This window comes from Lysobacter claricitrinus (genome assembly GCF_045866565.1).
Classification (GTDB): Bacteria; Pseudomonadota; Gammaproteobacteria; order Xanthomonadales; family Xanthomonadaceae; genus Cognatilysobacter; species Cognatilysobacter claricitrinus.
Genome location: NZ_BAAFZV010000002.1, coordinates 1,104,873 through 1,218,947 on the forward strand (window position 1 = coordinate 1,104,873; position 114,075 = coordinate 1,218,947).

Below are 114,075 nucleotides of genomic sequence, written 5' to 3' on the forward strand. Positions count from 1 at the left end.
GTCGTGTTGAAGAACTCTTCGGTAAAGAGCTCCGCACCCGAGCCGCGAATGTTGGTATTGGACGACACCGGAATGTAGTAGCGACCGGCCGAACCGAACAGCTTGGCCGTGCCGTCGCCGTTGACATTCCAGCTGAAGCCAAGGCGCGGCGCGATGTTGTTGTCGGCCTTGACGAACGTATTGCCCTGCGCGTTCTTGTTGTCGAACGTTTCGTCGCGAAGGCCGCCGTAGACAAGCCAGTTGTCCGTGATCTGCCAGCTGTCTTCGAGATAGTAGGCCGTGTTCTCGACGCTGTAGGAGCCCGACGACGTCTCGCTGATCCAGCGGCGCGCGTAGTACGTGCCGAACGGAAGCACCACGCCATTCACGCGTCGACCTGCCGCCTGGTAGACGTAGTAGTGGCGCCAGTAGGCGCCGCCGGTGTACGTCGTGCCTGCATGGCCGGACTCGAACTTCTCGCCGTCGTAGCCGACGCGCAGCGTGTGCGGGCCGACCACCCATTCCAGGTCGGCGCGATGACTGTTGCGGATGTCCTTTTCCTTGCCGAAGGTCGGATCGATGATCGTCGCCTGCGACGGATTCCAGCAGCCCGTGTAGTCCGTCACCGCCGAGTTCGCTTGACTGTTGAACGCGCGCACGCAGTCGGCGCCGTCGAGATTCAGCGGATCGCGGTTCGAGTTCGAATACGTCAGGCGGCCCGCTTCCAGTGAAAGCGTCAGGTTGTCGGTCAGGTAGCCGGTGTACTTGCCGATGTAGATGCGGCCGCCGGTCTCGACGTCGTACGCGGCATCGAGGTCGTCGTGCGTGCGCCCGAACTCCGCGCCGTTGGCGTACGAATAGTCGCGGTGGGCAACCGTCTCGCGATTGTCGATCGCGGTCAATTCGACGCGATGATTGTCGGTGATGTTCCAGTCGAGCTTGACCATTCCCTCCGGCGACGTATTGGAGGTGTGGTAGCTGTGCTCGCGGGTGTATTGATCCGTCGTGTTGTTCTGTCCGCTCACAAGCCCGAAGAAGAACAGCCGGTCGCGGACGATCGGCCCGGAGGCATAGGCGTTGTACGTCAGTTCGTCACTGCGATCCTGCGACTGGTAGACGTAGAGCGCCGGATCGGTGGCGCTCGGATTGCGCCAGGCCACGTCCTTTTTCGAACTCGAGAGCGACGACGGGCTCCAGTAAGCACTGCCGCCGTACTTGAAGTCGTTGGTGCCGCGCTTGGTCACGATATTGACCACGCCACCGAGGGAACGGCCGTATTCCGCGCCGTAGCCGCCCGTTTTCGTCTGCTGCTCCGCGAGCGCTTCGAACGGCAACGTGGCGTACGACAGGAACGTACGGATGTTCGTGACGTCAAAACCGTTGATGTAGTAGCCATTTTCAGCAACGGATGCGCCACCGAACGATGCGAGGTTGCCGAAGCCGGTGTCGCCTTTGACTGTGCCCGGCGCCAGCAGCGCCACGTTGGTGACGTCCCGCTGGACCGGCAGCGCCTGGATTTCCTTCGCGGTGAGCGTCGTCGTCGATTCGGTCGACGACACGTCGATCGCGTTGATGCGATCGCCGACGATGCGAACCGTATCGAGCTGGCCCGCCACCGGTGCCTCGAGGTTCACTTCGGAACCTGTACCGACACGCACGACGACGGTCTTGGCCACGCCGTTGGCGGTAACGGTGTAGGAGCCGGGCGAGAGCTGGCTCGCCTGGAATCGGCCCTCGGAGTCGGCGACGAGCTCGCGGTTGGTGCCGGTGTCTTTGTTCTCGACAATGACGTGCGTACCGGCAGCGGTTTTTCCGAACAGCGAACCGACCGAGCTCTGCGCGAAAGCGCCCCCCGAAACCAGCGCGGCGCCGAGCGCCAGGCACAGCGCGGTGCGACGCGCGCCAAATCCAGACTTCTGCATAACTTCGTCTCTCCCGGATAGGACGTCCACCGGACGCCGCCCGCATCTATGCCGGAGGTCATGCATCGCGGGAACATTTCTAAACGAAAAGTAAACGATCAGCTTCGATTGTGTGACCGGTATCACCGACTAAATGCGTTTAGAGGGTAGCTGGCGGCGCCGGTATGCTGCGCTGCGCAACGAATTACGACGCGCGTTCGGTGGCGCCGGCAGACCGATTAGAATTGCGCGCCTCCCAACCGAACGGCCGCCGATGACCACCCTCGCCTACCGCCGCGTCCTCCTGAAACTTTCCGGCGAGGCGCTGATGGGCAGCGAGGACTACGGCATCGATCCCAAGGTCAGTTCGCGGCTGGCGCAGGAGGTGATCGAGGCGCAGCAGGCGGGCGCGGAGGTCGCGCTGGTAATCGGCGGCGGCAATATCTTCCGCGGCGCGGGACTGGCGGCGTCCGGCATGGACCGGGTCACCGGCGACCACATGGGCATGCTGGCTACGATCATCAACGCGCTGGCCATGCAGGACGCCCTGGAGAAACTCGGCGCGCGCTGCCGGGTGATGAGCGCGCTGAAGATCAACCAGGTCTGCGAGGACTATATCCGTCGCCGCGCCGTCCGCCACCTTGAAAAGGGCCGGCTGGTCATCTGCGCCGCCGGCACCGGCAACCCCTTCTTTACGACCGATTCCGGTGCCGCGCTGCGCGCGATTGAAATCGGCGCGGATGTGCTGCTCAAGGCGACCAAGGTCGACGGCATCTACGACCGCGACCCGAAGAAATTCCCCGATGCGACGCGCTTCGACACGCTGACCTACGACGACGTGCTCGCCCGCGATATCCAGGTCATGGACACCGCCGCCTTCGCGCTCTGCCGCGACGCCCGCCTCCCGATTCGCGTGTTCGACATGGAACAGCCGGGCCAGTTGCTGCGTATCCTGCGCGGCGAGCAGATCGGCACGCTCGTCCGCGCGGCCTGACGGTGGGCGGTTCCCACGCCCATCACGGGCACGGCCATTCGCACGACCACGCGCCTGTCCACGCGACGCGGGCATTCGCGATCGCGACGCTGCTCAACCTCGCGTACACCGCGGTCGAGGCCTGGTACGGCTTTTCGACCAACTCGCTCGCGCTGCTGTCGGATGCGCTCCACAACCTCGGTGACGTCGCGGGACTTGCACTCGCGTGGGGCGCCGCCGCGCTCGCGCGTCGCGCGCCGACGACGCGCCATACCTACGGCTGGCGCCGTGCGACGCTGCTGTCACCGCTCGCGAACGCGCTTCTCCTCGTCGCGTTCGCTGGCGCGCTGATCGGCGAATCGGTCCAGCGCTTCAGCGCGCCGCCTCAGATCCAGGGCCTGCCGGTGATCGTCGTCGCGGCGATCGGCATCGCCGTGAACCTGTTGGCGGCCGGATTGATGCATCGCGGCCAGGAGCACGATCTCAATCGCCGCGCGGCGTTCCTTCACCTGATGGCCGACGCCGGGGTTTCGCTCGCCGCCGTGCTGGCCGGCGTCGGCATGGCCACGCTGGGCTGGGAATGGCTGGATCCCGCCACTGCCGTGCTGGTGAGCGTCGTGGTCGGCATCAGCGCGTTCGGGCTGCTGCGCGAAAGCTTCAACGCGGCGATGGACGCCGTGCCGCGCAGCATCGACCACGCGGAGGTCGAAGCCTTCCTCGCCGGGTTGGAAGGCGTGGTGGCCGTACATCACGTGCATATCTGGCCGATCGGCGCCGGCGAGATCGCGATGACCGCGCATCTCGTCCGTCCGCAGCCGGACGATCACGACGCCTTCCTCGATCATGTCACCCACGCGCTCGACCATCGCTTCGGCATCAACCATCCGACGCTGCAGGTCGAGCACGGACCCGGCTGCGAGCACGACCTGCACGATCGTGCGCCGCACCACTGAGCCGCAGCGGCCGTCAACGCGCCCTGCCCTATAATCCGCGGCCGACCGCCGAACCGACACGGAGCCCGCGATGCTCAACGAGATCAAGAACGACACCAAGGCGCGCATGGCCAAGAGCGTCGAAGCGTTCCGGCACGACCTCGTCAAGGTGCGCACGGGCCGCGCGACGACCTCGCTGGTCGACCACATCAAGGTCAACTACTACGGCTCGGACGTGCCGCTTTCGCAGGTCGCCAGTGTCGCCGTGAGCGATGCGCGCTCGCTGACGATCACGCCGTGGGAAAAGCCGATGGTGAGCGCGGTGGAGAAGGCGATCCTCGCCTCCGACCTCGGCCTGACGCCGAACACCGCCGGCATGGCGATCCGCCTCAACCTGCCGCCGCTCACCGAAGAGCGCCGTCGCGACCTCGCGAAGGTCGTGCACTCCGGTGGCGAAGACGCGAAGGTCGCGATCCGCAACATCCGTCGCGACGCGAACCATCAGGTGAAGGAACTCCTGAAGGACAAGAAGATCACCGAGGACGAGGCGACGCGCGGCGAAGCCGACATCCAGAAGCTCACCGACGAGGCGATCAAGAACGTCGACGACGTCGTGAAGGCGAAGGAACAGGAACTGATGGCGGTCTGACCGCCACGGCATCTGCTGCGGGCGTTCCGCCGCCCGCGCCTTCTACCGACGACACCACGTGACTTCTTCCGCAACTGCTGGCGCGAACCGCGTCCCGCGCCACCTCGCGATCATCATGGACGGCAACGGCCGCTGGGCGCAGAAGCGCCGGCGTCCGCGCCTGATCGGTCATCGCGCCGGCGCCCGCGCGGTGAATCTCTGCATCGACTTCTGCCTCGAACGCGGCATCGAAGTGCTGACGCTGTTCGCGTTCTCGAGCGAGAACTGGGACCGCCCGCAGGACGAAGTCGGCGGCCTGATGAAGTTGTTCACCGGCGCGCTCGAACGCGAGGTGGACGAGCTGGATCGACGCGGCGTGCGTGTCCGCTTCATCGGCGATCGCTCGCGATTCACCGATTCGATCCGGTCGCGCATGGCGCAGGCGGAATCGCGTACGGCCGGCAATCGCACGCTCGATCTCGTGATCGCCGTGAGTTACGGCGGCCGCTGGGACATCGCCAATGCGGCGCGCTCGCTGGCCGAGGACGTCGCGGCGGGCCGCCTGCAGCCGTCGGAGATCGACGAAGCGCTGCTGGGCTCGCGCATGGTGCTCGCCGACCTGCCAGCGCCCGACCTGTTCATCCGCACCGGCGGCGAGCTTCGCATCAGCAATTTCCTGCTCTGGCAGCTGGCCTACACCGAACTGTGGTTCACCGATTTGTTGTGGCCCGACGTCGATGCGGCGACACTTCAGGTTGCGCTGGACGACTACGCGCGCCGTGAACGCCGATTCGGCCTGACCGGGGCACAGGTCGGCGGCAATCCCGAGACGTCCGAATGACCCGTACCCGCGTTGCCGCTGCCCTGGTGATGACCCCCGTCGCGATCGCGGCGATCCTGCTGCTCGACACGCCCTGGATGATGGTCGCCGCCGCCGCGGTGTTCCTTGCGGGCCTGTGGGAATGGCTGGATCTCGCCGAAGTCGAGGACAGCCTGCACAAATGGGTACTGCTGATTGCGAACCTCGGGCTGATGGTGGCGATCGTGTGGGCATCGCATTCGCGCGAAGGCGGCACGCTCGTGCTGTACCAGCTCGCGACGATCGTCGGCATCGTCTGGTGGGCGTTCGCACTGCTGTGGCTCGGCCGATACGACTTCGGCAGCAACCACGAGTCGTGGGCTCGCGCGCTGAAATTGACCGCAGGCACGCTCGCGGTCGTTCCCGCGTGGTGCGCACTGACGTGGCTGCACGCGGACGGCCCGAACGGCGATCGATGGTTGCTGACCTCGCTGGCGACGATCTGGGCGGCGGACACCGGCGCGTACTTCGCGGGTCGCCATCTGGGCCGGCACAAGCTCGCGCCGCGCATCAGCCCGAACAAGACGATCGAAGGCCTCGGTGGCGGCGTTGTCGTCGGCACGATCGTCGCGATTCTGTTCTCGCTCATGGCGGGCGCCGCGACGAAGGACCTGTGGAAGGTCGCGATCGTGGCCGCGGCGTCGGTGCTCGTGTCGGTGATCGGCGACCTGTTCGAAAGCCTGCTCAAGCGCCACGCGGGCAAGAAGGATTCGGGCACGCTGATTCCCGGCCACGGCGGCGTGCTTGATCGCATCGACGCAGTACTCGCCGCGCTTCCCGTCTTCGCGCTCGGCAAGGCGCTGTTGGGCCTCTGATGCACCGCATCGCCGTCCTCGGCGCGACGGGCTCGATCGGCGCATCCGCCCTCGACGTCATCGCGCGACATCCCGATCGGCTTGCCGCGAACGTGCTCGCCGCGGGACGCAACGTCGATGCGCTCGTTGCCTTGTGCCATCGCCATCGTCCGGACCACGCGGTCATCGCGGAACCGGACCTGTTCGGCGAACTGCGCGCCAAGCTGCTCGATGCCGGCGTACCGACGCAAGCGCACGCCGGCATGCAGGCGATCGACGAACTCGCCGCGGGCGATGCCTGCGACACCGTGGTCGCCGCCATCGTCGGCGCCGCGGGCCTGGATTCCACGCTTGCGGCGGCGCGCGCGGGCAAGCGCATCGCGCTCGCCAACAAGGAATCGCTGGTGCTTGCGGGCGCGCTCGTCATGCGCACCGCGCACGAATCGGGCGCGGCGATCGTGCCCATCGACAGCGAACACAATGCGATCTTCCAGTGCCTGCCTTCGCGCGACGGCAAGGCGATGCGCGACACGCGCAGCCTGCGTCGACTCGTGCTCACCGCGTCCGGCGGCCCGTTCCGCGGACGTTCGCGCGAGTCGTTGAAGCACGTCACGCCCGAGCAGGCTGTCGCGCATCCGCGCTGGTCGATGGGCCCGAAGATTTCGGTCGACTCGGCCACGCTGATGAACAAGGGCCTCGAGGTGATCGAGGCGCATCACCTGTTCGGCGTGGCGCCCGACGCGATCGACGTGCTCGTGCATCCGCAGAGCCTCGTGCATTCGCTTGTCGAGTTCGTCGACGGCTCGACGCTCGCGCAGCTCGGCCTGCCCGACATGCGAACGGCGCTCGCAGTCGGTCTCGGCTGGCCCGATCGGCTCGAATCCGGCGTCGGCGGCCTCGACCTGCTCGCACAGGGCGGCCGCCTCGACTTCGAAGCACCCGATTTCGACGCGTTCCCGTGCCTTGCGCTGGCTTATCGCGCCCTCCGAGCTGGCGGCGCTGCACCCGGTGTGTTGAACGCCGCGAACGAGACAGCCGTCGAGGCTTTCCTCGCAGGCCGCATTGGTTTCCTCGACATCGCAGCCCTGGTTGCGTCGGCGCTGGACGAGATCGCAACCGCCGCCGCGGACGATCTCGACGCCCTGCGCGATGTCGACCGCCGCGCCCGCGCGCACGTCGCCGCGCGCCTCGGAGACGCCCGATGAGCGCACGACGACTGCCGTTCATCGAACCCGCCCCACGCTCGGCGACCATCGCGCGTGGACTGAACCATCGCCCGGTCCTGCGGTCTGCTTCCGCAGCCGCGGCCGGTCGTCGCGGGAGAACGCCTTGAACGAGCTGCTCGGATCCATCTGGTGGCTGGCTGTCAGCCTCGGCATCCTCGTGACCTTCCACGAGTTCGGGCACTACTGGGTGGCGCGACGCTGCGGCGTGCGCGTGCTGCGCTTCTCGATCGGCTTTGGCCGCGCGCTGTGGTCGCGCATCGGTCGCGATGGCACGGAGTACGCGATCGCGGCCATCCCGCTGGGCGGCTACGTGAAGATGCTCGACGAGCGCGAAGGCGACGTCGCGCCGTCCGAACTGCACCTCGCCTTCAACCGCAAGCCCGTGCTGCAACGGATGGCGATCGTCATCGCCGGCCCGGTGGCGAACCTGGTCCTTTGCGTGCTGTTCCTGTGGGGCATGTTCGTCATCGGCCGCCCCGATTTTGTCCCCGCGATCGGAAGCGCCTCGGGCCTCGCCGCCGACGCCGGCCTGCGCGCGGGCGACACGCTGCTCGCCGTGGGTGACCGCGCGACGCCGACGTGGTCGGAAGCCGAGCTCGCGCTGATCCCCGCCGCACTCGACCGTCGCGACATCGACCTGCGAGTCCGCACGCCCGAGGGCGCCGAGGCCACGCGTCACCTGCGCCTATCCGGACTGCCCGCCAGCATCGACGAGCTTCGCGCGGTCGAGGCGGTCGGTATCGCACCGCGGCATCAGCTCGTGCCCGCCAAGGTAGGCGCCTTCGCGCAACGACGAGGACTTCCCGCGGAGGGCGTTCTCCGAACCGGCGACCTCATCACCGCTATCGACGGGCACCCCGTCCGAAGCTGGGATGAGATGGCGCCCATCGTCGATGCGGTCGGCCGCACCGGCGAGTCGGCGATGGTCGAAGTCCAACGCGACGGCGAACGCCTGGCGTTTCCGATGAAACCCGTCCGCGGCACCGATGCAGGCGGCACGCGCTGGATGCTGGGCATACCCCCGCCGACCCCGACGGATCCGGTACCCGACGCCGTCCTCCGCTACGGCCCGATCGACGCGATCCCGGCCGCGATTGCGGAAACCGCGCACCAGGCGCACGAGCTCGTGGGCATGCTCGGCCGCGCATTTTCGGGCCGAGTCGACGTTCGCAACACCGTTGCAGGCCCGATCACCATCGCCCGCGCCGCGAACGCCTATGCCGCGCACGGCCCGGCCTGGTACCTCTCGCTGCTGGCCATGCTGTCCCTCAGCCTGGCCATTCTGAACCTGCTCCCCATCCCGATATTGGATGGCGGTCACCTGCTGTATTACCTTATCGAGCTGATCAAAGGCCGCCCGGTCAGCGATCGCGCCATGGCGGCCGGGCAATTCGTCGGCCTGGCGATCATCGTCGGCCTCATGGGCCTGGCGTTCTACAACGACATCGTGAACAACCTGGTGCGCTGACGGCGGCTACAGCCGACCTCTCCACCGCGCCGGAAGATTGCCTGCGGCGTTTCCCTGGATTCGATCCAACCGGACTGATGATGACGCGACCCCTGCCCCGCCGCCTGCTTGCCCTCGCCCTTGCGTCCGCGATGGCCGCGGTTCCGGTGACCTCCGCCCTGGCCGAATCCTTCGCGCCTTTCACCGTCAGCGACATCCGTGTCGATGGCCTGCAGCGCATCTCGGCGGGTACGGTGTTCACGTACATGCCGATCGAGCGCGGCGACACCGTCGACAGCACCAAGGTCGCGGACACGATCCGTGCGCTTTACAAGACCGGCTTCTTCGAGGACGTGCGCGTCGAGCGCCAGGGCGACATCCTCGTCGTCGACGTCACCGAACGTCCGTCGATCAACAAGCTCACGTTGACCGGCAACAAGGACATCAAGACCGAGGACCTGACCAAGGGCCTCAACGAGATCGGCCTGTCCGAAGGCGGCACGTTCGATCGCCTCGCGCTCGATCGCGTGACGCAGGAGCTGACGCGCCAGTACAACAACCGCGGCAAGTACAACGTCGAGATCAACCCGACGGTGTCGCGCCTGGACCGCAACCGCGTCGACGTCACCATCGCGGTGAAGGAAGGCTCGGCCGCGCGCATCCGCCACATCAACCTGGTCGGCAACGAGAAGTTCAGCGAGGAAGACCTGCGCGACACGTGGGAATCCCGCGAAACGAACTGGAAGAGCTGGTACAAGCGCGACGACCAGTACTCGCGCGAAAAGCTTTCCGGCGACCTCGAAAAGCTCAATTCGTTCTACCTCGACCGCGGCTACGTCGACTTCAGCGTCGACAGCACGCAGGTCGAGATCAGCCCGAACCGCCGCGACATGTTCATCACCGCCGGTCTGACGGAAGGTGAGCAGTACAAGGTCGCGAAGGTCGAGGTGACGGGCGACACCGTTCTTCCCAAGGAAGAGATCGAACGCCGCGTCTACGTCAAGGAAGGCCAGATCTTCTCGCGTCGCCTGCTCGAGCTGTCCTCCGATGCGATCACCGCGACGCTGGCCAACGTCGGCTATGCGTTTGCGCAGGTCAACGCGGTTCCGGACATCGACAAGGAAAACAAGACGGTCAGCCTGAACATGCAGGTGGTGCCGGGCCCGCGCGTCAACGTGCGCCGCATCATCTTCAAGGGCAACACGCGCACCTCCGACGAGGTCTTGCGCCGTGAAATGCGCCAGTTCGAAGGTAGCTGGTACTCGCAGGCTGCGCTCGACCGCTCGAAAATCCGCCTGCAGGGCCTCGGCTTCTTCGAAACCGTCGACGTCGACAACCAGCCGGTACCGGGTACGCCGGACCAGGTGGACGTCGTCGTCACGGTCAAGGAAACGACGTCGGGCAGCTTCGTGTTCGGCCTCGGCTATTCCCAGCTCAGCGGCCTGACCACGCAGATCCAGCTGTCGCAGAACAACTTCCTCGGCACGGGCAACCGCGTGTCGGTGCAGGCGAACCGCAACTCGTACCTGCAGCGTTACGACTTCTCGTTCGTCAACCCGTACTTCACCGACAGTGGCGTTTCGCTGGGCTACAACCTGTGGTGGCGCGAGTTCGACAACTCGAACTTCAACACCGCGCAGTACACGTCGACGAGTGGCGCGGCGCAGGCGGTCATGGGCATTCCGATCTCGGAAACCGACACGATCACCGCACTGTTCGGCGTCGATTCCAATGAAGTCTTCGCGAGCCCCGGCAGCGCGCCGGAACCGCTGGTCGACTACATCGATGCCGTCGGCAACCGCACGTTCCACACGTTGCGCGGGCAGATCGGCTGGTCGCGCAACACGCTCGACAATTTCCTGACGCCGAACACCGGCATGATGCAGCGCTTCAGCGCCGAGATCGCCCTGCCGGGTTCGACCGTCGAGTACTACAAGCTCAACTACGACATCTCGAAGTTCTGGCACCTCTCGCGACACTTCGTGCTCAACACGCGCGCTGAACTCGGCTACGGCGACAGCTACGGCCAGGACTTCACGCGCAACGTCTGCTTCAACAATCCGATCGACACCAACGGTGACGGTTTCCCGGATACCGCAGGCGCAACGCCGACCGAGCCGTGCCTTACGACGTCGCCCGACTACGTCAAGACGATCACGGCGACCGGCCTTCCGTTCTTCGAGAACTTCTACGCCGGCGGCGTGCGCTCGGTCCGCGGCTTCTCGGACAACACGCTCGGCCCACGCGCCAAGGCGACCAACTCGAACATCCTGCAGCCGATCGGCGGCGCGGTGAAGACGGTCGGCTCGCTGGAAATGTTCTTCCCGACGCTGATCAGCAGCTCGGCGGCACGTGTTTCGGCGTTCGTCGACGTCGGTAACGTGTTCGCCAGCCGCGGCGACTTCGACGCCGGCGAGCTGCGCGCCTCGGGCGGTATCTCGCTGCTGTGGCGCTCGCCGATGGGTCCGATCTCGATCAGTTACGCGATTCCCTTCCGCAAGAAGGACAACGACGAGATCGAGCACCTGCAGTTCACCTTCGGCGGCGTGTTCTGATCCGCGCATGAGCCCGGGCAACGAAGCAGCTCGTCCGCACTACACCGCCGGCGAGCTCGCGGAGCGGTTCGGGCTCGAGTTGCATGGCGACGCCGCGACGCTTGTTCGCGGCGTCGCCACGATCGCCGACGCCACGCCCGATCGCCTGACGTTCCTGTCGAACTCGAAGTACCGACCCGCGCTCGCCACCACGCGAGCGGGCGTCGTCGTGCTGTCCGCGACTGACGCCGATGCCGCGCCGGGAACCGCCCTCGTCGCGCGCGACCCCTACGCCGCCTACGCGCGCGTCGCGACGTTGTTCGAGGTCGTCCCGTCTGCACCGGCGGGCGTCCACGCCAGCGCCGTGGTCGATCCGACTGCGACTGTCGAGCCATCAGCCAGCATCGGTCCTCACGTCAGCATCGGCGCGCGCTGCGCGATCGGCGCGGGGGCGACCATCGGCGCGGGCTGCGTGGTCGGCGACGACTGCGTCGTCGGCGACGGTTCGCGGCTCGTCGCCCGGGTCACGCTGGTGACCCGCGTTCGTCTCGGCGCGCGCGTGCTCATCCACCCGGGCGCAGTGATCGGCGCGGACGGCTTCGGTATCGCGATGGATGCGGGCGCGTGGCTCAAGGTGCCGCAGTTGGGCGGCGTCGTGATCGGCGATGACTGCGAGGTCGGCGCCAACACCACCATCGACCGTGGCGCGATCGACGATACGGTGCTCGAGGACGACGTCCGCCTCGACAACCAGATCCAGATCGGCCACAACGTGCGGATCGGCGCGCACACCGCGATGGCAGGTTGCGTTGCAGTCGCCGGCAGCACGCGCATCGGCCGCTACTGCCTGATCGGCGGCGGCGCCGGGATCGTCGGCCACATCGAGATCTGCGACAAGGTCGTCGTCACGGCGATGAGCCTGGTCACCCATTCGCTGCGCGAGCCCGGCGAGTACTCGTCCGGCACGCCGCTGATGGACAACCGCACGTGGCGGCGCAACGCTGCCCGCTTCCGACAGCTCGACCGCCTGTTCCGCAGCCGCCGGGACTGATTGGGCGCGTCGCCGTATCATGGGCGGCTTCGGCAACGGCCAGCCCGGCCGCTTTGCAGGACCCCGAATGAACCAGACCGTGCAGCTCCCCGTCGACGTCCGCGGCATCGAATCGCTCCTGCCGCATCGCTATCCGTTCCTGCTGGTGGATCGCGTCGTCGAGTTCGAGCCCCGCAAGCGCATCCTGGCGTACAAGAACATCACGGTGAACGAGCCGTGCTTCACCGGCCACTTTCCGGGCAACCCGGTGATGCCGGGCGTGCTGATCATCGAGGCGCTGGCGCAGGCTGGCGGCCTGCTGACGACGCTCACGGCCAAGGCCGAAGGCAACGAAAAGCACGGCGACAAGCTGTTCTACCTGGTCAAGGTCGACAACGCGAAGTTCATGAAGATGGTCGTGCCCGGCGATCGCCTCGAGCTCGACGTCGAACTCAAGCGCGTCATCCGCAACATGGCGATGTACTCCGCCATCGCGCGCGTCGACGGCGAAGAGGTCGCCGTTGCCGACATCCTCTGCGCCGAGGCGCAGGGCTGAGCATGGCGGCGCGCGTCCATCCGAGCGCGGTGGTCGAAGCCGGTGCGCGGCTCGGGGAAAACGTGGTCGTCGGCCCGTTCTGCTACATCGGCGACGGCGTCGAGGTGGGCGACGGCACGGAGTTCGGCCCGCACTGCAGCGTGATGGGCCCGACGCGCATCGGCCGCAATAATCGTTTCATCGGCCACTGCGCGGTCGGCGGCGAGCCGCAGGACAAGAAATTCGCGGGCGAGCACGTCGAGCTCGTTATCGGCGACAACAACACGTTCCGCGAATTCGTCACGCTCAATCGCGGTACGGGCAATGGCGGCGGCGTCACGCGCATCGGCAACGACAACTGGCTGCTTGCCTACGTGCACGTCGCGCACGACTGCGACGTCGGCGACCACTGCATCTTCTCGAACAACGCGACCCTCGCAGGCCACGTCACCGTCGGCGACCATGTGATCCTCAGTGGCTTCGCGGGCATCCACCAGTTCTGCCGGATCGGCGCGCACGCGTTCGTCGGCATGGGCGCCTTCGTCAACGGGGACGTGCCGCCCTTCGTGATGGTCGCGCAGGAAGACTACGGCCGCCCGCGCGGCATCAATGCGGAAGGCCTCAAGCGCCGCGGTTTCGACGCATCGCGCATCTCCGCGATCAAGCGCGCATATCGCGCGCTGTACGTCGCCGGCGGATCGCTCGACGACGCGCGCGCCAAGCTCACCGAACTTGCCGGCGACAGCGAGGACGTGCGCCTGCTGCTCGACTTCGTCAACACCGGCGATCGTCCACTGCTGCGCTGATCGCGCGATCCCGACCTCCGCGACGCGTTCTCGCGCGCCCACCCGTTTGAGCCCATGTCGACGCCCAATCGCCCGCACCGCATCGCGATCGTCGCCGGTGAAGCCTCCGGCGATCTGCTGGGTGCGGGCCTGATCGACGCCCTGCGCGCGCGCTGGCCGGATGCCGAATTCGCCGGGATCGGCGGCGATCGCATGCACGAGGCGGGTTTCGACGCGTGGCATGACGCGGGCGAACTCGCGGTCATGGGGCTTGCCGAAGTGCTGCGCCACCTGCCGCGACTTCTCAAGCTGCGGCGCGCATTGCGCGATCGCGTGCTGGCGTGGAAGCCGGACGTCTTCATCGGCATCGATGCGCCGGACTTCAATCTCGGCGTCGAACGCTGGTTGAAGCAACGCGGCGTGACCACCGTGCACTATGTCAGCCCGTCCGTATGGGCGTGGCGCGAAGGACGCGCGGCGAAGATCGGGCGTTCGGCCGACCGCGTGCTTTGCCTGTTCCCCATGGAACCCGCGATCTACGCGAAGCATGGCGTCGACGCGCGCTTCGTCGGCCATCCGCTCGCGGACGAGATGCCGTTGCAGCCCGATCGCGCGGCGGCGCGCGCGGCGCTGGATCTTGCATCGGATGCGCCGGTGCTTGCGCTGTTACCCGGGTCCCGCACCGGTGAAATCGAACGTCTCGGCGCGGATTTCCTCGACGCCGCGGCGCGCGTGCGCGATGCCCTGCCCGGCCTTCGCGTGGTGGCGCCCATGGCCGACTCCCGGGCACGCGCGACATTCGAGCGCGTGCTCGCGCGGTCGCCAGCGCGCGAACGTCTCGGCGATGCGCTATCGATCATCGATGGCAACGCGCGCGTGCTGATGATCGCGAGCGACGTGGTGCTGCTGGCATCGGGCACGGCCACGCTCGAGGCGATGCTGGCGAAGCGGCCGATGGTGGTGGCGTACAAGGTCGCGGCGACGACGTACCGGATCGTGAAAGGCCTCGGCATGCTCAAGGTGAGCCGCTACGCGCTGCCGAACATCCTCGCCGGCGCGGACGTGGTGCCCGAACTGATGCAGCATGACTGCACACCGGAGAAGTTGGCAGCCGCCGTGCTGCGCTGGTTCCGCAGCCCCGAGGCGGTGACTGAGCTCGTGCCGCGGTTCACGAACCTGCACGACGAACTGCGACGCGACGCCTCCGCGCGCGCGGCGGACGCCGTCGTCGACGTCGTATCCTCGCCACATGGCTGACGCGCCGCTTCAATCGGAACTCGACATCGCCGTCGAACGCGGTGCGCAGCGCATTGCGGGCGTGGACGAGGCCGGTCGAGGCCCGCTCGCAGGCCCGGTGGTCGTGGCGGCCGTGGTGTTCATTCCCGGCCGCACGCCGATCAACGGGCTCAACGATTCCAAACAGCTCGATGCCGGGCGTCGCGAGGTGCTCGCCGTGCGCATCCGCGAGCGCGCGGTCGCCTGGCATGTCGCCGTGATCGATGTCGGCACGATCGATCGCATCAACATCTTCCACGCGACGATGCTGGGCATGCGCGAGTGCGTCGAGGCCGTGCGCCACGCCGCGGACATCGCACGCATCGACGGCAACGTCGTGCCGAAAGGCCTGCCGTGCGCGGGTGAGGCGTGGGTCGGCGGCGATGCCCGCTGCCGTTCGATCATGGCCGCGTCGATCCTGGCGAAGACGCATCGCGACGCGTTGATGGTCGAGATGCACGCGAAATATCCGCAGTACGGATTCGACCAGCACAAGGGTTATTCCACGCCACAGCATCTCGCCGCGCTGGCGGCGCATGGGCCGTGCCCGGAGCACCGCAGGTCGTTCGCGCCCGTGCGTTCGAGCGTGACGACCGACGATGGCGAACGCGAGCTGGCGCTGCTGTGACGCATTGACGCGCGCGCCTGCTACGACGGCGCGCGTCGCTTCAGCTTGGCGCCCACGCCACTACGCGTCGGTTGGTGGTTCGTCTGCCAGCGCGTTCGCAGGTTTGGGCGGTCCGACGACAGGCGTGTTCTCGATGGACGAGGTCGCATCGCGTCGGCTGGCGCGCTGGTCCGTGGGCGGGAGTCGGGCATCGCGTGGTTCGAACGATGCGGTCTTGTCGGTTCTGAACGTGAACGACGGTGACGTCATGGCGCACCTCCGGATCCGCCCGTTTGTGGGCCACGCATCATCGCGCCGTGTCGGCGTCGCGCGTGCAAACAACGCATTAAGGACGAGTGCGCTTGAGAGCCGGCGCGACGTCGTGCACGCGCGCCGCAGCGATCGAACGCGTGGCGGCGGATATCGGCAGGACGCGCCGATCCCGCTCGCCGATAGCACGCGTCGCGCGTTGCCGAACCGCGTGTCGAACCCCCGTGCCTGGCGTCAGCTCGGCGCGCTGATCGCGGTTTCAATGGTGACCGCTGCGGCGTCGTCCACCGGAAACTGGAGCGTCGGGCCTTTCGGCGGTTTCGGTGGGCCCACCACCGGCACGTTCGCGCCGTAGTGGATGCGGCACAGCACGACCAGATGCCGGCCATCGCGCAGCACGAGGTCGATACGTTGTTCGTCGGTGCCGGTTTCGGCGGGTGCATCGAGGGTGGACGACGACATGGTCATGGCAACTCCGCGGGATGCCCGGACGGGCGAAATCGTCAGCGCGTGGCGACGACGCCGGCGCGCGTGAATAACGGATTCGTGGCGAGGCGCTTCTCGGCAATGCCCGCGTGCCGCGCCATCTCGATTCGCTGGCGCGCGCCGTCGACATCGCCGAGTTGCAACAACGTCTCCGCGTTGTAGAACGCGACGTCGGCCGCCTGTTCGCCCTTGCTTTCGGCCTGCCGCGCGAGCGCCAGCGCGCGTTCGCGTTCGCCGATGTTCGCGCGGTACCAGCCGAGCGCGGCGAGCGTCATCGCATCGCCGCCGTTGAAGTCGATGAAATGCTGCGCAAGATCGGCGGCCTGCCGGAATGCCGCCGGCGCCTGGCCGGCCGTGCGTGCATCGGCGAGCAGCGCATCGCCAAGGTTGCCGTAGTTGATGTAGGTGTCGGGACTCAGCGCAATCGCACGGCGATACAACACAGCCGCGGCCGCGTAGTCGCCGCGTTCGTATTTGATGGTGCCGAGGTTGGCGAGTGCGCGGTCGTCCGGGTCGAGCGCCACGGCGCGTTCCAGCGCCTTTTCCGCAGCGTCGGTGCGTCCGACGGAGAGCAGCAGCGCGCCTTGCAGGCCCCAGAAATCGCCGTCTTCAGGCGCGAGGCGCGTGGCCTGTTCGAGCGAGGCGACCGCGTCCTCGGTGCGTCCGGCGACGTATTGCTGGTAGCCGAGTTCCGCGTAGATGTGCGCGTCGGACGGACTTGCGCGCAGCGCCTCGCGGAAATGGGCGAGCGCGTCGTCGATGCGATCGCGCGCGACATCGACCTTGGCGAGCCCGACCAGAGCGTCCGCGCGTTGCCCGGGATAGTCCACGACGTGGCGGTAGTACTCGCCCGCCTTCTCGAGGCTGCCGTTGACGCGGTAGAGGTCGCCGAACGCGAGCTGCACCTCGCCGATGCCGGGATCCATGTTTTCCGCCGTGCGGCACGCAAGCCGCGCGGAATCGAACGCCTTCGGATTGCGCTGGCTTTCGAAGCGCCACGCTTCCGTGCGGCAGATCGCGGCCTGTGCGCGCGCGAAGCCGGGGTCGCGGACCAGCGCCTTGCGGAAATAGCCGATCGCCTGCGGCCGGTCGCCACGGGTGGCGAACAGTTCGTACAGGCCGTGCAGGTACGCGTCGAAGGCGGCGACGTCGCGCGTGGGTGCCAGACGCCGTCGCAGGCCTTCACCCGCATCCGGCAGCGCGCCGACCAGCACGGCGGCCACCTCGGACGCCATGCTGCTCTGCAGTTCGAACACGTCGCGCAGCGGACGGTCGTAGCTGCGGCTCCACAGCAGGCCGCCGGAGGGAACGTCGAGTAGCCGCGCATCGACGCGAACGCGGTTGCCGATGCGCTGCACGCGCCCGTCGAGCACGCTCGCGACGCCGAGGCGCCGGCCGAGCGCGAGCGGGTCGATCGCGGCGTCGGGCGCCCACGCCGCGACCTGCAGCCCGTGCACGCCAGCGAGCGCGTTGTGCATCTCGACGGCGAGGCCTTCGGCGAAGTAGCGATCGGCGGGGTCGGCCGTGGTGGTGGTGAATGCGCGAACGGCGACCGACGGCGCGCTCGCGTGGAGCGGCGCAGGCGGGCGCCGCCACCAGGCGATCGCGGCGACGAGCGCCAGTAGCGCTAGGCAGGCGAACGCGATCGCGGCTGCACGCCGGCGCGACGGGGCGACGGCGCCTCGCATCTCGCGCTGCTCGACAGGGCCGGCCGATGCGTCGGCCGTCAGCGGCAAGGCGGTGTCCGCGCCGCGTGCCGCAAGCGGCGCCCGTTCGGCGGCGGGCTCGGCCTCGGTGTCCGCAGCCGCCATGCGCTCGTCCAGCAGCTCGCCGATGAAGCTGTAGCCCAGCGCATGCCGCGTCTGGATATAGCGCGGATGCTGCGCGTCGTCGTCGAGCGCATGGCGTAGCTGGGCGATCACCCGGGTGAGCACGCCCGGCGTGACGTGGCGATGCCCCCAGACCGCATCGAGCAGGTCGTCACGCGGGACGAGCTCGCCGGCGCGCTCCAGCAGCAGCGCCAGCACCGCGAACGCTTTCGGTTCCAGCGTCCGCAGCTCGCCCGCACGCACCAGGGTGCGCGCGCCCAGGTCCACCACGACGTCGTCGAAGCGATAGCGACTCGCGACCACGGCGGCGCTGGGGGGAACGCCATCGGCCGTCATCGGCGGTTACTCCTGAAAACCTCGCAACCTGCGCGAGGCATCGGACAAACCTCATCTCCCCATCATGACTCAGCAGGCGCGGACGGGGACTCTGCATGCGCACCGCTCGTCAGGTGCAGACCACGGAGAACCACCATGAACGTCCTGTCCACCCTCGTCCACGCCTTCCACGTTTCGCCGCAGATCGACGACGCCGCCACCGCCGAACGCCGCGCCCGCTACGCCGAAGCGCTGGAAAACGCCCGTCGCGAACCGCTGCCGCAGTCGCCGGATCCCGAAGCCGAGGCGTTCGAGGCCCAGTGCCGCCGCGTCCGCGAATCGCGCTACACGGAGACGTCGGCCGACCTGTTCCATGTCTGCTGAACGCCGCCGGCCGCCGCTGGCGCCGGATGCCGTGTCAAGCCTGTGTCGCCACCGGCGCGCCTGCTAGTCTGCAAGGCCGCCGGTTGCCGCGACCGGCACGCCCGACTGCATGACGTCCCGCTTCGTCCACCTGCACCTGCACTCCGAGTACTCGCTCGCCGACTCGACGATCCGTATCGGCGAGTTGATCAAGCGGTGCGTGGCATTGCAGCAGCCGGCCGTCGCGCTGACGGACATCAACAACGTCTTCGCCGCCGTGAAGTTCTACAAGGCGGCGGAAGCGGCGGGCATCAAGCCCATCCTCGGCGCGGACGTCGCCCTGGCGGACGGCAACGAAGCACCGACGCGGATGACGCTGCTCTGCCGCGACCGTTCCGGCTACCTCACGCTGTCGCGCCTGCTCACCCGCATGTGGATGGAAGGCCATCGCAACGACGGCGTGGCGATGCGCCCCGAATGGCTGCGCGACGACAACGGCGGCCTGTTCGCGCTGGCCGGCCGCGACAGCCTCGCCGCACAACTCGCAGCCGGCGGTCGACACGACCTCGCGGAAGCGTGGCTGGTCGACTGGAAGGATGTGCTCGGCGAGCGCCTGCATCTCGAACTCACGCGCACCGGCCGCAAGGGCGAGGAGCCGTTCAACTCGTTCGCGCTGCATGCGTCGTCGCTGCGCGACATTCCGGTGGTCGGCACCAACGACGTGCGCTTCGTCGACGAAGCCGGCTACGAAGCGCACGAGGCACGCGTCTGCATCGCGACCGGCCGCGTGCTGGACGATCCCAAGCGTCCGCGCGAGTACAGCCCGCAGCAGTTCCTGCGTTCCAGCGAGGAGATGGAGGACGTCTTCGCCGACGTGCCGGACGCGATCGACAATGCGTATTCGCTGGCGTTGCGCTGCAACGTCGAGATGAAGCTCGGCGAGTACGCGCTGCCCGCGTTCCCGGTGCCGAGCGACCACACCATCGAATCGTGGCTGCGCAACAGCGCGCGCGAAGGGTTGGCGAAGCGCCTGGATAAGGTGCCGCCGTCCGACGGTCGCACGCTCGAGGACTACACGTCGCGCCTGGAAACCGAGCTCGACGTCATCATCAAGATGGGGTTCCCGGGTTACTTCCTCATCGTCGCGGACTTCATCAACTGGGGTAAGCAGCAGGGCATTCCGGTCGGTCCGGGTCGCGGTTCGGGTGCGGGCTCGCTGGTGGCGTGGGCGCTCGGCATCACCGATCTCGATCCCCTGCCCTACGACCTGCTGTTCGAGCGGTTCCTCAACCCCGAACGCGTGTCGATGCCCGACTTCGACATCGACTTCTGTATGGATCGTCGCGACGAAGTCATTGACTACGTCGCGCGCAAGTACGGTCGCGATCGCGTCAGCCAGATCATCACCTACGGCACGATGGCCGCGAAGGCGGCGGTGCGCGACTGCGGCCGCGTGCTCGGCCATCCGTACGGCATGGTCGACGGCATCGCCAAGCTCATTCCCAACACGCTCGGCATCGGGCTGGAGGACGCGCTCGGCCGGTCCGATGCGTCGAAGAAGGACCCGGACCTCGCGTCGCAGGAGCTGATCACGCGTTATCGCGCCGAGGACGACGTGCGCGACCTGATGGACCTCGCGCTGTCGCTCGAGGACCTCACGCGCAACGCCGGCAAGCACGCGGGCGGCGTGGTGATCGCGCCGTCGCCGCTGTCGGACTTCTGCCCGCTGTTTGCCGAACACGACGAAGGCGGTCGCGGTCGCAATCCGGTCACGCAGTTCGACAAGGACGACGTCGAGGCCGTCGGCCTCGTCAAGTTCGATTTCCTCGGCCTGCGCACCCTCACGATCATCGACTGGGCGGTGAAGGCGATCAACGTGCGGCGCGCGAAGGAAGGCGTCGAAGCACTCGACATCACCACGCTGCCGCTCGACGACGCGAAGGCGTACGAGGTGTTCGCGCGCGGCGACACGGTTGCCGTGTTCCAGTTCGAATCACGCGGCATGCGCGAGCTGCTCAAGCGCGCGCAGCCCGACCGCTTCGACGACCTGATCGCGCTCGTGTCGCTGTACCGCCCGGGCCCGATGGACCTGATCCCGGACTTCATCGAGCGAAAGCACGGCCGGCAGGAAGTCGTGTTCCCGCACGCGCTGCTGGAGCCGGTACTCGCGCCCACGTACGGCGTCGTGGTCTACCAGGAGCAGGTCATGCAGACCGCGCAGATCCTGGGCGGCTATTCGCTGGGCGGTGCGGATCTTCTGCGTCGCGCGATGGGCAAGAAGAAGCCCGAGGAGATGGCCAAGGAGCGCGTCAAGTTCGAAGCCGGTGCGAAGGAGCACCACGGCATCGAACCGCGCGTGTCCGGTCCGATCTTCGACCTGCTCGAAAAATTCGCCGGCTACGGCTTCAACAAGTCGCACGCGGCGGCGTACGCGCTGGTCTCGTACCAGACGGCGTGGTTGAAGGCGCACTACCCGGCGGAGTTCATGGCCGCCGTGCTGTCGTCGGACATGGACAACACCGACAAGGTCACCGGCTTCCTCGACGAAACGCGTGCGATCGGCGTTACCGTGCTGCCGCCCGATGTCAACGAATCGGCGTACATGTTCGAAGCGCGAACGCCCGACACCGTGCGTTACGGGCTCGGCGCGGTGAAAGGCGTCGGGCGCGGCGTCTGCGAGGCGATCGTGGAAGCGCGGCGCGCCGGGCAATTCAAGGATCTGCTCGATCTCTGCCAGCGTGCGGACGACGGCAAGCTCAACCGCCGCGCGCTGGAAGCGATGGCGCAGGCCGGTGCGCTCGACGCGATCGGCAAGAACCGCGCAAGCCTGTTCCTGCAGATCCCCGAAGTGCTGCGCGCCACCGACCAGCTCGCGAAGGAAACCGCGGCGGGCCAGGTCTCGCTGTTCGGCGGCTTCGATACCGCCGCGCCGGCGCTGCACATCGACCTGCCCGAAGCGGACGAGTGGCCGATCGCCAAGCTGCTCGAGCACGAACGCGAAACGCTCGGCCACTACCTCAGCGGCCATCCCTTCGATCCGCATCGCGAGGACGTGCACGCGCTGATCGGCTTCGACCTGGGCGACCTCGAACGCATCTGGGCCGGGCGTCCGGATAGCGGTCGCGGTGGCTGGCGTCCCGAGATGGAGACGACGGTTGCCGGCCTCGTCGTCGGCTTCCGCAAGAAGGGCGACTCGCAGGTGTTCGTGCAGATCGAGGACGGCCGTGGTCGGCTCGAATGCGCCTTCTTCGCCGAGACCTACGCCGACCACGCGTCGCTGATCGGCCGCGACAAGTTGCTCATCGTGCAGGGCGGCCTGCGCGAAGACGCGTTTTCCGGCGGCTTCGCGCTCAAGGCGCAGCGCTGCTGGGAGTTCTCGCAGCTGTGCAGCCGCCACGCGCAACGCCTGTCGGTGCGCGTCGACCTGCGCCAGCCCGGCACGCTCGCGCGCGTCGAGGCGGTATTGGCGGCGCATCGCCCGGGCCCGACGCCGCTGCGCATGCACCTGCTGATCGACGGCACGCACGGCATGGTCGACTTCGACGGCGCCAAGGGCGTACGCGTCAGCGCCGAGCTGGTCGAAGCGCTGCGCGCCACGCCGGGCGTCCTGACCGTGAAGGCGGCGCTGTCCAAGCCCTGGGCACACTGACGGCGGCCCGGACCATACGCCGCCGACGGGCGGGATTCGGCCGCCCCGGGCTAAACTGCCCGCCTTTCATCCTGCCGGTCCCGCATGAACCCGAACTACCTCGATTTCGAGCAGCCCATCGCCGATCTTGAAGCGAAGATCGCCGAACTGCGCCAGGCGAGCGACGGCAACTCGATGGACGCCGGCCCGGAGATTCGGGCCCTGCAGGACAAGGCGCGCAAGCGCACCGCCCAGATTTTCCGCGACCTCTCGCCGTGGCAGGTGTCGCAGCTCGCCCGCCATCCGCAGCGCCCTTACACGCTCGACTACATCGAAGCTATGTGCGATGAGTTTGAAGAGCTGCACGGCGACCGCGCGTATTCCGATGACGCCGCCATCGTCGGCGGCCTGGGCCGCATCGACGGTCGCAGCGTGATGATCATCGGCCACCAGAAGGGCCGCGACACCAAGAGCAAGGTGCGCCGCAACTTCGGCATGCCGCGCCCGGAGGGTTATCGCAAGGCGCTGCGCCTGATGAAGATGGCCGAGCGCTTCGGCCTGCCGCTTCTCACCTTCATCGACACGCCGGGCGCGTACCCGGGCGTGGGCGCGGAAGAACGCGGCCAGTCCGAAGCCATCGCCCGCAACCTGATGGAAATGGCGGAGCTGAAGATCCCGATCGTCTGCACCGTGATCGGCGAAGGCGGCTCCGGCGGCGCACTTGCCATCGGCGTCGGCGACCGCACGCTGATGCTCGAATACAGCACCTACTCGGTGATCTCGCCCGAAGGCTGCGCGTCGATCCTCTGGAAGTCGGCCGACAAGGCCAAGGACGCCGCCGAGCAGCTCGGCCTGACCGCGCGACGCCTGCATTCGCTGGGCCTCGTCGACAAGGTGATCCGCGAACCCACGGGCGGCGCGCATCGCAACCCGAGGCAGATGGGCACGCGCCTGAAGAACGTGCTGATCAACGAACTCGACGCGCTCTCGGGCCTGCCCGCCGAAGCCCTTCTCGAGCGCCGCTACCAGCGCCTGCGCGGCTACGGCGCGTACGAAGCGGCGTAATCCGCAGCGCGGAGCTGTGGCGTCGCTGCCGTAGCATCGGGTCATGACTGCCGTGCTCGACATCGACGACACGCCGCTACGGTCACATCCGCAGGCGCGGCTCGTCGTCGCGCTCAGTGGAGGGCTCGATTCCAGCGTGTTGTTGCACGCCCTGGCCACCACGCCCGCCCTGCGCGCGCATGGCCTGCGCGCAGTGCACGTCAACCATGGGCTGCACGACGATGCCGGCGCATGGAGCGCGCACTGCGAGTCGCTCTGTCGCGCGCTGGGCGTGCCGCTGCGGACAGTGCGGGTCGATGTTCGCAATGTCGGCAACGGCCCCGAGGCCGCGGCGCGGAACGCGCGCCATGCCGCCCTGCAGGCCGACATCACATCGGACGACGTGGTCGCGTTCGCGCATCACCGCGACGACCAGGCCGAGACATTCCTGCTCCGCGCATTGCGCGCGTCCGCGCCCGATGGCCTCGCCGCGATGCGCCCATGGCGCGCGTTCGGCCGCGGCCATCTCTGGCGCCCGCTACTTGCGCTTCCCCGTGAATCGCTGCGTGCGTACGCGACCGCACACGGCCTCGACTGGGTCGATGATCCCAGCAACGACGACGACCGCTTCGACCGCAATTTCCTGCGCCTGCGGGTGATTCCACTGCTGCGCGAACGCTGGCCGCGCGTCGACGAGGCATTCGCCACGGCAGCACGGCTCGCGGCGGAGACCGGCGATCTTCTGGCGGATGAGGACGTTGCGACGCTCGCGCGTTGCAGGATCGATGGCGACAACGATCTCTCCCGCAACGCATTGATCGCGCTCGATTCGCCGCGTCGCGCACGCGTGTTGCGACGCTGGATCGCATCGCGCGATCTCCCTCCGCTTCCGGCGAACGGCGTCGAGCGCATCGTCGGCGAACTGCTCGAGGCGCCCGCCGATGCACAGGCGCGCTTCGACTGGCACGGCGCGACCGTGCGCGCATGGCGCGATCGTCTGCATGCCTCGCGGAACATCGCGCCGCTCGATGTCGAGTTCGACATGGCGTGGGACGGTCGCACGCCAGTCGAGCTTCCCGACGGCGGCCAACTCGCGATCGAACGTCCGGTCCCGCTCCCGCCCGGAACGCGCGTTCGTGCACGCCAGGGCGGCGAGCGTATCCGCCTGCCCGGCCGTCCGCATCGCCATGAACTCAAGGACGTCCTGGTCGCGGCGGGCATTCCGCCGTGGGTGCGCGAGCATCTGCCGCTGGTGTTCGCTGACGACGAGGTGCTGGCGGCCGGCGACCGTGTGATCGGCGATCGCCTTGCCCGGATCCTCGAACCGCACGGTGCCCGCATCGTCTGGACGCCACCGATCTGACACGTCACCCACGCGCCACGTCGACTCGGCAAGACTTCCGTCGCATTGACCCTGCACCGCGCCCGCCGCCACACTTCGACCATGCCGCGCAAAGAAGCCATCGAGCAGCCCCAGCCCTCCCCCGTCGCCGATTTCGAGCGCTCGCTCGACTCGCTCGAGCACTTGGTCGAACGCATGGAACAGGGCGACCTGTCGCTCGACGAATCGCTGGCGGCCTATGAGGAGGGCGTCGGCCTGTACCGGCGCTGCCAGACGGCGCTGGAACAGGCCGAAATGCGCGTGCGCCTGCTGACCGACCCGCAGGATCCGTCGACCGCGCAACCCTATCCGGACGCGTCCACGCCCGATGCCTGACGCCCGCCTGGAGGCTTGGCGCGGCCGCATCGACGCCGCGCTGGAACAGGCGCTCGACCTGCCCGACGCCCCGCCGGGGCTGCTCGCCGCGATGCGCCACGCGGTGCTGCTCGGCGGCAAGCGCATACGCCCGCTGCTTGTGCTCGCCACCGGCGCCGTGTTCGACACTGACGAGGGCGCGCTGCTAGCGCCCGCGGTCGCCGTCGAACTCATCCACGCGTATTCGCTGGTGCACGACGACCTGCCATCGATGGACGACGACGCGTTGCGCCGCGGCCAGCCGACGGTGCATGTCGCCTTCGACGAGGCGACCGCGGTACTTGCGGGCGACGCCCTGCAGTCGCTCGCGTTCGACGTCCTCGCGCGCGCGCCGGCCGATGTCGCGATCGACCTCGTGCGCGAACTCGCGCGCGCGTCCGGCGCGGCCGGCATGTGTGGCGGCCAGGCGCTGGATCTCGACGCCACCGGTCGCAGCGCGGATGTCGACGTCGCCCTGCTCGAACGCCTGCATGCGATGAAGACCGGCGCGCTGATCCGCGCGGCGGTGCGCATGGGTGCGATCTGCGGCCACGCCGATGCGGATGCCCGCTCGCGCCTCGACGCCTTCGCCGACGCACTCGGCCTCGCATTCCAGGTGCGCGACGACATCCTCGACGTCGAAGCCGACACCGCGCAGCTCGGCAAGACCGCGGGCAAGGATCTGGCACAGGACAAGGCGACGTTCCCCGCGTTGCTGGGCCTGGATGCCTCGCGTGCGCGGCTCGCGCACCTCACCGACGTGATGGCGGCATCGCTGGCGACGTTCGGCAGCGACGCGGCTCCGCTGCAGGCCCTCGCGCGACTCGCGGTCGATCGCGCGCACTGACCCGCGCGTTTGCCGTGTCGGCGACACCACGCAACTCGCAAACAAAAACGCCGGCACGAAGCCGGCGTTTTCGCATCATCGCAATGCCGATCAGTTGATCAGGCGCAGCGTGAACGGGTAACGGTAGTTCTCACCACGGCTCGCCGCGACGCCTGCCATCACCGTCAGCACCAGCCATGCGATCACCACGATCGGCAACAGCAGGAAGCCGATCAGCACCACCATGCAGATGGACGCAACGATCGCCGCGAGTGCCGCGGTGATGTTGAAGTTCACCGCTTCCTTCGCCTGCTCGGCGGCGAACGGCATGGTGTCCTTCTTGATCTGCCAGACCACGAGCGGGCCGAGCACGTTGCCGAACGGGATGATCAGGCCGGCCAACGACGACAGATGGCCGAGCATGGCCCAGTTGCGTTCTTCTGCCACGTCGGCACCGATGCTGGACGACGCGTGCGGCGGAGGCGGCGCGGGCTGGGAGTACGGAGGCGGCGTCGGCGTCGGGCCGTCGTCGCCGGGGATCTGGTCGATATCGCTCATCGTGCCGCTCCTGCAATGTGAAGGTCGTGTTGACGCCGACTTTCAACCCCGCGCGTTCAACGGTCAACCGTCGGTGGCGAGCGACCCGATCAGCGGTACCGATCAGCTCTCGCCGGCAACGGTCATCCGGCCTATGGCGACGCTGCCCATGCGAATGTGCGAGCGCGGGTCGACGTCGGTGCCGACCGCCTCGATGCGCTGGAACATCTCGCGCAGGTTGCCCGCCACGGTGACGCCATCGACAGGGTATTCGATGCGTCCGTTCTCGACCCAGAAGCCGGCGGCACCGCGCGAATAGTCGCCGGTGGTCGCGTTGGCGCCGTTGCCCATCAGCTCGGTGACCAGCAGTCCGTTGCCCATCGACGCCAGCAGCGAGTCCAGGTCACCCGCATTCGCCGCGACGTCGAGGTTGTGCACGCCGCCGGCGTTCGCGGTCGTCTGCAGGCCGAGCTTGCGTGCGGAGTAACTGCCGAGCACGTAGCGCTGCAGTACGCCGTTCTCGACCAGCGCCGACTCGCGCGTCGCCACGCCTTCGGCGTCGAACGCAGACGAACGCAGGCCGCGCGCAACGAACGGGCGCTCGATGATCGAGAACCAGTCGGGAAACAGCTGCGTACCCTGGCTGTCGATCAGGAAGCTCGCGCCGCGATAGAGCGCGCCCCCCGACACCGCGCCGAGCAGGTGGCCGATCAGCGATCGCGCCATCTCGGCCGCGAACACGACGGAGTACTCGCCGGTGCGCAACTGGCGCGGCGACAGTCGACTCACCGCACGTTCCGCCGCGCGACGCCCAACCGACGCGGGTGAATCCATGTCCTGCGATGCGAGGCCGAGCGTGTACCAGCCGTCGCGCTGCATTGCGTCGCCCCGCCCTGCGATGAGCGCGCAGCCGAGCGAATGCTGGGTGCCGCGTTCGCGGCCGATGAAGCCGTGGCTGTTCGCGTACACCGACAGGCTGCGACCGCTGCTGAGCGACGCGCCGTCCGAATTCTCGACGCGCGCATCCGCGTCGCGACCGGCCTGTTCGCACGCGAGCGCGAGGTCGATCGCGCGGTCGGCGTCGATCGCCCACGGATGCCACGAGTCGAATTCCGGCATGTCACGCGCCATTAGGTCCGCGTCGGCGAGCCCCGCGGCGGGATCGTCCTCGGTGTATTTGGCGATGGCGCAGGCCTGGTCGACCGTGGCGATCAGGCTGTCCTCGCGCAGGTCGGCGGTGCTCGCGCTGCCCTTGCGCTGCCCGAAATAGACGGTGACGGCGATGCCGCGATCACGCGTGGATTCCACGGTTTCGACTTCGCCCATGCGAACGTTGACGCTGAGCCCGGCCTCCTCCGAGCAGCTGACCTCCGCCTGCGTCGCGCCGCGCTCGCGGGCAAGGCCGAGCAGTCGCTGCGACAGGCCGGAAAGCGCGTCGAGGCGCTCGATACTGTCGTCGTGGAGGGCGGGCGAAGTGATCGTCGCGTTCAATGTCTTATCCTTCCGTTCTCATGTCCGCGCCTCGGCGGACGGCTCAACGCGTGGCGGCCGTCGTCGCGCAGGATTATGACGATGCGCGGTCGCGACGAAGAAACCGGTGAATTCCGCAGCCCCTCCCGCAGCGAGCAGCGGCGCGAGGCGCTGGGCGTGCTCGAACTCGCGGAGACGCTGGCGTCCCTGACCGACGCGCAGCTCGCGCGCGTGCCGGTGCCGGAGGCCGTGATGTTGCACATCATGGATACGCGGCGCATCACGTCCAACATCGCGCGCAAGCGACAGCTCGCCTTCCTTGCCAAGCAGATGCGCAAGCTCGACGACGACGAACTGCAGGCCATGCGCGACGCACTCGACGAAAAGAGCGATGCGTCGCGCGCGGAGATCGCGGCGACGCATCGCGTCGAAGCCTGGCGCGTGAAGCTGCTGGAGGGCGGCGACAACGCGCTGGCCGAGCTCCTGGACCTGTATCCCGACGCCGATCGCCAGCGCCTGCGCCAGCTCGTGCGCAATGCGCTCGACGAACGCAATCGCAACAAGCCGCCGCGCGCATTCCGCGAACTGTTCCGCGAACTGCGCGGCGTCATGCTCGGCACGTCCGACGGCGACGATGCCGACGAGCAAATGGCGGCCGACGACACCGACGAGTGATCCCGGCGAAGGCTCAGGCCTTCGTTCCGCCGACCGTGAGCCCGTCGATCAACAGCGACGGCTGGCCGACGCCGACCGGCACACTCTGCCCGTCCTTGCCGCAGACACCGACGCCTTCGTCGAGCGCAAGATCGTTGCCGATCATGCGCACCTTCTGCATCGTTTCCGGCCCGTTGCCGATCAGCATCGCGCCCTTCACCGGCGCGGTGACCTTGCCGTCCTCGATGAGGTAGGCCTCGGTCGCGGAGAACACGTACTTGCCGGACGTGATGTCGACCTGGCCGCCGCCGAAATTCACCGCGTACAGCCCGCGCTTCACCGAGCGGATCATTTCCTGCGGATCGTGCGAGCCGGCGAGCATGTAGGTGTTGGTCATGCGCGGCATGACGAGGTGCGCGAACGATTCGCGACGCCCGTTGCCTGTCGGCGTCATGCCCATCAGGCGCGCGTTGAGCGTGTCCTGCATGTAACCGACCAGTACGCCGTCCTCGATCAGCGTCGTGCAGTTGGTCGGCGTGCCTTCGTCGTCGATGTTGAGCGAACCGCGTCGACCCGGCAGCGTGCCGTCGTCGACGATGGTGACGCCCGGCGACGCCACGCGCTGGCCGATTCGGCCGGCGTACGTCGACGTGCCCTTGCGATTGAAGTCGCCTTCCAACCCGTGGCCGACCGCCTCGTGCAGCAGCACGCCCGGCCAGCCGCTGCCAAGCACCACCGGCATCACGCCGGCCGGTGCGTCGACCGCGTCGAGGTTCACCAGCGCCTGCCGCAGCGCTTCGCGCGCGAGATGTTCCGGGCGACCGCCGCCGAGCAGCTCCGCATAGCCGTAGCGCCCGCCGCCGCCTGCGTAGCCCTGCTCGCGACGCCCCTTGTCCTCGACGATCACCTGCACGTTGAGGCGCACCAGCGGGCGAACATCCGCGGACAGCAGACCGTCGCTGCGCGCGACGAGGATGGTGTCGACGCCGCCCGACAGGCTCACGGTCACCTGCTTCACGCGCGGGTCCGCCGCGCGCAGCAGGCGGTCGATGCGACGCAGCGATTCGACCTTTTCTTCGTTTGCCAACGCATCGATCGGATCGAACGCGGTGTACAGCTCACGACCGCTGCCGCGCACCAGCGGACGATCCTTCGACGCCATCTCGCCCGCGACCGTGCCCTTGGCGATGGCACGCGCGGACGTCGATGCCTCGAGCAGCGCCTTCGCGTCGATCTCGTCCGAATACGCGAAACCCGTTTTCTCGCCGCTGATCGCGCGCACGCCGACGCCCTGCTCGATCGAATGCGCACCGTCCTTGACGATGCCGTCCTCGACGGTCCAGCTCTCGCGACGCGCGTGCTGGAAATAGAGGTCGCCGAAATCGACGCCGGGGCCGACCAGCGCGCCGAGCGCACGATCCAGCGACGCCACGTCGAGGCCGGCAGGCACGAGCAATCGGGATTCGGCGGTCGAAAGCGAAGTCGTCATCGGAGTTCCATGAAATAAGGACGCAGCCGCGTGCGGCACGTCCGGACTATATGCGGGGCGATGTGATCGGCCTCAACCGGCCGGAGGCGGTGACAGCGCCATCGCGCGTGTCTGGTCGTGCGTGAGCACTTCGACTTTCGGGTCGGCCCACGGCCCGGTGACGCGATAGGTCTTGGCGCCGAGTTGGCCGAGCGGCTTCTGCATCACCGCGCCGGCGGCGGCACCGATCGCCGCGCCGACCGGACCACCGGCAAGCGCACCGACCGCGGTCAGCAGGTTCGCCGACTTGGGATGCACTTCGATCGTCTGGTCGAAGGTCTGCGCGCGCAGGTTCGCCGCGCCGCGGATGCGGATGTCGGCCGCGGGACCCTTGATGCCGAAGTCGTCGCTCCGCGCGAGGCCGTCGCCGAAACGCACGTTGCCGCCGATCTGGTTGAAGCTGAAACCCTTGGCGAAGAAGTCGCGGAAATCGAGCGTGAGGCGACGCGGCAGTTCGGCCAGGCTGAGCAGGCCGAGCACACGGCCGGCGCCGGGCTCGACCTCGAGCAGGCGGCCGTTGCGCACGTCCACCGCGAGCGTGCCCTGCAGGCTGCCGAGCGCGAAGTCGGAGGGCGCGCCGCTCCAGCCTGCGTCGAAATGCGTATCGCCCTTGCCGCCGCTCACGCGCCCACCGAGCCCGAAGCCGTCGAGCAACGCACCGAAGTCGTCGCTCGACACCGTCGCGGCGACATGCGTGCGCGCGGCGGCGCCCTTGCCGCTCCAGTCGCCGGTCGCGTCGATGCGCTGGCTGCGGCCGCGCGCGTTGAACTGGTCGAGCTGGAGGCCGGTCGCCGTCGCATGCGTGCGAAGGCGCGCGGTGCCGAGCGCGGCGCTGCCGATGCGCAGATCGTCGACGTCGATGGAAAGCGGCGGCACCTTGGATGGATCGACCGCGGCGTTCGATGGCGTCGTCGCGCGCACGGGTGCCGGGCGACGTGGCGTCGGCGTCATCGGCGCGACGCGTGACGGCGATGCCGGCCCTGCCGCCGCGACCGGCGACGCCGCGGAACGCCAGTACACGCGGCTGAAACGACCGGCGATCGGCCCCGCCCCGTCGGGCACGCTCAGGCTGCCCGCGAGCGTCGCGCCGTCGGCACGCACGGACAACGCATTGCCGGCCATTGGTTGCACCTGCAGACGCGTTTCGCCGAATACGCCGCCGAGCATCGCCAGGTGCGGCGTGCTGACGTCGATGCGTTGCAGCGACAGGCCGTCGCCCGCGCCGCCGCTGCCACCGCGTGCGAACGCGATCCAGTCGAGCGCGTCGAGCTGCGCCGCGCGTCCCGTCGCGACGATGCCCGATGCGGGCGGCGCGTCGTCCACCGTGCCACTGCCGAGCACGACACGAACCCCGGTGCGTCCGCCGACGGTGCGCGCACGCACGCCCGCCAGCGAACCGAGGCTGACTTTCACTTCGCCGCTGCCGACCGGCAACGGCGTGTCGACGAATGCGGCCAGTGATTGCGATGCGGGCTTGCGCAGCGGCGCCGGCAGGTCCAGCGATGTGCCCGCCAGGTTGCTGCGCAGCTGGAGGTGCGCGGCGCCGCCGGGCTTGGCGATGTCCTTCGGCACGACAACGCCGACCGTCCACGCCGAACGCCCCGCGACGTACGGCGACAGCCAGTCCATCTCGGACGCGCGCTTGAGCAGGTCGTCGATATCGAAGTTCGCGGCGACGTCGCCTTCGAACGCATTCGCGGGCGCGCGCACGTGGCCGTCGCCGGCGCGCAGCGACAACGCGCCGGGCTGGCCGTCGTGGCGCACGGCGAGATCGGTCGCGGTGAAGCCGCGCAGGTCGTAGGTCGCGCGGCCGTGCACGTCGTCGAAGCGGAGATCCCAGCGACGGTCCGCCAGCGTCGCGCCGTCGAGGTCGACGGTGCCGTCGATCGACATCGGGTCCGGTCGGCCGAGCGGCATCGTCAGCCCGAACGCGACCGTTGCCGGACCGCTCGCGGACAGCGCATCGATCGTTTCCGGCTGCAGCTTGCGCAGGCCGCTGGCGCGCACGACGTCGAGCAACTGCGACGTTTCGGTGGCGCCCTGCGCGTGCACGGTCAGCGCTCCGTGCGCGTAATCGTCGATCGATGCCGTGAGCCTGGGCAGCGCGACGCGCCCGATGCGGCCGCTGCCGACGATGTCGAAGCCGGTGCCATCGAACATGACGTCGGCATTGACGTCTTCCGCAGGCGGCCAGTCCGGCTGGAACTTCACCACGCCCGCGACCACGCGGCCGCGCGCTTCGAACGTGCCTTCGTGGTGACGGAACGGCCAGTCGTCGAGATCGCCGACGACGACCGCGCGCCCTTGTTCGACACGACCGCCGACCAGCGCGCCGTCGAGCCACTGCACCACCTTCGGCGCCATCAGGTTACGCACCCAGAAGCGCTTGGCGACCGGCACCTGCGCGGTACCGACGTCGGCGGCGATGTCGATGAAGGGCCGCGTGCCGTCGCCCTGCCACAACAGGCCGCCACGCACGTCGGCCGAATAGCCCTGGCCCGCGATGTGCAGCGAACGCGTGCCGAAACGCCAGCCGGGGCCGTCGCGCCACAGCGCCGCGCGTCCGGTGAGATGCACGACGTGGTCCGGCCCGAACGCCTGCGGCCACATGAAGCGGATCGCGCTCGCCGGATCGAAATCGAGTTGCACGCCGTCGGCATCGCCGCTCAGGTGACCGCCGATGCCCTGCAGCCCCGGCGCGGTGCCGACGCGCTGGAAACCGACCGATGCGAGGTTGGCGTCGACTTCCGTGCGGCCGCGCGCGCTGCGAACCCGCGCGTCGTCGACGAGACCGGCCGGCGCCGAGGCGCGGATCCAACGGCGCGTCGCCTCGGGAAGTCGATCGGTGAGCGCAGCAGTCTGCAGCAACGGTGCGACCTCGACATGCCGCGCGGCGAGATCGAAACGTCCGCCGCCCGCGAGCGCGAGCCCGTCGAGCACTTCGCCCGACCGGCCCTGTTGCACGCGCAGGGTCGGCAGCGTGATCGTCCATTTCCCCGCGCTCATGCGCCACGCGCCGAGCGCATCGACGCGATCGAACACCACGCGCGGCACCGCGCCATCGAGCGGCGCGCCTTCGAGCGTCACGCCCGACAACGCACCCTGCCCGGTCACCTGCACGACGCGTTCGTCGCGCACCTCGGCCCATGCGCGCGCACTGCCCGCACCCGCGGCGACACGCACGCCGCCTGCGTGCAACACCGTCGCCCAATCGCGAAGGTCGACGTGCTCGGCGCCGACGTAGGCGCGACCATCGCCCGAGCTCCGGTCGAAATCGAGCACGCCGTCGATCGGTGCGCCACCGCTGCGCATCCACGCACGCACGCCGGCACGGACGCGCGCGCCATCGACGCGAAGACGAAGATCCGCGCGCGGAATCGCCGTGTCGATGCCGTATGCCGGCGCGACGATCGCGAGCCGTCCGTCGATGACGTGCAGTTCGCCGAGGCGATCAAGCGCGCCGAAAGGATCGGCATTGCTGCGATCGGTCTGGCCCGGAAGGCCGCGCACGTCCCACGTGCCGTCGTCCGCGCGCTCCAGCGTGAGATCGAGGCCGCGCAGGCGCAGTTCCGTAAACGCATGGCCCGGAAGCAGGCCGAGGTAGACGGACGCCAGGAGTTCGGCGTCACCTATCGCAACCGCGCGATCGCCTTCACCGATGCGCAGCCCCTGCAGCTCGATCAGCGGGCCGACACGCGTCCAGTGCGTCTGCAGGCCAGTGAAGGACACCGGCCGCTTCGTGCGATGTTCAAGCCACGCCTTGACCTGCGCGGGATGCCCGGCCAGCACCGGCAGCGCCAGGCCGACGATGCCAAGCAGCAACGCGAAGCCGAGCACCACCACCGCGGCCACGTAGCCGAGGCCAACGTGAGCCCGCTTGGCGTGGCGAAGAATCACGCCGCTCGCGAGGCGAGGTTGTCGGGATCAGAGCAGCACGACATCGAACTGCTCCTGCGAATACTGCTCGTCGGCCTGGAAACGAATGGACTTGCCGAGAAATTCCTCGAGCTCGGCGACCGCCGCCGATTCTTCGTCGGTGATGCGTGCGACCACCTTCGGCGATGCGATCACCAGCAGCCGTTGCGCGTCGAACTGGCGCACCTGTCGCACGACGTCGCGGAAGATTTCGTACGTCACGGTTTCGGGCGTCTTGAGCGACCCGCGGCCGCTGCACTCATGGCACGGCTCCGAGAGCTGCCGTTGCAGGCTCTCGGTGGTGCGCTTGCGGGTCATCTCGACGAGACCCAGCGGAGAGAAGTCGTACACGGTCGTCTTGGCGTGGTCGCGGGCAAGCGCTTTCTCGAGCTGACGGAGCACCTGCCGCTTGTGCTCGGCATCCGTCATGTCGATGAAGTCGATGATGATGATGCCGCCTAGATTGCGCAGCCGAAGCTGACGCGCGACCGACTGGGCCGCCTCGAGATTGGTGCGGTACACCGTTTCCTCGAGATTGCGCTGGCCGAGGAATGAACCGGTGTTCACGTCGATCGTTGTCATCGCCTCCGTCTGGTCGATGACGAGGTAGCCGCCCGACTTCAGCGGCACCTGTTTTTCGAGCGCGCGCTGGATCTCGTCCTCGACGCCGTAGAGGTCGAAGATCGGCCGCGCGCCGGCGTAGTGCTCGATCTTCTCGTTGAGGCCCGGCATGTACTGCGCGGCGAACGCCTTCAGGCGGTCGCAGGTTTCGCGCGAGTCGACCTTCACCTTCTCCACGTCGCGACGCAGCAGGTCGCGCACGGCACGCATGGGCAGCGACAGGTCCTCGTAGACGCGTTCGCCAAGCTTCGCCGACGCCGAGCTTTCCTCGATCAACGACCACACGCGACCGAGATACGCGATGTCCTCGGCGATCGCTTCGTCCGGCTGGCCCTCCGCATTGGTGCGCACGATGTAGCCGTGCTGCGCACCGGTCGGGGAAAGCGACGACACGATGTGCTTGAGGCGAGCGCGTTCGACTTCGTCCTCGATGCGTGCCGACACGCCGACCACGCGCGTGCGCGGCAGCAACACCAGGTAACGCGATGGAATGCTCAGCTGCGTCGTCAGCCGCGCGCCCTTGCTGCCGATCGGATCCTTCACCACCTGCACGATGATGTCCTGCCCGTCGCGCAACAGCTCGGTGATCGGTCGCGTGGGCTGCGGTGGCAGCGGTGCATCGTCGCCGTTGGCGACATCGGTCACCGGCGTCGGTTTCACGATGTCGCCCGCGTGCAGGAACGCCGCGCGTTCGAGGCCGATGTCGATGAAAGCGGCCTGCATGCCCGGCATGATCCGTTGGACGCGCCCCTTGTACACATTGCCGACCACGCCGCGCCGCCAGCCGCGTTCGATATGCAGTTCCTGCAGCATTCCGTTCTCGACGACGGCTACGCGTGTCTCGCGCGGCGTGACGTTGACCAGGATTTCCTCGGTCATGCCGCGACACCTGCGAATGCGTCGACGCCGAACTCGGCGAGCAACTTCGACGTCTCGTGCACCGGCAGGCCCATTACCCCGGAGTAGCTGCCATCAAGGCGGGTGACGAAGGCTTCCGCACGCCCCTGGATCGCGTAGGCCCCGGCCTTGCCCGCCCATTCGCCACAGGCGATGTAGCCATCGAGCTGCGCCGGCGTGAGCGCAGCGAATGTGACGTCGGACACACTGATCGCCTGCGCTTCGCGCTCGGCGGAGATCAGCCACACCACGCTGATGACCTGGTGCGTACGCCCGGACAGTCGCGTCAGCATGCGCACCGCGTCATCGGCATCGACGGGTTTGCCGAAGACGTCGTCATCGAGCACCACTTCGGTGTCGGCCGCGAGCACGAGCGCGCCGGGCACTGCGGTGACCGTCAACAGGCCCGCGCCAGCCTTTTCGCGCGAAACGCGCCGCACGTAGTCGAGCGCGGGCTCGCCGGGTTGGCGGACTTCGGGAATGTCGATATCGAGAACGCGCGGGTCGAGGCCGAGGCGGCCAAGAAGCTCGCGTCGGCGAGGAGATCGGGAGGCGAGATAGAGCATCGCCCGAAGAATAACCCGCGATGTGTCGTGGCGATCCTGAACCTTCGGCATCGCGTCGCGACCCCGTGATGTCTCACCGGCCGTTCACTCCAACGTACCGACCCTTCCCCCAACTCGGAGCCTCCATTCCCATGCGCCCACTCGTCCGTCCCCTCGCCCTTGCCGCCGCGCTCGCCTTCGGGAGCCTCGCCATGACCGTCGACGCCCAGACCGCGACCGCCTCGATTCCGACGGTCGCGCCCGACAGCACGCTGCTCTCCGTCGCAGCGCAGGCCGAAGCGCGCCGCGCGCCCGACATCGCCACGGTGTCCGCAGGCGTGGTCACGCAGGCTGCCGATGCGAACAGCGCGTTGCGCGACAACGCGGACCGCATGGCGAAGGTCGTCGCGGCGATTCGCGCTGCGGGCGTCGCCGAACGCGATGTGCAGACCGCTGGCGTCAACCTCAATCCGCAATACCGCTATGCCGAGAACCAGCCTCCGGCGATCACCGGCTACCAGGCGTCGAACAACGTCAACGTGATCGTTCGCGACATCGGCAAGCTCGGGAAGATCCTCGACGCGCTGGTTGCGACCGGGGCCAACCAGATCAACGGGCCGACGTTCGACATCGACCAGAAGGATCCGGTGTATGACGAAGCGCGTCGTGCCGCGCTCGACAAGGCGCAGCAGCGTGCGGCGATGTACGCGAAGACCCTCGGCATGCGCGTGCGTCGCATCGTGAGCATCGACGAGAGCAACGGCGCGAGCATCCCGCGCCCGATGCCGATGATGGCAATGGCGAAGATGGCGCGTGACGAGGCGACGCCGATTTCGCCTGGCGAGAACGTGTTGTCTGTCAACCTCAACGTCGTGTTTGAACTGGGAAAGTAACCATGACGACGTCCCAAGCTCCGCGCGGCCGCGACACCGCGCCCGCAGCCGATCCACGCGCCGGCGCGAATCCCGGCTATGCGGAAAACCAGCCACGCGACAAGGTGGACGCGCGCGATGGGCGAAGCGGCAAGGCGCCGAACCCGGAAGCGGGCGGCCTGCAGCGTCCGCAGGGCGACGATCCGAAGCCTGCGTCCGAATAAACGGGTTGGTGCGAAACGCGAAAAAGCCCGCTTGATGCGGGCTTTTTCTTTTGCGGGCGGTCGCAATCGGGGCACGACCTGGCCTCGACGCAGTCGTGCCCCGCCCTACGTCGCAGTCGGAAAACGGCCGCACGCGCCCGGCTTCGCGACGTCGAAAAAAATTTCAACCGGGCGCAACCCCATTGCGTCCGCAGGCTCGTTTGTATCGGCACCGACCACCGAGGAGCCGGCCATGCAGACGATCCCCGCACCCCGCGTCCAGCTCGATCCCACCCGCATCGCGTCCATCAGCGGCGCGATCGCGGTGAACGGGCTCCTATTGCTGCTGTTGGTTGCGCCGATGGCGCCCGTCATGCGCGCGGTAACGGACAGCACGACGACCATCGTTGATCCGATCGTTCGACGTCCGCCGCCGCCACCTCCGCCGCCCATCAAGGACCCGCCGATCCGCACCGCGATCCAGAACACGCCGACGCCGGTAATCCACCAACCCACCCATGTCGTCGATCCGCCTCCGCTGGCGCTCGACGATCCGCAGCCCGGCGACACGGTCGCGCAGCAGCCGACGTCGGAAACGCTCGTCGCCGACAACGGCAATATCGCGCCGGCGGACGACGGCACGCCGCTCGCCGGTGCGCATCTCGAATACGCGAGCAACCCCGCGCCGTCGTATCCGTCGTCGTCGTTGCGCGCGAACGAACAGGGCACGGTGATGCTCGAGGTGCTGGTCGACGTCGACGGAAAGCCGATCGAGGTCAGGATCGCGCGCAGCAGCGGCTACCGCGCACTCGATCTCGCGGCGCGTCGGCAGGTGCTGGCGAACTGGATGTTCCGTCCGGCCATGCGCAATGGCCAGCCGGTGCAGGCGATCGGCATGGTGCCGGTCGAGTTCCACCTCGACTGATGCACAACGCGAACCCGCATCCCTTCACCGGGGGTGCGGGTTTCGCGCGTCATGCGCTTCACACGAGTAATTCGCCGCGCAGACAGTCGATACGCTTGGCAAAAACGCGGCGACGCCCGCTGCGCCCGACAAACCGCTCGCGTAGCGCGATCAAGCCCGGTGATACGGATGATTGGCCAGCAGCGCAGCCGCGCGATAAAGCTGCTCTGCCACGACAAGACGAACGATCATGTGCGGCAGCGTGAGCGGACCGAGCGACCATGACTCGTCCGCGCGCTGCAGCACTTCCGGCGGATGGCCTTCCGGGCCACCGATGAGAAACGCGAGGTCACGTCCCTGCCCGCGCCAGTGTTCGAGGCGCTGCGCGAGTTGCTCGGAACTGTAACCGCGGCCGCGGCCGTCCAGCGTCACCACCCACGCGTTGCGCGGGATCGCCGCCAGCACGCGCGCGCCTTCGTCGGACTGCGCACGTGCGGCGTCGCGGCCCTTGCCGCGCAGGCCGGGCTCGACCTCGACAAGATCGAACGGCAGCGAATGCGAAAGACGCTTGCGGTATTCGGCGAAGCCTTCGGCTACCCAGGCAGGCGCGCGCTCGCCGACGGCGATCAGGCGCGCCTTCATGCGCGATGCGTCAGCGCGATGGACCCGAGCGACGCGCGACGTCGAACTCGTCGGCGTCGTCCTCGAAGCTCAGCGGTTCTTCGTCGGGAATCGACTCGCCGCCGAGATGGCCGTGCGCAAGCTCGTCCATGCGATCCGGCGGCTCGTCGCCCACCGTCCACAGGCGCTCGAGCGCGTAGAACTCGCGAACGCGCGGCAGCATGACGTGCACGATCACGTCGCCGAGGTCGACCAGCACCCATTCGGCCTCGCGTTCGCCTTCCACGCCCAACGGCATGACGTCGAGCCGCTGCTTGGAGAACTTCACCACTTCGTCGGCGATCGACTTCACGTGCCGCGTCGAGGTACCGGACGCGATCACCATGTAGTCGGTGACCGAACTCTTGCCGCGTACGTCGATCTCGACCACGTCGCGCGCCTTCAGCTCCTCGACCGCATCGCGAACGGTGCGGAGCACATCGTCCACCGACGGCGGCGGGGTCGGCATGCGGGTCTTGATGACGTGGGCTTCGGTACTCAAGTGGCGCGGCTCCTGTTCGGTGAAGAGCAAGTATAGGGACTAGGCTGGAAGGGCCCGTGCATACAGCCGGTGACGGTCGATGTAGGCGGCGACGGGCGGCGCGACCTGCGTCATCCACGTGCCGTCGCCGGATGCGATGCGCCGGCGGATATCGGTCGACGATTCGGTGCGCGGCGGCTCCATCGGCAACAGCGCGAGACCCCCAGCGGGCGCATCGAGCAACGCGGAAAGCGGCTGCAGGCGCGCGTCGATCGTGCGCGCCAGCTCGCCGTCGATGTTCGCGAAACCGGCGGGATCCAGCGAAAATCCCGGTCGCCCGGCCGCGAGCACATGCGCGACGTCGAACAATTCGCGCCAGCGGTGCCAGCGATGCAGCTGCGCCAGCGAGTCGGCGCCGATCACCCAGATCACGGGCGCCGCGTCGCCGACTTCGGCACGGACCTCGTGCAATGTATCGATGCTGTACGACGGAATGTCGCGCGACAGCTCGCGCCGATCGACGCGTAACCCGCGCTCACCGGCGACGGCAAGCTCGACCATGCGCGAGCGGTGCGCGGTGTCGGCGTGCGTCGCGTCCTTATGCGGTGGATCGGCCGCGGGAACGAGGTGGACGTCGACGCCCAATGCATCGCGAACCGCGCATGCGACGGCGACATGGCCGCGGTGGATCGGGTCGAAGGTGCCGCCGTAGCCGACCCAGGCGCGCATCGTCACCCGGCGGCCAGCAGGCGCGTGGCGCCGCGTTCGGCGAGCGCCACCATCAGGCGTTCCAGCGCGACCCACGCGTCGCCCGGCGCGCGGCCCTTCGCGATGCGATCAACCAGTCCCGCCTGTACCAGCATCGCTTCCCACGCTGCCGGCGAATGTCGTTGCAGTGCGCGTCGATACATGGGCTGCTTGGCGTCCCATACCCGCTGCGCCTTGAACGCCGCGACGAGGTTTCCGCCCTTCGCGTTGACCTGCGCCAGCGCGGCCCCGCGCTGCAGTTCCATCACGATCATGCCCAGCAGCGCCGGCACCGCCTCGCCTTCGGCGCGCAGGCCAGCGAGCACGCGCACGACCTGCGCGGGCTGGCCGTTCATTGCCGCGTCGATCAGGCGGAACACGTCGTAGCGCGAGGCATCGGCGACGAGCGATTGCAGCGTCTCGAGCGTGAGCGGTCGCCCGCCGCGCGGTGCGTCCGGCGCGTCACGGAACAGCAGCGCGAGTTTTTCGATTTCCTGTGCGGCCGCCAGCAGGTTGCCCTCGACGCGCTCGGCGAGATGCAGCACGGCATCGCGATCGGGCGAAAATCCGCGCGACCGCAGGCGCCGGTCCACCCAACCCGCGAGTTCATGCGGCTTCACCGGCCACGCGACGGCCACGCGACCAATGCGAGCGATGGCCTGGCTCCAGTCGCCGCCATGACTGCGGCTCCAGTCTTCGCAGGTGACCAGCAGCACGACATCCGGCGAAGGATTCGCGCAGAACTCGGCGATCACCTTCGCGCCCTCCTTGCCCGGCTTGCCGCTGGGCAGGCGCAGCTCGATCAGGCGACGCGAGGCGAACAGGCTGGGCGCGTTGAACGACGCCGACATGCCATCCCAGTCGGGCTCGCGCTGACCCGCGCCGGCTTCGAAGACTTCACGCTCGGCGATGCCGTCGCGACGCGCAGCCGCGCGAACCGCGTCGGCGGCTTCGAGCACGAGAAGCGGTTCGGCGCCCGCGATCAGGTAGGCCGGCTTGAGCGGCCCGGACTCGAGCTGGGCGACCAGCTGTTCGGGCGAGAGTTCCACGTTTCGGAAATCAGCCGCCGGAGCGGGCGCCGGTCTGGTCCGCCGGATTCGGCGTGATGGTCGGCGCCGGCACCGGCTGCAGCGGCTTGATCGGGCCACCCAGCTTCAGCACCGCCTCGATGCGGCGAAGCATCGAGAACGCCATTTCGCGACGCAGCTCCTTCGCCAGCGTTTCGCGCTCGCCTTCCGAGCCGATCGCATTGGTCGGGTTCGACACGTAGTCGCGCGCGAGTTCGATGGTCTGCCGCGGAACCACGACGTTTCCGCCCGAATCGCGCAGCTCGAAGATCACCGCGTAGCGCAGGCTGAATTCCTGCGAGCGACCGAGTGCGTCGACGCTGATCGGCGTATCGCCCCACTGCTCGGCCAGGATGTCCAGCACCGCGCCGTTGCCGCCTTCGCGGATGACGGTGAGGCCGGCGCGCTCGACCGACTGCGCGATCGACTCCGCGAGCGGGCTGTAGCGGTCTGCCGAAACCACCCGCAGCGGGCTCAGTTCGGTCGGGATCGCGACGCGTTCGCGCAGATGGAAACCGCAGCCCGTCAGGGCGAGGACAAGGACGGCGGACACGAGGCGTCGGATCATGCGGGGGAGTCTGGACGAGGCGGCGGCGGGCGGCAATAGCGGCAGGTCGCGCGTCCACGTGGCGTGCACGTGGGCGCGATCGGTCAGCCGGCGACGATGTTGACGATCTTGCCCGGCACGACGATGACCTTGCGCACCATCTGGCCTTCGAGGAACTTCGCTACGCCCGGCTCGGCCAGCGCCGCGGCCTCGACCGCTTCGCGCGGCGCATTCACCGCGGCCTCGATGGTGCCGCGCAGCTTGCCGTTGACCTGCACCGCCAGCGTCACCGCATCGCGCACCAGCGCGGCCGGATCGGCCTGCGGGAACGGAACGTCCTCGATCAGCACTTCGGCATGGCCCAGCGCCTGCCACAGCGCATGGCAGACATGCGGCGTCACCGGATTGAGCAGCAGCACCATGGACTGCAGCGCTTCGTGGCGCACCGCGCGGCCCTGGTCGCTCATGTCGTCGAACTTGGACACCGCGTTGAGCAGTTCCATCAGCGAGGCGATCGCCGTGTTGAACGCGTGGCGACGCCCGTAGTCGTCGCCCACTTTCTGGATCGTCTCGTGCAGCTGGCGACGCAGCGTCTTCTGCGCGGCATCGAGCTGCAACGGATCGACTTCCGGATGGTCCGGCTGCGATACATGGGTGATCACCTCGCGCCAGAACCGGCGCAGGAAGCGCGCCATGCCTTCGACGCCGGCCTCGTTCCACTCCAGCGACTGCTCGGGCGGCGCGGCGAACATCGAGAACAGGCGCACGGTGTCGGCGCCGAACTTCGCGACCATCGTCTGCGGATCGACACCGTTGTTCTTCGACTTCGACATCTTCTCGGTGCCGCCGATCTGCACGCGGCCGCCGTCGACCTTGCTGTGCGCGCCGATGATCTTGCCGCGCTCGTCGCGGTCGATCTCGACGTCGGCTGGGTTGATCCAGTCCTTCGCGCCGTTCTCGAGCTCTCGATAGAACGTGTCGGCGATGACCATGCCCTGCGTCAGCAGATTGGTGGCCGGTTCGTTGCCGTCCACCAGGCCCGCGTCGCGCATGAGGCGGTGGTAGAAGCGGAAATACAGCAGATGCAGGATGGCGTGCTCGATGCCGCCGATGTACTGGTCGACCGGCAGCCAGTACTTCGCGCGTTCGTCAACCTGCGTGCCGGCACCTGGCGACGTGTAGCGCGCGTAGTACCAGCTCGATTCCATGAACGTGTCGAAGGTGTCGGTTTCGCGTTCGGCGGCCGCGCCGCACTGCGGGCACGAGGTCTTGCGCCATTCCGGGTCGGACTTGATCGGCGACGCGACGCCGCTGAACGCGACGTCCTCCGGCAGCACGACCGGCAACTGGTCTTCGGGCACCGGCATGGCGCCGCACGACGCGCAGTAGATGACCGGGATGGGGCAACCCCAATAGCGCTGGCGGCTCACGCCCCAGTCGCGCAGGCGGAAGTTGACGCGGCGACGGCCACGGCCTTCGGCCTCGAGCTTCCTGGCGAGGTGCTCGAAAGCTTCGGCGTACTCCATGCCGTCGAGTTCGTCGGAGTTGACGATCCAGCCCTTCTCGGTCCACGCACCCTCGTCGAGGATGGCGCGCTCGAATGCATCGACCACCTCAACGGCCGCACGCGTTTCGTACGGATCGGACGGCGCGTGCTCGCCGAGCGCGACCGTCATCGGATCGTCGTGGCGCGCGAGATGCTTGGCGGCTTCGAGGATGGCGTCACGCACGTCGTTCGGCGCGATCACCATGCGGATCGGCAGGTCGTACGACTTCGCGAACGCCCAGTCGCGCTCGTCATGGCCCGGCACGCCCATTACCGCGCCGGTGCCGTAGTTCATCAGCACGAAGTTGGCGACGAACACCGGCAGCTCTTCACCGCTGATCGGATGCACCGCGCGCAGGCCGGTGTCCATGCCGCGCTTTTCCTGCGTCTCGAGTTCGGCTTCGGACACGCCGCCGCGGCGCAGCTCGGCGATGAACGCCGCGAGGTCGCCATTGAATTCGGCCGCCTGCGTCGCGAGCGGATGTTCCGCCGCGATCGAAACGAAGGTGACACCCATCAGCGTGTCCGGACGCGTGGTGAACACGGTCAGCGGCTCGAGCGCCTCGCCCTTCGGCGAACGCACGTCGAAGCGGATCTCGAGCCCTTCCGAGCGCCCGATCCAGTTGCGCTGCATGGTTTTCACGGCGTCGGGCCAGCCCGGAAGCGTGTCGAGACCGTCGAGCAGCTCCTGCGCGTAGTCGGTGATCTTGAGGAACCACTGCGGGATCTCGCGCTTCTCGACCACCGCGCCGGTGCGCCAGCCGCGGCCGTCGATCACCTGCTCGTTGGCGAGCACCGTCTGGTCGACCGGGTCCCAGTTGACGACGCTGTTCTTGCGGTACGCCAGGCCCTTCTTCATCAGGCGCACGAACATGCGCTGCTCGTGCACGTAGTACGACGGCTGGCAGGTGGCGAATTCGCGCGACCAGTCGATGGCGTAACCCATCTGCTGCAGCTGCGCCTTCATGTGCGCGATGTTCGCGTAGGTCCACTTGGCCGGCGCGGTGTTGTTCTTGATCGCCGCGTTCTCGGCAGGCAGGCCGAAGGCGTCCCAGCCCATCGGCTGCATGACGTTGTGGCCGGCCATGCGCTTGTAGCGGCTGATGACGTCGCCGATCGTGTAGTTGCGAACGTGGCCCATGTGCAGCGCGCCGGACGGGTACGGCAGCATCGACAGGCAGTAGTACTTGGGCTTGGCAGATGACTCGTCGACTTCGAACGCGCGCGTCCGGTCCCAGAACGCCTGCGCGGCGGACTCGACGGAGCCGGGCTCGTAGGCGCGCGGCTCGGAGCTGGAAGATGTGACGTCGGTCGCGTTGGGGGAAGACACGAGGTGGGGTCCGGAAACGGGCGGGCGGTCGAAAAGCCTATCGCAGTGCACAAACGCGCGTCACGCCGACGGTCCGCCCGGCACGCCGCTTGCTAGATTGCGCATACCCCGCGTCGCGATGGCCTGATGCCCGCTTCCCTGCCCCGACCCGTCATCCGCCGCTTCCCGGTCCTGATCGCCCTGCTGGGGGCGCTACTGGCCGTGACGGGCGTGATGGTCTGGGGCATCCGTTCGTTCGACGCCAGCGCGCGCTGGGTCAACCACACCTACGAGGTGCTGGGGCAGATCGAATCCGTCCGTGCGGCGCTGGACGCGACGGAGTCGACGGCGCGCGGCTACCGGCTGACGCACGACCCTCGCCTCGAGAACGACTACGCGACCCATCGGCCGCGGGCGCAGGCGCGCGCGGACGCGCTGGTGCGGCTGGTCGAGGACAACCCGGACCAGAACCGCCGCGCGCAGGCGCTGCAGGCGCTGGTGACGCGGCGGCTCGCGGAAATCGAGCAGGCGACCGAGTTGCAGCGGGCCGGTCGCACCGACGTCGCCAACCGGCTGATGCTCGACCGCGGCCTCGCAACGAACGCCGACATCGAGCGCGTCGCCGGCGACATGGCGCGGGTGGAGCGCAGGCTCCTGACCGAGCGCTCGGCCGCCAGCGTACGGGAGTCGCTGCGGCTCACCATCTTCGTCGTCGCCGGCATGCTGCTGTCGGTAGCGATGCTGATCGTGCTGCTGGTGATGATCGGCCGCGAGACGCGACGTTCCAAACGCCTCGAACGCGAGGCTCGCGACGCACTGGTCACGCTCGAGGCGTCGATCGAACAGCGCGAGCTGCTGGCGGAACAACGACGCGTGCTCGCCGCATTCGCGGGGCTGCTGCACAGCTGCCAGACCGCCGAGGAAGCGCTCGACGTCGCCGGCAACGCGCTCGCGCAGCTGGTACCGAACGGCGCAGGCGTCTGCTACCTGATGCGTGCGTCGCAGAACCTGCTCGAATTGCATGCGTTGTTCGGCACGCACGGCAGCGAATATCCGGACGCCATGCGCCCCGAGCAGTGCTGGGCGCTGCGTCGCGGCAGCCTGCACCTGTACGACCCGGCCAGGCCCACCGCGCGATGCGAACACCTGCACGACCTCACGCCCGAGCAGGCCTGCGGCGTGTGCGTACCGCTGACCTCACAGGGCACCACGCTCGGCCTGCTGCACGTCGGCAGCCGGCTCGACGCGCCGCTCAGCGACATCGAACTCGCCGCGGTCGAATCGGTCGCCGAGCACCTCGGCGTCGTGCTCTACAGCCTCGACCTGCGCGAAAGCCTGCGCGTGCAGTCGCTTCGCGATCCGCTCACCGGCCTGTACAACCGTCGCTATCTCGAGGAAAGCTTGCCGCGCGAGATGGAACGCTGCGAGCGGCGCGGACGGCCGTTGTCGGTGCTGATGGTCGATGTCGACTACTTCAAGCGATTCAACGACGAGCACGGCCACGGCGCCGGCGATGCGTTGCTCACCAAGATCGGCCAGGTGCTGGCGGCGGTGACGCGCGGCGAGGACATCGCCTGCCGTTACGGCGGCGAGGAATTCACCATCGTCATGCCGGAAGCCGGCCTCGAGCAGGCGGCGATGCGCGCCGAGCAGATCCGCCTTGCAATCGCCGAGGCGTCGATCACCTACATGCGCCGCGAACTCGGCCCGGTGACTGCGTCGATCGGCGTGCATGAATTGCAGGTCGGGCTGGATACGCCGGAAACGCTGCTGGCCACCGCCGATCGCGCCCTGTACGCAGCGAAGGCGCAGGGCCGCAATCGCGTGCTGCGCGCGACGCTGCCGTCCGTGCGCGGCGACGGGCTGCCCGGCGACCTGCGCGCGTGATCCAATCGGCGGCGGCGTTTCGACAGCCGTCCATCCCCACGATTTTCCGGAAGCATTCCCGCATGAGCATCGCCGTTCCGCAGCACCGCCGTGTCGCCAAGACAGAGACGTCGGCATGATCATCGGCGAATGGGTGGGCTATGCGGCGGCGACGCTGACGACGCTGTCGTTCCTGCCGCAGGCGATCAAGACGATCCGCACGCGTGACACCAGCGGCATCTCGCTCGGGATGTACGTGGTGTTCACCGTGGGCGTCGCGTGCTGGTTCTGCTACGGCATCGTGCTGATGTCGTGGCCGATGATCGTGTCGAACCTGCTCACGCTGGGTCTGTCGGCGACGATCCTCGCGCTGAAGCTGCGCCACGGCTAGGCGGCGCGCACAGGATCGTCGCGACGAACCAGGCGGCGAACGCGACGCGCTGCGACAGCCCGACCGGGACCAGCCCGGGCAGGATCAGCGCGAACAGCAGCGTCGCCAGCGCGTACGCGAACACCATCCACGAGCGCGACGCATGTCGCGTGCCGCGCATTCCGATGCCGAGCATCGCCGCACCGGCGACGAAGGCGACCCACCACAACGTCCACGTCGCCGCATGCGCGCGACTGGCCGCGGCGAGCAGGTCGCTGGAGTCGAGCGGCAGCAGGCCGAACGCGGCGAACGCGAGCGCGGCGATGGTCATCGACTGCACGCCGAGGCGCGCGACGAAACGCGCCTGGCCCATCCGCGCACGCAACGCCTGCAGCGCGAACACCGCAAGCAGACCTGGCACGACGAACGCGAGCATGTTGAACGCGAGCGCATGCGGTACGCCGCTCGCGCCGAGCGCCGCGACCGGATGCCGCAGGTTCGAAAACCCTTCGTACAGGGCGCCGAAACCCGCGACGGACACCGCGAACAGCAGGGCCGCGACGAGCGCGGCGGCGAGCGGAAGACTGACGGATCGTTGCATCGCGCCATGCTAGCGTGCGCGCCTTGCGGAGACGGGGCCGCGTCCCCATCTCCCGGGCAATTCCAGGAGCCACCATGACCGCCGACGCGAACCCGCACGTCTTCGACGCCACCGCCGACACCTTCCAGGACACCGTGCTGCAGCGCTCGCTGCAGGTGCCGGTGCTGGTCGATTTCTGGGCCGAGTGGTGCGGGCCGTGCAAACAGCTCGGCCCGGTGCTGGAGAAGCTCGCCGCCGAATACAACGGCGCGTTCCTGCTGGCCAAGGTCGACGTCGACAAGGAGCAGCAGCTCGCCGCCGCGTTCCAGGTGCGCTCGATCCCGACCGTCTACCTGGTCAAGGATGGCCAGCTGGCCGATGGTTTCCCGGGCGTGATCCCGGAAGGCACGCTGCGCGAGTTCCTGAAGACGCACGGCATCGAACCGCTCGCCGCGGCCGAGCCGGAACCGCCGGCCGACGAGCCCGCCCTCGACCCGCACGCCGACGTCGTGCGCCTGCGCGGCGAGGTTGCCGCCAAGCCCGAGGACGACGCGCTCAAGCTCGATCTCGCGCTCGCCCTTCTGCGCACCGGCGCCACGCACGAAGCCGAACAGCTGCTCGACGCGCTGCCCGCCAACCTCGCCACCGACGACCGCACCGAGCGCGCCCGCGCGCACCTGCGCCTGCTCGCCACCGCGAACGACGCGCCGCCGGCCGACGTGCTGGAGGCCGCGATCGCCGCCGATCCGGGCGACCTCCGCGCCCGCCACCTGCTGGCCGCGCAACGCCTGCTGGGCGGACGCGAGGAGGACGGCCTGGAGCACCTGATCGAAATGCTGCGGCGCGATCGACAGTACGAAGACGGTCTCGCCCGCCGCACGCTGATCGACGCGTTCCGCGTGGCGCAGGACGACGACCTCGTCGGCCGCTACCGCCGCAGGATGTCGTCGCTGCTGTTCTGACCGGCGGCCGACGCACGTGGAAAACCACCCCGACGTCGCCCGACGTCCCAGCGGAATGACGCCTTGAACGCGCAGATCATCGGCGCGCGCAGCCTGCGCCACGTCCTGAACCTGTGGCCGCCCTTCCTGGCCACCGGCATCCACGTGACCCACCTGGCGGACGACTGGCGCCACGCGAGGGTCGAGTTGCGCCTGCGCCCGTGGAACCGCAACGCGGTCGGCACGCATTTCGGTGGCAGCCTGTTCGCGATGACCGACCCGTTCTGGATGCTGCTGGTCATGCGCGGCATGGGCCGCGACTACTTCGTCTGGGACCGCGCCGGCGAGATCGATTTCGACAAACCCGGGCGCGGCGTGGTCCATGCCGAGTTCCGCGTCGACGATGCCCTGCTCGACGACATCCGCGCCCAGACCGCGGACGGCGCCAAGCACCTTCGCTGGTTCGAGACGCCGGTGATCGATGCCGACGGCCAGACCGTCGCACGCGTTCGCAAACAGCTCTACGTGCGGCGCAAGCCGGGCCGCTGATCACGTTTCGCCGGGCGCGCGGCCTTCGCGGCACGCGTCCGGCCCTATATGCTCGGGCCGGCATGGACGAGCACACGCCCGCCGACGCCACCGTCGACTCATTCCCGCAGATCAACGGGTATCGCCTGCTGCGCCAGCTGGGCCGTGGCGGCATGTCGACGGTCTACCTCGCCGAACAGGCGGCGCTCGGCCGCGAGGTCGCGCTGAAGGTGATGGCGCCGCAGGCGCTGGCCGACGAGGTGAGCCGTCGCCGTTTCGAGAACGAGGTCCGCACGATCGCGCGGCTCGAGCATCCGCACATCGTCCGCATCCACGAACTCGGCCGCACCAAGGACGGGCTGCCCTACTACTCGATGCCGCACCTGGCGCGCGGCCATCTAGGCGACGTCGATTTCACCCGAGATGAGGCTGGCGCGGTGGAGATCGCGACCGCGCTGCTCGCCGCGCTCGAATACGCGCATTCGCGCGGCGTCGTGCATCGCGACGTCAAACCCGAGAACGTGCTGTTCGACGACGCCGGTCGTCCGCTGCTGGCCGATTTCGGCATCGCGCTGCGCCGCGGCTTCGGCCCGCGCGTCACCACCGCGGGCCTCGCGGTCGGCAGCACCGCCTACATGGCGCCGGAACAGGCGCGCGGCGAGGACGTGGACGGTCGCGCCGACCTCTACAGCCTCGGCGTCGTGCTGTGGGAAATGCTCGCCGGGCGGCTCCCGTACGAAGCCGGCGACGCGCTGTCGATGGCCATCGCGCATGCGCAACAACCGATTCCGAAGTTGCCCGCGCACCTGCGCCACTGGCAGCGCTTCATGTATCGCGCCTTGTCGAAGTCGGCGGACTCGCGCTTCCAGAATGCCGCCGAGATGCGCGACGCCATGCTCGCCGTGCGTCCACCGCGCTGGTTGCCGGCGTGGGATCGCGTGCGTGGCGTGCTGACCAGCCCGGCTGCGCGCTGGGGCGCGGGCATCGTCGTGCTCGGCCTGATCGGCTGGGGCGTGGCGTCGGTATGGCCTCGTGGGGGCCGCGACGGCTTCTTCCACGCGCCGAATGCGGTGCGTTCCGAGCCGTCGGACGTGCTCGGGCCGGATCCTACCGACCGCATGCTCGAACCGCTGCCGGGCGCCGACATCGAGATGGCGGTGTCGCGCGCCCGCACGCAGATCGCGCGCAACGCGCTGACCACGCCCGACAACGACAGCGCACTCGCCACCGTACTCGCCGCGTGGACCGACAACCCGAACGATCCGCGCGTCGTCGAGATCGCGGGCGAACTCGCCACCGCATTGCGCGCGCGCACCGTCGCTGCCATCCGCGCCAACGATGACGCCCGAGCCCGCGATCTCTCCGGCCACGGCGAGCAGCTCGCACGCGCCATCGGCCAGCATCCGGACGCAACGCCCGCGCCGGCCGATGTGCAGAAGGCACTGCGCACGCGCTTCGACGACGCGCTCAAGCACAACGACCGCAAGCGCGCGCAACAGGCACTCGTGCTCGCGCGCGACCTGCGCCTCGCCCCGACCGAGCTTGCGCGCTGGACGCGCGAGGCGAATGGCATCGAGGGTTCACCGCGCGCGGTGGTCGGTGACGAAGTGGCGGACCTGGATCGCGGCAACGTATCGCCGCGCCCGGTGACGCGCGCCGAATACCAGCGTTTCGTCGAAGCCACGCATCGCGCACCGGCGCTGTGCCGCGAGCGGGCGTCGCTGCTTCGCGTGTTCTCGCCGCGTACGTGGCAGTCGCCCGGCTTCGCGCAGGGCCCGAACGACGCGGTGGTCTGCGTCTCGCTGCAGGACGCCGAGTCCTACGCGAACTGGCTCGGCACGCAGGCGGGCGGTCGCTTCCGCCTGCCCTCGTCGTCCGAATCCGCGCGTTCCGGCGCCGACGTCGGCGGCCGCGCGATCAGCCTGTGGCTGCGCGACTGCGGCGGAAGCTGCGTCGAACGCATGGTCACCGCGCATTCGTGGCGCGGCCGCACCGCGCAGGAAGCGCTCACCGCCAATCGCGGCTACGACGACGTCGGCTTCCGCCTGATACGCGAACGCTGAGCGGCCCGCGGCCTACAATCGCCGCATGGGCACAACCAACCTGCAGCGACTCTTCCTCACCGGCCTGCTCACCCTCCTGCCGATCTGGCTGACGTGGGTGGTGGTCAAGTTCGTATTCGTGCTGCTGTCGGACATCAGCCGTCCACTGATCGGCCCCGGCCTGCAGAGCGTCGCGGACACGTACCAGGGCTTCCAGTGGGTGGCCGCGCCGTGGGTGCAGAACGGGCTAGCGCTGCTGGCGACGATCGCCGTGATCCTGATGTCGGGAATGATGGCGCGGCGCGTGTTCGGCCAGCGCCTGCTGCGATGGTTCGAAGCGCTGGTCAAGCGCATTCCGTTCGCCAACATCATCTACGGCAGCGCACGCCAGCTGCTCGACATCCTGCAGACCAAGCCGGACGGCACGCAGCGCGTGGTGCTGGTCGATTTTCCGAACGCGCACATGAAGTCCATCGGCTTCGTCACCCGCGTGCTGCGCGAACAGGGCACGGGACGCGAGCTCGCGGCGGTGTACGTGCCGACCACGCCGAACCCGACATCCGGCTATCTCGAAATCGTGCCGATCGAGAAGATCACGCCGACCGACTGGACGGTCGACCAGGCGATGAGCTTCATCATTTCCGGCGGCGCGGTGTCACCCGAAACCATTCCGTTCTCGGCACCGGCGAAGGACACGCCATGAAACGCGCGCTCGTAGGGTTGCTCGCCATCGCGCTCGCACCCGCCGCGTTCGCGCAGCCGAAACTGGTGCCGCAACGCATCACGCTCGACGACGGCGCGTCGTTCGAGCTGCGTATTCCGTCGGGCTACCGGCTCGACCCGGTCCTGCAGGGCCTGCATCGCGTGCGCTTCTTCGCGCGTGATCCGCGCGGCCGCCTGCTCGTCACCGACATGCACGATCTCACTGACAACCGCAAAGGCCAGCTGCTCATGCTCGGGCACGCGGACGCGGCGACCGGCCACTTTCCCGCGCCGACCGTGATGCTCGACGGCCTGCGCAATCCCAACAGCATCGCGTTCCACATCGACGCCAACTTCCACACGTGGCTGTACCTGGCACTGACGCAGGCGCTGGTGCGCTATCCGTACGACGTCGCGAACGGCCGGATTTCCGGCCAACCCGAAACCCTGGCGACATTTCCCGACTACGGCCTCAGCTACAAGTACGGCGGCTGGCACCTCACCCGCACCGTGCTGGTCGAACGCGACGGCACCGCACTCGTGTCGATCGGCAGCAGCTGCAATGCCTGCGTCGAGAAGGAAGCCGTGCGCGCGAGCATCGTTGCCATCGCGCCGGACGGCACGCAGCGCACCATCGCACGCGGCCTGCGCAACGCGGTCGGGCTCGTGCGCGACGGCGATGCACTGATCGCGACGAATCAGGGCGCCGACCATCTCGGCCTGAATCGCCCGGACGAAACCATGTACCGCATCGTCGACGGCATGGATGCCGGCTGGCCGTACTGCTACAGCGACGCCGGCCGCGTTCGCGCCGATCCGAAATTCCCGCGCAGATCGGGTTGCAGCGCCGTCGCGACGCCACTCGCGCATTTCCCGGCGCATGCATCGGCGCTCGGCGTGCTGCCGATGCCGGCAAACAGCGACAAGGACGACGTGCTCGCGAACCACTACATCGTCGCCCTGCACGGCTCGACCAATGAACGCATCGGTCACGGCTACATGCTGGTACGCGTCAGCCGCGACGGCCGCAGCGTCGAGCCGCTGATCACCGGTTTCCTCGACGGCCGAACGGTGAACGGCCGCCCGGCCGGACTGATCGACGATGGCGCGGAAGGCCTCTACTTCAGCGACGACCGCAAGGGCGTCATCTACCACCTCCGGAAGATGCAATGAGCGCGACATCCGTCGACGACATGCCGCCACTGGACGCTGCGACACGGGACCCGTCGCCCGACGGCACACCGCACGTGCTCGCGGATCGCGCGGTCCGGCTGTTCATTGGCCTCGCGGCGTTGTTCTGCGTCAACACGGTGCTGGCCGAGTTCATCGGCGTGAAGATCTTCGCGCTGGAAGACACGCTCGGCGTCAAGCCGTTCGAATGGCACCTGTTTGGTCAGAACGGCTCGTTGAGCTTCACCGCCGGCACGCTGTTGTGGCCGATCGTGTTCCTGATGACCGACGTCATCAACGAGTTCTACGGTCGACGCGGGGTGCGCATCATCTCGCTGCTCGCTGCCGCGCTGATCGTCTACGGCTTCGCGTTCGCATTCGCGGCGATCTCGCTGGCGCCCGCGGGCTGGTGGGTGGGCGCGGCGAAGTCACAAGGTGTGTCGGACTACCAGGCCGCGTTCTCCGCGGTGTTCGGCCAGGGCATGTGGACGATCGCGGGTTCGCTCGTCGCGTTCCTGCTCGGGCAATTCATCGACGTCGCGGTGTTCCACCGCATCCGCCGCGCCACCGGGCATCGCGCGATCTGGCTGCGCTCCACCGGCTCGACCGCGGTGTCGCAACTGGTCGACAGCTTCGTCGTGCTCTACATCGCCTTCGTGCTCGGACCCCAGCACTGGCCGATCGGCCTGTTCCTCGCCGTGAGCACGGTCAACTACGCCTACAAGATGCTCGCGGCCGTCGCGATGATCCCGCTGATCTACGCGATGAAGAACGCGATGGTGCGATTCCTCGGCACCGAACGCGCCGACGAGCTGCGCCGGCAGGCGGCGACCTGACGGAAGGCGGTGCGTCCATGACTTCCGACCGGCGATAGCGCCGCCGGAAGCCACCATGCTCCCGGGGGTCCCCAGCTGGAGCCTGCCATGCATCTGCGCCCGATCACCCTTGCCGTCGCCCTCGCGTTCGGCATCGCCGCCCTGCCCTCCATAGCCGCACCGGCGAAGGCGCCCACCGCGTCCGCGACGCAGTCGTCGAAGGGCCAGAAGCTCACCGCCATGTACGAGCAGTACTGGGAAGAGCTGCTCAAGCTCAACCCGCTGCAGGCCACCTTCCAGGGTGACCCCCGCTACAACGACCAGATGCCGAACTACCTCACGGCGGAGTACCGCAAGAAGACGCACGACTTCACCGTGAAGTGGCTGGATGCGGTGCAGAAAGTCGGCGGCGACGGACTCACCGGGCAGGATCTGCTGAGCTACGAGATCTTCGTCGACGGCGCCAAGCGTTCGCTCGAGGGCGAGCAGTTCCCCGACTGGATGATGCCGGTCAACCAGATGGGCAGCATCGCGAGCTACGGCGCGATGTTCGGTTCGGGCACCGGCCCGCAGCCGTTCAAGACCGTCAAGGACTACGACAACTGGCTCAAGCGCGCGAACGCGCTGCCGGCGATCTTCGATACCGCCGTTTCGAACATGCGCGAAGGCATCAAGGCCGGCGTCGTGCAGCCGCGCGTGCTGATGGTGAAGGTGGTGCCGCAGCTCGACGCGCTGATCAACGACGACGCGACCAAGACGCTGTTCTGGGGCCCGATCACCAACATGCCGAAGGATTTCTCGGCCGCGGATCGCGAGCGCCTGACCAAGGCCTACCGCACGATGATCACCACGCAGGTGATGCCGGCCTACAAGCGCCTGCGCGCCTTCATCAACGACGAATACCTGCCGAAGACGCGCGAGACGGTGGGCCTCGACGCGCTGCCGAACGGACAGGCCTGGTATGCGTACAACGTGCGCAACAGCACCACGACCAGCCGCACGCCCGCGGAGATCCACCAGCTCGGCCTGGACGAGGTCGCGCGCATCCAGGGCGCGATGCAGGGCGTGATGCAGCAGGTCGGCTTCAAGGGCTCGCTGCAGGACTTCTTCAAGTTCATGCGCACCGATCCTCAGTTCAACTTCAAGACCGAAGACGAGCTGCTGGCGTACTACCGCAACCTCGAGAAGTCGGTAAATGCCGGCATCCCGAAGCAGTTCTCGCTGGTGCCGAAGTCGCCGTTCGAAATCCGTCCGGTCGAAGCCTTCCGCGCCAAGTCGGCCGCCGGCGGCGAATACCAGAGCGCCAGTGAGGACGGCAAGCGTCCGGGCATCTTCTACGTCAACACCTACGACCTCCCGGCGCGCAAGAAGTGGGACGCCGAGGATCTCTACCTGCACGAAGCGATCCCGGGCCATCACTTCCAGATCTCGCTGCAGCAGGAAATGGGCACGATGCCGAAGTTCCGCCGCTTCGGTGGCGAGACCGCGTTCGCCGAAGGCTGGGGCCTGTACGCCGAATCGCTGGGCAAGGACCTGGGCGTCTACCAGGATCCGTATAGCTACTTCGGCTACCTGCAGAACGAGCTGTGGCGCGCGATCCGCCTGGTCACCGACACCGGCCTGCACAGCAAGGGCTGGAGCCGCGACCAGGTGATCAAGTACATGCTCGACAACTCGGCCGAGAGCGAAACGCAGGCCACCGCCGAAGCCGAGCGCTACATCGCGTGGCCGAGCCAGGCGCTGGCGTACAAGTCGGGCGAGCTGAAGATCAAGGAGCTGCGTGCACGCGCGCAGCAGGCACTCGGCCCGAAGTTCGACATCCGCGAATTCCACGCCGAAGTGCTGAAGGACGGCGCGGTGCCGCTGGACGTGCTGGACGCCAAGATCAATCGCTGGATCGAGGCCAAGAAAGCGTCCTGACCGGCGCGAATGCTTCACCGGACGGGCCGCGAAAGCGGCCCGTTCGCATTTGGGGCCACCCGAAGCGACCGCCGGGCCACCAGCCGCGACCGTGCATCGGCGCGGGTCAACCGCGCGCATGCATCGGGCGTTGTCGACTCCGATCATCCACGGGCCGCCATGGACCGTCGCCTTCCGAGCCGTTTCACCGTCGTCGTGCGCCGCCGCGCTCCAGCGCGGGCGGGGTCCCGGCGCAGGTGGGATTCGCGGCGACTACCGGCGCCCCGCATCGCACGGACCGCATGCCCATGACGCACGACGCGCATCCCAACCGCCGATACGCCACGCTTCGCGACGCGCTCGCGATCGCCGCCGGCATCGCGTTCGGCGTGGCGCTGCTGGCCCTCGCGTTCCTGCTGGCGGCACGTCCCATCGATACCGCGAGGCCGCTAGATGCCTGCGAATCGGCGCAGGATCGCGCACCAATGACGCGCGCCTGCGCCAAACCCGTCAACCGCGAGCTTCCCCGGGCGTTTCCGTCCGGGGAGGACGCGCGATGACCGACGAACAACATAGACGACTCGCCAGCACGCACAACCGGTTCGGCCTGGGCGCACGCCCGGGCGACCTCGACCGTGCCGACGACCCGCACGCAGTGCTCGCGCGCCAGCTTTCGGGCGATGCCCGCGCGACCGCATTTACCGGCCTGCCGACCAGCGCTGATTACCTCCATCGCGAAGCGACGGTGCTCGCCATGGTGCGACAGGCGAAGCGCACGCAGAACGACACCACGATGGTGCCGGCGCAGGACGATGCCGCTCCCTTGCAGGGACGCAATCGCCAGACCGGTGGGCGCGGCGAATTGCGGCAGTCCGTGCGTGCCGAACTCGATGCGCGCTACCGCCATGCTGCGACGACGCCCGACGGCTTCGCGGAACGGCTCGTTCGCTTCTGGTCGAATCATTTCGCGGTGTCAATCGACAAACGCCAGGCGCTGCTCTACGCGGCGCCGATGGAGCGAGAAGCCATTCGCCCGAATGCGTCCGGGTACTTCGGCGATCTGCTCTTCGCTGTCGAGCAGCACCCCGCGATGCTGCGCTACCTCGACAACGTGCGTTCGATCGGCGACGACTCACGCATCGCCCGTCGTGTCGCCGGCAAGCGCCAGCTCGGACTCAACGAGAACCTGGCGCGCGAGATCCTCGAGCTTCATACGCTGGGCGTCGATGGGGGCTACACGCAGGCGGACGTCACCGAGCTGGCGCGCGCGATCACCGGCTGGAGCACGCCGGCGCCGCGCGACGTGCTCGACAGCGTGCCAGCCTCGGCGTTCGTGTTCCGCGCCAACGCACACGAAGGCGGCGCGCGCAGCGTGGTGGGTCGCCGCTATGCGGACGCGGGCATCGAGCAGGGACGCGCGATCCTGCGCGATCTCGCAGTGCACCCCTCAACGGCCCGCCACGTATCGACCAAGCTCGCAAGGCATTTCATCGCGGATGAACCGCCGAAGGCGGTCGTCGACCGCATGACGCAGGCGTGGATCCGCAGTAACGGCCAACTCGTCGATGTGTATCGCGCGCTGATCGACAGCCCCGAGGCGTGGGACGCGGGCGCGCGCAAGTTCCGCACGCCGGATGACTTCATCGTCGCCGCGCTGCGCTCGCTCGACGCCGAACAGCCGATCGCACGCCTGCAGCCGGTGCTGACGCAACTTGGCGAACCGGCGTTCACCCCGCGTTCCCCGGCCGGTTTTCCCGACATCACGAGTGCGTGGAGCGGTGGCGACGCGTTGTTCAAGCGCGTGCAGGCCGCGCAACGGCTTGCGACGCTCGCATCGATGCTCGACCCGCTCGCGACCGCACGCAGCGCACTCGGACCGCATCTCGACAACGCGACTGCGACCACGTTGCGTCGCGCCGAATCCGCACGTTCCGGTCTCGCGCTGCTGTTCGCGAGCCCCGCGTTCCAGTGGAGAACCTGACATGGATGCGAGCCGACGCCGCTTCCTCGCCGTCGCAGGTGCCAGCGCCTCACTCGCGCTGTGGCCGCGACTCCCCTCGTTCGCCGGCGCGCTGCGCGGCAACGGCGATGCACGCTTCGTGGTCGTACTGCTGCGTGGCGGGCTGGATGCGCTGCACGCGCTCCCGCCGGTCGGCGATCCGGACTATCTGCGGCTGCGTCGCGACCTAGCAGTCACCGACGCGCTGCCCCTCGGCGGCGGCTTCGGGTTGCATCCATCGCTGTCGTTCGCATCGCAGCTGTACGCGTCGAAACAGTTCATGCCGGTGGTCGCCATCGCGCCCCCGTATCGCGGACGCTCGCACTTCGAGGCACAGGACAACGTCGAAAGCGGAGGCGATGCGAGCGCGCACCTGCAGACAGGCTGGCTGAGCCGGACGAGCGCGTCGATGACGGGTGCGGATGCGCTCGCGGTGGCGAGCGTCGCGCCGCTGTCGGCGCGCGGGCCGGGGCACGTGCGCACGTGGTCGCCGCCATTCGCGGACGATGTCGACCCGATGATGTTGCAGCGCCTGCAGGCGCTGTACGCGAACGATCGCGAACTCGCGCCGTCGTTCGCCGAAGCGATGCGCAACGGCGACATGGGCAGCAGCGGTGCGTTGCGCCTGCCGCAGGCAATGCAGGCGGCGGCGACGTTCATGCGTGCCGCGGATGGCCCGCGCATCGCGTTCGTCGAGGACACCGGGTGGGACAGCCACGGCGGGCAGGCGTATCAGCTGAAGCGAAAGCTCGGCGAACTCGACGCCGGCCTGCGCGCGTTCCACGACGCCGGGCAACCTGTCTGGTCAAAAACGGTCATCGCGATCGTCACGGAATTCGGTCGTACCGCCGCGGCCAACGGCACCGGCGGCACCGATCACGGCACCGGCGGCGTCGCGTTCCTCGCGGGCGGCGCGGTGCGGGGCGGACGCATCGCCGGCGACTGGCCCGGGCTGTCGTCGTCCGCGTTGTTCGAAGGCCGCGACCTACACGCGACCAGCGACCTGCGCGCCCTGTTCAAGGGCGTGCTGGTCGACCACATGGGTGTGGATCGCACGGCGGTCGAGCGTCAGGTGTTCCCCGACAGCGCGACCGCGCGCGCGATGGGCGGCCTGGTGGCCTGACGCGTCGTCGCCTTAGCGCGACGGACGCGCCGACCTGCTCGCCGCGCTACGCGGCTTGCCGGTGTGCGCATGGGCATGCGCGGTGCGCGCAGCCGGCTTGCCATGCGGACGATGCGACGGACGCGGAGTGCGCTGCGCCTGCACCGGCTTCATGTCCATGCGCAGCGCACGCGTCGGCGCGAAGCCTTCGACGGTCACCTGCTGCACGTTGGCGCCAAGCATCTTCTGCACCTGCGCGAGCAGGCCGCCTTCGTCGACGCCGACCAGCGAGATCGCCTCGCCCGTCGCGCCGTTGCGACCGGTGCGGCCGATGCGGTGCACGTAGTCCTCGGCGACCATCGGCAGGTCGAAGTTGATCACCAGCGGCAGGTCCGGAATGTCCAGGCCACGCGCAGCGACGTCGGTCGCAACCAGCACGCGAGCGCGGCCGGCCTTGAATGCGTCGAGCGCCTTCTGGCGCTGGCCCTGGCTCTTGTTGCCGTGGATCGCGACGGCCTTCAGGCCGGCTTCCTCGAGCTGCTCGGCAAGGCGGTTGCAGCCATGCTTGGTGCGGCCGAAGACCAGCACGCGATCCTGGAAGCGCGTAGCCAGCAGGTGCACCAGCAGGTCCTTCTTGCGGCTGCCGTCGACCGGATGCGCGATGTGCTTGATCGTCGACGCAACGGTATTGCGCGCGGCGACTTCGACTTCGACCGGGTTACGCATGAAGTCCATGGCGAGGCCACGGATGCGCGGCTCGAACGTGGCCGAGAACAGCAGCGTCTGCCGCGCCTTCGGCACGGTGTTGACGATGCGCTTGATCGCCGGCATGAAGCCCATGTCGAGCATGCGGTCGGCTTCGTCGAGCACGAGGATCTCGATCGCGTCGAGCTTGGCGGTGCCGCGCTCGAGGTGGTCGATCAGGCGGCCCGGCGTGGCGACCATGATGTCGACGCCACGACGCAGCACGTCCATCTGCGGACCCATGCCGACGCCGCCGAAGATCATGCAGGTATGCAGCTGCAGGTGGCGGGCGTAGGAACGCAGGCTCTCGTTGACCTGCACCGCGAGTTCGCGCGTCGGCACGAGGATGAGCGCTCGCGGACGGCGCGGCCCCTGGGCGGCGGTCGTCTTGGACAGGCGGGCAAGCAGCGGCAGCGCGAACGCGCCGGTCTTGCCGGTGCCCGTCTGCGCGGCGCCGAGGACGTCACGGCCGGCGAGAACCGCGGGGATGGCGGCCTGCTGGATCGGCGTCGGGGTGTTGTAGTTGAGGACTGCGAGCGCGCGCAGCACGGCGGGCGGCAGGCCGAGCGCCTCGAAGGTCGAGGGTTCAGTCATGGTGGTGCTCCAATGGAAATACGCCGCGGGGATAACCGCGGGTCCACTCGGAGCCTTCCAGACCGCGCTGCGAGTAAAGGGGTGACGCGCCGGAAAGGCCCGGAACGTGTCGGCGTCGAGAATGCGTGCGGATGACGTCGCGATGCCGCATGGGGCGGCAAGGGCCGAAAGGGCCTGCGAGAACCGTGGAAAACGCGCCCCGAAGGAGCGGATGCCAGACGCTGAACGGTGTGCATCCTACGTGAAAAGCCGACGCCCTGCCCGGCCGCTTGTGGTTACGGTTCAGTCCGGCTCGCCGACATGACCTCCGGCACGCTTCCGATAACGCACCCGCGGGTAACGTCCGGCCAACATGCCATCCGGCGTGTCGCCCGCGCCTGCGCGCCCGGGCCGACCCCTGTCCCGGCTCCGGAGCCCGACGTGACCCCAAAGAACCGCACCCTCCCGCTTGCCCTCGCCGTCGTGGCCGTCCTGGCCGGTGGCGTCGCCGCCTATGCCGCGCCCAAGGCCGCGGGCGACCTCAGCATCGACGCGTCGAAGCTGCCGCCGGTCAACCGTTTCATGAAGAGCGACCTCGACCCGTCGAAGAACGCGTGCACGGACTTCGGCGGCTACGTCAACGGCAAGTGGCTGGCCTCGCACCCGATCCCGTCCGACCGCACGTCGTGGGGCGCGTTCGAGATGCTCGACGAGCGGAGCAACGCCGCGCAGCGCCAGATCGCCGAGAAGGTCGCGGGCGACAAGAACGCGACGGGCGTGCAGAAGATCGTCGGTGATTTCTGGGCGACCGGCATGGACACCAAGTCGATCAACGCGCAGGGCATCGCGCCGCTGAAGTCGCGCCTGGCCGCGATCGACGCGCTCGACGACAAGGGCGAGATCGCCGACTACCTGCGCAAGAGCGCGGCGTCGGGCGAGAACGTTCTGTTCGGCTTCGGTTCGACGCCGGACTACAAGAACTCGTCGGTCAACATCGGCGTCGCGTTCCAGGGCGGCCTGGGCCTGCCGGACACGACGTTCTATACGGACGCCACCAAGGCCGGCGTGCTGAAGGCGTACGAAGCGCACGTCGCCAAGGTGCTGACGCTGTCGGGCGTGTCGGCCGCCGACGCCGCCAAGCAGGCGAAGGACGTGGTCGCGTTCGAGACGCGCCTTGCGAAGGCGTCGAAGTCGCGTTCGGAGCTGTCGCGCGACGCCGAGCTGTTCTACCACCCGGTCAGCCCGGCCGAAGCCGACAAGCTGACGCCGAACTTCCCGTGGACGACGTTCTTCCAGTCGCAGGGCCTCGAAGTTCCGTCGATGTTCTCGCTGGCCATTCCGTCCTTCCACCAGGAAGTGAGCAAGATGCTCGGCGACGTGCCGGCGTCGTCGTGGCGCAGCTACCTGCGCTTCCACACTGTCGACGAAGCGTCGCCGTACCTGTCGGACGCGTTCGTCAACGAGAACTTCGCGTTCTACAACCAGACGCTGCGCGGCCAGAAGCAGATCAAGGAGCGCGGCAAGCGCGTGCTCGGGGCGCTCAACGGCGCGGCCGGTGAAGCGATGGGCCAGCTGTACGTCAAGACGGCGTTCTCGGCCGATTCGAAGGCGCGCATGGAGCAGCTCGTGCAGAACCTGCGCGACGCGCAGAAGGCGCGCATCGAGAAGCTCGACTGGATGACCGCCGAAACCAAGCAGAAGGCGCTCGCCAAGTGGGCGGCATTCACGCCGAAGATCGGCTACCCGGACAAGTGGCGTGACTGGTCGGGCCTGCACACCTCGCGCAGCAGCTACATCGCGAATGTGATCGCCGCGAACGAGTTCAACTACAAGTGGGACATCTCGAAGATCGGCAAGCCGGTGGACCGCACCGAATGGGGCATGAGCCCGCAGACGGTGAACGCGTACTACAACCCGTCGATGAACGAGATCGTGTTCCCGGCCGCGATCCTGCAGCCGCCGTTCTTCGACCCCAAGGCGCCGGACGAGATGAACTACGGCGGCATCGGCGCGGTAATCGGCCATGAGATGACGCACGGCTACGACGACCAGGGCAGCCGTTTCGGACCGACCGGCAACTTCGAGAACTGGTGGACCGATGCGGACTCCAAGGGCTTCGAGTCGCGCACCGACAAGCTCGTCAACCAGTTCAACGGTTACGAAGCGGCCCCGGGCCTGAAGGTCGACGGCAAGCACACGCTCGGCGAGAACATCGCGGACCTCGGCGGCCTCAACACCGCCTACGACGCGATGCAGAAGGCGACGGCAGGCAAGCCGGACACGGTGAAGGACGGCCTGACGCGCGACCAGCGCTTCTTCCTCAACTTCGCGACCGTGTGGCGCCGCAACTTCACGCCGGACGAGCTGAAGCTGCGCATCACCACCGATGAGCACGCACCGGCGAACTTCCGCGCGATCGGCGCGCCGTCCAACATGCCGGCGTTCGCGACGGCGTTCCAGTGCAAGGCGGGCAGCCCGATGGTGCGCGGTGGCGACCAGCAGGTCGTGATCTGGTAATCCCACGCGACACGCAGTGAGCGCGAAGGCCCGGGGCAACCCGGGCCTTTCGTTTTTTGCAGCCACGCGCACGAACGCGTGAGGAAATCGTTCAGTGGCTGCGCCGCGCCGTTGCTAGACTCCAGCCGGTTTCCACAAGGACGCTCGCAATGACCGCACGCCCGATCGTCGCCGCACTGGCCGTTGCCCTGCTCACCCTGACGTCCGTCCCCGATTCCGCTGCGGCGACGAAGAAGAAAGCGTCGAGCGCCTCGTCGCGCACTGCCAAGCCCGCCGCGCCGACGGCATGCACCGACTTCTACACCTACGCCAACCAGTCGTGGTTGGCGTCGAACCCGGCAACACCCGGCGTGCCGGCGGTGTCCGCGCTCGACCAGCTGCGCCAGCGCGCCTACCAGCAGCAGGTCGACCTACTCAACAGCGCCATGAGCGCGCCGTCGAACGACGTGCAGAAACTGCTGGGCGACTTCTGGGCGAGCGGCATCGACGAAGCGGCGGTCGAACGCGACGGCGCGAACCCGATCGCACCGCTGCTCAGCCGCATCAATGCGATCAAGAAGGCCAAGGACATTCCGCCGGCGATCGCCGCGCTGCACCAAGTCGGTATTCCCGTCGCATTCAATTTCAGCGCCGACGTCGACCTCGCCGACACCAGCCGCCACATCGGCTACTTCACCGGCGGCGGTATCGGCCTCCAGGATCCCGCGTTCTATTCGCGCACCGACGCCGAAACGCGCGAGGTGATGGACCGCTACCGCACGTACGTGCAGAAGATCCTGTTGCTGACCGGCACGCAGCAGGCGCAGATGCCGCAGGAACTCGCGTACGTGATGGACGTCGAGACGCGCATCGCACAGGCGCTGCGCCCGTTGTCGATCCAGCGCGATCCGCGCGCGAACTACGCCCCGGTGCCGACCGCGAACCTCGCGATGCAGTACAAGCGCCTGCAGCTGGCCGATTTCCTCAAGGCGCAGGGCGTCACCGACGACCAGGTGTCGATGGCGAACCCGGAGCTGTTCACCACGCTCGACAACCTCGTCGCCGGGCTGCCGGTTGAGGAATGGAAGACCTTCCTGCGCTGGCGCGTGGGCGACGCGATGGCGCCCTACCTCGCCAAGTCGTGGCGCGACGCGAACTTCGAGTTCCGCGGCCGGCTGCTCGCCGCGCAAGTGGCGCCGGCATCGCGCCAGCAGGCCGTGCTCGACGCGATCAACCTCGCCGCCGGCCCTATGCTTGGCCGGGAATACGTCGCGCGCTACCTGCCCGCTGCGTCGCGCACGCAGGCCGAAACGATCGCCACGCAGGTGCGCGACGCGCTGTCGTCGATGGTCGACCACGATCCGCGCCTTGGCGACGCGGCGAAGACCGAGGCCAAGGCGAAGCTCGCCGCGCTGAAGATCGAAGTGGGCGCGCCGCGTCGCGACCTCGACTACACCGTCCAGCCGATGGGGCGCGGCAGCTTCGGCAGCAACATGCTGATCGCCTCGACCTGGCGTCATCGCGAGGAAATGAAGCGCATCGGCCGCGGCAATGCGGATCGTCGCTGGGACGTGCTGCCGCAACAGCCCGCGCTGACCTACGACGCGACGCAGAACCGCCTGATCGTCACCGCTGCGATGCTGCAGCCGCCGGTGTTCGACGCGACGCAACCGGTCGCCTCGCTGTACGGCGCGTATGGCGCGCTGGTCGGTCACGAGTTGAGCCACGCGATCGACACGCAGGGCCGCCTCATCGACGCCAAGGGCCAGTCGCGCGACTGGTGGACGCCGACCGAAACCGCGGCGTGGTCGTCGCTGGGCGGCCGTGTTTCGGCGCAGGCCGGCGCCCTCGCCTATCCGCAGCTCACCGGCGTCAACGTCAACGGCACGCTCGTGCGCGACCAGCTGATCGCGGACCAGGCAGGCGTCGAACTCGCGCAGGCCGCGTTGCAGAGCGCACAACCCGGCGCCGCGAAGGAAACCATGCAGGCCTTCTACACGGGCTGGGCGCATCTGTGGCCCGAGCAGGTGTCGGTCGACGAAGCCACCGCGCGCGCGGCGACCAGCGCGTATCCGCCGGGTCGCTGGCGCACTAACGTTCCGCTGATGAACCAGCCGGCGTTCGGTACCGCCTTCGCGTGCAAGGCCGGCAATGCGATGCAGCCGAAGCCCGAGCAACTGGTGCGGTTGTGGCCGTGACCTGACACTGCGTCGCGCATGAAAACGCCCGCTTTCGCGGGCGTTCTTTTTTAGTGCACGACGCGGATATGCGGCGGCTTCGGGCGATTTCCGCGCGACGGCGGCCGGCGTCGCCAGTAACGGATCAACAGCCAACCGAACAGCATGCCGCCCAGATGCGCGAAGTGCGCGACCCCGGGCATCGTGCCGGTAACGCCCATCAGCAACTCCACCACGCCGTAGACGATCACCAGCGTTCGCGCCTTCATCGGCACCGGCGGAATCAGCAGCATCACGCGCTGGTTCGGAAACAGCATGCCGTAGGCGAGAAGCAGGCCGAAGATCGCGCCCGATGCACCGACAGTGGGATACGCATCGCCGCCCATCGCCATCGTGCCGTAACCGACTGCGAGCTGGCACAGCGCGGCGCCGACGACGCAGGTCAGGTAATAGCCGAGGTAACGACGTTCGCCCCAGACGTGCTCGACCTGCGAGCCGAACATCACCAGCGCGAGCATGTTGAAGAACAGGTGCTGCGGGCTGCCGTGCATGAATCCGTAGGTCAGCACCTGCCACGGCATGAACGGCGGCGCGCCATACGCATCACCGGACCCGATCGGCCAAAGCTGCATCATTTCCAGCGCGTCGCCGAGCACGGATTCGCCCGCGAGCCACTGCAGCAGGAACACGACCACATTGACGATCAGCAATACCCGCGTGACGGGCGGCAGTTTGGAAAACATCGCGGCTCCTCGGCAGCCGTCATGTTAACTGCTGCACTGCGGCAGCTGTCGTCACGGCCGCTGCGCGAGCGGCAGTAGCGTTCAGCCCGGCGGTCCCCAGAGCGCTTCATCGAGCGTGCGCGGCTTGCGCATGGCGAGTACGCGTCCCGCTTCCACGCGCACGCCTTCCGCGCGCAACCGCGCGGTCTGTTCGCGAAATCCTTCGGAGCCTTCGGGAAACGCGATGCGTCCGTCGGAGCGCAGCACGCGATGCCACGGCAGGTCGGGCTCGGACGACGTACTGAGCAGCCGCGCAACCATCCGCGCGCGCCCTGGCAGGCCCGCGCGACGGGCCACTTCGCCGTACCCGGCGACCTCGCCCGATGGGATCGCACGGATCGCGGTGAAGATGCGACGTGCGGCGTCGTTCGTGTCCGGGGTCGACATGGCGATAGCATAGTCGCCACAAGGAGGTTCACCCCCCCATGCGCGACTTCAACGATATCCGCGACTACCTCGACGGCGCCGGCCACGACGTCACCGTGCACGACGATGGCCTGGTTTGCATCGAACTGTCGCTCGAGAACGGTCGCCGCCACCAGGCGATCTTCCTCACCCGCATTCCCGACGAGGACGGCCGCAGCTACCTGCGCGTCAGCACCGTGGTTGCGCCGATGACTGGCGTCGACCCGCGGCGCGCGCTCGCGTTCAACTGGGACAGCCAGGTCGGCCATCTCGCGGTCGGTGATCTCGAAGGCGTGCCGCATCTGCAGTTGTGCGAGAACCGCCCGCTCGACGGGCTCGACCTCGCCGAAGTGCATCGCCTCGTGCTCGAGATCGGTGGCGTCGGCGATCGCATGGAACGCACGCTGTCGGCGGGCGGGGACCTGTTCTGATCATTTCGACAGCCTGTCCGCATCGCCGTCGGCGCATAACAGGCTGTTGACGTCTGCCTAACCGCGAAAGGCGGATCGTGGACCCGCGACGGCGATCCCGTCGTGCACTCACCGAAGCGAGTGCGTCTCCCGCTCGGGAGGTAGAGCCCCGGTGGTCGGAGCCCCACCGGGGTTCTTTTGTTTCGCGCCCTGCGTCAGGTCCAGCCGAGCGCGCGCAGCGCTTCGTACGACAGCCAGGCGATGCCGCCCGCGGCGGGAATCGTCAGGATCCACGCCCACACCATGCGTTCGACGACGGTCCAGCGGATCGCGTTGGAACGCTTCGCCGTGCCGACGCCCATGATCGTCGCCGAGATGTTGTGGGTGGTCGATACCGGAATGCCGAGCGCGGATGCGGTGAGGATCACGCTCGCGGCGCTGGCTTCCGCCGCGAAGCCGTTGATCGGCTGCAGCTTCACGAGTTTGTGGCCGAGCGTCTTGATGATGCGCCAGCCGCCCGCCGCGGTGCCGGCCGCCATCACGAGCGCGCACGACACCTTGATCCACGTGTCGATGTCCTTCGTCGCGATCGCATTAGCCGACGGATGCAGGAATGCGAGCCATGACGGCAGCGCGTCGAGCGTTCCGGCCGACTGCGCGCCGAGCAGTGCGATGGCGATGATGCCCATCGTCTTCTGCGCGTCGTTGGAACCGTGCGCGAATCCCATCGCCGCCGCGCTGACGATCTGCGCCTTGCCGAAAAACGCATTCACCGGACGCGGGCGCGCGAAGCGTCGCAACAGGCCGCCGCTCGACGCCATGCCCGAGATGATGGCGTAGAGCAGGCCCATGATCAGGAAACCGACGATGAAGCCCAGCAGCGGCGACGTCACCATCGGGATGATCACTTTCCAGAGCACGCCGCCGCTCTTGAACCACGGGTCCTTGTGCTCGGCCCAGATGATGGCGTGCCAGTTGCCGCGCGCCGCGGCCAACGCCGCGCCGCAGAGTCCGCCGATCAGCGCATGCGACGACGACGACGGCAGGCCCATCGCCCAGGTGATGAGGTTCCAGACGATGCCGCCCATCAGCGCGCACAGCACGAGCTGCGACGAAATCTCGATCACGTGCGCATCGACGATGCCCGACGTGATGGTCTTCGCGACGGCGGTGCCCCAAAGCGCGCCGAACAGGTTCGTGCCCGCGGCGAGCATCACCGCCTGCATGGGCGACAGCACCTTGGTCGCGACGACTGTCGCGATCGAATTGGCGGTGTCGTGGAAACCGTTGATGTACTCGAACACGAGCGCAACGGCCACGACGACCAGCACGAGGGTCAGCATCGGCGTCGCCTCAGGAGTTCTTCAGCACGATTTCGTAGGCGACGGTGCCGGCTTCCTGGCAGCGGTCGATGGCCTTCTCGAGGATCTCGAAGAATTCCTTGAGCAGGAACATCTGCTGCGCCTCGAGGCGGCCGGAATAGATGTCGCGATACAGCTCGAGCATCAGGCGATCGGCTTCGTTCTCGATCGAACGCAGGCGGTCGCTGAGGCCCTTCATCGACTCGAGCTTCATCGTCGGCAGCGCGTGCACCATTTCGACGACCACGCCCGCGGCCTTCTCGAGCATCGCGGCGCGCGGCGCGAAGTCGATGCCCTGCAGGTGGCGTAGCGCCATCGAATAGCGGTCGGCGAACTTCTCGACCTGCTTGGGAATCTTGTACAGCGCGGATGCCAGCGCCTCGATGTCCTCGCGCTCGATCGGCGTGATGAAGCTGTTGACCAGTTCCTGGCGGATCTTGTCGGACGCCGCGCGCTCGCGCTGGCGGGCGAGCTTGAACACGTCCAGCGCCGGGTGGCCGGTGGACTCGCGCAGCATCGCGTGCAGCGCCTTGGTGCTGTCGTGGGCGGCGACGGCGGCCTCGTCGAGCAGCGCGTAGAACTGCTTGCCTTGGCCGAAGATCGTCTGGAGGGAGAACATGCGGGGCATCCCGGGCGTCGAATTGCGGAATTATGACAACGGACGGCCCGCAGCGGTGTGCGGCCGCCTCGTTCACGGGGGGCGCGTCTCGTCACCTGTTAAGATCGCGCCCGCTTTGAACCCTCCCCCGCTCCAATTCGCTCCGTGGACCGCGCCGTCCCATCGAGGCCGGCCCGGCCCGTGGCACGCGCCGCGACCGCCCCATCCGGGAACCCGTCCGTGCGCGACCTGCTGATCGTCTTCCTGCTGGTGGTTTTCAACGCCTTCTTCGCGATGTCGGAGATGGCGGTGATGACCTCGCGCAAGAGCCGTCTGCGGCACATGGCGAGTTCCAGCAAGCGCGCGCACAAGGCGCTCGAGCTCGCGGAATCGCCGGAAAGCTTCCTGTCCGCGGTCCAGCTGTGGATCACCCTGCTCAGCCTGTTGACCGGCTACTTCGGTGGCGAGTCGATGGGCGAGAAGATCGCCGAGCCGCTGCGCGACATTCCCTCGCTGGCGCCGTACGCCACCTACATCGGGCGCGCAAGCGGGTTCCTCGTCGTGCTGTTCTTCTTCGGCCTGATCGGCGAGCTGGTGCCCAAACGCATCGGCACGCTGCGTCCGGAAACCATCGCGGCGCTGGTCGCCTATCCGATGGATTTCTTCGCCAAGATCGCCAAGCCGTTCGTGGTGTTGCTCTCGACCTCCACCCGTTTGCTGCTGCGCCTGCTGCGCCTGGGCGACAGCGGCGACGAGGCGGTCACGGAAGAAGAGATCCGCATGCTGGTGAGCGAAGGCCACGAGCAGGGCGTGATCGACGCCGACGAACGCAAGATGATGAACCGCGTGCTGAGCCTCGGGGACCGCACGACCGAAAGCCTGATGACGCCGCGCATGCGCATTGTCTGGCTCGACGCGTCGGCCGAGCCGGTCGAGAACCTCGAAGCGCTGCACGACGCGCCGTTCTCGCGCTTCCCCGTCTATCGCGGCAGCGACAAGGACGTGTTGGGCATCCTGGAAGCGAAGTCGTTGCTGCGCGCGGTCGGGCGTGGCGAAATGCCATCCTTGTTCGAGGGACTGCGCGAGCCGCTTTTCGTTTCCGAGTCGACGCCGGCACTGAAGTTGCTGGAGATCTTCCGCGAGGAGCAGCAGTCGCTCGCGCTGGTCGTCGACGAATACGGCGACATCAGCGGCCTGGTCACCGTCAACGACCTCATGGGCGCCGTGGTGGGCCGCATGCAGGGCGATGCCGACGAAGGCGCGACCGGAGTCGTCGTGCGCGACGACGGTTCGCTGCTGGTTGACGGCTCGCTCGGTGTCGAGGAGCTGCGCGAGCTGCTCGGCGCGAGCGCCCTGCCCGGCGAGGACGAACACGACTTCCATACCGCGGCCGGCATGGTGATCGCGCAGTTCGGTCGCATCCCGCACGCGGGTGAACATTTCGAGTGGAACGGCTGGCGCATCGAGGTGGTCGACCTCGACGGCCCGCGCGTCGACAAGCTGCTGATGCAGCGGGTGCCGTCGACCGACGAGGACGACGATGGGCGAGCGGGCTGACCACGGCGGCGACCGCGGCACGCGTGCGTTGCTCGACGGTTTCGCCAATGCCGCCTCCGACCACGGGACGACCTTCGCCGAACTGTTCGTCGGGCTGGGCGATCGCGCCTTCGGCATGTTCCTGATCGCCGCCGCGGCGCCGGCATTCATCCCGGTTCCGGGCCTCGCCGGCGGCCTGAGCGGGCCGCTGGTGATGCTGGTCGGCGTGCAGCTTCTGCTGCGCCTTCAACGCCCGTGGTTGCCACGCTTCATCGGTCGCCGCAGCCCGCGTGCGTCCACGCTCGTGCACGTGCGTGACCGGCTCGATCCGTGGCTCGCACGACTCGAGCGCGTGGTGCGCCCGCGCGGCACGGTGCTGCTCGACCACTGGCTGCCCGGCATCGTGACCGGCCTGCTTGTGTTCAGTACCGGCGCGCTGTTGTCACTGCCGATCCCGTTCACCAACTATGTGCTCGGCGTTCTCGTGGTGCTGTTCGCGCTCGCGTTCCTGGAACGCGACGGCGTGCTGATGGGAATCGCGTGGGCGGCGGCCGTAGCCGCGCTGGTGGTGTTCGGGCTGCTGTCGGGAAGCCTGGCCCGCGCCGTCGCGCAGTACCTCTGACTCAGGCCGGAACTTCGTCCGCGATCAGCGCGAGGAATTCTTCCATCTCGAGCGGATGGCCCAGCCAGTAGCCCTGCGCGAGATCGCAACGACGCTCGCGCAGCAGTTCGTACTGACCTTCCTTCTCGACGCCTTCCGCCACCACCGTGATGCCCAGCGAATGCGCCATCGCGATGATCGCGGTGGTCAGCGCGAGGTCGTCCGGGTCGCGCAGCACGTCGGCGACGAAACTGCGATCGATCTTGACGCCGTCCACCGGCACGCGGCGCAGGTGGCTGAGGCCCGAGAAGCCGGTGCCGAAGTCGTCGAGCCAGACTTTCACGCCAAGGGAGCGCAGGCGCGTCAGCAACTGGCTGGCATGCGCTTCGTCGCTGATGACCGCGGTCTCGGTCAGCTCGATGTGCAGTTGATCGGCCGGCAGGCCCGCGTCGCGCAGGCTGGCTTCGACCATGCGCGCGAGATCGCCACTGCGCAGCTGGCGCGGCGACACATTGACCGAGACGAACAGCGGAACCGCGTCGGCGCCGCGCACGTGCTCCCAACGCATCGCGTCGCCGCACGCCGCGCGCATCACCTGCGGGCCGATCGTGTCGATCAGGCCGCTCTGCTCGGCGACGTCGATGAAGACGGACGGCGCGATGACGCCCTGCTCGTGGTGGCGCCAGCGCAGCAGCGCTTCCGCGCCGACGAGACGCTGGTCGCTCAGGCGATAAACCGGCTGGTACACGAGGCGCAGTTCGCCGCGATCCCACGCGCCGCGCAGTTCGTTCTCGAGGTGCACGCGGCGCTCGACCGCCTCGTTCATCGCGCGGCTGTAGAAGCGGTAGCAGTTCTTGCCGGCGACCTTCGCCTGGTACATCGCGATGTCGCCGTTCTTGAGAAGCGACGTCGCGCCGTCGGCGTCGTCGGGGAACAGCGTCACGCCGACCGACGTGCCGAGGAATACCTGCCGCCCCTGCACCACCAGCGGCTCGGACAACACTTCGACGAGGCGTTCGGCCAACCGCGTCGCCGCGGCGCGGACCTGGGTGTCCTCGACGAGGATCACGAACTCGTCGCCACCAAATCGCGCGACGCGCGCATCGGCGCCACCGATCTCGGCGACCGTGTCGGAAATGCGATGCGCGAACTGCAGCAGCACCTCATCGCCCGCATCGTGGCCGAGCGTGTCGTTGATGCGCTTGAAGTCGTCGGCGTCGGCGAACAGCAGCGCGAGCTCGCGGTTCGCACCCTTGAGCTGCATCAGGCGCGCGTCCAGTATTTCGCGGAACGCGAGCCGGTTGGCGAGGCCGGTCAGCGCGTCGGTATACGCCATGCGGCGGATCTCGCGGTCGTGCCGCGCGACGCTCTGGCTCATGCGGCCGAAGGCACGCACCAGATCGCCCAGTTCGTCCTTGCGATTGCTGACCGGCAGACCGGTGTCGAAATGCCCCGCCTCGATCGCGCGCGCCGAATCGGCGAGCTGGCTGATCGGCCGCACCATCGTGCGCTGGATCAGCGCCAGCACGACGCCACCGAGCGCGAGGAGCGCGGTGCTCAACAGCAGGATGGCGAGCAGTTGGCGGCTGCCCAGGTCGCGGATCTGCTGGCTCAACTGGCCCATCGCCACCTGCTGGAAGTCGCGACCTTCGGTGCGGTCGAATCCGATGCGCACGCCACCAAGGCGCGAGCCGCCGATGAGGATGGGCGCGGAGACGTCGAGCATGTCCTGCGTCATCTGCGAATGCAGTTCGCGCGCGCCGATGGCTTCGAACGCCAGCGCATCGTCCATGCGACGGCCGTACGTGGGGATGTCGGGCGTGCCGTCGTGCAGGATGTTGCCGTCGGCGTCGTACACCAGCACGTAGCGCACGCCCGGCTGGCGCAGCGTGCCCTTTGCGAGGTCGCCGACCGCGTCGAGATCGAAGTAATACAGCGGGTTGACCAGCGACTTCGCGAGCTGCTCCGTCGTGCCTTCCGCACGGCGGTGCAGGTTGGCGTCGAGCACCTGGTCGGTGGCGCGGCGCGACAGGCTTTCGACGGTCGTCTGCACTTCCTGCTGGCGCATCCAGAACAGCATCATCAGCGCGCTCGCCGCGAGGATGGCGAAGCCGACCATCGCGAAGAACTGCGCCTGAAGACCGATGCGGAACCTCATTCGACGTCCGCCTTGATGCGCGCAACGCCGCGGCCGATCTCGCCCAGCGAGCGTTCCGAGGCCGGATCGAGCGGCAGGAAGCGCGTGGTACCGAAGAACGCGAGCAGCGCCTCGCGGCCGGCCGGATCATTGGCGGCCTGCAGCAGCACCTCACGAAGACGCGCGGCGACGCGCGGATCGAGATCGCCGCGCACCACTTCGACCGCACGCGGGTAATCGGGCGTCTGTCCGATCAGCATGAAATCGCGTCGGAACGTCGAGGGCACGCGCGCCGGGTTTTCCCAGTCCACATTGCTCATGACGCCGGCGTCGACCAGCCCCTTGTGCACCCACGTCGCGATGTTGAGTTCCGACCGTGCGAACAGGTAACCGATCGCGCCCGCGGCCGGCTGGTCGTCGGGCGAGAGCAGGATTTCCAGGTGCATGCCGCGATCGAGCAGCAGGCCCGCCGGCACGTAGTAGGCACTGGTCGACGACGGCCGCTGGAATGCGATGCGATGGCCGCGCAGGTCGTCCAGCGACGACAGCCCGCGGTCGCGGCGCGCGAAAAACACGCTGTGGTAGCGGCTGACGCCGTCGCGCTCGGTAAGCAGCAGCGGCCGGGCGGCGACGCGCTGTTGCAGCAGCATCGCGGTGCCCGCGGTTTCGGTGACCCAGTCGACGCGACCGCGACGCATGTAGCTCGCCATCTGCTGCGGGTCGCGCGCCATCAGGATGCGGCCTTCGCGGATACCGACGTCGGCCATGCGCGGGACGACGTAGTCCAGCAGCGGCTTGAGCTGGTCGTAATGCGCGGCGGGGTCGTCGCTCACGCGGCCGAGCACGAGCACGCCCGACGACGAATCACCCGCTGCGGCGAGCGGTGTGGGGGCCAGTGCGAGAGCCAGCAGCAGAAGGCAGGCGTAGCGGAGAACGCGCGTGATCAAGGCGGACGACCGTAGGGCCCTCGCGGAGCCTAAAGCAAAACCGCCCGCTTTGGGACGCCGGTCGCGATCCGCGCCATTTTCGTCACATCGGCCGCTTGCGGGGCTAGTCGCTACGGCCGCGGTCGGTCGCTATGCGCGCGATGCGCTGTGCGTCGGCGAGCACGCCGCGGAGCAGGCGCACGTCCCGTTCATCGAGCGACGCGCGGTTGAAGATGCGCCGCAACTTGCGCATGGCGCTGTCGGGGGCGCGGCCCTTGTGGAAGTCGATCGCGTCCAGCGTTTCGCCGAGCTGTCCGTAGAAGCTTTCGAGCTGCTCGTGCGACGCCGGCGGGTCGCGCGGTTCGGCCGCTTCGCCTCGCCCGGCCCGATCGAGCAGCGCCATCCGCACCTCGTACGCCAGCACCTGCACCGCCGCCGCGAGGTTGAGCGAGCTGTAGTCGGGATTGGCGGGGATGTGCACGGCCTGGTGGCAGAGATGCAGCTCGTCATTGGTGAGGCCGGTGCGCTCGCGACCGAACACGAGCGCGACCTCGCCCGCTGAAGCGACGTCGACCACGGTGCCGGCCGCTTCGCGCGGCGACAGTTCGGGCAGCGCGACGCGACGGCTGCGCGCGGTGCAGCCGAGCACGCGCGTGCAGCCCGCCAGCGCTGACGCAAGGTCATCGTGCAGCTCCGCCGCGTCGAGCACGTCGTGCGCGCCGGCGGACAGTGCGAAGGAGTCCACGTCCGGCGCCTTTTCCGGCGCGACCAGGAACAGCCGGCGCAGGCCCATGGTCTTCATCGCGCGGGCGGCCGAGCCCATGTTGCCGGGGTGTTGCGTGCCCACCAGCACGATCCGGATGCGGTCGGCGGCGAGCGTCATGAAATCTGGGGTCATGCCCGCAATGGTAAGCTTCGCGCCCGCCGCCGATGGCGGAATCGCTCTTTTCCACGGCCAGCGCGCCCGGACATCCCCATGCAGAAACCCGCCATCACCTTGATGATCAAGGCCGCGCGCGCCGCCGGCAACGTCCTGCTCCGCCACATGCACAAGCTCGACTCGCTGAACGTCGTCGAGAAGGGCCGCATGGACTTCGCGAGCGAAGTCGACAGCCTGGCCGAGAAGGAAATCATCAAGGAATTCCGCCGCGCCACGCCCGACTACGCGATCCTCGGCGAGGAAAGCGGCCCGCTGAACACCGGCGCGCGCGCGCGCTACACGTGGGTCATCGACCCGCTCGACGGCACCAGCAATTACCTGCGCGGCATCCCGCACTTCTGCGTGTCGATCGCGCTGGTCGAGAACGGCGAGCCGATCAACGGCGTGATCTTCGACCCGCTGCGCAACGAGATCTTCCATGCCTCGCGCGGGGCCGGCGCGGTACTCAACGACAAACGCGTTCGCGTCGCCGACCGCAAGGACCTCGACGGCGCGATGCTGATCACCGGCTTCCCGCCGCGCGAGCGCGAGCGTGCGAGCGCGCACCTCAAGTGCGTCGACTCGTTGCTGGTCCAGGCCGAGGACATCCGTCGCACCGGTTCAGCGGCACTGGATCTCGCCTACGTGGCCGCCGGCCGCGCGGATGCCTACTTCGAGGCCGGCGTGAAGCCGTGGGACATCGCCGCAGGCGTGCTGATGGTGCGCGAAGCGGGCGGCAAGGTGGTCGACTACCGCGGCCGCGCGACCGGCCCGATGGACAATCGCGGGCTGGTAGGCCGTCCGATCGTGGCTGGCAACCTCAAGGTCTGCGACGAACTGCAGAAGCGCATCGTGGACACCGGCTACGCGGCGGCGTTCGACTGAGCAGCCTCGCCCGGTGACTTCCCGGAAGGGCCGCAGCGATGCGGCCCTTCTTCGTTGGCGACGTTGCCTCACAGCACCGCGACCGCCACCCGGACTCCCGAACAAAAAAAGGCCGCATCGCTGCGGCCTTTTTTCATGACGCTTCGAAGTTCCGTTACGGGCGACGCGCGAGCGCCGCTTCGTCCTTCGCCTTCGGCATCAGGTCCTGCTTGCTCACGCCCTGCCAGAGCAGCAACGGGCAGGCGATGAATATCGACGACAGCGTACCGATGACGGTACCGATGATCTGCGCCTCGGCAAGCCCGCGCAGCGATGCGCCACCGAACAGGTACAGCGCGAGCATCGACAGGAAGGCCACGAACGACACGATGACCGTACGTGACAGCGTCTGGTTGATCGCCTTGTTCATGATCTCGCGCGGCGACGCACGCATGCTGCGGAAGTTCTCGCGCACGCGGTCGAAGACGACGATGGTGTCGTTGATCGAGAAGCCCATGACCGCGAGCAGGCCCGCGAGCACCGTCAGGTCGAACTCGTGGCGGGTGATCGCGAACCAGCCGGCGACGATGCTGACGTCGTGCACGGTCGCGATGATCGCGCCGATCGCGAACTTCACCTCGAAGCGGAACGAGATGTAGATCAGCAGCCCGGCAAGCACGAACACGAACGCGTACAGCGACTTCCACGCGAGTTCCTGGCCGACCTGCGGCCCGACGAAGTCGCTGCGCACGATGTGCGCCGGGTTGTCCGGCGTGCCCGCCGCCTGCACCACCGCGGTGGCGGTGCGGTCCTTGGCCTGGCCGCCTTCGGCCTGCATGCGGACCATCAGCTCGCGACCGGTACCGAGACCCTGCACCTGCGCACCATGGAACCCCGCCGCATCCAGCCGGCTGCGCACCTGGTCCGTATCGACCGGACGATCGAAGCGCAGTTCGACCACCGAACCACCGGTGAAATCGAGCGCGAAGTTGAACGTCTTGTCCAGGCCGCCCTGCGACGCGTGGAAGATCATCGCGCCGAACGAGGCCAGCATCAGCAGGCCGGCGATGGTCAGCGAGACCCACCGCAGGCGCATGAAGTCGATGTTGCTGTCGTACGGGAAAACATTGAAAGGCTTCATGGATCGTCTTCCCTTAGATCGCGATCGACTGCAGCTTGCGGCGGCGGCCATAGATCAGCGTCGCGATGGCGCGCGACACCGAGACCGCCGTGTACATCGACGTCAGGATGCCGACGATCAGCGTGACCGCGAACCCCTTGATGGGGCCGGTGCCGAACGCGAACAGCGCGAGGCCGGCAAGGATCGTCGTGAGGTTGGCGTCGGCGATGGTTCCCTTCGCGCGTTCATAGCCCTCCGAGATCGACGTCTGAGGTGGCAACCCGAGTCGCAATTCTTCGCGGATTCGTTCGTTGATGAGCACGTTCGCGTCCACCGACATGCCGACCGTCAACGCTACGCCGGCGAGACCCGGCAGGCTCAGCGTCGCGCCGAACACCGACAGGATGGCGACCACCATCAGCAGGTTCATCAGCAGCGCGAGGCTCGTGATGATGCCGAACATGCGGTAGTAGACGAGGAAGAAGCCGAGGGTGAACACGAACGACGCGGCGACGGCGGTGAGGCCGCGCTCGACGTTCTGGCGACCCAGGCTCGGGCCGACGATGCGCTCTTCGACGAAGTCCATCGGCGCAGCCAGCGAACCCGAACGCAGCAGCAGCGCGAGGTCGGATGCCTCGGCTGAACTCGACAGGCCGGTGGTCTGGAACTCCTTGCCGAACACGCCCTGGATGGTCGCGACGGAGATCACTTCCTCGTTGACGCGCGTGGTGCGGACTTCCTTGCCGTCGACCACCTTCACTTCCGGCACGCGTTCGATGTACACCACCGCCATCGGCTTGCCGACGTTCTCGCTGGTGAAGTCGAACATGCGCTGGCCGCCGACGCTGTTCAGCCGGATGCTCACCGCCGGCGTGCCGCTCTGCGAATCGGTGGTGGCGGTGGCGCCGACGAGCTGGTCGCCGGACGTGATCACGCGCTTGCTCAGCAGCACCGGCGCGCGCGGGCCGTTCGGCGTCTGCGGACGACGGTAATAGACGCGCGCTTCCGGCGGAACGTTGCCGCTGCGCACGGCGTCCTGCGCGTCGCCCTCGATGACGCCGCGGTATTCGAGCGTCGCCGTCGCGCCGATGATGCGCTTGGCCTGTGCGGTGTCCTGCACGCCGGGCAGTTCGACCACGATGCGGTCGGTGCCCTGGCGCTGGATGATCGGCTCGCCCACGCCGATCGCATTGACGCGATTGCGCAGCGTGCTGACGTTCTGCTCGACCGCTTCGAGCGCGAGGCGCTGCTGCTCGGCGGGATCGACGCGAACGGTGATCGTGCCACCCGCCGTTGCGACGTCGAGCGTCGTCTGGCCTTTCGTGATGACCTGCTGCGCGCGCACCACGTCCTGCGGCGCTAGCGTCGCGATGACGCTGCCGTCCGGGCGACGCTCGACCGACTCGTAGCGGATGCCGGCATCGCGCAGCTGCACGCGAACGTCTTCGGCGAGCGCGTCGAGACGCTTCTCCATCGCCGCCTTCTGGTCGACCTGCATCATGAAATGCACGCCGCCCTGGAGGTCGAGGCCCAGCGTCATCGGCTTGGCACCGACGCTGGCCAGCCACTCCGGCGCGGTCGACGCGAGGTTCAGCGCGACGACGTAGTCGTTGCCGAGCGGATCGCGCAGGACGTCCGCGGCCTTGACCTGCTGGTCGGGGTTCGCGAAGCGGACGAGCAGGTTGCCGTTCTTGATGTCCATACCCTTGGCCGGCACGCCGGCCTTGGCCAGCGCGTCGCCGACGCGCGCACGAAGCGCGGCGTCGATCTTCGCGCCATGGCTGGCGGTGACCTGCACGGAGGGATCCTGCGGGAAGACGTTGGGCAGCGCGTACAGCGCGCTCAACAGCAACAGGATGACGGCAAGGGCGTATTTCCAGCGCGGGTAGGTCAGCATCGAAGTCCAGGCGGCTCCCCGCCGCGTCCAAAACGTGTAAGGGCGGCCGCGGCCGCCTTCAAGTCGTCGCGGCTCAGGCCGCCTTGAGCGTGCCCTTGGGCAGCACGTTGCCGATCGCGGTCTTCTGCACGCGAACGCGGACGCCGTCGGCCACTTCGATCGTGACGAAGTTCTCGCCGATGTCGGTGACTGTACCGGCGAGGCCGCCGGCGGCGAGCACCTCATCACCCTTGGCGAGCTTGTCCAGCATGCCGCGGTGTTCCTTCGCGCGCTTCATCTGCGGCCGGATCATCAGGAAGTACATGACCGCGACGACGATCAGGATCGGCAGGAAGCCGAGCGCGCTGCCGGCAGCGCCGGGGGCGCCGCCAGTGGCCTGGGCGTGGGCGGCGGGAATCACGAAATCGAGAAGCGACATGGGCGGATCCGGCGAAAGCGACCCGGGATTATGCCACGCGTCCGCCGGTCGCCCGGGCCGGCGGATAGGTCGATACCGGGTTCAGCTGCCCTCACCTGCCCGCCGCGCGGCATAGAACGCGTCCCGGAAGTCCGCGAACCGCCCCTGCTCGATCGCCTCGCGCATGCCGGCCATCAGGCGCTGGTAGTAGCGCAGGTTGTGCAGCGTGCCCAGCATCGGACCGAGCATCTCGTTGCAGCGGTCGAGGTGGCGCAGGTAGCTGCGGGTGTAGCCGTTGCGGCAGGTGTAGCAGTCGCAGCCTTCCTCGATCGGGCGCAGGTCGCGCTCGTACTTCGAGTTGCGGACGCGGATTACGCCCGTCGCGGTGAAGTAATGGCCGTTGCGCGCGTTCCGGGTCGGCATCACGCAGTCGAACATGTCGACGCCGCGAGCGACGGCTTCGACGAGGTCCTCCGGCCGGCCAACGCCCATCAGGTAGCGCGGGCGATCGATCGGGAGCTGCGGCGCGGTGTGGTCGAGCATCGCGTTTCGCTCGCCCTCCGTCTCGCCCACGGCGAGGCCGCCGATCGCGTAGCCGTCGAAGCCGATCGCCTGCAGCACCTCGGCCGAACGGGTACGCAGGTCGCGGTGCACGCCGCCCTGCACGATGCCGAACAGCGCGGCATCGTTGCCTTCGTGCGCGCGCCTGCTGCGCTCGGCCCAGCGCAACGACAACTCCATCGAGCGACGCACGACATCCGCGCCGACCGGCACACCGTCGACATGCACGGGCGGGCACTCGTCGAAGATCATCACGATGTCCGAGTCGAGCACCTTCTGGATGCGCATGCTTTCCTCGGGGCCGAGGAACACCTTGCTACCATCGGTGGGCGCCGCGAAGGTCACGCCTTCCTCGGTGATCTTGCGTTTGTGCGCGAGCGAGAACACCTGGAAACCGCCGGAATCGGTGAGGATCGGGCCGTCCCAACGGGTGAAACCGTGCAGGCCGCCGTGATCGCCTATCACGTCGAGGCCCGGGCGCAGGAAGAGGTGGAACGTGTTGCCCAGGATGATCTCGGCACCGAGTTCGCGGACCTGCTCAGGCGTCACGCCCTTGACCGAGCCGTATGTCCCGACCGGCATGAACGCCGGTGTCTCGACGGTTCCGCGCGGGAACGTGAGGCGGCCACGACGGGCGACGCCGTCGGTGCCGAGGAGCTGGAAGGACATGCGGCTCATGGGCGGTGCGGACCTGCTTCCGGGATTGCGAGGAAAAACGGCACGCGGGATTCGTTGGCGCCCCGTGATGCGTCGATCATGGCCGCGGATCCTCACCGGCCGCGGCACGCCACAGCATCATCGCGTCGCCATACGAGAAGAAGCGGTAGCGCTGCGCGATCGCGTGGCGATACGCATCGAACATGCGCGTGCGACCGGCGAACGCCGACACCATCATCAGCAGCGTGCTTTGCGGCAGATGGAAGTTGGTGACCATCGCGTCGACGCTGGTCATGCGATAGCCCGGCAGGATGAACAGCCGCGTTTCGCCCGAGAACGGCGCGAGTTCGACGCGGCCGTCATCGTGATGCCGCGTCGCGCTTTCGAGCGCGCGCACCACCGTCGTACCGACGCCGATGATGCGGCCACCGGCTTCACGCGTGCGACGGATCTGCTCGACCAGCGCCGCACCGACGTTGATCCATTCGCTGTGCATCACGTGCTGGCTGAGATCGTCGACGCGAACGGGCTGGAACGTGCCGGCGCCCACGTGCAGCGTGACGTGGCCGAAGTCGACACCCGTCGCGCGCAGGCGCGCCAGCAACGCCTCGTCGAAATGCAGGCCCGCGGTCGGCGCGGCGACGGCGCCGACTTCCTTCGCGAATACGGTCTGATAGCGCTCGGCATCATCCTGGCCTGGCTCGCGCTGGATGTACGGCGGCAGCGGCAGGCGGCCCGCGTGCAGGAGCCACGACTCCAGCGGTTCGTCGACCTCGAACTGCAGCAGGTAGAACTCGCCCTCGCGTCCGAGCACGCGTGCGATGCCGCCGGCGTCGAGCTCGATCACCGCGCCTTCCCTGGGCGACTTGCTGACGCCGAGCTGCGCACGCGCGCGATCGGCGCCCAGCAGGCGCTCGATCATGATCTCGACGCGTCCCCCCGTGCTCTTTTTCCCGAAGAGGCGCGCGGGAATGACGCGCGTGTCGTTGAAGACCAGAAGGTCGCCCGCGCGCAGCAGCTCGGGCAGGTCGCGGAACACGCGGTCCTCGAACGGCCCATCGCCGGGCGGCACGACCAGGAGCCGGCTGGCCGACCGCTCGGCGAGCGGCGCCTGCGCGATGAGCTCCGGCGGAAGGTCGTAGTCGAAATCGGACTTCTTCAAGCGGACGGGGCCGTCTTCGGCCGTTCATCCGCTGCGCGGACGGCCGCGTAGTGTACCGGCGGCCCGGGGGTTATCGGCGCAAAACCCGCGTGATAGCATTCGCGCAACCTTTTGAATGGAAACGGAAAACGCCTTGCGCGCGCTTCCGCGCCCGCCTGTTCCCCGCGTTTTCCCGTCTTGTCCTGGACTGCTTGGAGCCCGCCACCATGTCGAACGCCACCGCCACTTCCGCCGCCCTCCTCGCGCCGCTGCGCGCCCGCGGCGGACGCCGTCGGACGGTCGGCCTCGACGACGCGACGATCGAACGCTTCGCCGCTTCGCACGCCGACCTGCGCGAAGCCATCGAAGCCGCGGCGCGCGAGTTCGAGGCGGTGCAAGCGGAGGCCGCCGATCTTCTGGACCTCGACGAGGACGCGCAGATCCACGCGGTGCAGGCCGGCTTCGTCAATTTCTACCCGGACGACGGCGTCAACCCGTACGTCGCGCTGGTCGCGCGTGGCCCGTGGGTGGTGACGCTCAAGGGCGCCGTGCTCCACGACTCCGGCGGCTACGGCATGCTCGGGTTCGGCCATGCGCCGGCCGCGGTGATCGACGCGATGTCCAAGCCGCAGGTGATGGCGAACATCATGACGCCGTCGCTCGCCCAGCGTCGTTTCGACCGCGCCATCCGCGCCGTGATCGGCGCGTCGGGCGGCTGCCCGTACGAGCGCTTCTTCTGCCTGAATTCCGGTTCCGAATCGGTGTCGCTCGCGGCGCGCATCGCCGACGCCAACGCCAAGCTGATGACCGACGCCGGCGCGCGCCATGCAGGCCGCACGATCAAGCGCCTCGTCGTCAAGGGCAGCTTCCACGGCCGCACCGAGCGCCCGGCGCTGTACTCGGATTCGTCGCGCAAGACCTATGTGCAGCACCTCGCAAGCTTCCGCGGCGAGGATTCGGTGATCACCGTCGAGCCTTACGACGTCGACGCGTTGCGTCGCGCGTTCGCCGATGCCGACGCGAACGGCTGGTTCATCGAGGCGATGTTCCTCGAGCCGGTGATGGGCGAAGGCGACCCGGGTCGGGGCGTGCCGCGCGCGTTCTACGACGCCGCGCGCGAGCTGACCAAGGCACACGGCGGCCTGCTGCTGGTGGATTCGATCCAGGCCGGCCTGCGTGCCACCGGCGTGCTGTCCATCGTCGATTACCCGGGCTTCGAAGGCATCGAAGCACCGGACATGGAGACGTATTCGAAGGCGCTCAACGCGGGCCAGTACCCGCTGTCCGTGCTCGCGGTGAACGCGCGTGCCGCGTCGCTGTATCGCAAAGGCCTGTACGGCAACACGATGACGACCAACCCGCGCGCGCTCGATGTCGCGTGTGCGGTGCTTGCGCAGGTGACGCCGGCCGTGCGCGAGAACATCGTCGCGCGCGGCAATGAAGCGGTGAAGCGCCTCGAGGCGCTGGCTGCGGAGCTTGGCGGGATGATCACCAAGGTCCAGGGCACCGGCCTGCTGTTCTCGTGCGAGCTGTCGCCGAAGTTCAAGTGCTACGGCGCGGGCTCGACCGAGGAATGGCTGCGCGAGCGTGGCATCGGCGTGATCCACGGCGGTGCGAATTCGCTGCGCTTCACGCCGACGTTCACCATCACCAGCGAAGAGCTGGAGATGGTCGTGGCGATGGTCGCGCGTGCGCTTAAGGAAGGCCCGCGCATCGAGCAGGCCGTCGCGGCCTGACGCGTCGTACTTCGCTGCAAACGAAAAAGGCCGGCGATTGCCGGCCTTTTTTGTGCCCGCACGGATCAATGCACGAACAGCACCATCGCGGCGCGGACGACGGCCAGCAACGACGACGTCGTGATCACCGACCACGTCAGGAACGTGCCCCAGAATCGTCCGAACGAATAGCCGGATGACCGCGACAACCCCAGCGCATGCAACGAGCGTGCGACGAACAGCACGCCGCCGAGCACGGCCACCCACATGCGGTCGAGCCCACCCAGTTCCAGCAACGCGAGCAGTACCAACGCGAACGGCACGTTCTCGATGAAGTTGGCATGCACGCGGATGCGCTGCAGAAGCTGCGGATCGCCACCGTCGCCCAGCCCGATCTTCCGGCCGCGACGCAGCGCCACGATCGGCCACAGCAACGACATCAGCAGCAGGCCGTGCAGACCGGCGACCAGCAGGGTAACGACGGGCATCAGGACTTGCCTCCGGTAATCGCGCGGGTAAGAAACCACAGGCCGACCAGCGCGGCCGCGGCGATCGCGATCAGCCACGGACGAAGCTTCATCGCCGGCGTGCGCGTGGCCGCCGCGATGTCGACCGCCGGCCGCACGACTGCAGGCGCGGCCGCGGCCTTGGCGCTCAACTGCCAGGCGCCATCGCGCAGCGCCACTTTGCCGGCGAGTGGCGGAAGTACGAATTCGTGCCAGGTGATGCGCACGTCCCCGATCGCGGGGGCCAGCGGATTGAAGCTGCTCGCGAGCCCGTCGCCCTCTGGCTGGAAGCTGGCGCCGAGATCGGCCGGAAGCCGCGAGAAGTTCGGCCGCGCCGACTGCCACTGGCCCAACAGGCGCACGACGTCGATCGGCAGCGGCCGGCCGTCGAGAGACACCGCATCGACCCACCATTGCCGGTTGCGGATCGGAAGCCGCGCGGGATTCCGATGCGCCGTGTCGAAATCGTCGGATTCGATCGGCGCCGCGTTCCAGACAGTGGCGTAGCGGCCGTCGTCATCTCGGCGCCACTGGTACATCTCGACGCGCCGCTCGAGGCCGAACTGCTTGGAGCCGACGTGGAAGTCGGGATCCTCCAGCGCGTTCGACGGCACGGGGTCGTTCTCCGGCACCGCTTCGGCATGCGCGAGCCCCGCGGCGAGCAGCGCCGCCAACGCGAACGTCGCACCGACCTTCATGCGGCGAGCGGTCGCGCCAGCAGCGCGGGAACCTCGTTGGTGGTGCTGAAGCGCCCGTCCGCCGACTTCACCACGCGCGCAAGCGCGCACGCCGGATCGTGCGTGAAGTACAGATGGACGTCGCGCACCAGCATGTCCTCGAGGAACGCCTTCTTCTCGTCGATCAGCAGCTCGGCGTTGCGGTCGTAGCCCATGGTGATCGGCACATGCACCCACGGACGCCCCGGAATCAGGTCGGCGCAGAACACCACGCCGCCATGCGCTTGGCCATTCGCGGCGGGCGCGCCGACGATTTCGGCGAGCATCAGGCCCGGCGTGTGGCCGTCGCTGAAATGAAACCGCACCGCGTTGCCGAGCGTGTGCGAATACTCGCTGTCGACGAGTTCGAGACGGCCGGTCCCCTTCAGAAGACCGGGCAGCGCGGGAATGAAGCTGGCGCGATCGCGATCGTGCGGATCCAGCGCGCGTTCGAAATGACGACGGCCGACCACGTATGTCGCGTCAGGAAACACCAGCGTCGGTTCGGCGCCGTCCTGCCACGCCGACAGCAGGCCGCCCGCGTGGTCGAAATGCAGGTGCGAGAGAAGGACGACATCGACGTCTTCGGGACGGAACCCGGCATCTTCAAGCGACTCGAGCAACACGTGGCGGTCCTCGACCACGCCGTAGCGCTCGCGCAGCCTGGGCTCGAAGAACGCGCCGATGCCGGCTTCGAACAGCACGGTCTTGCCCGCCAATGGCGTGGCCAGGAGCGCGCGGCAGGCCAGGTCGATGCGCCCCTGGTCGTCCGGCGCCGCCCACCGCGACCACAACGCGCGCGGCGCATTGCCGAACATGGCGCCGCCGTCGAGCTTCTGGGTATTGCCGTCGATGGACCAGAGCTTCATGGCAATCTCCGCATCACCCCTAAAGGCTATCAGGTGCGCCGTTGAGTACGCCGCAGCCGATGCTGCTCGAACGTCACGGCCGGTGAATTCAACAGCGTTCGATGACCGGAGGGCGAGCGTTCCCGGGCTCAATCCACAGGTGCCGTCCTCCGGCCCGCCCGCGCCCGCGTTCGACCTGCGCGGTCCGCGCCAAGTGCGATTCCGCGCAAACGATCGCTGCGCATCTGGCGACACCCGACGGCCGGCGTCGCGCAACGACAAAAGCGGTCCAAACCTGACAACCATCGGCAGTCCCGGGGCCGGCGCGCGCGTGACACCTGTCCCATAACACGAAAATCGCGATCTGCGACCTCGACGTCCGCCTAGATTGTGGTCGTCGAATCGCTTGTTGCCGTCTCGCGCGAGGGACAACGCATGAAAAACCAGCAGGGCTTTACCCTCATCGAGCTGATGATCGTCGTCGCGATCATCGCCATCCTGGCCGCAATTGCACTACCGCAATATCGGAACTACACCCAGCGGACCGCAAACGGCGCTTGTCTCGCCGAAGCAAAGGCCTGGATGAATAGCGCGGTGGCGGACGCCGCCGATAGCCGTACCGCGTCGGCATTCGTCGCCAAGGCGTGCAGCGCTACCGGGACGATTACAGTCAGTCCGAACGACTACGAGAACAACGTCGTCAAGATCTTCACTCCCAAGACGAAGGGCACGCCCAGCCTCGTCGAGAACACGAGCTGCGCCTCCGGCAGCAACAGCTGCCACCTCAACTGAGCGAGCGCTAGCAGCAACCCTGGACTCCGGATCGCGAGACGTCGTCGCCGGCGCGGCCGCCGATCATTCCGTTTCGCCCATCCGCCAGCGTTACGCCGCACCGTCCCTGAAAGCCTCTCGGCGTTGCGCTGGATGCGACAAGCAACCCCCGCTCAGAACGACAAAGCCCCGCAAAGGCTGAAGCCTTTGCGGGGCTTTAAGTTGTTCGTGGTGGCCGGGGAGGGAATCGAACCCCCGACACGGGGATTTTCAATCCCCTGCTCTACCAACTGAGCTACCCGGCCACGACCACGGCCGGGCCGTGGGAGGCGGAATGTTACGGACGCGTGGAGTGATTGGCAAGCCGGATCAACGCTTAACGGCCCGCCCGCCGCGTTGCATGCGGTCGTTCGCGCGGGCGCATCATCACGTCATCGCCCCGAGTGAGCACGGCCATGCGACGACTTCTGCTGATGGGACTTCTCGCCATGTCGGTCACCGCCTGCGCAAGCGGCCGCGACACGAAGACGGCCTCGAAGCTCGAGCTTTATCGTGAACACGCCGGTGCGCCGGTCGACAGCTTTCCGTACCTGGCGCCGATGAAACAGTGGACGCCGCTCGGACGCGATGCGCTCGCGATCTGGACGTCGCCCACGCGCGCCTGGCTGCTGGATGTGTCGGACTGCTCGGAACTCGAGTGGGCGCAGGCGATCAAGTTGAGTGACAGCATGGGACACGTGACTGCACGCTTCGACCGCGTGACGCCCATCAGCCGCAACGTCAATGCGATGTCGTGCACGATCGAGCAGATTCGTCCGCTCGATGTCCAGGGGATCCGCAATGCCGAGCGTGGCGCCCGCTGATGGACAACGGCGCCGCGGGGCCTGCAATAGCGCCGCGTTCGCAATAAAAAACGCCCCGGGCAGAACCCGGGGCGTTGCGTATCGACGGGGTACGCGTGGGGCTCAGTCTTCCGCGGAACGGTACGCAGTCAGGTAACGGCCGGCGGCGACGGCGAACGCGGCGCGCGTCACCGTCTTGTTCGGATCGAAGTAGGCCTTGAGCGTCGGCTGCAGGTCGTACGGCCCCTGCTCGACGGCGAAGCGTGCGTTGATCAGGCCAAGGTCGAGCGCCTGCTGCACGTAACCGCGAAGGGCTGCCGGGATCGACGCTGCGTCCGCCACGGGAACCCGCTTGCCGTCGTAGAACGCGGTGAGGTCGCCGCTGAACGACTGCGCCTGCGGTTGCAACGCCATGCTCTGCACGAGCGAGTACGCGAGCGATACACGCGTGACGGCGTCGTTCGAACGGAAGGCGCCGTTGACCGTGCCCATCACGCCATCCTGGTTGTGCGCGAGGTCGCGCAGCGAACCGCCGCGTGCGATCGCCGCCTCGGCGAACGCGTAGCCCGACGAACCGGTGCCGAGATCGCTGAAGCTCGAGCGTCCGTTGAACGGCAGCGACTGACCGATGTTCTGGCCCATCGACAGGTACTGCGCGAGTTCGATGCGCTTGAGGTTGGCGTCCGGGCGGAACGTCTTGTCGGCGTAGCCATCGGCGAGGCGATTTGCGACGGCGAATTCGATCGCCTGGCGCGCCGGATGGTTGGCGATGTCGTCGAGCCCGGTGTAGCCGCCCGAATTGAGGAAGCTGACCTCGCCGTCGACGTAACCCGGCGCCGCATACCCGTTCGTGGCCTTCGCCGGGTCGAGCGCGACGCCCGACACCGAGCCAATGCCGCGCACGGTCAGCTTCCACTTGCCGGCCTTGCCGGGCGCACCCGCGGTGATGGTGTCGCTTTCGACAGGCAGCGCGATCGACGATCCGTACTGCACGCCATCCGGATCGATCAGCACCAGCGCGACGGTGTTGTCGACGGTGGCGCGTGCGCTGACGAACGCGACTTCAGGGCCGACGTCGAACTCCATCGTGTCGACCGTGCCCACCGGCGCGAAGAACAGCGAGAACGGCTTCGGATCCGCGCCCTTCGCCAGCACCGCGTTCGAGTTGAACGTACGCAGCGAGTTGACGGTCGCGCCGTAGCCGGTGCGGACGTTGGTGGCTTCGGCGACCGCGGCGTACGCGTTGATGTGGCCTGCGCCGGCTTCCCACGAGAGGCGGCCGGTCATGTTCGTCGCGGTCCGCTTGATGATGTCCTTGACCTGCGCGGGCGTGAGGTTCGGGTTCGCTTCGAGCATCAACGCGACGATGCCGGCGACGTGCGGCGTCGCCATCGAGGTGCCGCTCATGTGGGTGTAGAACGGCAGGTACTGCGGATCCAGCGTCTCCTGGTCGTGCTGCGCTTCCAGCGGCGGCAACGCACCGGCAAGGTCGCGGTCGGAAATGATGTCGACGCCCGGCGCGACGATGGTCGGCTCGTTGACGTAGGTCCACGACTTGCCGTCGGGCATGGTGAACGTGCCGGTTTCACCGCGCTTGCCGCGCGACGAGAAGCCGGTCAGCACGCCATCCTTCTCGCTCGCGCCGACCGAGATCACCCATGGCGCCTGCGCATACGGGTTGTGCGTGTCTTCGCCCGGGCCGTCGTTGCCTGCGGCGAACACGCTGACGATGCCGCGCTTGTAGAGCTCGTACGTCGCGACGCTGACCGGATCGGTCGGATCGAACGTGCCGCTGCTGCCCCACGAGTTGCTGACGACGCGAATGGTGTCGCGATAGCTGAACTGGTTGGTCGCCGCGTAGTCGAGGCCGCCGACCGCGTCGAGGATGAAGAGCACCGCACCCGAGCCATAGCCGACAAGCGACGCGCCCGGCGCGACGCCGCGATACAGGCCGTTCGAACGCGCGCCGGTGCCGCCGGTGATGCCGGCGCAATGCGTACCGTGGCCGGAGCCGATGTCCGCGTTGGGCACGTTCTCGGCGTACGTCATCGGCACGATGCCCGGGGCGACGTCGGACGCGAGCGAGCCAAGTACGTTCTGGGCGGCGAGCACGTTCTGCACCACGTGCGTGCCGAGCTTGAGGTCGTCGTGCGTGGCGTCGATGCCGGAGTCGTTGATCATCACGCCGACGCCCTTGCCGCTGAAGGGAATGGCGCGACTGAAGTCACCGGGGTTGGAGATCGCGCGCGCAGCGCCGGAGATCTGGTTCGCCTCGACGTCGAAATAGCGCAGCGGCGCGTTGTAGACGATCGAGACGATGTCGCCTTCCTTGGCCAGCGCGCGGATCTCGGCCGGCGTGGCGATGACGCCGGCGATCGGCAGGGTGCGCATCGTGCGGCCCTTCTCGATGCCGAGCGCCTGCAGCTCCGCGAGCTGCGTGGCGTTGACGGGGCCGGACTGGCGGTACGTGACCACGACGCCGATCTGGTCGGTGGGCGCGGCGGCGGCCAGCTTCTGCACGAGCTGGTTGTCGAGGTGCGCATCGGCGAGCGCGACGCCACTGGCGAGCAGGCCGAACGCGAGGGCGGAAACGCGGAGGGAGAGGGAGCGCGGAGCAGGCATCGGGAAACTCCAGGGTCAGGCGACGCTGCAGTTGTCCCACCCGCCGGCGCGCCGTCCCATCCGGCAATGCCTCCACGGCAGGCAGGGGTAAACACCCACGGAGCGACAGGGGTTTTCCCGCCTCGCACCGCGGCACGCTGGGCGGTATGGTCGACCCGTCCGCGACGACGCCCGCTTCACCTTGCCGGTCCTAGCGTCGCTGCGATATCGGGGTCAAATACGTTCCGGAGCCGCCATGCCGAGTGGTCTCGTCCGCCTGTTCATCGTCGCGCTGCTTGCGCTGGCCGCCCCGTTCGCATCCGCGCAGTCGTTGCCGGTGCAGGTGGCCGTACAGGGCAACGTCGCCACCGTGGTCATCGGCGCGCCGACCGCACCGGTCGCGGACATGACGCTTACGTTCGACTCACCGCACGCGCTGACCGCTGCCAACCTCGGCATCGTCGCGCAGACCGTGCCGCTCACCGACCCGCAATTGCTGGCGCGGCTGCCGGGCACGCTGGCGTCGCTGGATTCCGCGTTCCCGGTCATGGTGACCGTCGAACCAGCGACGGGCGGGCTGTCGTTCGACCGCACGGTCAAGGTCGAGATCCACACGCACGCCCTGCCCTACACCTACGGCAGCAGCTTCCGCCTGTTCAAGGCGCCGCTCGGCGGTGCATTCCGCGACATCACCACGGAGGTCGCACAGGGCAGCGTGCGTGCGCGGGGCACGACGGGCGGGTTCTCGCAGTTCCTGATCCTGGCGGACGTGCGCCGTACTGGCGACGTGGTCAACGAAAAACTCGACCGCCTGCGCACGCGCATCGCCACGCTCCCGGCCAGCGAAGCCGCGCCGCTCGAAACGCAGCGCGCCGCGGCCGTGCAGGCTGTGGCGGATGCCCGTTACGACGATGCGCTCGCTGATCTCGACGCACTGGCTGCGCGCGTCGATGCACGCGCCGGCACGTCCATCCCGGATACGTGGCTGGCGGGTGGCGGTGGCGACAACACCGCGGGCGAACTGCTCGCCGGCGTCGCCACGGCGAAGTTCTCGATCGCCTACCTGCGCAACTTCGGGCATTGAGGCATCGCCTGACAGCGCCCCGCGTCATCGGCGAATCAGAAGGAGCCCCCGCCTGTCGGGGGCTTCTCGCGTTCAGGCCCCGCACCGATGCGTACGGTGCGCCGTGTTGCATCTTCCACGCGGGAACTGGCCCTAAGATGCGCTGATGCAGGCCCGTCTCATCGCCTACGTTCCCGAAGGCGCCGCAATCGCACGCATCGTCGCGCCGGGCGACCGTCTTCGCATCGGTCGCGCGGTCGACGCCGACCTGTTGCTGCAGCACGCATCGGTGTCGCGCCGGCATGCGGAACTCGACCCCGAACCCGATGGCACCTGGCATCTCACCGATGTCGGCAGCAAGAACGGCAGTTTCGTCGACGGCGCGCGCGTCACCCGCACCGCGCTTGCCCGCGCCTGCTGGCTGCGCTTTGGCGACGTGCACTGCGAGTTCGCGGTGCTCGACACCAGCGCGGCCGAGGAACAGGTGCGGCGCTGGCAGGAACGCCGCAACGACGCCACCCGGCTGACAGCGCGCATCGAGGCGATGGCGCAACCGCGCGATGGCGCGGCGACGACCAGCGCGCTGCTCGAACACAGCCTGCGCGGCGTGCTTGAACTCGCGCAGTGCACCCGCGGCTTCGTGCTCATCGCGGGAGGCGGGCGCTATCGCGTGGCGACGTCGATCGCGCTCGACGCCTCGCTCGCCACCGGCCCGGAATTCACCGGCAGCCTCGGCGCGGTCGCGCAGGCGTTGCGCTCGCGCGCGCCCGTCGTGTCGAACGACATCGGCCACGACGCCTGGCTGTCCGCGCGGGAATCGGTCGTGCGTGGCGGACTGCGCACGCTGATCGCCCTGCCCCTGCTCGACGGCACGCGCGCGCTCGGCGCGATCTACGCCGACCGTCGCGAAGCGGGTCCGCCGCTGACCACGCTCGATGTCGAGCTGCTGCAGGCGTTCGCCGAACGCTGCGCGCTGTGGATCGCGGCGCGTGGCGAGGCGCAGGGCGGCGTCGACCCGCCCACGCCCGGCGACTGGGCGAACCTGCTGGCCGGCCACTCGCCCACGCGATGACCGACGCGACGTCCACCGGCATCTACGCGCAGATGGACCTCGCGCCCGGCACGCTGCTCGCCGGGCGTTTCCGCATCGAAGGGCTGGTCGGCGTCGGCGGCATGGGCGTCGTCTATCGCGCGCTGGACGAAGCACTGGGCGTTCCGGTCGCGATCAAACTGCTGCGGCCGGAAATCGCGCAGCGCGCCGATGCGTTCGAGCGCTTCCGGCAGGAATTGCTGCTCGCAAGGCAGGTGTCGAGCCCGCACGTCGTGCGCATCCACGACATCGCGCGGCATGAATTCAGCAACGGCGATACCCGCTGGCTGATCAGCATGGACCTGATCGACGGCGAACCGCTCGATCGCATCATCGATCGCGGCCCGCTGCCGGTCGATACCGCACTGCGCATCGCGCGCGACGTCGCGTCGGGGCTGCAGGCCGCGCACGCCCGCGAGGTCGTGCATCGCGACCTCAAGCCGGCGAACGTGCTGGTCGCCGACGACGGCAGCGCGTCGATCACCGACTTCGGCGTCGCGCGTTCGATCGCCACCAGCACGCGCAGCGCGACGTCGAGCATCGTCGGCACGCCGGATTACCTGTCGCCCGAACAGGCGCGCGGCGATCCGATCGGGCCGCGCAGCGACCTCTACGCACTTGGCCTGATCCTGCACGAGATGCTCACCGGCGAACGCGCGTTCGCCTCGGCGACATCCGCAGAAGCGCTCGCGCAACGCCTCGTGCGCACGCCGCCGCTGGTGACCGCGACGCGCCCCGAAGTGCCGACGTGGATCGCGCGCCTGGTGGAACGCCTGCTGCGGCCGCAACCCGCGCATCGCCTGCCCGATGCGGCGTCCGTGGTGCAGGCGATCGATCGACGCGAAGTGCCGCGCGATCCGGTGCGCGGCCGGCGCTTGTTGGGCGCTGTGGCAATTGCGTCGCTGGTCATTGCCGGAGGCGCGTTCTGGTGGACGCATCGCACGCCCGTCGATGCCGTGGCGCCTGCGCCCTCGCGTCCCCTGGAACGCGTGCTGCTGATGCCGCTCGAAGGCGACGGCGTAGCCGAAGCCGAACGCGTCGGTCTCGACGTGCAGTTGCGTGCCGCGTTGTCGGATGCGCCCGGACTCGCGCGCGTGGACACCGATCGCATGCTGCAGGCGCTCGGCCAGCTCGACGCCACCGGCCGCCCGACGCTCGACGCCATGCGTCGCGCCGGCGCCGCGAGCCGCGTCGTTCGGCTGGAACTCGCATCGGTCGCGAACGCTTGGCACGTGACAGGCGAGCAGGACGGCGGGGAGAACACGCGCATCGATGGCCCGCGCGCCGCAACGCCGGGCGACGCGCTGGCCGCGTGGCTGCGGACGCCGCAGGCCATGTCGTCGCTCGGGTTGACCGTCGCGCCGTCGCTGCACCTGCCGGCGCCGAACGTGCTCGCGCTCGAAGGCTCAGGCGAGATCGCGCGACGCGCCGGTCGTTACGACGCCGCGCTGGCCGCTTTGCGACAGGCGACCACGCTCGATCGCGCCGACCCGGCGGCGTTCATCGCGCTGGCCGAGGTCGCGCAGGCCGTGGGCGAAGACGAGGTCGCGTTGTCCGCGATCGACGGCGCGCAGCGTGCATCGACGCCGCCCGCTAAACAATCGACGGCGCGACTGGCCGCCATGCGCGCGATGCTCGAGGGCGAGCCGGCCATCGCCGCGCGAACGTGGAAGACACTGGCCACGCAATCACCATCCGACACATTCGCGCAACTGCAGCTCGCGCGCGCGTCCGGCGCCGCTGGCGAGTTCGACGACGCGGTCGCGACATTGCAGAAACTGACCGAGCGCGATGCGCAGGACGCGCGCGCATGGTTCGAGCTCGGCAAGTTCTCCATCCTCAAAGGCGACGCGCGCCCCGCCGTCGACGATTACCTCGTCCGCGCACTGGTGCTGTTCAAGCGTGGTCGCAATGCCTATGGCGTGGCCGAAACGGTGAACGCGCTAGGCGTGGCCTACGGACGCCTCGGCCAGACCGCCGACGCGGAAGAACAATATCGACACGCGGTCGAACTGCGGCGCGCGGTCGGCAATCGTCGCGGCGTCGCGACCAGCCAGCGCAACCTCGCCAACCTGTTGAGCCAACGCGGCGCGTTCGACGCCGCGGCCGCCGCGCTCGACGAAGCGCGCCGCATCAACATCGAACTCAACGATCGCGCCGGACTCGCCGCCGTCGACAACGAGCGCGGCCTGCTGGAGGAAGAACGCGGGCACTATGCGGCGTCGCTCGATGCGTTCCGCCTCGCGCTGCAGGGGTTCGAACGCGCCGGCGATCCACACGGCGTCGCGCAGGCGCTCAACGACATCGGCTTCGCGCAGTACCAGCTCGGCGCGTACGACGATGCGCAGACCTACTGGCAACGCGCCGCCGATGCCTACCGGCAGCTCGGCGACGAAACCGGGGTCATCCGTACGCGACAGAACCTCGGCTTGCTGCTCGCCGCGCGCGGACGCTGGGCGGATGCACAACAGGCGCAGGCGGACGCGCTGTCGCAGGCGCGCCGCCGGCAGATGGCCGAGGAAGCCGCCGTCGCCTATCGCAACCTCGCCGAGCTGGCGATCGCACGCGGCGACACCGTATCCGCGGTGCGCAACGCCTCCGCCGCGCTCGCGTTGTTCCAGGAACGCGATGACCTGCGCGGAAGCGTGGACGTGCGGCTGCTCGATGCCGAGGCGCGCATCGATGCCAACGATCTGGACGGCGCCGCCCGCACGCTGGCCGGCCTGCGCGCCGATCTGGCCCAGGCGTCGACCGAGCAACGTGCGATCGCCGGCCGGCTCGACGCACAACTCGCGAACGCGCGTGGCGATACGCGCGCAGCGCTCGCGGCGCTGAAGAAGGCGCAACCGCTCGCCGTCGCGTCGGGCGTGCGCGCACTCCAGCTCGACCTCGACCTGCTGCAGGCGCGACTTACGCTTCGCGACCCTGCGCCCTTTGACGCGCCGACGGCGGCGCTCGGCAACGCCGGGCTGCGCCTGGACTGGACCGACCTCGCGATGCGCGCCGCGCTCGCACACGGTGACGCGTCGACCGCACTGCGCCTGTATCGCGACGCCGCGCCATCGCTGCGCGACGCATCAAGCCGCACCATCGCATCGATCCACACGCAGGCCGCGTCAGCACAGCGCGCACTCGGTGACACCGCCGCCGCAACGGAAGCCGAAACGGCCGCGCGCGCCGCGACCGAACGGTTCAACGCCGCGCGTCCCCACGCGGTCGCCACCACCGCGTCGAAAACACCCGCGCCATGAACGACCCGTCCCCCGATCGCTACGCGCAGTTGCTCGAGCGCCTCGAAGCGAACGAGCGCGAATTCCGTCGTCTCGGCCGCTCCGTCCTGCGCGTGCAGGAGGACGAGCGTCGCCGGCTCGCCCGGGAGCTGCACGACGGCGTCGGCCAGAACCTCACCGCGCTCAAGCATCGGCTCGCGCAACTGCGGGACGGGCTCGACGACGCGACACCGATGCGCGACGCCCTCGACGCTGCGGTCGCGCTCTGCGCCGACACGCTGGAGGACACGCGCGAACTTTCGCGCCTGCTGCGTCCGACCATCCTCGACGACCTCGGCCTCGAACCCGCGCTGCGCTGGCTCGGCCGAAGTATCGGCGAGGCCGCGCGCATCGCGATCGCGGTGGAAGTCGAACCGCTGCCGGCGCTCGACGGCGAACGCGAGACATTGCTGTTCCGCGTCGCGCAGGAAGCGCTCAACAACATCGCCAAGCATGCGCAGGCGCGCAGCGTCCTGGTGCGGCTGGTGGAACGCGACCGGCGCATGCAGTTGCAGGTGGTCGACGACGGGATAGGCTTCGATCCGGGCGAACGCGCATCGGGCAGCGGGCTGTCCGGCATGCGCGAACGCCTGCGACTGTTCCAGGGCACGCTCGACGTGCACTCCGCGCCCGGCAATGGCACCCGCCTGCGCGCTGTCGTGCCGCTCGACGCAGCCTGACGCGGTCGGGGCCGTCCCGGCTTGACGCCACGGCCGCTCGACCCGCACGGTTCGCGAATGCCGATCCGCATCCTCATCGCCGACGACCACACGCTGGTGCGCGAAAGCCTGGTCGGCCTGCTGCAGGCGGACGGCGACGTGCAGGTCATCGCGCAGGCGGCGGACGGCATCGAAACGCTGGAAAAGGCCAACGCTGTGCGGCCGGACATCGTGATCGCCGACCTCTCGATGCCGGGCCTCGGTGGTATCGAGGTCGTGCGGCGCCTGCGCGAGGCGCTGCCGCAGACACGCGTGCTCGTGCTCACGATGCATCAGGAAGACGAGTACGTGCTGCAGGCCGTGCGTGCGGGTGCATCGGGCTATCTGGTCAAGGACAGCGCGGCGTCCGAGTTGCTTGCGGCGGTGCGCAACCTGCACGCCGGGCGCGGCCATTTCGGTCCGCAGGCCGCGCGCACGCTGGCGCAGCAGCTACAGCACCCGGAGCGCACGCTCGACGATCCCTACGGCCGGCTCACGGCGCGCGAGCGCGAGGTGTTCCACCTGATCGCCGAGGGTCACACCACCAAGGAAGTCGCGCGCAAACTCGACATCAGCGCGAAGACCGCGGAAAACCACCGCGCCCGCGTTCTCGACAAGGTCGGCGTGCGCAACACCGCCGAGCTGGTGCGCTACGCGCTGCGCAAGGGTCTGCTCGACTGATGCCCGCCCCGCTCCGCAGCGTCCGTGCGGGGCGGTATGCTCGACGCGATTCCGACTGGAGCCGCTCGATGCGCCCTGCCCCTCTGTTCCGACTCGCCGTCGCCGCGGCAACCTTCGCGATGCTCGCCGCCTGCGCGGGCGGCCCGGTCCGCCGCGTGTCCGAACCGACCGCCCAGATCCAGCAGCTCACCGTGCGCGCCGACGGCGGTTGGAACATCCAGCTGCGCCTGCAGAACTACAGCTCGATCCCGATGCGCTTCGACAACGTGCATCTCGCGCTCACCGCCGCCGAGCAGGCCGCAGGCGATCTCGTTGCGACGCCCGCGCTCGATATCGGCCCCGAATCCGCCGACGTGATTGACGTGCGCCTGCAACCGTCCACCGCGGCGAAGCTCGCGATCGCCGACGCGCTCGCAGGTGGTCGCAGTGTCGACTACAAGCTCGAGGGCCAGATCGCGGCCACGCCAGAAAAGAAGTCGCAACAGACGTTCGACGTGCGCCATCGCAGCACGCTGAACCCCGCGCCGGGCCTGCCCGGCGTGCTGCGCTGAGGTCACCGCCATGAGCCGTTACGACGCTCCGCTCACCGACATGCGCTTCGTGTTGTTCGACCTGCTCCGTAGCGAGCAGGCGTTCGCACACCTCGGCTACACCGACGCCACGCGCGACATCATCGAGGCCGTGCTCGACGAAGGCGCGCGCTTCGCGTCGCAGGTGCTCGCCCCGCTGAACCGCGTGGGCGACGAGGTCGGTTGCACGCTCGACACGTCGACGGGTGACGTCCGCACGCCGCCCGGCTTCAAGGAGGCGTACGCGCAGTACGTCGACGGTGGCTGGACCGGCCTCGTCACCGCGACCGAGCACGGTGGCCAGGGCCTGCCGCACCTCGTCGGCTTCCCGATCAAGGAAATGGTCGACGCCGCGAACCTCGCATGGGGCAACTTCCCGCTGCTGTCGAACGGCGCGGTGGAAGCGTTGTCGGTGTATGGCACGCCGTGGCAGCGCGACGTATTCCTCAAGCCGCTCGTCGACGGGCGCTGGACCGGCACGATGTGCCTGACCGAACCCCACTGCGGCAGCGACCTCGGCCTGCTGCGCACGCGCGCCGAGCCGCGCGGCGACGACACGTATTCCATCTCCGGCACCAAGATCTTCATCACCGCCGGCGAGCACGACATGACGGACAACATCGTCCATCTCGTGCTGGCCAAGTTGCCGGACGCGCCGGCGGGGAGCCGCGGCATTTCGCTGTTTGTCGTGCCGAAGTTCCGCGTTGCGCAGGACGGCTCGATCGGCGAGCGCAACACGCTTCGCTGCGGCAGCCTGGAACACAAGATGGGCATCCACGGTTCGGCGACGTGCGTGATGAACTTCGACGGCGCCGAAGGCTATCTCGTCGGTGAGCCGCACAAGGGCCTGATGGCGATGTTCGTGATGATGAACACCGCTCGGCTCGCCGTCGGCCTGCAGGGTCTTGGCCTGGCGGACCGCGCGTTCCAGAACGCGTTCGTCTATTCGAAGGATCGCCTGCAGATGCGTGCGGCGACCGGCGCGAAGTTCCCCGACAAGTCGGCCGACCCGATCATCGTCCACCCCGACGTGCGCCGCATGCTGCTCACCTGCAAGGCGCTGGTCGAAGGCGGTCGCGCGATGGCCTACGACGCCGCGTTGCAGTTCGACATCGCATCGCATGGCGGCACCGACGAGGAACGCGCCGAAGCCGATGCGCTGGTCGGGTTCCTGACGCCGATCGTCAAGGCCTGCCTGACCGAATGGAGCGTCGAGGTCACCTACGACGCACTGCAATGCTTCGGCGGGCACGGCTACATCCACGAACACGGCATGGAGCAGCTCGCGCGCGATGCACGCATCACCACGCTGTACGAAGGCACCACCGGCATCCAGGCGCTGGACCTGCTCGGTCGCAAGGTCATGCAGCTCAAGGGCGCGGGGCTGAAGGCGATGCTCGGGCGCATCCGCACGTTCGCCGAAGCGCGTGCCGGCGACGCCGAGATCGGCGGCTACTGCACGGTGCTCGGCGACCTCGCCACGCAATGGCAGCACATGAGCGTCGCCGTCGCGCAGCGAAGTGGCGAAAACGCGGACGAGCTCGGCGCCGCGGCCTACGACTACCTGATGTTCTCCGGCTACGTCGTGCTCGCTTACTGGTGGGCGCGCAGCGTCGCGGCGCTCGACGGCGCGTCGGTCACCCCGGCGTTCGCCGACGGCAAGCGCGCCGCCGCGCGCTTCTATTTCGACCGGATCCTGCCACGCACGCTCACCCATTCCGCCGCGATCCGCAGCGGTTCGGGCTCGCTGATGGACCTCGACGCGGACGCTTTCGACGCCGGACGCTGAACCGGCCGGCGGCCATCCGACACGATGTGAGCCGGCGACGCCCTTTCGTCACCGGCTCGTTATAAGCTCGGGCCATGGCGCACCATCACGCAAGGTTGCGACTCATCGACCAGGATCCGATCTGGTCCGCGGAACCGCTGTCGCCGCCACCCGGCGGATTTCCCCTCGACGGCGTACGTCTTCTGTCCCTGGATGCCCACGGCCACGTACTCGACTGGCTGCACTGGCACGAAGCCACCTGTCTCTATGCACGCGGCGCAGTGGCCTGGACACTGGGCGAGCCCTGCCTGCGCGTACACGGTGGCCACGCGCGCGACACCGGCGAACGCAGCATCATCGAATTGCATCCGATCGTCGCGACGCGTGGCCGCGCACGCGCGCACGCGCTCAACCCCACACCCGCGCTGACGAACACCGCACTGTTCGCCCGCGACGCGCATCTCTGCCTGTACTGCGGCGAGTCGTTCCCGCGCAGCAAGCTCACGCGCGACCATGTCATGCCGTTGTCGAAGGGTGGTCGCGACACGTGGGAGAACGTCGTCGCCGCGTGCTTCCCATGCAACTCGCACAAGCGCAACCGCACCCCGCAGCAGGCGTCGATGCCGTTGCTCGCGGTGCCGTACCGCCCCAGCTGGATCGAACACCTGATCCTCTCCAACCGTCACATCCTCGCGGACCAGATGGAATTCCTGAAGGCGCAGTTGCCGCGCCGCGCGCGCCGCGTCGCCGTCTGAGGAGTGCGCCCCCGTTCACGATTCGACGACACGCATGTGTCGTATGTCGACGCATGCGCGTCATTCGCGTTGACGCCGCCTGACCCTTTCGCAACACTCGTCCCAAATATCAGGCAGAGACGTATGGCGGCATTGACCCTCGGCTTTACCGGCATGGACGCTTCCACCGAAAGCGAGCTGCGCCGCGCCTTCGAACAGGCGCTTCCGGCTTCGGGCGGTGGCTGGCAGCTGGTGCCGGACACGCACGCGGATTACGTCGTCGTCGACATGGACAGCATGTACGGGCCGATGAGCTGGCTGCGCCTGCACAACGCCGGCAAGCAGGTCGTCGGGCTCACCGCGTCGCCGCGTACGCAGGCGCCGTATCGCCTCGGCCGGCCGGTCGACGCCAATGCGCTGACCGATCTTCTTCGCGATATCCGCGTCGCCAATGGTGTCGAGGCCGTGGCCACGGCTCCGGCAGTCGCCGCGCCGGCTCCGACGCCGGCCGCCCCCGCCGCGGTGGAGCACGTCGCCGCCAAGCCGTCCGGCATGACGCCGTCGCCGCAGCAGGCCGACCAGCTGCCCGAGGAGCGCCCCGCTCCGTCCCCCGCGGCCGAGCTGCCTGCGAATCCCGTCGCGATCACCGAGCCCGCCGCGCCCGCGAACGAACCACCGAGCGTGGCGGTCGCCCAGGTGATGCCGCCCGCCCCGAGCATCGAGCCGGTCGCACCTGCGCCCGCGGCGGCGGCGCCGGCGCCCGCCCCCGCCCCGCCGGTCGCGACGCGCAGCGCCGAGCCGCGCTCGCTCGCCGAATGGCTGGCGTCCGGTCGCCTACGCGGCCGCGTCCGCTTCGCCGACAGCAGCTCCGCGGTGCTGCTCGACACCGACCAGCGCCAGTACTTCGGCCCGTCCGCGCTCAAGCCGGTCACGCCGCTGTTCACGCGTGACGCCGCGCTTGCCGACTTCGAAACCGTGTCGCCGGACGTCTGGAACGCGCAGACCACCGCGCTCGGCGCGCCGCAGCCGATCGCGCGCCTGATCTGGTACGGGGCACTGCTGGCGGGCGAAGGCCGCATCGCCCCGGGTTACGACCCGGCCGACCGCTTCAGCCTGACCAAGTGGCCGCAGACCGAGCGCGAGTTCCCGAAGCACTTCCGCATCGCCACTGCGATGATGAAGGGCCCGGCCACGGTGACGGAAATCGCCGAGGCCAGCAGCGTGCCGGCAGCGGACGTCGCCGACTTCATCAACGCCTCGCTCGCCACCGGCTTCGCCGAGCCCTTCCGCGAACCCGAGCCGGAACCCGACGCCGGCGCACGCGGCGGCCTGTTCGGACGCCTGCGCGGCCGCTGATCTGACGGTATGCCCACCAGCGGCAGGCGCCACGCCTTGCCGCTGCCCGGCCTGCGGCGGGACAATGCGCAGTTCGCTTTTCCGGCCGCTTCCATGATCGATCCGCAGCGCTATCCGCGCCTTTCCCGCATCGCCACGCCCGCCGACCTCCGGCAATTCGACGAGGCCGAGCTCCGGGACATCGCGGACGAGCTGCGTGCCTACCTCATCGAGCAGGTCGCGCTGGTCGGCGGCCACTTCGGCGCCGGCCTCGGCGTCATCGAACTCACCGTCGCGCTGCACTGGTTGTTCGACACGCCGACCGATCGCCTGGTCTGGGACGTCGGCCACCAGACCTACCCGCACAAGATCCTGACCGGTCGCCGCGACACCATCGCCACGGTCAAGCAGAAGGACGGCGTCGCGCCGTTCCCGAAGCGCGAGGAATCCGAATACGACACGTTCGGCGTCGGCCATTCGTCGACGTCGATCTCCGCCGCGCTCGGCATGGCGATCGCGCTGCAGCGCATGGGCGATGACCGCAAGGTGGTCGCCGTGATCGGCGACGGCGCGATGACCGCCGGCATGGCGTTCGAAGCGCTGATGCACGCGGGCGGCATGGAGCCCGAGCCGAACCTGCTGGTGATCCTCAACGACAACCAGATGTCGATCAGCGAGAACGTCGGCGGGCTGACGAAGATGCTCGGTCGCCTCAGCGGCAACCGCGCACTCAACGCGCTCCGCGAAGGCGGCAAGAAGCTGCTCGGCGACAAGAACAAGGGCCCCGCGCGCTTCGTGCGCCGCTGGGAAGAACACTGGAAGGGCATGTTCGTGCCGTCCACGCTGTTCGAGGAACTCGGCTTCCACTACACCGGCCCGATCGACGGCCACGACATCGATGCGCTGGTCGCCACGTTGAAGACGCTGAAGGGCCTCAAGGGCCCGCAGCTGCTGCACATCATCACGACCAAGGGCAAGGGCTACGAGCTCGCCGAAGGCGACCAGATCGGCTACCACGCTGTCTCGCCGTTCGATCCGGCCAAGGGCATGGTCGCCAAGACCGGCGTCAAGAAGCCGACGTACACCGACGTGTTCGGCGACTGGCTGTGCGACATCGCCGCCGCCGATCCGCGCGTCATGGGCATCACGCCCGCGATGCGCGAAGGCTCGGGCCTGGTGCGGTTCAGCAAGGAATACCCCGAGCGTTATTTCGACGTCGCCATCGCCGAACAGCACGCGGTGACGCTCGCCGCGGGCATGGCCTGCGAAGGCGCGAAGCCGGTGTGCGCGATCTATTCGACGTTCCTGCAGCGCGGCTACGACCAGCTCGTGCACGACGTCGCGATCCAGAACCTCGACGTGCTGTTCGCGATCGATCGGGGCGGCGTGGTCGGCCCGGACGGTGCGACGCACGCGGGCAACCTCGATCTCTCGTACCTGCGCTGCGTGCCGAACATGGTCGTCATGGCGCCGGCCGACGAGAACGAGTGCCGCAAGATGCTGTCGACCGGCCACTACGTCGACGGCCCGGCCGCGGTTCGTTATCCACGCGGCACCGGTCCGGGCGTCGCGATCGAACCGACGCTCGACACGTTGCCGATCGGTCGCGGTGAATTGCGTCGTCGCGGCAACGGCGTCGCGCTGCTCGCGTTCGGCGCCATCGTGCCGGCTGCGGAAACCGTCGCCGCCGAGCTCGGCCTGACCGTCGCGAACATGCGCTTCGTGAAGCCCCTCGATCGCGAACTCATCCTCGAACTCGCGCGCACGCACGAAGGCTTCGTCACGCTCGAGGACAACGTCGTCGCCGGCGGCGCGGGTTCGGGCGTGGCCGAACTGCTTGCGGCCGAAGGGATCTCGATGCCCGTGTTGCACCTCGGCCTGCCCGACGAATTCCAGCACCACGCGAGCCGCGAGCAGTTGCTCGCCGAAGCCGGGCTCGATGTCGCCGGCATCCGCGATGCGGTTCTGCATCGCTGGCCTGCGCTGCGTTCGCCGCCGCGCGCCGCGGCCGTCTGATTCAGCGCGCCGCTGCGGGCGGAGTCGTTTCGACGGACGCCGTCGGCGCGTCAGGCGCTTCGACGACATAACCCTTCGCCGCGAGCGCGGCCACCAGCCCGCCCGGCTGCAACACGTCGTTCATCGGCAGCGTGGCGAACGTCGTTCGATTGCGCGCGAGGCTCGACTCGGCCTCGGCGATCCACTTCGCGCGCGCCTGCGATTCCAGCGTGTCGATGCCGTACTTCGCCGCGAACTGGCCGCCGAGCATCGCGCGCTCGCAGACGTCGCCGAGGTCCGGGTTCGGCAGCGTGCCCAATGCCGGCACGTCGCCGCGCGCCCATGCATCCGCACGCGCCGACAACGCCGGCAGGTCGCGCTCGACACGATCGAGCGTCTTGGTGAAGCACTCGACGTCCGCGAAATCCGCGGCCTTGAATTCCTGCAACACCTTCTTCGGATTCGCGACCTTCACCTTGGCGACGGGCGCCACCGGCTTGAGCCCGCGCGCCTTCACCGCGTCGGCAACCGCGCCGCGCACGACGTCGCGCCCCGTCAGGCCGTGCCGCTGAATCGCCTTGTCGTAAAGCTCGGCGGCCGCAAAGATCGGGCGCCAGCGTTCGATCGAATCGTTCCGCCCCAGGTGTCGCTGCTTCAACACCGTCCAACGCGCGTACTGGGCGGCCGGCACAACGTCACGCAGCGTCTTGTCGTCAGGCAGCGAACGCACGCCGATCAGCGACGGCAACAACGCGAGCTTGCCGAAGAAGCCGATGTCGGCATCGACCATCACGCTGGGTTCGGAGATCACTTCGTCGGCCGACGCCACCACCCTGCGCATCGGCGCGGCGTTCCACACCATTCCGGCCGGCAGTGCCGACACGGTGCCGAGGATCCACAGCGTGTTCTCGCCGCGACGCACCTTCCACATGCCGGGGCCGGGCGCGCGCACGACCGCCGTGTCGAGAACGCGCCCCTGTTCGGCGGCCGGCGGCGCGACCGGTACGGGTTGCTGGGCCGATGCATCGAACGCTAGCGAGGCGGCGATGACGAACAACGACAGTCGCGTGCGCATGAATTTCCGGATCCCTGGAGAGACGTCGCGGCTCTGACTCGGCCATCGCGACGGAAGTTCCACCCAGTGTGTTCGTGCGGCAGCGATCGCGACGGGGGCCGGACGTCGCCGTGACCGACGGCATGCGCCGCAAACGACGACGCCCGGCGTTGGCCGGGCGTCGCGATGCATCGAATTGGTCGGGGTAGCCGGATTCGAACCGACGACCACCAGTCCCCCAGACTGGTGCGCTACCAGGCTGCGCTATACCCCGGAAAGCCGGTCCGCCGAAGCGGGCGCGAAGTATAACGCGACCGGCGACCGGAGCGGACGGTCAGCGGGCCACCAGCGGTACGCGGGCGTGCAACGCCAGCGACGCGCCCACGCCGATCGCCGCGAGCAGCATCGCCGCATTCGACGGCCACATTTCGACGGCGAACGGAATGGCGAACAACGCCGGCATCAGCGCGATCACCGACGACCAGCGCACGGACAGCGATTGCCCGCACGACTGGCATCCACGCGACGCCATCGGACCGAGCGACGCCTTGTCGAGGTGGCTCATCGCCACCGCGCCGCAGTGCGGACAGTGCATCGGATGCATCGGAACCTCCGCGAATCGACCTTTGGTCGCCCGATGCTACGCCCGACCCTGCGTCGGCAGCGACGCAGATGGCGCCTGCACCGATCGAGAGGCTGAGCGGTTCACGCACCGCCTTGCGCATGCGGGCCGCCCCATCGGAACCGGCAAGCCTTCCACCCCGGCAGACAGTTTGGCTGCCGGGATTCGCGACCGCTCAGCGTCGCAGCAGCTGCAGCACTTCTTCGAGTTCCATCCGCACCTGGCGGATGATCTGCGAGCTCAGCGCCGATTCCTGCTTCTGGTTATCACCTTCAAGGCGCAGGCGGGCACCGCCGATCGTGTAGCCCTGTTCGTAAAGCAGGCCGCGGATCTGCCGCACCATCAGCACTTCGTGGCGCTGGTAATAGCGGCGGTTGCCCCGGCGCTTGACCGGGTTGAGCATCGGGAATTCGGTTTCCCAGTAGCGCAGCACGTGCGGCTTTACGTCGCACAGCTCGCTGACTTCACCGATCGTGAAATAGCGCTTGGCCGGGATCGGCGGCAGTTCCCTGTTGCTGCCCGGATCAAGCATGGTCGGTCGCCCCGGAGTACGCCTCGACACGTTCCTTCAGCTTCTGGCCCGGACGGAACGTCACCACCGTGCGCGCGGAAATCGGAATCTCCTCGCCCGTCTTCGGATTGCGACCGGGACGCTGGTTCTTGCGCCGCAGGTCGAAGTTGCCGAAGCCCGACAGCTTGACCTGGCGACCGGTTTCCAGCGCTCCGCGCAGCACGTCGAAGAAGGAATCGACGAACTCCTTCGCCTCGCGCTTGTTGAGGCCGACCTCGTCGAACAGTCGCTCGGCCATCTCGGCCTTGGTCAGCGTCATCGGTACGTTTCCTCGGGATCAGCTACGGATCGTCGCGCCGTGCTCGCGCTGCAGCGAAGCGACCACGTCGCTCACCACGGCATCCACGTCGCGGTCGGTCAGAGTGCGACTTTTCTCCTGCAGGATCAAGCCCATGGCGACACTCTTGAATCCCGTTTCGACACCCTTGCCGCGGTACACGTCGAACAGCACGAGATCACGCAGCGACGGCCCCGCAGCCGCCCGGACCGCGCGTTCGAGCACCGCCCACGGCGTGGTTTCCGCGACGACGAACGCGAGATCGCGGCGGACGGACGGATAGCGCGAGAGTGCGTCGGCCCTCGGCACCGCGCGACGCTGCACGGCGTCCAGATCGATCTCGAATGCGACCACGGCGACGTCGAGCCCGAGCGCCTGCTGGAGGCGTGGGTGCAGCTGCCCGATCCAGCCGACCGCGCGACCGTCGAGCCTGATGTCGGCCGAACGACCCGGGTGCGCCCACGGCTGCGCCGAGCGCTCGAACGCGAGCGCCGCGCCGCTGAGCGCAGCGAGGCTTTCGAGATCGCCCTTCAGGTCGTGGAAACCGGCGACGCGCGACGCGCCGTTCCACTGCTCGCCAGTCGCGTCGCCGCAAGCAACCGCTGCGACACGCTGCGTGTGCAGTGGAGCTTCGCCCTCTGCCGCGGCATGGAAAACGTTGCCAAGCTCGAACAGGCGCACGCGCGACTGCTGGCGGGCGGCGTTGCGACCCAGCGCCGCGACAAGGCCTGGCAGCAGCGACGTTCGCATGATCGCGAGTTCGCCGCTGAGCGGATTGGCGAGCGGAACCGCGCCGGCCTGCAGCGACCACGCGTCGAGCCATGCGGCGTCGACGAACGCGTAGTTGATCGCTTCCAGAAAATCGCGACCCGCCAGCGCGCGACGAAGGTGCGCGGCGTCGACGCGTGTTTCGGTCGCAGGCGCGAGCGGCACGACGCCGCCCGGCAGCGTCGCGGGAATCGCGTCGTACCCGTGAATGCGCGCGACCTCTTCGATCAGGTCCTCTTCGATCGCGAGGTCGAAGCGCCGGCTCGGCGGCGTCACGCGCCAGCCGACCGCGTCGGCACCGACCGCAAGACCCAGCGCACGCAGGATGCGTTCGACCTCGGCATCGTCCACCCGCGTACCGAGCACGCGCGCAAGACGGTCGCGCCGCAGCATGATCGACACGGGTTGCGGCAGGTGGTCCGGCAGTGCGGCTTCGATCACCGGGCCCGGACGGCCCCCAGCAATGTCGAGGATCAACCGCGTCGCGTGTTCGATCGCCTGCCGCGGCAGCTCCGGATCGACGCCGCGCTCGAACCGGTGCGACGCGTCGGTGTGCAGGCCAAGCTTGCGGCCGCGTCCGATGATCGCACTCGGTGCGAAGTGCGCGGCCTCGAGGAACACGTCGCGCGTCGCGTCGGTCACGCGCGTGTCGTGCCCGCCCATGATGCCGGCAAGCGCGACCGCGCGATCGGCATCCGTGACGACGAGGAATTGCGGATCGAGCGTGACGTCGCGACCGTCGAGCAGCTTCAGCGATTCGCCATCGCGCGCGGTCCGCACACCGATCGGGCCGCTCAATGTCGCGCGGTCGAACGCGTGCATCGGCTGGCCGAGCTCGATCATCACGTACTGGGTGACGTCGACGAGGAACGAGACCGGACGGATGCCGCTGCGACGCAGGCGCTCGGCCATCCACACCGGCGTTGCCCGCGCGGCATCGACACCTTCGATCACGCGGCCGCAGTAACGCGGTGCGTCCGCGCCCGCGTGCAACTCGACCGCAAGCGTCGACGACGTTTTGGCTGCGATCGGTGCGATATCGAATGCCGCGACCTGCGCGCCCGTTGCCGCAGCGACGTCGAACGCGATGCCGCGCACGCTGAAGCAGTCCGCGCGATTCGGGGTCAGCTTGATCTCGATGCTGGCGTCGGGCAGCGCAAGAAAGTCGGCGAGCGGCGTTCCGACCGGGGCGTCATCGGGCAATTCCAGCAAGCCGGACGCGTCGGCGTCGATGCCGAGTTCCTTCGCCGAGCACAGCATTCCGAATGATTCGACGCCGCGCAGCTTGGCGGCCTTGATGGCGATGCCGCCCGGCAGCGTCGCGCCCACGGTTGCAAGCGGCGCACACAGGCCCGCGCGCGCGTTCGGCGCACCACAAACGATCTGCACCAGCTCGCCCTGCCCCGCGTCGACGCTGCACACCTGCAGACGGTCGGCTTCCGGGTGCCGCTCGGCGCTGACGATGCGCGCCACGACGACACCGTCGAGCGATGCACCAAGCGGCGTGACTTCCTCGACTTCCAGCCCGATCGCGGTGAGCGTCGCAGCGAGTTCATCGCGCGAGGCCTGCGTCGGCACATGCTGTCGGAGCCAGTTTTCGGAAAACTTCATCGGGATCTCGCTCGCCGCGTCGGCACGGCCGGCGGCATCGGGAAGTCGAAGGAATCGGTTACGCGAACTGGCGCAGGAAGCGCACGTCGTTCTCGAAGAAGCTGCGCAGATCGTCGACGCCGTAACGCAGCATCGCGAAGCGCTCGACGCCGAGGCCGAACGCGAAGCCCGTGTACTTCTCCGGGTCGATGCCGACGTTGCGCAGCACGTTCGGATGGACCATGCCGCAGCCGAGCACTTCCAGCCAGCGCGTGCTGCCGTCGGCCTGCTTCCACGCGATGTCGACTTCCGCCGACGGCTCGGTGAAGGGGAAGTAGCTCGGGCGGAAGCGCATCTCGAGGTCGTCCTCGAAGAACGCGCGAACGAATTCAACCAGCGTGCCCTTGAGGTCCGCGAAGCTCGCGCGATCGTCGACGAGCAGGCCTTCGACCTGGTGGAACATGGGCGTATGCGTCTGGTCGCTGTCGCTGCGATACACCTTGCCGGCCGCAATCATGCGCAGCGGCGGCTGGTGTTCCTGCATGAAGCGAACCTGCACGCCGGAGGTGTGTGTGCGCAGAAGGCGACCGTCGCCGAAGTAGAACGTGTCGTGCATCGCGCGCGCCGGATGGTGCGGCGGGAAATTCAGCGCTTCGAAGTTGTGCCAGTCGTCCTCGATCTCCGGGCCATCGGACAGCTGGTAACCGAGGCGACCGAAGATCTCGGCGATGCGCTCGAGCGTGCGGCTGACCGGGTGCAGGCCGCCGCGCGCGATGCCGATGCCGGGCAACGTGACGTCGATGAATTCGGATGCGAGGCGCACATTGAGCGCCGCGGATTCAAGAGTCACGCGACGTTCGGCCAGCGCGGCAGTCACCGTGTCGCGCGCAGCGTTGATCGCTTCGCCTGCAGCTTTGCGCGCGTCCGGCGGCAGCGCGCCGAGTTGCTTGAGCTGACCGGTGATGCTGCCGGACTTGCCGAGTAGCGCGACGCGCAGCGCTTCGATCGCCTCGGGCGAGTCGGCGGCGGCGATGTCGGCGAGCGCCTGTTGCGTCAGCGACGAGATGTCACTCATGGACGACCACTCTCTTCGTTGCATCGATCCCGCAGCGCGGGCTGGACAGGGCGATTACCGGCACGCCACCAGGCCGTCGATCAACCGCTCGGCGCGCACCAGGTGCGCCGTCGAACGGGAACCACGAATTCGGACCGCGAAAACGAACATGGGGAAGGACTTGCGCCCTTCCCCATGCGTGAGGCTTCTCGCGAAAGCCCACGCAAGGAGCGCGGGCTTCGCTGATTGCTTCTTACGCCGCGAGCGCGCTCTTCGCCTTCTCGGTCAGCGCGGTAAACGCCGCCGCGTCGTGCACGGCGATGTCCGCCAGCACCTTGCGATCGAGCGTGATACCGGCCTTCAGCAGACCGTTGATGAAGCGGCTGTAGCTCATGCCGTTCAGACGCGCAGCGGCATTGATACGCGCGATCCACAGCGTGCGGAAATGACGCTTCTTCTGCTTGCGGCCGATGTACGCGTACTGCAGCGCCTTCGTAACCGCCTGCTTGGCGACGCGGAAAACCTTGCGACGCGCGTTGTAATAACCCTTCGCCTGGGCGAGGACCTTCTTGTGACGGCGACGCGCCATCACACCACGCTTAACTCGTGCCATTGTTCAGCCCTCCTCAGAGATACGGAAGCATGCGGTCCAGACGGCCCGCGTCCTCGGCACGAACGTGGTTCGTCTGCCGGAGGTTGCGCTTCCGCTTGGTCGCCTTCTTGGTGAGGATGTGGCTCTTGTTGGCGTGGCCGCACTTGTACTTGCCGGAAGCGGTCTTCCGGAAGCGCTTGGCCGCCGCCCGATTGGTCTTGATCTTGGGCATATCGATGTCCGTTCGGAGTTTCTGACTGGCTGGGCGGTGGCTCGCGCCACGCTTTCCGTCCTGCCCATACCGGCGTGTTGGTCGACGATCCGGCCGAGCCGGTCGTGACGGGTCCTGAATCCCCGGAATGGCCGGGCCGCGTATTGTGCACGACCCGTTAATCCCGTGCAAATCAGTGGGTTGGCGACGGCGAGATGTCGGCTGGCCACACTGGCCAGGTCGGCCGTGAAGTCGCTCCTCCGGACAGCTTTCCGCCCGCGGCCAGAGCAATCAATCGACCGGGTGCGCGGAGCCGACCCGCGACAACCGTCATGCGCTGCAGGACGCACCTCATGCCGCGGCCCGGGTCGCCCAGTGACTGACCACCGCCAAAAACGCGAACGGCCCGCCGAAGCGGGCCGTCCTGCAAATCCGAAGCGGTCGTTAAGGCTGCTTCTTCTTCGGCGCGATCATCATCACCATCTGGCGGCCTTCCAGGCGCGGCCGGGATTCGATGACGATGTCCTCGCCCAGGTCACGCTCGATGCGGTTGGCCATCTCGCGCCCCAGCTCCTGGTGGCTCATTTCGCGACCACGGAAGCGGATGTTGACCTTGATCTTGTCGCCTTCCTCCAGAAAGCGGCGCATGTTACGCAGCTTGATCTGGTAGTCGCCCTCGTCGGTCACGGGGCGGAACTTCATTTCCTTGATCTCGACCTGCTTCGACTTCTTCTTGGCCTCGTTGGCCTTCTTCTGCTGCTCGAAGCGGAACTTGCCGAAATCCATGATCTTGCAGACCGGCGGGTCCGCGTTCGGCTGGATTTCAACGAGATCGAGGCCTTCGTCCTGGGCCATCGTGAGGGCTTCGTCGCGCGTGAGCACGCCGATCATCTCGCCGTCGCTTCCGATCACTCGGACGCGCGGGACGCGGATCTCGCTGTTTTTACGATTCGGCTTTTCGAGCGTACTGATGTGTCGATCTCCAGAAGTGGAACCGGCCGTCCGGACGGCCGGTCATAACCCGCAGGGCGTGCCTCAAAGGGCCTCGTCGCGCAGTCTCGCGGCGAACTGGTCGATGGTCATCGAGCCAAGGTCGTCCCCTCCGCGGGTCCGCACGGCGACCATGCCGTTCTCCTTCTCGCGGTCTCCGACCACCAGCAGGTACGGCACGCGCTGCAGCGTGTGCTCGCGGATCTTATAGCCGATCTTCTCGTTCCGCAAATCGGAATGGACCCGGAAGCCTTGATCCATAAGGGTTTTCCGGACTTCGTCGACGTAATCGCCCTGCGCGTCGGTGATGTTCATCACGACCGCCTGGATCGGCGCCAGCCAGCTCGGGAACACACCGGCGTGGTGCTCGATCAGGATGCCGATGAAGCGCTCCATCGAGCCGACGATGGCCCGGTGCAGCATCACTGGATGGCGGCGCTGCGAAGCTTCGTCCACATACTCGGCGCCGAGGCGTCCCGGCATCATGAAGTCGACCTGCATGGTGCCCAGCTGCCACGTGCGGCCGATCGCATCGCGCAGGTGGTATTCGATCTTCGGGCCGTAGAACGCGCCCTCGCCCGGCAGCTCCTGCCATTCGACGCCGGCGGCACTGAGCGCCGAACGCAGCGCGTTCTCGGCCTTGTCCCAGGTCGCGTCGTCGCCGAGTCGGTTGTCCGGGCGCAGCGCGATCTTGATCTGGATGTCGGTGAATCCGAAGTCGGCGTAGACCTTCAGCGCCTGCGCATGGAACGCGCGGACTTCGGCTTCGATCTGGTCTTCCGTGCAGAAGACGTGGCCGTCGTCCTGGGTGAAGCCGCGCACGCGCAGGATGCCGTGCAGCGCGCCCGACGGCTCGTTGCGATGGCAGGCGCCGAACTCGCCGTAGCGGATCGGCAGGTCGCGATAGCTGTGCAGGCCCTGGTTGAAGACCTGCACGTGGCCCGGGCAGTTCATGGGCTTCAGCGCGTACGTCCGCTTCTCGGACTCGGTGAAGAACATGTTGTCCTTGTAGTTGTCCCAGTGCCCGGACTTCTGCCACAGCGAGACGTCGAGGATCTGCGGGCAACGCACTTCCTGGTAGCCGGACTCTCGATACACGCGACGCATGTACTGCTCGACGACCTGCCAGATCGACCAGCCCTTCGGATGCCAGAAGATCAGGCCGGGGCCTTCTTCCTGCAGATGGAAGAGATCCTGCTGCTTGCCGATCTTGCGGTGGTCGCGCTTCTCCGCTTCCTCGACGCGCTGGATGTAGGCCTTGAGCTGCTTGGTATCCGCCCACGCCGTGCCGTAGATGCGCTGCAGCTGTTCGTTTTTCGAATCGCCGCGCCAGTACGCGCCGGAGATGCGCGTCAGCTTGAACGCCTTGAGGAACCGCGTGTTCGGCACGTGCGGGCCGCGGCACATGTCGACGTATTCCTCGTGGTGGTACAGGCCCATGGCCTTCTCGTCGGGCATGTCCTCGACCAGGCGCAGCTTGTAGTCCTCGCCACGATCCTTGAACACAGCGATGACTTCCTCGCGCGGCGTGACACGCTTGATCACGTCGTACTCGGTGTCGATCAGCTCGCCCATGCGCTTTTCGATGGCGACGAGGTCGTCGGGCGTGAACGGGCGTTCGTACCAGATGTCGTAGTAAAAGCCGTCCTCGATGACCGGGCCGATCACCATCTTCGCGGTCGGGTAGAGCTGCTTGACCGCGTGGCCCACGAGGTGCGCGCACGAGTGGCGGATGATCTCGACCCCTTCGGCATCCTTCGGCGTGATGATGCGCAGCTTCGCGTCATGGTCGATGACGTCGGACGCATCGACGAGACGGCCGTCGACCTCGCCGGCCACGGTGGACTTGGCGAGGCCCGGGCCGATCGACGCGGCGACGTCGGCGACGGAGACAGGTTTATCGAACTCGCGGCGCGAGCCGTCGGGCAGCGTGATGGCGATCATTGGGGGTCCGGAAATACGGCGCCGGCGGAGCGGCTATGGAAACGCGGCACCGGCCGGGCCGGTGCGGAGGAGTCAGCGCTGGGCGATGGTAGTGCTCATGTCGCACGCTCGGCCGGCGTTCCCGCAGGCCACCTCGGTTCAGGCGCGACGGCGGCGTCGCGCAGGACGCCCATGGTTGGCGACTTCGCGGCGCGCGTCAACGCCGGCGGGCGCGGCCGTCATGGAGGTCGACCTCGATCCGGAGCGCGAGCGCGCCGTCCGGACGGTCGACCATGTAGTGCAGGCCATCGCGTGCGGGCAGTCGGCTGGCCAGATCGTCGAGGTCGGCGCGCGGCAGGACGACGTCCACGTCCCCGCCCTCCCCGTTCAGCGCGAACGCGTCGGCGACCGCGACCGCGAGCGACCACGCGCCCCGCGGCCAGTCGAGTCGCACGCGCAGTCGCGCCCCGTCGCGCAGCGAGTCGAATTCGGCGCGCGTAAGCCGGACGCGGACTTCGTCGCCGTCGAACTGCACCTTCATCGGACTACGCCGTCCAGGTCAGCCGGTGTATTGACGTTGTGGAGCACGTCGGCGGTCGGCGGTGTGATCTCGATGCCAGCCACCGCGGCGTGCAGCGCGCGCATCGATGGACCTTCAGGGTTGTCGCGCAGCAGTTGTTCAACGGCGTCGCGTGCCCGCGCGTCGACGCGCACTGCCCAGGGCAAAGGATGACCCTTGAAACACGCGGCCGGGGCCTCGGACAGCGACGCGACGAGCGTTCGCAGGGTCACCGCGTCCAGCAGCGGTACGTCGACCGGAATCACGACCATCGCGCCATCCGGAACGCGGGAAAGCACGCTGGCGATACCGCCGACCGGGCCGGCGTCGGGAATACGATCGGCAACGCCGTCATGCATCGAGCGATCGCCGCTCACGATCACGTTCGTCGCACCCGCGTCGCGAAGCACGTCGATCGCGCGGTCCAGCAACGTGCGGCCGTCGAGCACCAGCACCGCCTTGTCGCGCCCCATGCGCGACGAGCGCCCGCCCGCGAGGACGACACCGGTAAACGGTTCGATCACGGCGCGTGGCACAGCGAGCATCCCTCGCTCCACTCGCTGCTGCCGTCCTCGTAGTGCTCCTGTTTCCATATCGGCACGGTGTGCTTCACCGCTTCGATCACCTGGCGGCATGCGCGAAAGGCTTCGTCGCGATGCGGCGTGCCGACGGCGATAGCTACCGCGATGCCGCCCACGTCGAGCCGCCCCTTCGCGTGCTCGACCCAGACGCGAACGTTGGGACCGAATGCTGCCAGCGCGTCGTCGGCGATCTCGCGGAAGCGCTGCAGCGCGAGTGCGTCGAACATGTCGTAACTGACGCCGACCACGCGACGGCCGTGGTTGAGGTCGCGAATGCGGCCGACGAACGCGTTGTAGCCACCGAAGCTTGGGCCGCTGACGAAATCGAACGCGGACGCGATGTCCAGCGTTCGGGCCGACGTGTCGACGATACCGAGGTGCACGCGATCCACCTCAGCCTCCGCTTACCGGGGGCAGCAATGCGAGGCGTCCGTCATCCGGCAACGCATCGGAGTCGCGAAGTACCGTCGTCGAGCTCGCGAATGCCGAGCGGGGCAGCAGCGCGCGGGCCTGCACCGGCCAATCCGCTGCGGTCGCGACGATCTCAGCGCGCAACTCGGCGACGGTTCGCGCCTCGCTCGCAATGGAAAGGTGCGACTGCGAGCCGACGTCACGCATCGCTCCGAACAGGTCGATCTGTATCGTCCTCATGCCAGCACCGACAATGGTTCGAGATGGCCGCGACTCGCGACGCGCACGCGTGCACCGGCCTCGAGCGCATCGACATCCGCCTCGATGATCGCCCAGGCGTTCGCGTCCAGCAGCGGTCGGATGCGGAAGGATTCCTGCCCGCCGAGGATGTCCACGTTCGCACGCGCATCGCCATCGAGCGCGACGCGCGCCTTCAGGTGCATGCGCAGTGCTACACGCTTGGCATACGCCGCGCGCAACGGCAGATGCATCGGCACTTCGTCCGGCATACCGAGCATCGCGCGCAACACCGGCTCCACGAAGAAACGCAGCCCGACCGCCGTCGACGCGGGATTACCCGGCAGCCCGAAGAACATCGCGCCCGACGGCAACATCGCGGCAAGAATCGGTTTGCCCGGCCGAATGCGCACCTTGTGGAACAGCGTTGTCGCACCGATGCGCGACAACGCATCGGGCACGAAGTCGAAGCGGCCCATCGACACCGCGCCGGTGCTCACCACGACATCGTGTGGCGGCAGCGATGCGAGCGCTGCGAGAAAGGCATCGATATCGTCACCGACCGTACATGCACCGACCACGTCCGCGCCCGCCGCGTGCAACCGCGCAGCGAG

Annotated in this window: 101 protein-coding genes, 2 tRNA genes and 1 pseudogene (2 of these 104 running past the window's edge); 54 read left to right on the top strand and 50 right to left on the bottom strand. The window is 68.2% G+C overall.

The features are described 5' to 3' along the window. A protein-coding gene (locus tag ACKTTN_RS09955; protein ID WP_407909686.1) for a TonB-dependent receptor crosses the window boundary here: on the bottom strand, positions 1-1,901 show its 5' portion. Its footprint begins 1,081 nt before the window's first position; the window shows 1,901 of its 2,982 coding nt (coding positions 1-1,901); it begins with the start codon at positions 1,899-1,901; its stop codon lies beyond the left edge, outside the window. A 253-nt stretch (positions 1,902-2,154) separates the two neighbouring features. Between ACKTTN_RS09955 and pyrH the strand changes: the two genes are divergently transcribed. From pyrH to ACKTTN_RS10020, 13 genes are all read left to right on the top strand, one after another. Next, a complete protein-coding gene (pyrH, locus tag ACKTTN_RS09960) occupies positions 2,155-2,874 on the top strand; it encodes a UMP kinase (RefSeq protein WP_407909687.1) in 720 nt (239 codons plus the stop codon). 2 nt (positions 2,875-2,876) lie between these two features. Beyond that, positions 2,877-3,806, top strand: coding sequence for a cation diffusion facilitator family transporter (locus tag ACKTTN_RS09965; RefSeq protein ID WP_407909688.1), 930 nt, complete (start codon positions 2,877-2,879; stop codon positions 3,804-3,806). A gap of 70 nt (positions 3,807-3,876) precedes the next feature. Beyond that, complete coding sequence (frr, locus tag ACKTTN_RS09970; RefSeq protein WP_407909689.1) at positions 3,877-4,434, top strand: ribosome recycling factor; 558 nt, start codon at positions 3,877-3,879, stop codon at positions 4,432-4,434. 58 nt (positions 4,435-4,492) lie between these two features. Beyond that, positions 4,493-5,254 carry a polyprenyl diphosphate synthase gene (gene uppS / locus ACKTTN_RS09975; RefSeq protein WP_407909690.1) on the top strand — a complete coding sequence of 254 codons (762 nt, stop codon included), beginning with the start codon at positions 4,493-4,495 and terminating at the stop codon, positions 5,252-5,254. Continuing rightward, positions 5,251-6,087: a phosphatidate cytidylyltransferase gene (locus tag ACKTTN_RS09980; protein ID WP_407909691.1), complete on the top strand. Its 837-nt coding sequence runs from the start codon at positions 5,251-5,253 to the stop codon at positions 6,085-6,087. The genes uppS and ACKTTN_RS09980 overlap by 4 nt, the downstream gene beginning before the upstream one ends. Further along, positions 6,087-7,271, top strand: coding sequence for a 1-deoxy-D-xylulose-5-phosphate reductoisomerase (locus tag ACKTTN_RS09985; protein ID WP_407909692.1), 1,185 nt, complete (start codon positions 6,087-6,089; stop codon positions 7,269-7,271). Before ACKTTN_RS09980 ends, ACKTTN_RS09985 begins: the two co-directional genes overlap by 1 nt. Before the next feature lie 124 nt (positions 7,272-7,395). Further along, entirely contained in the window at positions 7,396-8,760 is a 1,365-nt protein-coding gene (rseP, locus tag ACKTTN_RS09990) for an RIP metalloprotease RseP (protein ID WP_407909693.1), read from the top strand. Positions 8,761-8,840: 80 nt separating this feature from the next. After that, positions 8,841-11,294 (top strand): outer membrane protein assembly factor BamA, encoded by a 2,454-nt coding sequence (gene bamA, locus ACKTTN_RS09995; RefSeq protein WP_407909694.1) that lies wholly within the window; start codon positions 8,841-8,843, stop codon positions 11,292-11,294. A 7-nt stretch (positions 11,295-11,301) separates the two neighbouring features. After that, entirely contained in the window at positions 11,302-12,324 is a 1,023-nt protein-coding gene (gene lpxD, locus ACKTTN_RS10000) for a UDP-3-O-(3-hydroxymyristoyl)glucosamine N-acyltransferase (RefSeq protein WP_407909695.1), read from the top strand. Between the two features lie 67 nt (positions 12,325-12,391). Then, a complete protein-coding gene (fabZ, locus tag ACKTTN_RS10005; protein ID WP_407909696.1) occupies positions 12,392-12,859 on the top strand; it encodes a 3-hydroxyacyl-ACP dehydratase FabZ in 468 nt (155 codons plus the stop codon). A gap of 2 nt (positions 12,860-12,861) precedes the next feature. Beyond that, complete coding sequence (lpxA, locus tag ACKTTN_RS10010; RefSeq protein WP_407909697.1) at positions 12,862-13,644, top strand: acyl-ACP--UDP-N-acetylglucosamine O-acyltransferase; 783 nt, start codon at positions 12,862-12,864, stop codon at positions 13,642-13,644. 54 nt (positions 13,645-13,698) lie between these two features. Continuing rightward, positions 13,699-14,880 (top strand): lipid-A-disaccharide synthase, encoded by a 1,182-nt coding sequence (lpxB, locus tag ACKTTN_RS10015; RefSeq protein ID WP_407909698.1) that lies wholly within the window; start codon positions 13,699-13,701, stop codon positions 14,878-14,880. Then, positions 14,873-15,526 (top strand): ribonuclease HII, encoded by a 654-nt coding sequence (locus tag ACKTTN_RS10020; protein ID WP_407909699.1) that lies wholly within the window; start codon positions 14,873-14,875, stop codon positions 15,524-15,526. The genes lpxB and ACKTTN_RS10020 overlap by 8 nt, the downstream gene beginning before the upstream one ends. 483 nt (positions 15,527-16,009) lie before the next feature. On the opposite strand, the gene ACKTTN_RS10025 is transcribed toward ACKTTN_RS10020, so the two are convergent. Next, positions 16,010-16,237: a hypothetical protein gene (locus ACKTTN_RS10025; RefSeq protein WP_407909700.1), complete on the bottom strand. Its 228-nt coding sequence runs from the start codon at positions 16,235-16,237 to the stop codon at positions 16,010-16,012. A gap of 41 nt (positions 16,238-16,278) precedes the next feature. Beyond that, entirely contained in the window at positions 16,279-18,426 is a 2,148-nt protein-coding gene (locus ACKTTN_RS10030) for a tetratricopeptide repeat protein (protein WP_407909701.1), read from the bottom strand. 135 nt (positions 18,427-18,561) lie between these two features. On the opposite strand from ACKTTN_RS10030, the gene ACKTTN_RS10035 reads away from it, so the two are divergent. The 6 genes from ACKTTN_RS10035 (at position 18,562) to ACKTTN_RS10060 (ending at position 26,022) form a co-directional block, all read left to right on the top strand. Next, positions 18,562-18,789: a hypothetical protein gene (locus ACKTTN_RS10035; RefSeq protein ID WP_407909702.1), complete on the top strand. Its 228-nt coding sequence runs from the start codon at positions 18,562-18,564 to the stop codon at positions 18,787-18,789. A 109-nt stretch (positions 18,790-18,898) separates the two neighbouring features. Then, positions 18,899-22,417, top strand: coding sequence for a DNA polymerase III subunit alpha (dnaE, locus tag ACKTTN_RS10040; protein WP_407909703.1), 3,519 nt, complete (start codon positions 18,899-18,901; stop codon positions 22,415-22,417). Positions 22,418-22,501: 84 nt separating this feature from the next. Further along, positions 22,502-23,461, top strand: a complete 960-nt coding sequence (locus ACKTTN_RS10045; RefSeq protein WP_407909704.1) for an acetyl-CoA carboxylase carboxyltransferase subunit alpha — start codon at positions 22,502-22,504, stop codon at positions 23,459-23,461. 43 nt (positions 23,462-23,504) lie between these two features. After that, entirely contained in the window at positions 23,505-24,803 is a 1,299-nt protein-coding gene (tilS, locus tag ACKTTN_RS10050) for a tRNA lysidine(34) synthetase TilS (RefSeq protein WP_407909705.1), read from the top strand. A gap of 81 nt (positions 24,804-24,884) precedes the next feature. Further along, positions 24,885-25,157, top strand: a complete 273-nt coding sequence (locus ACKTTN_RS10055; RefSeq protein WP_407910063.1) for an exodeoxyribonuclease VII small subunit — start codon at positions 24,885-24,887, stop codon at positions 25,155-25,157. Beyond that, a complete protein-coding gene (locus ACKTTN_RS10060) occupies positions 25,150-26,022 on the top strand; it encodes a polyprenyl synthetase family protein (RefSeq protein ID WP_407909706.1) in 873 nt (290 codons plus the stop codon). Before ACKTTN_RS10055 ends, ACKTTN_RS10060 begins: the two co-directional genes overlap by 8 nt. A gap of 90 nt (positions 26,023-26,112) precedes the next feature. Here the strand turns inward: ACKTTN_RS10060 and ACKTTN_RS10065 are convergent, their stop codons facing one another. Both ACKTTN_RS10065 and pmbA read right to left on the bottom strand, forming a co-directional pair. Continuing rightward, the gene (locus tag ACKTTN_RS10065) at positions 26,113-26,559 is read right to left on the bottom strand and encodes a DUF4870 domain-containing protein (RefSeq protein ID WP_407909707.1); all 447 of its coding nucleotides are present in this window, start codon (positions 26,557-26,559) and stop codon (positions 26,113-26,115) included. A gap of 102 nt (positions 26,560-26,661) precedes the next feature. Then, positions 26,662-28,029 carry a metalloprotease PmbA gene (gene pmbA, locus ACKTTN_RS10070; protein ID WP_407909708.1) on the bottom strand — a complete coding sequence of 456 codons (1,368 nt, stop codon included), beginning with the start codon at positions 28,027-28,029 and terminating at the stop codon, positions 26,662-26,664. 81 nt (positions 28,030-28,110) lie between these two features. Between pmbA and yjgA the strand changes: the two genes are divergently transcribed. Beyond that, on the top strand, positions 28,111-28,683 hold the full coding sequence (gene yjgA / locus ACKTTN_RS10075) for a ribosome biogenesis factor YjgA (RefSeq protein ID WP_407909709.1): 573 nt from the start codon (positions 28,111-28,113) through the stop codon (positions 28,681-28,683). Positions 28,684-28,696: 13 nt separating this feature from the next. Here yjgA and tldD read toward each other — a convergent pair whose 3' ends face one another. The 4 genes from tldD to ACKTTN_RS10095 form a co-directional block, all read right to left on the bottom strand. Beyond that, positions 28,697-30,151 (bottom strand): metalloprotease TldD, encoded by a 1,455-nt coding sequence (tldD, locus tag ACKTTN_RS10080; protein WP_407909710.1) that lies wholly within the window; start codon positions 30,149-30,151, stop codon positions 28,697-28,699. Positions 30,152-30,223: 72 nt separating this feature from the next. Next, positions 30,224-34,087: a YhdP family protein gene (locus ACKTTN_RS10085; RefSeq protein ID WP_407909711.1), complete on the bottom strand. Its 3,864-nt coding sequence runs from the start codon at positions 34,085-34,087 to the stop codon at positions 30,224-30,226. Positions 34,088-34,114: 27 nt separating this feature from the next. Continuing rightward, the gene (gene rng, locus ACKTTN_RS10090; protein ID WP_407909712.1) at positions 34,115-35,605 is read right to left on the bottom strand and encodes a ribonuclease G; all 1,491 of its coding nucleotides are present in this window, start codon (positions 35,603-35,605) and stop codon (positions 34,115-34,117) included. Then, positions 35,602-36,189 carry a Maf family protein gene (locus tag ACKTTN_RS10095; protein ID WP_407909713.1) on the bottom strand — a complete coding sequence of 196 codons (588 nt, stop codon included), beginning with the start codon at positions 36,187-36,189 and terminating at the stop codon, positions 35,602-35,604. Before ACKTTN_RS10095 ends, rng begins: the two co-directional genes overlap by 4 nt. Positions 36,190-36,320: 131 nt before the next feature. On the opposite strand from ACKTTN_RS10095, the gene ACKTTN_RS10100 reads away from it, so the two are divergent. From ACKTTN_RS10100 to ACKTTN_RS10110, 3 genes are all read left to right on the top strand, one after another. Beyond that, the gene (locus ACKTTN_RS10100) at positions 36,321-37,061 is read left to right on the top strand and encodes an SIMPL domain-containing protein (protein ID WP_407909714.1); all 741 of its coding nucleotides are present in this window, start codon (positions 36,321-36,323) and stop codon (positions 37,059-37,061) included. Between the two features lie 2 nt (positions 37,062-37,063). Continuing rightward, the gene (locus ACKTTN_RS10105) at positions 37,064-37,264 is read left to right on the top strand and encodes a hypothetical protein (protein ID WP_407909715.1); all 201 of its coding nucleotides are present in this window, start codon (positions 37,064-37,066) and stop codon (positions 37,262-37,264) included. Positions 37,265-37,496: 232 nt separating this feature from the next. After that, a complete protein-coding gene (locus tag ACKTTN_RS10110) occupies positions 37,497-38,168 on the top strand; it encodes an energy transducer TonB (RefSeq protein WP_407909716.1) in 672 nt (223 codons plus the stop codon). Positions 38,169-38,318: 150 nt separating this feature from the next. Here the strand turns inward: ACKTTN_RS10110 and rlmH are convergent, their stop codons facing one another. From rlmH to leuS, 6 genes and pseudogenes are all read right to left on the bottom strand, one after another. After that, positions 38,319-38,789 (bottom strand): 23S rRNA (pseudouridine(1915)-N(3))-methyltransferase RlmH, encoded by a 471-nt coding sequence (gene rlmH / locus ACKTTN_RS10115; RefSeq protein WP_407909717.1) that lies wholly within the window; start codon positions 38,787-38,789, stop codon positions 38,319-38,321. 121 nt (positions 38,790-38,910) lie between these two features. Next, positions 38,911-39,276: pseudogene (gene rsfS / locus ACKTTN_RS10120) on the bottom strand (ribosome silencing factor); the annotation flags it as partial. Between the two features lie 72 nt (positions 39,277-39,348). Next, positions 39,349-40,017: a nicotinate-nucleotide adenylyltransferase gene (gene nadD, locus ACKTTN_RS10125; protein ID WP_407909718.1), complete on the bottom strand. Its 669-nt coding sequence runs from the start codon at positions 40,015-40,017 to the stop codon at positions 39,349-39,351. A 2-nt stretch (positions 40,018-40,019) separates the two neighbouring features. Continuing rightward, positions 40,020-41,084, bottom strand: coding sequence for a DNA polymerase III subunit delta (holA, locus tag ACKTTN_RS10130; protein WP_407909719.1), 1,065 nt, complete (start codon positions 41,082-41,084; stop codon positions 40,020-40,022). A gap of 10 nt (positions 41,085-41,094) precedes the next feature. Continuing rightward, a complete protein-coding gene (locus ACKTTN_RS10135; protein ID WP_407909720.1) occupies positions 41,095-41,670 on the bottom strand; it encodes an LPS-assembly lipoprotein LptE in 576 nt (191 codons plus the stop codon). An 83-nt stretch (positions 41,671-41,753) separates the two neighbouring features. Further along, the gene (gene leuS, locus ACKTTN_RS10140) at positions 41,754-44,525 is read right to left on the bottom strand and encodes a leucine--tRNA ligase (RefSeq protein ID WP_407909721.1); all 2,772 of its coding nucleotides are present in this window, start codon (positions 44,523-44,525) and stop codon (positions 41,754-41,756) included. A gap of 126 nt (positions 44,526-44,651) precedes the next feature. Here leuS and ACKTTN_RS10145 point away from each other — a divergent pair, with 126 nt between their 5' ends. Continuing rightward, entirely contained in the window at positions 44,652-46,391 is a 1,740-nt protein-coding gene (locus tag ACKTTN_RS10145; protein WP_407909722.1) for a sensor domain-containing diguanylate cyclase, read from the top strand. A gap of 115 nt (positions 46,392-46,506) precedes the next feature. After that, complete coding sequence (locus tag ACKTTN_RS10150; protein WP_407909723.1) at positions 46,507-46,761, top strand: SemiSWEET transporter; 255 nt, start codon at positions 46,507-46,509, stop codon at positions 46,759-46,761. Here ACKTTN_RS10150 and ACKTTN_RS10155 read toward each other — a convergent pair. Next, a complete protein-coding gene (locus ACKTTN_RS10155; protein ID WP_407909724.1) occupies positions 46,709-47,341 on the bottom strand; it encodes a DUF998 domain-containing protein in 633 nt (210 codons plus the stop codon). The two genes, ACKTTN_RS10150 and ACKTTN_RS10155, sit on opposite strands and share 53 nt — an antisense overlap. A 74-nt stretch (positions 47,342-47,415) precedes the next feature. Between ACKTTN_RS10155 and trxA the strand changes: the two genes are divergently transcribed. From trxA to ACKTTN_RS10205, 10 genes are all read left to right on the top strand, one after another. After that, positions 47,416-48,282 carry a thioredoxin gene (gene trxA / locus ACKTTN_RS10160; RefSeq protein ID WP_407909725.1) on the top strand — a complete coding sequence of 289 codons (867 nt, stop codon included), beginning with the start codon at positions 47,416-47,418 and terminating at the stop codon, positions 48,280-48,282. A 78-nt stretch (positions 48,283-48,360) separates the two neighbouring features. Further along, positions 48,361-48,810 carry a DUF4442 domain-containing protein gene (locus ACKTTN_RS10165; protein ID WP_407910064.1) on the top strand — a complete coding sequence of 150 codons (450 nt, stop codon included), beginning with the start codon at positions 48,361-48,363 and terminating at the stop codon, positions 48,808-48,810. Between the two features lie 62 nt (positions 48,811-48,872). Next, positions 48,873-50,852, top strand: coding sequence for a bifunctional serine/threonine-protein kinase/formylglycine-generating enzyme family protein (locus ACKTTN_RS10170; protein WP_407909726.1), 1,980 nt, complete (start codon positions 48,873-48,875; stop codon positions 50,850-50,852). 25 nt (positions 50,853-50,877) lie between these two features. Next, a complete protein-coding gene (locus ACKTTN_RS10175; RefSeq protein WP_407909727.1) occupies positions 50,878-51,534 on the top strand; it encodes a DUF502 domain-containing protein in 657 nt (218 codons plus the stop codon). Further along, complete coding sequence (locus tag ACKTTN_RS10180; RefSeq protein ID WP_407909728.1) at positions 51,531-52,706, top strand: PQQ-dependent sugar dehydrogenase; 1,176 nt, start codon at positions 51,531-51,533, stop codon at positions 52,704-52,706. The genes ACKTTN_RS10175 and ACKTTN_RS10180 overlap by 4 nt, the downstream gene beginning before the upstream one ends. A 20-nt stretch (positions 52,707-52,726) precedes the next feature. Continuing rightward, positions 52,727-53,539 (top strand): queuosine precursor transporter, encoded by an 813-nt coding sequence (locus ACKTTN_RS10185; RefSeq protein WP_407910065.1) that lies wholly within the window; start codon positions 52,727-52,729, stop codon positions 53,537-53,539. Between the two features lie 87 nt (positions 53,540-53,626). After that, positions 53,627-55,438 carry a DUF885 domain-containing protein gene (locus ACKTTN_RS10190; protein WP_407909729.1) on the top strand — a complete coding sequence of 604 codons (1,812 nt, stop codon included), beginning with the start codon at positions 53,627-53,629 and terminating at the stop codon, positions 55,436-55,438. 287 nt (positions 55,439-55,725) lie between these two features. Beyond that, positions 55,726-55,977, top strand: coding sequence for a hypothetical protein (locus tag ACKTTN_RS10195; protein WP_407909730.1), 252 nt, complete (start codon positions 55,726-55,728; stop codon positions 55,975-55,977). Next, entirely contained in the window at positions 55,974-57,398 is a 1,425-nt protein-coding gene (locus tag ACKTTN_RS10200; protein WP_407909731.1) for a DUF1800 domain-containing protein, read from the top strand. The genes ACKTTN_RS10195 and ACKTTN_RS10200 overlap by 4 nt, the downstream gene beginning before the upstream one ends. Position 57,399: 1 nt before the next feature. Beyond that, on the top strand, positions 57,400-58,539 hold the full coding sequence (locus ACKTTN_RS10205) for a DUF1501 domain-containing protein (protein WP_407909732.1): 1,140 nt from the start codon (positions 57,400-57,402) through the stop codon (positions 58,537-58,539). Between the two features lie 12 nt (positions 58,540-58,551). On the opposite strand, the gene ACKTTN_RS10210 is transcribed toward ACKTTN_RS10205, so the two are convergent. Then, positions 58,552-59,856, bottom strand: coding sequence for a DEAD/DEAH box helicase (locus ACKTTN_RS10210; protein WP_407909733.1), 1,305 nt, complete (start codon positions 59,854-59,856; stop codon positions 58,552-58,554). Positions 59,857-60,276: 420 nt separating this feature from the next. On the opposite strand from ACKTTN_RS10210, the gene ACKTTN_RS10215 reads away from it, so the two are divergent. Both ACKTTN_RS10215 and ACKTTN_RS10220 read left to right on the top strand, forming a co-directional pair. After that, positions 60,277-62,352 (top strand): M13 family metallopeptidase, encoded by a 2,076-nt coding sequence (locus ACKTTN_RS10215; protein WP_407909734.1) that lies wholly within the window; start codon positions 60,277-60,279, stop codon positions 62,350-62,352. A gap of 149 nt (positions 62,353-62,501) precedes the next feature. Next, complete coding sequence (locus tag ACKTTN_RS10220) at positions 62,502-64,529, top strand: M13-type metalloendopeptidase (RefSeq protein ID WP_407909735.1); 2,028 nt, start codon at positions 62,502-62,504, stop codon at positions 64,527-64,529. Positions 64,530-64,579: 50 nt separating this feature from the next. Here ACKTTN_RS10220 and ACKTTN_RS10225 read toward each other — a convergent pair whose 3' ends face one another. After that, complete coding sequence (locus ACKTTN_RS10225) at positions 64,580-65,251, bottom strand: rhomboid family intramembrane serine protease (RefSeq protein WP_407909736.1); 672 nt, start codon at positions 65,249-65,251, stop codon at positions 64,580-64,582. An 81-nt stretch (positions 65,252-65,332) separates the two neighbouring features. Further along, on the bottom strand, positions 65,333-65,677 hold the full coding sequence (locus tag ACKTTN_RS10230) for an MGMT family protein (RefSeq protein ID WP_407909737.1): 345 nt from the start codon (positions 65,675-65,677) through the stop codon (positions 65,333-65,335). 38 nt (positions 65,678-65,715) lie between these two features. Between ACKTTN_RS10230 and ACKTTN_RS10235 the strand changes: the two genes are divergently transcribed. Further along, positions 65,716-66,126, top strand: a complete 411-nt coding sequence (locus ACKTTN_RS10235) for a type III secretion system chaperone family protein (protein ID WP_407909738.1) — start codon at positions 65,716-65,718, stop codon at positions 66,124-66,126. Between the two features lie 194 nt (positions 66,127-66,320). Here ACKTTN_RS10235 and ACKTTN_RS10240 read toward each other — a convergent pair whose 3' ends face one another. Together ACKTTN_RS10240 and ACKTTN_RS10245 are read right to left on the bottom strand one after the other, a co-directional pair. Beyond that, positions 66,321-67,448 carry an inorganic phosphate transporter gene (locus tag ACKTTN_RS10240; protein ID WP_407909739.1) on the bottom strand — a complete coding sequence of 376 codons (1,128 nt, stop codon included), beginning with the start codon at positions 67,446-67,448 and terminating at the stop codon, positions 66,321-66,323. Between the two features lie 10 nt (positions 67,449-67,458). Further along, positions 67,459-68,085, bottom strand: a complete 627-nt coding sequence (locus tag ACKTTN_RS10245; protein WP_407909740.1) for a DUF47 domain-containing protein — start codon at positions 68,083-68,085, stop codon at positions 67,459-67,461. 219 nt (positions 68,086-68,304) lie between these two features. On the opposite strand from ACKTTN_RS10245, the gene ACKTTN_RS10250 reads away from it, so the two are divergent. After that, complete coding sequence (locus ACKTTN_RS10250) at positions 68,305-69,621, top strand: hemolysin family protein (protein WP_407909741.1); 1,317 nt, start codon at positions 68,305-68,307, stop codon at positions 69,619-69,621. Then, a complete protein-coding gene (locus ACKTTN_RS10255; protein ID WP_407909742.1) occupies positions 69,605-70,222 on the top strand; it encodes an exopolysaccharide biosynthesis protein in 618 nt (205 codons plus the stop codon). Before ACKTTN_RS10250 ends, ACKTTN_RS10255 begins: the two co-directional genes overlap by 17 nt. A gap of 1 nt (position 70,223) precedes the next feature. Here the strand turns inward: ACKTTN_RS10255 and ACKTTN_RS10260 are convergent, their stop codons facing one another. The 3 genes from ACKTTN_RS10260 to ACKTTN_RS10270 form a co-directional block, all read right to left on the bottom strand. Continuing rightward, positions 70,224-72,359 (bottom strand): putative bifunctional diguanylate cyclase/phosphodiesterase, encoded by a 2,136-nt coding sequence (locus tag ACKTTN_RS10260; protein WP_407909743.1) that lies wholly within the window; start codon positions 72,357-72,359, stop codon positions 70,224-70,226. Beyond that, positions 72,356-73,285 carry a phosphate/phosphite/phosphonate ABC transporter substrate-binding protein gene (locus ACKTTN_RS10265; RefSeq protein WP_407909744.1) on the bottom strand — a complete coding sequence of 310 codons (930 nt, stop codon included), beginning with the start codon at positions 73,283-73,285 and terminating at the stop codon, positions 72,356-72,358. The genes ACKTTN_RS10260 and ACKTTN_RS10265 overlap by 4 nt, the downstream gene beginning before the upstream one ends. A gap of 103 nt (positions 73,286-73,388) precedes the next feature. Continuing rightward, positions 73,389-74,162 (bottom strand): RNA methyltransferase, encoded by a 774-nt coding sequence (locus ACKTTN_RS10270; RefSeq protein WP_407909745.1) that lies wholly within the window; start codon positions 74,160-74,162, stop codon positions 73,389-73,391. 78 nt (positions 74,163-74,240) lie between these two features. Here ACKTTN_RS10270 and ACKTTN_RS10275 point away from each other — a divergent pair, with 78 nt between their 5' ends. Further along, positions 74,241-75,068 carry an inositol monophosphatase family protein gene (locus ACKTTN_RS10275; protein ID WP_407909746.1) on the top strand — a complete coding sequence of 276 codons (828 nt, stop codon included), beginning with the start codon at positions 74,241-74,243 and terminating at the stop codon, positions 75,066-75,068. 154 nt (positions 75,069-75,222) lie between these two features. On the opposite strand, the gene secF is transcribed toward ACKTTN_RS10275, so the two are convergent. The 5 genes from secF to queA form a co-directional block, all read right to left on the bottom strand. Continuing rightward, complete coding sequence (secF, locus tag ACKTTN_RS10280; protein WP_407909747.1) at positions 75,223-76,188, bottom strand: protein translocase subunit SecF; 966 nt, start codon at positions 76,186-76,188, stop codon at positions 75,223-75,225. 13 nt (positions 76,189-76,201) lie between these two features. After that, positions 76,202-78,064, bottom strand: a complete 1,863-nt coding sequence (gene secD, locus ACKTTN_RS10285) for a protein translocase subunit SecD (RefSeq protein WP_407909748.1) — start codon at positions 78,062-78,064, stop codon at positions 76,202-76,204. 73 nt (positions 78,065-78,137) lie between these two features. Next, complete coding sequence (gene yajC, locus ACKTTN_RS10290; protein WP_407909749.1) at positions 78,138-78,482, bottom strand: preprotein translocase subunit YajC; 345 nt, start codon at positions 78,480-78,482, stop codon at positions 78,138-78,140. An 81-nt stretch (positions 78,483-78,563) separates the two neighbouring features. After that, positions 78,564-79,700 (bottom strand): tRNA guanosine(34) transglycosylase Tgt, encoded by a 1,137-nt coding sequence (tgt, locus tag ACKTTN_RS10295; RefSeq protein ID WP_407909750.1) that lies wholly within the window; start codon positions 79,698-79,700, stop codon positions 78,564-78,566. Between the two features lie 76 nt (positions 79,701-79,776). Further along, a complete protein-coding gene (gene queA / locus ACKTTN_RS10300; RefSeq protein WP_407909751.1) occupies positions 79,777-80,841 on the bottom strand; it encodes a tRNA preQ1(34) S-adenosylmethionine ribosyltransferase-isomerase QueA in 1,065 nt (354 codons plus the stop codon). A gap of 206 nt (positions 80,842-81,047) precedes the next feature. Here queA and ACKTTN_RS10305 point away from each other — a divergent pair, with 206 nt between their 5' ends. Continuing rightward, positions 81,048-82,556, top strand: coding sequence for an aminotransferase class III-fold pyridoxal phosphate-dependent enzyme (locus ACKTTN_RS10305; protein ID WP_407909752.1), 1,509 nt, complete (start codon positions 81,048-81,050; stop codon positions 82,554-82,556). A 65-nt stretch (positions 82,557-82,621) separates the two neighbouring features. On the opposite strand, the gene ACKTTN_RS10310 is transcribed toward ACKTTN_RS10305, so the two are convergent. The 3 genes from ACKTTN_RS10310 to ACKTTN_RS10320 are packed head-to-tail and all read right to left on the bottom strand — an operon-like array spanning position 82,622 to position 84,626. Next, a complete protein-coding gene (locus ACKTTN_RS10310; RefSeq protein WP_407909753.1) occupies positions 82,622-83,023 on the bottom strand; it encodes an MAPEG family protein in 402 nt (133 codons plus the stop codon). Continuing rightward, positions 83,023-83,739, bottom strand: coding sequence for a TMEM43 family protein (locus tag ACKTTN_RS10315; protein WP_407909754.1), 717 nt, complete (start codon positions 83,737-83,739; stop codon positions 83,023-83,025). Before ACKTTN_RS10315 ends, ACKTTN_RS10310 begins: the two co-directional genes overlap by 1 nt. Further along, entirely contained in the window at positions 83,736-84,626 is an 891-nt protein-coding gene (locus ACKTTN_RS10320) for an MBL fold metallo-hydrolase (RefSeq protein WP_407909755.1), read from the bottom strand. Before ACKTTN_RS10320 ends, ACKTTN_RS10315 begins: the two co-directional genes overlap by 4 nt. A 414-nt stretch (positions 84,627-85,040) precedes the next feature. Here ACKTTN_RS10320 and ACKTTN_RS10325 point away from each other — a divergent pair, with 414 nt between their 5' ends. Further along, positions 85,041-85,397, top strand: a complete 357-nt coding sequence (locus tag ACKTTN_RS10325; RefSeq protein ID WP_407909756.1) for a prepilin-type N-terminal cleavage/methylation domain-containing protein — start codon at positions 85,041-85,043, stop codon at positions 85,395-85,397. Positions 85,398-85,605: 208 nt separating this feature from the next. Here the strand turns inward: ACKTTN_RS10325 and ACKTTN_RS10330 are convergent. After that, a tRNA-Phe gene (locus ACKTTN_RS10330) sits at positions 85,606-85,681 on the bottom strand. A gap of 150 nt (positions 85,682-85,831) precedes the next feature. Here ACKTTN_RS10330 and ACKTTN_RS10335 point away from each other — a divergent pair. Next, positions 85,832-86,239, top strand: coding sequence for a DUF6491 family protein (locus ACKTTN_RS10335; protein WP_407909757.1), 408 nt, complete (start codon positions 85,832-85,834; stop codon positions 86,237-86,239). A 102-nt stretch (positions 86,240-86,341) separates the two neighbouring features. On the opposite strand, the gene ACKTTN_RS10340 is transcribed toward ACKTTN_RS10335, so the two are convergent. Next, complete coding sequence (locus ACKTTN_RS10340) at positions 86,342-88,840, bottom strand: S8 family serine peptidase (protein WP_407909758.1); 2,499 nt, start codon at positions 88,838-88,840, stop codon at positions 86,342-86,344. A gap of 235 nt (positions 88,841-89,075) precedes the next feature. On the opposite strand from ACKTTN_RS10340, the gene ACKTTN_RS10345 reads away from it, so the two are divergent. The 10 genes from ACKTTN_RS10345 (at position 89,076) to dxs (ending at position 102,042) form a co-directional block, all read left to right on the top strand. Beyond that, on the top strand, positions 89,076-89,903 hold the full coding sequence (locus tag ACKTTN_RS10345; protein WP_407909759.1) for a DUF6689 family protein: 828 nt from the start codon (positions 89,076-89,078) through the stop codon (positions 89,901-89,903). A 145-nt stretch (positions 89,904-90,048) separates the two neighbouring features. Next, positions 90,049-90,954: an FHA domain-containing protein gene (locus tag ACKTTN_RS10350; protein ID WP_407909760.1), complete on the top strand. Its 906-nt coding sequence runs from the start codon at positions 90,049-90,051 to the stop codon at positions 90,952-90,954. Next, a complete protein-coding gene (locus ACKTTN_RS10355) occupies positions 90,951-94,223 on the top strand; it encodes a protein kinase domain-containing protein (protein ID WP_407909761.1) in 3,273 nt (1,090 codons plus the stop codon). Before ACKTTN_RS10350 ends, ACKTTN_RS10355 begins: the two co-directional genes overlap by 4 nt. Then, positions 94,220-94,921: a sensor histidine kinase gene (locus ACKTTN_RS10360; RefSeq protein ID WP_407909762.1), complete on the top strand. Its 702-nt coding sequence runs from the start codon at positions 94,220-94,222 to the stop codon at positions 94,919-94,921. The genes ACKTTN_RS10355 and ACKTTN_RS10360 overlap by 4 nt, the downstream gene beginning before the upstream one ends. A gap of 57 nt (positions 94,922-94,978) precedes the next feature. Beyond that, on the top strand, positions 94,979-95,620 hold the full coding sequence (locus tag ACKTTN_RS10365) for a response regulator (RefSeq protein ID WP_407909763.1): 642 nt from the start codon (positions 94,979-94,981) through the stop codon (positions 95,618-95,620). A gap of 68 nt (positions 95,621-95,688) precedes the next feature. Beyond that, entirely contained in the window at positions 95,689-96,171 is a 483-nt protein-coding gene (locus tag ACKTTN_RS10370) for an NDR1/HIN1-like protein (protein ID WP_407909764.1), read from the top strand. A gap of 10 nt (positions 96,172-96,181) precedes the next feature. Further along, entirely contained in the window at positions 96,182-97,978 is a 1,797-nt protein-coding gene (locus ACKTTN_RS10375; RefSeq protein ID WP_407909765.1) for an acyl-CoA dehydrogenase C-terminal domain-containing protein, read from the top strand. 74 nt (positions 97,979-98,052) lie between these two features. Further along, complete coding sequence (locus ACKTTN_RS10380; RefSeq protein ID WP_407909766.1) at positions 98,053-98,712, top strand: HNH endonuclease; 660 nt, start codon at positions 98,053-98,055, stop codon at positions 98,710-98,712. 123 nt (positions 98,713-98,835) lie between these two features. Beyond that, on the top strand, positions 98,836-100,047 hold the full coding sequence (locus ACKTTN_RS10385) for a hypothetical protein (RefSeq protein WP_407909767.1): 1,212 nt from the start codon (positions 98,836-98,838) through the stop codon (positions 100,045-100,047). A gap of 93 nt (positions 100,048-100,140) precedes the next feature. Beyond that, the gene (gene dxs, locus ACKTTN_RS10390) at positions 100,141-102,042 is read left to right on the top strand and encodes a 1-deoxy-D-xylulose-5-phosphate synthase (RefSeq protein ID WP_407909768.1); all 1,902 of its coding nucleotides are present in this window, start codon (positions 100,141-100,143) and stop codon (positions 102,040-102,042) included. 1 nt (position 102,043) lies between these two features. Here the strand turns inward: dxs and ACKTTN_RS10395 are convergent, their stop codons facing one another. The 16 genes from ACKTTN_RS10395 to ACKTTN_RS10470 all read right to left on the bottom strand — a co-directional run. After that, complete coding sequence (locus ACKTTN_RS10395) at positions 102,044-103,096, bottom strand: TraB/GumN family protein (protein ID WP_407909769.1); 1,053 nt, start codon at positions 103,094-103,096, stop codon at positions 102,044-102,046. A gap of 176 nt (positions 103,097-103,272) precedes the next feature. After that, positions 103,273-103,349, bottom strand: a tRNA-Pro gene (locus tag ACKTTN_RS10400). Positions 103,350-103,409: 60 nt separating this feature from the next. Beyond that, the gene (locus tag ACKTTN_RS10405; RefSeq protein WP_407909770.1) at positions 103,410-103,679 is read right to left on the bottom strand and encodes a hypothetical protein; all 270 of its coding nucleotides are present in this window, start codon (positions 103,677-103,679) and stop codon (positions 103,410-103,412) included. A 193-nt stretch (positions 103,680-103,872) separates the two neighbouring features. Further along, positions 103,873-104,229: a MerR family transcriptional regulator gene (locus ACKTTN_RS10410; protein ID WP_407909771.1), complete on the bottom strand. Its 357-nt coding sequence runs from the start codon at positions 104,227-104,229 to the stop codon at positions 103,873-103,875. After that, complete coding sequence (locus ACKTTN_RS10415; RefSeq protein WP_407909772.1) at positions 104,222-104,527, bottom strand: integration host factor subunit alpha; 306 nt, start codon at positions 104,525-104,527, stop codon at positions 104,222-104,224. Before ACKTTN_RS10415 ends, ACKTTN_RS10410 begins: the two co-directional genes overlap by 8 nt. A gap of 18 nt (positions 104,528-104,545) precedes the next feature. Further along, a complete protein-coding gene (gene pheT, locus ACKTTN_RS10420; protein ID WP_407909773.1) occupies positions 104,546-106,924 on the bottom strand; it encodes a phenylalanine--tRNA ligase subunit beta in 2,379 nt (792 codons plus the stop codon). Positions 106,925-106,982: 58 nt separating this feature from the next. Further along, complete coding sequence (pheS, locus tag ACKTTN_RS10425; protein ID WP_407909774.1) at positions 106,983-107,978, bottom strand: phenylalanine--tRNA ligase subunit alpha; 996 nt, start codon at positions 107,976-107,978, stop codon at positions 106,983-106,985. Positions 107,979-108,210: 232 nt separating this feature from the next. Then, positions 108,211-108,570 carry a 50S ribosomal protein L20 gene (rplT, locus tag ACKTTN_RS10430; protein ID WP_407909775.1) on the bottom strand — a complete coding sequence of 120 codons (360 nt, stop codon included), beginning with the start codon at positions 108,568-108,570 and terminating at the stop codon, positions 108,211-108,213. A gap of 13 nt (positions 108,571-108,583) precedes the next feature. Next, positions 108,584-108,781, bottom strand: coding sequence for a 50S ribosomal protein L35 (rpmI, locus tag ACKTTN_RS10435; RefSeq protein WP_027083463.1), 198 nt, complete (start codon positions 108,779-108,781; stop codon positions 108,584-108,586). Positions 108,782-109,204: 423 nt separating this feature from the next. Beyond that, a complete protein-coding gene (gene infC, locus ACKTTN_RS10440; protein ID WP_407910066.1) occupies positions 109,205-109,732 on the bottom strand; it encodes a translation initiation factor IF-3 in 528 nt (175 codons plus the stop codon). Between the two features lie 63 nt (positions 109,733-109,795). After that, positions 109,796-111,694 carry a threonine--tRNA ligase gene (gene thrS / locus ACKTTN_RS10445; RefSeq protein ID WP_407909776.1) on the bottom strand — a complete coding sequence of 633 codons (1,899 nt, stop codon included), beginning with the start codon at positions 111,692-111,694 and terminating at the stop codon, positions 109,796-109,798. Between the two features lie 196 nt (positions 111,695-111,890). Beyond that, entirely contained in the window at positions 111,891-112,214 is a 324-nt protein-coding gene (locus ACKTTN_RS10450) for a hypothetical protein (protein ID WP_407909777.1), read from the bottom strand. After that, a complete protein-coding gene (gene mobA, locus ACKTTN_RS10455; RefSeq protein WP_407909778.1) occupies positions 112,211-112,777 on the bottom strand; it encodes a molybdenum cofactor guanylyltransferase in 567 nt (188 codons plus the stop codon). Before mobA ends, ACKTTN_RS10450 begins: the two co-directional genes overlap by 4 nt. Beyond that, a complete protein-coding gene (locus tag ACKTTN_RS10460) occupies positions 112,753-113,205 on the bottom strand; it encodes a molybdenum cofactor biosynthesis protein MoaE (protein WP_407909779.1) in 453 nt (150 codons plus the stop codon). The genes mobA and ACKTTN_RS10460 overlap by 25 nt, the downstream gene beginning before the upstream one ends. A 1-nt stretch (position 113,206) precedes the next feature. Next, positions 113,207-113,464 carry a MoaD/ThiS family protein gene (locus tag ACKTTN_RS10465; protein WP_407909780.1) on the bottom strand — a complete coding sequence of 86 codons (258 nt, stop codon included), beginning with the start codon at positions 113,462-113,464 and terminating at the stop codon, positions 113,207-113,209. After that, positions 113,461-114,075, bottom strand: partial view of a molybdopterin molybdotransferase MoeA gene (locus ACKTTN_RS10470; protein ID WP_407909781.1) — the final stretch only. 627 nt of this gene lie beyond the right edge of the window; only the last 615 of its 1,242 coding nucleotides appear in the window; the start codon falls outside the window, past its right edge; the stop codon is at positions 113,461-113,463. The genes ACKTTN_RS10465 and ACKTTN_RS10470 overlap by 4 nt, the downstream gene beginning before the upstream one ends.

Excerpts from the sequence above, each read along its gene's own strand:
- pyrH (WP_407909687.1), top strand. The coding sequence starts at position 2,155 with ATGACCACCCTCGCCTACCGCCGCGTCCTCCTGAAACTTTCCGGCGAG.
- frr (WP_407909689.1), top strand. The coding sequence starts at position 3,877 with ATGCTCAACGAGATCAAGAACGACACCAAGGCGCGCATGGCCAAGAGC.
- ACKTTN_RS09980 (WP_407909691.1), top strand. The coding sequence starts at position 5,251 with ATGACCCGTACCCGCGTTGCCGCTGCCCTGGTGATGACCCCCGTCGCG.
- ACKTTN_RS09985 (WP_407909692.1), top strand. The coding sequence starts at position 6,087 with ATGCACCGCATCGCCGTCCTCGGCGCGACGGGCTCGATCGGCGCATCC.
- bamA (WP_407909694.1), top strand. The coding sequence starts at position 8,841 with ATGACGCGACCCCTGCCCCGCCGCCTGCTTGCCCTCGCCCTTGCGTCC.
- lpxD (WP_407909695.1), top strand. The coding sequence starts at position 11,302 with ATGAGCCCGGGCAACGAAGCAGCTCGTCCGCACTACACCGCCGGCGAG.
- fabZ (WP_407909696.1), top strand. The coding sequence starts at position 12,392 with ATGAACCAGACCGTGCAGCTCCCCGTCGACGTCCGCGGCATCGAATCG.
- lpxA (WP_407909697.1), top strand. The coding sequence starts at position 12,862 with ATGGCGGCGCGCGTCCATCCGAGCGCGGTGGTCGAAGCCGGTGCGCGG.
- lpxB (WP_407909698.1), top strand. The coding sequence starts at position 13,699 with ATGTCGACGCCCAATCGCCCGCACCGCATCGCGATCGTCGCCGGTGAA.
- ACKTTN_RS10020 (WP_407909699.1), top strand. The coding sequence starts at position 14,873 with ATGGCTGACGCGCCGCTTCAATCGGAACTCGACATCGCCGTCGAACGC.
- ACKTTN_RS10025 (WP_407909700.1), bottom strand. The coding sequence starts at position 16,237 with ATGTCGTCGTCCACCCTCGATGCACCCGCCGAAACCGGCACCGACGAA.
- ACKTTN_RS10030 (WP_407909701.1), bottom strand. The coding sequence starts at position 18,426 with ATGACGGCCGATGGCGTTCCCCCCAGCGCCGCCGTGGTCGCGAGTCGC.
- ACKTTN_RS10035 (WP_407909702.1), top strand. The coding sequence starts at position 18,562 with ATGAACGTCCTGTCCACCCTCGTCCACGCCTTCCACGTTTCGCCGCAG.
- dnaE (WP_407909703.1), top strand. The coding sequence starts at position 18,899 with ATGACGTCCCGCTTCGTCCACCTGCACCTGCACTCCGAGTACTCGCTC.
- ACKTTN_RS10045 (WP_407909704.1), top strand. The coding sequence starts at position 22,502 with ATGAACCCGAACTACCTCGATTTCGAGCAGCCCATCGCCGATCTTGAA.
- tilS (WP_407909705.1), top strand. The coding sequence starts at position 23,505 with ATGACTGCCGTGCTCGACATCGACGACACGCCGCTACGGTCACATCCG.
- ACKTTN_RS10055 (WP_407910063.1), top strand. The coding sequence starts at position 24,885 with ATGCCGCGCAAAGAAGCCATCGAGCAGCCCCAGCCCTCCCCCGTCGCC.
- ACKTTN_RS10060 (WP_407909706.1), top strand. The coding sequence starts at position 25,150 with ATGCCTGACGCCCGCCTGGAGGCTTGGCGCGGCCGCATCGACGCCGCG.
- ACKTTN_RS10065 (WP_407909707.1), bottom strand. The coding sequence starts at position 26,559 with ATGAGCGATATCGACCAGATCCCCGGCGACGACGGCCCGACGCCGACG.
- yjgA (WP_407909709.1), top strand. The coding sequence starts at position 28,111 with ATGCGCGGTCGCGACGAAGAAACCGGTGAATTCCGCAGCCCCTCCCGC.
- tldD (WP_407909710.1), bottom strand. The coding sequence starts at position 30,151 with ATGACGACTTCGCTTTCGACCGCCGAATCCCGATTGCTCGTGCCTGCC.
- rng (WP_407909712.1), bottom strand. The coding sequence starts at position 35,605 with ATGACCGAGGAAATCCTGGTCAACGTCACGCCGCGCGAGACACGCGTA.
- ACKTTN_RS10095 (WP_407909713.1), bottom strand. The coding sequence starts at position 36,189 with ATGCTCTATCTCGCCTCCCGATCTCCTCGCCGACGCGAGCTTCTTGGC.
- ACKTTN_RS10100 (WP_407909714.1), top strand. The coding sequence starts at position 36,321 with ATGCGCCCACTCGTCCGTCCCCTCGCCCTTGCCGCCGCGCTCGCCTTC.
- ACKTTN_RS10105 (WP_407909715.1), top strand. The coding sequence starts at position 37,064 with ATGACGACGTCCCAAGCTCCGCGCGGCCGCGACACCGCGCCCGCAGCC.
- ACKTTN_RS10110 (WP_407909716.1), top strand. The coding sequence starts at position 37,497 with ATGCAGACGATCCCCGCACCCCGCGTCCAGCTCGATCCCACCCGCATC.
- rlmH (WP_407909717.1), bottom strand. The coding sequence starts at position 38,789 with ATGAAGGCGCGCCTGATCGCCGTCGGCGAGCGCGCGCCTGCCTGGGTA.
- nadD (WP_407909718.1), bottom strand. The coding sequence starts at position 40,017 with ATGCGCGCCTGGGTCGGCTACGGCGGCACCTTCGACCCGATCCACCGC.
- ACKTTN_RS10135 (WP_407909720.1), bottom strand. The coding sequence starts at position 41,670 with ATGATCCGACGCCTCGTGTCCGCCGTCCTTGTCCTCGCCCTGACGGGC.
- ACKTTN_RS10145 (WP_407909722.1), top strand. The coding sequence starts at position 44,652 with ATGCCCGCTTCCCTGCCCCGACCCGTCATCCGCCGCTTCCCGGTCCTG.
- ACKTTN_RS10150 (WP_407909723.1), top strand. The coding sequence starts at position 46,507 with ATGATCATCGGCGAATGGGTGGGCTATGCGGCGGCGACGCTGACGACG.
- ACKTTN_RS10155 (WP_407909724.1), bottom strand. The coding sequence starts at position 47,341 with ATGCAACGATCCGTCAGTCTTCCGCTCGCCGCCGCGCTCGTCGCGGCC.
- trxA (WP_407909725.1), top strand. The coding sequence starts at position 47,416 with ATGACCGCCGACGCGAACCCGCACGTCTTCGACGCCACCGCCGACACC.
- ACKTTN_RS10170 (WP_407909726.1), top strand. The coding sequence starts at position 48,873 with ATGGACGAGCACACGCCCGCCGACGCCACCGTCGACTCATTCCCGCAG.
- ACKTTN_RS10175 (WP_407909727.1), top strand. The coding sequence starts at position 50,878 with ATGGGCACAACCAACCTGCAGCGACTCTTCCTCACCGGCCTGCTCACC.
- ACKTTN_RS10180 (WP_407909728.1), top strand. The coding sequence starts at position 51,531 with ATGAAACGCGCGCTCGTAGGGTTGCTCGCCATCGCGCTCGCACCCGCC.
- ACKTTN_RS10185 (WP_407910065.1), top strand. The coding sequence starts at position 52,727 with ATGCCGCCACTGGACGCTGCGACACGGGACCCGTCGCCCGACGGCACA.
- ACKTTN_RS10190 (WP_407909729.1), top strand. The coding sequence starts at position 53,627 with ATGCATCTGCGCCCGATCACCCTTGCCGTCGCCCTCGCGTTCGGCATC.
- ACKTTN_RS10195 (WP_407909730.1), top strand. The coding sequence starts at position 55,726 with ATGACGCACGACGCGCATCCCAACCGCCGATACGCCACGCTTCGCGAC.
- ACKTTN_RS10200 (WP_407909731.1), top strand. The coding sequence starts at position 55,974 with ATGACCGACGAACAACATAGACGACTCGCCAGCACGCACAACCGGTTC.
- ACKTTN_RS10205 (WP_407909732.1), top strand. The coding sequence starts at position 57,400 with ATGGATGCGAGCCGACGCCGCTTCCTCGCCGTCGCAGGTGCCAGCGCC.
- ACKTTN_RS10210 (WP_407909733.1), bottom strand. The coding sequence starts at position 59,856 with ATGACTGAACCCTCGACCTTCGAGGCGCTCGGCCTGCCGCCCGCCGTG.
- ACKTTN_RS10220 (WP_407909735.1), top strand. The coding sequence starts at position 62,502 with ATGACCGCACGCCCGATCGTCGCCGCACTGGCCGTTGCCCTGCTCACC.
- ACKTTN_RS10225 (WP_407909736.1), bottom strand. The coding sequence starts at position 65,251 with ATGTTTTCCAAACTGCCGCCCGTCACGCGGGTATTGCTGATCGTCAAT.
- ACKTTN_RS10230 (WP_407909737.1), bottom strand. The coding sequence starts at position 65,677 with ATGTCGACCCCGGACACGAACGACGCCGCACGTCGCATCTTCACCGCG.
- ACKTTN_RS10235 (WP_407909738.1), top strand. The coding sequence starts at position 65,716 with ATGCGCGACTTCAACGATATCCGCGACTACCTCGACGGCGCCGGCCAC.
- ACKTTN_RS10240 (WP_407909739.1), bottom strand. The coding sequence starts at position 67,448 with ATGCTGACCCTCGTGCTGGTCGTCGTGGCCGTTGCGCTCGTGTTCGAG.
- ACKTTN_RS10245 (WP_407909740.1), bottom strand. The coding sequence starts at position 68,085 with ATGTTCTCCCTCCAGACGATCTTCGGCCAAGGCAAGCAGTTCTACGCG.
- ACKTTN_RS10255 (WP_407909742.1), top strand. The coding sequence starts at position 69,605 with ATGGGCGAGCGGGCTGACCACGGCGGCGACCGCGGCACGCGTGCGTTG.
- ACKTTN_RS10260 (WP_407909743.1), bottom strand. The coding sequence starts at position 72,359 with ATGAGGTTCCGCATCGGTCTTCAGGCGCAGTTCTTCGCGATGGTCGGC.
- ACKTTN_RS10270 (WP_407909745.1), bottom strand. The coding sequence starts at position 74,162 with ATGACCCCAGATTTCATGACGCTCGCCGCCGACCGCATCCGGATCGTG.
- ACKTTN_RS10275 (WP_407909746.1), top strand. The coding sequence starts at position 74,241 with ATGCAGAAACCCGCCATCACCTTGATGATCAAGGCCGCGCGCGCCGCC.
- secF (WP_407909747.1), bottom strand. The coding sequence starts at position 76,188 with ATGAAGCCTTTCAATGTTTTCCCGTACGACAGCAACATCGACTTCATG.
- secD (WP_407909748.1), bottom strand. The coding sequence starts at position 78,064 with ATGCTGACCTACCCGCGCTGGAAATACGCCCTTGCCGTCATCCTGTTG.
- yajC (WP_407909749.1), bottom strand. The coding sequence starts at position 78,482 with ATGTCGCTTCTCGATTTCGTGATTCCCGCCGCCCACGCCCAGGCCACT.
- tgt (WP_407909750.1), bottom strand. The coding sequence starts at position 79,700 with ATGAGCCGCATGTCCTTCCAGCTCCTCGGCACCGACGGCGTCGCCCGT.
- ACKTTN_RS10305 (WP_407909752.1), top strand. The coding sequence starts at position 81,048 with ATGTCGAACGCCACCGCCACTTCCGCCGCCCTCCTCGCGCCGCTGCGC.
- ACKTTN_RS10310 (WP_407909753.1), bottom strand. The coding sequence starts at position 83,023 with ATGCCCGTCGTTACCCTGCTGGTCGCCGGTCTGCACGGCCTGCTGCTG.
- ACKTTN_RS10315 (WP_407909754.1), bottom strand. The coding sequence starts at position 83,739 with ATGAAGGTCGGTGCGACGTTCGCGTTGGCGGCGCTGCTCGCCGCGGGG.
- ACKTTN_RS10320 (WP_407909755.1), bottom strand. The coding sequence starts at position 84,626 with ATGAAGCTCTGGTCCATCGACGGCAATACCCAGAAGCTCGACGGCGGC.
- ACKTTN_RS10325 (WP_407909756.1), top strand. The coding sequence starts at position 85,041 with ATGAAAAACCAGCAGGGCTTTACCCTCATCGAGCTGATGATCGTCGTC.
- ACKTTN_RS10335 (WP_407909757.1), top strand. The coding sequence starts at position 85,832 with ATGCGACGACTTCTGCTGATGGGACTTCTCGCCATGTCGGTCACCGCC.
- ACKTTN_RS10340 (WP_407909758.1), bottom strand. The coding sequence starts at position 88,840 with ATGCCTGCTCCGCGCTCCCTCTCCCTCCGCGTTTCCGCCCTCGCGTTC.
- ACKTTN_RS10345 (WP_407909759.1), top strand. The coding sequence starts at position 89,076 with ATGCCGAGTGGTCTCGTCCGCCTGTTCATCGTCGCGCTGCTTGCGCTG.
- ACKTTN_RS10350 (WP_407909760.1), top strand. The coding sequence starts at position 90,049 with ATGCAGGCCCGTCTCATCGCCTACGTTCCCGAAGGCGCCGCAATCGCA.
- ACKTTN_RS10355 (WP_407909761.1), top strand. The coding sequence starts at position 90,951 with ATGACCGACGCGACGTCCACCGGCATCTACGCGCAGATGGACCTCGCG.
- ACKTTN_RS10360 (WP_407909762.1), top strand. The coding sequence starts at position 94,220 with ATGAACGACCCGTCCCCCGATCGCTACGCGCAGTTGCTCGAGCGCCTC.
- ACKTTN_RS10365 (WP_407909763.1), top strand. The coding sequence starts at position 94,979 with ATGCCGATCCGCATCCTCATCGCCGACGACCACACGCTGGTGCGCGAA.
- ACKTTN_RS10370 (WP_407909764.1), top strand. The coding sequence starts at position 95,689 with ATGCGCCCTGCCCCTCTGTTCCGACTCGCCGTCGCCGCGGCAACCTTC.
- ACKTTN_RS10375 (WP_407909765.1), top strand. The coding sequence starts at position 96,182 with ATGAGCCGTTACGACGCTCCGCTCACCGACATGCGCTTCGTGTTGTTC.
- ACKTTN_RS10380 (WP_407909766.1), top strand. The coding sequence starts at position 98,053 with ATGGCGCACCATCACGCAAGGTTGCGACTCATCGACCAGGATCCGATC.
- ACKTTN_RS10385 (WP_407909767.1), top strand. The coding sequence starts at position 98,836 with ATGGCGGCATTGACCCTCGGCTTTACCGGCATGGACGCTTCCACCGAA.
- dxs (WP_407909768.1), top strand. The coding sequence starts at position 100,141 with ATGATCGATCCGCAGCGCTATCCGCGCCTTTCCCGCATCGCCACGCCC.
- ACKTTN_RS10395 (WP_407909769.1), bottom strand. The coding sequence starts at position 103,096 with ATGCGCACGCGACTGTCGTTGTTCGTCATCGCCGCCTCGCTAGCGTTC.
- ACKTTN_RS10405 (WP_407909770.1), bottom strand. The coding sequence starts at position 103,679 with ATGCATCCGATGCACTGTCCGCACTGCGGCGCGGTGGCGATGAGCCAC.
- ACKTTN_RS10410 (WP_407909771.1), bottom strand. The coding sequence starts at position 104,229 with ATGCTTGATCCGGGCAGCAACAGGGAACTGCCGCCGATCCCGGCCAAG.
- ACKTTN_RS10415 (WP_407909772.1), bottom strand. The coding sequence starts at position 104,527 with ATGACGCTGACCAAGGCCGAGATGGCCGAGCGACTGTTCGACGAGGTC.
- pheT (WP_407909773.1), bottom strand. The coding sequence starts at position 106,924 with ATGAAGTTTTCCGAAAACTGGCTCCGACAGCATGTGCCGACGCAGGCC.
- pheS (WP_407909774.1), bottom strand. The coding sequence starts at position 107,978 with ATGAGTGACATCTCGTCGCTGACGCAACAGGCGCTCGCCGACATCGCC.
- rplT (WP_407909775.1), bottom strand. The coding sequence starts at position 108,570 with ATGGCACGAGTTAAGCGTGGTGTGATGGCGCGTCGCCGTCACAAGAAG.
- rpmI (WP_027083463.1), bottom strand. The coding sequence starts at position 108,781 with ATGCCCAAGATCAAGACCAATCGGGCGGCGGCCAAGCGCTTCCGGAAG.
- thrS (WP_407909776.1), bottom strand. The coding sequence starts at position 111,694 with ATGATCGCCATCACGCTGCCCGACGGCTCGCGCCGCGAGTTCGATAAA.
- ACKTTN_RS10450 (WP_407909777.1), bottom strand. The coding sequence starts at position 112,214 with ATGAAGGTGCAGTTCGACGGCGACGAAGTCCGCGTCCGGCTTACGCGC.
- mobA (WP_407909778.1), bottom strand. The coding sequence starts at position 112,777 with ATGCTCGCTGTGCCACGCGCCGTGATCGAACCGTTTACCGGTGTCGTC.
- ACKTTN_RS10465 (WP_407909780.1), bottom strand. The coding sequence starts at position 113,464 with ATGAGGACGATACAGATCGACCTGTTCGGAGCGATGCGTGACGTCGGC.